The 101,776-nt window shown below is 60.7% G+C and carries 101 protein-coding genes (1 of these 101 only partly in view); 50 read left to right on the forward strand and 51 right to left on the reverse strand.

Translation table 11 applies throughout. The annotated features are described in order from the left end of the window. Positions 1-119 carry the 5' end (the start) of a hypothetical protein gene (locus ACZRMO_RS22565; protein ID WP_463888357.1) on the reverse strand. It extends 394 nt beyond the left edge of the window, so the window shows 119 of its 513 coding nt (coding positions 1-119); its start codon is at positions 117-119; its stop codon lies off the left edge, out of view. A gap of 483 nt (positions 120-602) precedes the next feature. Beyond that, positions 603-1,169: a hypothetical protein gene (locus ACZRMO_RS22570; protein ID WP_463888355.1), complete on the reverse strand. Its 567-nt coding sequence runs from the start codon at positions 1,167-1,169 to the stop codon at positions 603-605. Between the two features lie 208 nt (positions 1,170-1,377). Here ACZRMO_RS22570 and ACZRMO_RS22575 point away from each other — a divergent pair, with 208 nt between their 5' ends. The 5 genes from ACZRMO_RS22575 to ACZRMO_RS22595 all read left to right on the forward strand — a co-directional run bounded on the left by ACZRMO_RS22575 (position 1,378) and on the right by ACZRMO_RS22595 (position 6,726). Next, entirely contained in the window at positions 1,378-1,680 is a 303-nt protein-coding gene (locus ACZRMO_RS22575) for a helix-turn-helix domain-containing protein (RefSeq protein ID WP_463888352.1), read from the forward strand. Between the two features lie 318 nt (positions 1,681-1,998). Then, on the forward strand, positions 1,999-4,689 hold the full coding sequence (locus tag ACZRMO_RS22580; RefSeq protein ID WP_463888349.1) for an AAA family ATPase: 2,691 nt from the start codon (positions 1,999-2,001) through the stop codon (positions 4,687-4,689). A 208-nt stretch (positions 4,690-4,897) separates the two neighbouring features. After that, positions 4,898-5,800, forward strand: a complete 903-nt coding sequence (locus ACZRMO_RS22585) for a pentapeptide repeat-containing protein (protein ID WP_463888346.1) — start codon at positions 4,898-4,900, stop codon at positions 5,798-5,800. Between the two features lies 1 nt (position 5,801). Further along, positions 5,802-6,422, forward strand: a complete 621-nt coding sequence (locus ACZRMO_RS22590; protein ID WP_463888343.1) for a nucleotidyltransferase domain-containing protein — start codon at positions 5,802-5,804, stop codon at positions 6,420-6,422. After that, positions 6,415-6,726 carry a hypothetical protein gene (locus tag ACZRMO_RS22595; protein ID WP_463888341.1) on the forward strand — a complete coding sequence of 104 codons (312 nt, stop codon included), beginning with the start codon at positions 6,415-6,417 and terminating at the stop codon, positions 6,724-6,726. The genes ACZRMO_RS22590 and ACZRMO_RS22595 overlap by 8 nt, the downstream gene beginning before the upstream one ends. 85 nt (positions 6,727-6,811) lie before the next feature. Here ACZRMO_RS22595 and ACZRMO_RS22600 read toward each other — a convergent pair whose 3' ends face one another. Further along, entirely contained in the window at positions 6,812-7,657 is an 846-nt protein-coding gene (locus ACZRMO_RS22600; protein WP_463888338.1) for an FRG domain-containing protein, read from the reverse strand. A 390-nt stretch (positions 7,658-8,047) separates the two neighbouring features. Between ACZRMO_RS22600 and ACZRMO_RS22605 the strand changes: the two genes are divergently transcribed. Together ACZRMO_RS22605 and tam are read left to right on the forward strand one after the other, a co-directional pair. Next, on the forward strand, positions 8,048-9,619 hold the full coding sequence (locus ACZRMO_RS22605) for a hypothetical protein (RefSeq protein ID WP_463974235.1): 1,572 nt from the start codon (positions 8,048-8,050) through the stop codon (positions 9,617-9,619). Positions 9,620-9,677: 58 nt separating this feature from the next. Next, complete coding sequence (tam, locus tag ACZRMO_RS22610) at positions 9,678-10,439, forward strand: trans-aconitate 2-methyltransferase (RefSeq protein ID WP_463974236.1); 762 nt, start codon at positions 9,678-9,680, stop codon at positions 10,437-10,439. Between the two features lie 21 nt (positions 10,440-10,460). Here tam and ACZRMO_RS22615 read toward each other — a convergent pair whose 3' ends face one another. After that, positions 10,461-11,024 carry a cysteine hydrolase family protein gene (locus tag ACZRMO_RS22615; protein WP_463974237.1) on the reverse strand — a complete coding sequence of 188 codons (564 nt, stop codon included), beginning with the start codon at positions 11,022-11,024 and terminating at the stop codon, positions 10,461-10,463. A 96-nt stretch (positions 11,025-11,120) separates the two neighbouring features. Between ACZRMO_RS22615 and ACZRMO_RS22620 the strand changes: the two genes are divergently transcribed. Next, positions 11,121-12,080, forward strand: coding sequence for a GlxA family transcriptional regulator (locus ACZRMO_RS22620; RefSeq protein WP_463974238.1), 960 nt, complete (start codon positions 11,121-11,123; stop codon positions 12,078-12,080). Positions 12,081-12,193: 113 nt separating this feature from the next. Here the strand turns inward: ACZRMO_RS22620 and ACZRMO_RS22625 are convergent, their stop codons facing one another. The 3 genes from ACZRMO_RS22625 to ACZRMO_RS22635 are packed head-to-tail and all read right to left on the reverse strand — an operon-like array spanning position 12,194 to position 15,166. Then, the gene (locus ACZRMO_RS22625; RefSeq protein WP_463974239.1) at positions 12,194-13,141 is read right to left on the reverse strand and encodes a lysylphosphatidylglycerol synthase domain-containing protein; all 948 of its coding nucleotides are present in this window, start codon (positions 13,139-13,141) and stop codon (positions 12,194-12,196) included. Next, positions 13,131-14,390, reverse strand: coding sequence for a cardiolipin synthase ClsB (gene clsB, locus ACZRMO_RS22630; RefSeq protein WP_463974240.1), 1,260 nt, complete (start codon positions 14,388-14,390; stop codon positions 13,131-13,133). Before clsB ends, ACZRMO_RS22625 begins: the two co-directional genes overlap by 11 nt. Beyond that, a complete protein-coding gene (locus ACZRMO_RS22635; RefSeq protein ID WP_463974241.1) occupies positions 14,387-15,166 on the reverse strand; it encodes an endonuclease/exonuclease/phosphatase family protein in 780 nt (259 codons plus the stop codon). The genes clsB and ACZRMO_RS22635 overlap by 4 nt, the downstream gene beginning before the upstream one ends. 170 nt (positions 15,167-15,336) lie before the next feature. Between ACZRMO_RS22635 and ACZRMO_RS22640 the strand changes: the two genes are divergently transcribed. Both ACZRMO_RS22640 and ACZRMO_RS22645 read left to right on the forward strand, forming a co-directional pair. Beyond that, positions 15,337-17,415, forward strand: a complete 2,079-nt coding sequence (locus ACZRMO_RS22640; RefSeq protein ID WP_463974242.1) for a mechanosensitive ion channel family protein — start codon at positions 15,337-15,339, stop codon at positions 17,413-17,415. 87 nt (positions 17,416-17,502) lie between these two features. Next, on the forward strand, positions 17,503-18,387 hold the full coding sequence (locus tag ACZRMO_RS22645; protein WP_026136777.1) for a sugar nucleotide-binding protein: 885 nt from the start codon (positions 17,503-17,505) through the stop codon (positions 18,385-18,387). A 135-nt stretch (positions 18,388-18,522) separates the two neighbouring features. Here the strand turns inward: ACZRMO_RS22645 and ACZRMO_RS22650 are convergent, their stop codons facing one another. The 5 genes from ACZRMO_RS22650 to ACZRMO_RS22670 form a co-directional block, all read right to left on the reverse strand. After that, on the reverse strand, positions 18,523-19,221 hold the full coding sequence (locus ACZRMO_RS22650) for an OmpW/AlkL family protein (RefSeq protein ID WP_448186430.1): 699 nt from the start codon (positions 19,219-19,221) through the stop codon (positions 18,523-18,525). Positions 19,222-19,315: 94 nt separating this feature from the next. Next, entirely contained in the window at positions 19,316-19,837 is a 522-nt protein-coding gene (locus tag ACZRMO_RS22655; RefSeq protein ID WP_463974243.1) for a DUF3299 domain-containing protein, read from the reverse strand. An 11-nt stretch (positions 19,838-19,848) separates the two neighbouring features. Continuing rightward, complete coding sequence (locus tag ACZRMO_RS22660) at positions 19,849-21,114, reverse strand: ABC transporter permease (RefSeq protein ID WP_207045478.1); 1,266 nt, start codon at positions 21,112-21,114, stop codon at positions 19,849-19,851. A gap of 1 nt (position 21,115) precedes the next feature. Next, the gene (locus tag ACZRMO_RS22665; RefSeq protein ID WP_463974244.1) at positions 21,116-21,826 is read right to left on the reverse strand and encodes an ABC transporter ATP-binding protein; all 711 of its coding nucleotides are present in this window, start codon (positions 21,824-21,826) and stop codon (positions 21,116-21,118) included. 171 nt (positions 21,827-21,997) lie between these two features. Continuing rightward, positions 21,998-22,591 (reverse strand): DUF2796 domain-containing protein, encoded by a 594-nt coding sequence (locus ACZRMO_RS22670; RefSeq protein ID WP_463974245.1) that lies wholly within the window; start codon positions 22,589-22,591, stop codon positions 21,998-22,000. Positions 22,592-22,722: 131 nt separating this feature from the next. Here ACZRMO_RS22670 and ACZRMO_RS22675 point away from each other — a divergent pair, with 131 nt between their 5' ends. Then, the gene (locus ACZRMO_RS22675; protein ID WP_463974246.1) at positions 22,723-23,070 is read left to right on the forward strand and encodes a hypothetical protein; all 348 of its coding nucleotides are present in this window, start codon (positions 22,723-22,725) and stop codon (positions 23,068-23,070) included. Here ACZRMO_RS22675 and trxA read toward each other — a convergent pair. The 3 genes from trxA to ACZRMO_RS22690 form a co-directional block, all read right to left on the reverse strand. After that, positions 23,067-23,939, reverse strand: coding sequence for a thioredoxin (gene trxA, locus ACZRMO_RS22680; RefSeq protein WP_463974247.1), 873 nt, complete (start codon positions 23,937-23,939; stop codon positions 23,067-23,069). The two genes, ACZRMO_RS22675 and trxA, sit on opposite strands and share 4 nt — an antisense overlap. Before the next feature lie 169 nt (positions 23,940-24,108). Then, a complete protein-coding gene (locus ACZRMO_RS22685) occupies positions 24,109-24,765 on the reverse strand; it encodes a class I SAM-dependent methyltransferase (RefSeq protein WP_463974248.1) in 657 nt (218 codons plus the stop codon). Then, entirely contained in the window at positions 24,762-25,217 is a 456-nt protein-coding gene (locus ACZRMO_RS22690) for a YbaY family lipoprotein (RefSeq protein ID WP_124525096.1), read from the reverse strand. Before ACZRMO_RS22690 ends, ACZRMO_RS22685 begins: the two co-directional genes overlap by 4 nt. A 139-nt stretch (positions 25,218-25,356) precedes the next feature. Between ACZRMO_RS22690 and nrdR the strand changes: the two genes are divergently transcribed. The 11 genes from nrdR to ACZRMO_RS22745 all read left to right on the forward strand — a co-directional run bounded on the left by nrdR (position 25,357) and on the right by ACZRMO_RS22745 (position 33,538). Beyond that, on the forward strand, positions 25,357-25,821 hold the full coding sequence (gene nrdR, locus ACZRMO_RS22695; protein ID WP_017736640.1) for a transcriptional regulator NrdR: 465 nt from the start codon (positions 25,357-25,359) through the stop codon (positions 25,819-25,821). Then, positions 25,818-26,954: a bifunctional diaminohydroxyphosphoribosylaminopyrimidine deaminase/5-amino-6-(5-phosphoribosylamino)uracil reductase RibD gene (gene ribD, locus ACZRMO_RS22700; protein WP_463974249.1), complete on the forward strand. Its 1,137-nt coding sequence runs from the start codon at positions 25,818-25,820 to the stop codon at positions 26,952-26,954. The genes nrdR and ribD overlap by 4 nt, the downstream gene beginning before the upstream one ends. A gap of 45 nt (positions 26,955-26,999) precedes the next feature. Next, on the forward strand, positions 27,000-27,662 hold the full coding sequence (locus ACZRMO_RS22705; RefSeq protein ID WP_017736638.1) for a riboflavin synthase: 663 nt from the start codon (positions 27,000-27,002) through the stop codon (positions 27,660-27,662). A 15-nt stretch (positions 27,663-27,677) separates the two neighbouring features. Continuing rightward, a complete protein-coding gene (gene ribBA, locus ACZRMO_RS22710) occupies positions 27,678-28,769 on the forward strand; it encodes a bifunctional 3,4-dihydroxy-2-butanone-4-phosphate synthase/GTP cyclohydrolase II (RefSeq protein ID WP_463974250.1) in 1,092 nt (363 codons plus the stop codon). 88 nt (positions 28,770-28,857) lie between these two features. Then, positions 28,858-29,334 carry a 6,7-dimethyl-8-ribityllumazine synthase gene (gene ribH, locus ACZRMO_RS22715; RefSeq protein ID WP_003194576.1) on the forward strand — a complete coding sequence of 159 codons (477 nt, stop codon included), beginning with the start codon at positions 28,858-28,860 and terminating at the stop codon, positions 29,332-29,334. Continuing rightward, positions 29,331-29,831, forward strand: a complete 501-nt coding sequence (nusB, locus tag ACZRMO_RS22720) for a transcription antitermination factor NusB (protein ID WP_017736636.1) — start codon at positions 29,331-29,333, stop codon at positions 29,829-29,831. Before ribH ends, nusB begins: the two co-directional genes overlap by 4 nt. An 18-nt stretch (positions 29,832-29,849) precedes the next feature. Further along, the gene (gene thiL, locus ACZRMO_RS22725; protein ID WP_463974251.1) at positions 29,850-30,815 is read left to right on the forward strand and encodes a thiamine-phosphate kinase; all 966 of its coding nucleotides are present in this window, start codon (positions 29,850-29,852) and stop codon (positions 30,813-30,815) included. 55 nt (positions 30,816-30,870) lie between these two features. Continuing rightward, entirely contained in the window at positions 30,871-31,590 is a 720-nt protein-coding gene (locus ACZRMO_RS22730; RefSeq protein ID WP_463974252.1) for a substrate-binding periplasmic protein, read from the forward strand. 129 nt (positions 31,591-31,719) lie between these two features. Continuing rightward, positions 31,720-32,337 (forward strand): GTP cyclohydrolase II, encoded by a 618-nt coding sequence (gene ribA / locus ACZRMO_RS22735; protein ID WP_016978544.1) that lies wholly within the window; start codon positions 31,720-31,722, stop codon positions 32,335-32,337. Further along, positions 32,334-32,753, forward strand: a complete 420-nt coding sequence (locus tag ACZRMO_RS22740; protein ID WP_463974253.1) for an MFS transporter — start codon at positions 32,334-32,336, stop codon at positions 32,751-32,753. Before ribA ends, ACZRMO_RS22740 begins: the two co-directional genes overlap by 4 nt. Next, the gene (locus ACZRMO_RS22745) at positions 32,750-33,538 is read left to right on the forward strand and encodes a cobalamin-binding protein (RefSeq protein ID WP_463974254.1); all 789 of its coding nucleotides are present in this window, start codon (positions 32,750-32,752) and stop codon (positions 33,536-33,538) included. The genes ACZRMO_RS22740 and ACZRMO_RS22745 overlap by 4 nt, the downstream gene beginning before the upstream one ends. Before the next feature lie 100 nt (positions 33,539-33,638). Here ACZRMO_RS22745 and ACZRMO_RS22750 read toward each other — a convergent pair whose 3' ends face one another. The 5 genes from ACZRMO_RS22750 to ACZRMO_RS22770 all read right to left on the reverse strand — a co-directional run bounded on the left by ACZRMO_RS22750 (position 33,639) and on the right by ACZRMO_RS22770 (position 40,063). Continuing rightward, positions 33,639-35,528 carry a TonB-dependent receptor domain-containing protein gene (locus ACZRMO_RS22750; protein WP_463974255.1) on the reverse strand — a complete coding sequence of 630 codons (1,890 nt, stop codon included), beginning with the start codon at positions 35,526-35,528 and terminating at the stop codon, positions 33,639-33,641. Between the two features lie 158 nt (positions 35,529-35,686). Then, entirely contained in the window at positions 35,687-37,585 is a 1,899-nt protein-coding gene (dxs, locus tag ACZRMO_RS22755) for a 1-deoxy-D-xylulose-5-phosphate synthase (protein ID WP_463974256.1), read from the reverse strand. A gap of 111 nt (positions 37,586-37,696) precedes the next feature. Further along, a complete protein-coding gene (ispA, locus tag ACZRMO_RS22760; RefSeq protein WP_463974257.1) occupies positions 37,697-38,584 on the reverse strand; it encodes a (2E,6E)-farnesyl diphosphate synthase in 888 nt (295 codons plus the stop codon). Continuing rightward, on the reverse strand, positions 38,581-38,823 hold the full coding sequence (locus ACZRMO_RS22765; RefSeq protein ID WP_003176346.1) for an exodeoxyribonuclease VII small subunit: 243 nt from the start codon (positions 38,821-38,823) through the stop codon (positions 38,581-38,583). The genes ispA and ACZRMO_RS22765 overlap by 4 nt, the downstream gene beginning before the upstream one ends. A 100-nt stretch (positions 38,824-38,923) precedes the next feature. Further along, entirely contained in the window at positions 38,924-40,063 is a 1,140-nt protein-coding gene (locus ACZRMO_RS22770) for a Fic family protein (protein ID WP_463974258.1), read from the reverse strand. A 220-nt stretch (positions 40,064-40,283) separates the two neighbouring features. Here ACZRMO_RS22770 and ACZRMO_RS22775 point away from each other — a divergent pair, with 220 nt between their 5' ends. After that, positions 40,284-42,203, forward strand: a complete 1,920-nt coding sequence (locus tag ACZRMO_RS22775) for a hypothetical protein (protein WP_463974259.1) — start codon at positions 40,284-40,286, stop codon at positions 42,201-42,203. Here the strand turns inward: ACZRMO_RS22775 and ACZRMO_RS22780 are convergent. The 12 genes from ACZRMO_RS22780 to exaC all read right to left on the reverse strand — a co-directional run bounded on the left by ACZRMO_RS22780 (position 42,200) and on the right by exaC (position 53,801). Beyond that, entirely contained in the window at positions 42,200-42,598 is a 399-nt protein-coding gene (locus ACZRMO_RS22780) for a MerR family transcriptional regulator (RefSeq protein ID WP_463974260.1), read from the reverse strand. The genes ACZRMO_RS22775 and ACZRMO_RS22780 overlap by 4 nt on opposite strands. Next, positions 42,537-43,181: an NAD(P)H-dependent oxidoreductase gene (locus tag ACZRMO_RS22785; protein ID WP_463974261.1), complete on the reverse strand. Its 645-nt coding sequence runs from the start codon at positions 43,179-43,181 to the stop codon at positions 42,537-42,539. The genes ACZRMO_RS22780 and ACZRMO_RS22785 overlap by 62 nt, the downstream gene beginning before the upstream one ends. Before the next feature lie 142 nt (positions 43,182-43,323). Further along, positions 43,324-43,956, reverse strand: a complete 633-nt coding sequence (ycaC, locus tag ACZRMO_RS22790; protein WP_124525112.1) for an isochorismate family cysteine hydrolase YcaC — start codon at positions 43,954-43,956, stop codon at positions 43,324-43,326. A gap of 449 nt (positions 43,957-44,405) precedes the next feature. Then, positions 44,406-45,179, reverse strand: coding sequence for a LexA family transcriptional regulator (locus ACZRMO_RS22795; protein WP_463974262.1), 774 nt, complete (start codon positions 45,177-45,179; stop codon positions 44,406-44,408). 214 nt (positions 45,180-45,393) lie between these two features. Further along, entirely contained in the window at positions 45,394-45,921 is a 528-nt protein-coding gene (gene ppa, locus ACZRMO_RS22800; RefSeq protein ID WP_003176323.1) for an inorganic diphosphatase, read from the reverse strand. A gap of 109 nt (positions 45,922-46,030) precedes the next feature. Beyond that, the gene (locus ACZRMO_RS22805; RefSeq protein WP_463974263.1) at positions 46,031-46,846 is read right to left on the reverse strand and encodes a M90 family metallopeptidase; all 816 of its coding nucleotides are present in this window, start codon (positions 46,844-46,846) and stop codon (positions 46,031-46,033) included. 6 nt (positions 46,847-46,852) lie between these two features. Then, positions 46,853-47,509, reverse strand: a complete 657-nt coding sequence (locus ACZRMO_RS22810) for a DedA family protein (protein ID WP_122486079.1) — start codon at positions 47,507-47,509, stop codon at positions 46,853-46,855. Between the two features lie 302 nt (positions 47,510-47,811). After that, complete coding sequence (locus ACZRMO_RS22815; RefSeq protein WP_017735604.1) at positions 47,812-48,270, reverse strand: GNAT family N-acetyltransferase; 459 nt, start codon at positions 48,268-48,270, stop codon at positions 47,812-47,814. Between the two features lie 92 nt (positions 48,271-48,362). Further along, the gene (eutC, locus tag ACZRMO_RS22820; protein WP_017735605.1) at positions 48,363-49,196 is read right to left on the reverse strand and encodes an ethanolamine ammonia-lyase subunit EutC; all 834 of its coding nucleotides are present in this window, start codon (positions 49,194-49,196) and stop codon (positions 48,363-48,365) included. Then, positions 49,193-50,587, reverse strand: a complete 1,395-nt coding sequence (locus ACZRMO_RS22825; RefSeq protein ID WP_124525118.1) for an ethanolamine ammonia-lyase subunit EutB — start codon at positions 50,585-50,587, stop codon at positions 49,193-49,195. The genes eutC and ACZRMO_RS22825 overlap by 4 nt, the downstream gene beginning before the upstream one ends. A gap of 52 nt (positions 50,588-50,639) precedes the next feature. After that, positions 50,640-52,073 (reverse strand): ethanolamine permease, encoded by a 1,434-nt coding sequence (gene eat, locus ACZRMO_RS22830; RefSeq protein ID WP_017735607.1) that lies wholly within the window; start codon positions 52,071-52,073, stop codon positions 50,640-50,642. Positions 52,074-52,280: 207 nt separating this feature from the next. Continuing rightward, positions 52,281-53,801, reverse strand: coding sequence for an acetaldehyde dehydrogenase ExaC (gene exaC / locus ACZRMO_RS22835; protein ID WP_463974264.1), 1,521 nt, complete (start codon positions 53,799-53,801; stop codon positions 52,281-52,283). Between the two features lie 271 nt (positions 53,802-54,072). On the opposite strand from exaC, the gene ACZRMO_RS22840 reads away from it, so the two are divergent. The 5 genes from ACZRMO_RS22840 (at position 54,073) to ACZRMO_RS22860 (ending at position 59,550) form a co-directional block, all read left to right on the forward strand. Beyond that, positions 54,073-55,968: a sigma-54-dependent Fis family transcriptional regulator gene (locus ACZRMO_RS22840; protein ID WP_463974265.1), complete on the forward strand. Its 1,896-nt coding sequence runs from the start codon at positions 54,073-54,075 to the stop codon at positions 55,966-55,968. Positions 55,969-56,153: 185 nt separating this feature from the next. After that, the gene (locus tag ACZRMO_RS22845) at positions 56,154-57,194 is read left to right on the forward strand and encodes a hypothetical protein (protein WP_463974266.1); all 1,041 of its coding nucleotides are present in this window, start codon (positions 56,154-56,156) and stop codon (positions 57,192-57,194) included. Positions 57,195-57,297: 103 nt separating this feature from the next. After that, positions 57,298-58,647, forward strand: coding sequence for a UDP-N-acetylmuramate:L-alanyl-gamma-D-glutamyl-meso-diaminopimelate ligase (gene mpl / locus ACZRMO_RS22850; protein WP_463974267.1), 1,350 nt, complete (start codon positions 57,298-57,300; stop codon positions 58,645-58,647). Beyond that, a complete protein-coding gene (gene ubiX / locus ACZRMO_RS22855) occupies positions 58,644-59,273 on the forward strand; it encodes a flavin prenyltransferase UbiX (protein WP_017735613.1) in 630 nt (209 codons plus the stop codon). Before mpl ends, ubiX begins: the two co-directional genes overlap by 4 nt. Beyond that, the gene (locus ACZRMO_RS22860; protein WP_463974268.1) at positions 59,266-59,550 is read left to right on the forward strand and encodes a YceK/YidQ family lipoprotein; all 285 of its coding nucleotides are present in this window, start codon (positions 59,266-59,268) and stop codon (positions 59,548-59,550) included. The genes ubiX and ACZRMO_RS22860 overlap by 8 nt, the downstream gene beginning before the upstream one ends. Before the next feature lie 121 nt (positions 59,551-59,671). On the opposite strand, the gene ACZRMO_RS22865 is transcribed toward ACZRMO_RS22860, so the two are convergent. The 3 genes from ACZRMO_RS22865 to ACZRMO_RS22875 form a co-directional block, all read right to left on the reverse strand. Then, complete coding sequence (locus ACZRMO_RS22865; RefSeq protein WP_207043127.1) at positions 59,672-60,313, reverse strand: oxidoreductase; 642 nt, start codon at positions 60,311-60,313, stop codon at positions 59,672-59,674. A 29-nt stretch (positions 60,314-60,342) separates the two neighbouring features. Beyond that, positions 60,343-62,061, reverse strand: coding sequence for a C13 family peptidase (locus ACZRMO_RS22870; protein ID WP_463974269.1), 1,719 nt, complete (start codon positions 62,059-62,061; stop codon positions 60,343-60,345). 105 nt (positions 62,062-62,166) lie between these two features. After that, positions 62,167-62,622, reverse strand: coding sequence for a MaoC family dehydratase (locus ACZRMO_RS22875; protein ID WP_003194496.1), 456 nt, complete (start codon positions 62,620-62,622; stop codon positions 62,167-62,169). Positions 62,623-62,781: 159 nt separating this feature from the next. On the opposite strand from ACZRMO_RS22875, the gene ACZRMO_RS22880 reads away from it, so the two are divergent. From ACZRMO_RS22880 to ACZRMO_RS22895, 4 genes are all read left to right on the forward strand, one after another. Further along, positions 62,782-63,135 (forward strand): CidA/LrgA family protein, encoded by a 354-nt coding sequence (locus tag ACZRMO_RS22880; protein WP_463974270.1) that lies wholly within the window; start codon positions 62,782-62,784, stop codon positions 63,133-63,135. Next, entirely contained in the window at positions 63,132-63,848 is a 717-nt protein-coding gene (locus tag ACZRMO_RS22885; RefSeq protein ID WP_124526362.1) for an LrgB family protein, read from the forward strand. Before ACZRMO_RS22880 ends, ACZRMO_RS22885 begins: the two co-directional genes overlap by 4 nt. 21 nt (positions 63,849-63,869) lie before the next feature. Then, the gene (locus tag ACZRMO_RS22890; protein WP_207043137.1) at positions 63,870-64,460 is read left to right on the forward strand and encodes an LON peptidase substrate-binding domain-containing protein; all 591 of its coding nucleotides are present in this window, start codon (positions 63,870-63,872) and stop codon (positions 64,458-64,460) included. A gap of 100 nt (positions 64,461-64,560) precedes the next feature. After that, positions 64,561-64,776 carry a hypothetical protein gene (locus ACZRMO_RS22895; RefSeq protein ID WP_463974286.1) on the forward strand — a complete coding sequence of 72 codons (216 nt, stop codon included), beginning with the start codon at positions 64,561-64,563 and terminating at the stop codon, positions 64,774-64,776. Here ACZRMO_RS22895 and ACZRMO_RS22900 read toward each other — a convergent pair. Together ACZRMO_RS22900 and ACZRMO_RS22905 are read right to left on the reverse strand one after the other, a co-directional pair. Further along, positions 64,770-66,086, reverse strand: a complete 1,317-nt coding sequence (locus tag ACZRMO_RS22900; RefSeq protein ID WP_463974271.1) for a bifunctional DedA family/phosphatase PAP2 family protein — start codon at positions 66,084-66,086, stop codon at positions 64,770-64,772. The genes ACZRMO_RS22895 and ACZRMO_RS22900 overlap by 7 nt on opposite strands. 169 nt (positions 66,087-66,255) lie before the next feature. Further along, positions 66,256-66,939, reverse strand: coding sequence for a DNA-3-methyladenine glycosylase (locus ACZRMO_RS22905; RefSeq protein WP_463974272.1), 684 nt, complete (start codon positions 66,937-66,939; stop codon positions 66,256-66,258). 175 nt (positions 66,940-67,114) lie between these two features. On the opposite strand from ACZRMO_RS22905, the gene ACZRMO_RS22910 reads away from it, so the two are divergent. From ACZRMO_RS22910 to ACZRMO_RS22970, 13 genes are all read left to right on the forward strand, one after another. Further along, entirely contained in the window at positions 67,115-68,380 is a 1,266-nt protein-coding gene (locus ACZRMO_RS22910) for a glutamate-5-semialdehyde dehydrogenase (RefSeq protein WP_463974273.1), read from the forward strand. Next, positions 68,380-69,024, forward strand: a complete 645-nt coding sequence (gene nadD / locus ACZRMO_RS22915) for a nicotinate-nucleotide adenylyltransferase (protein WP_122427405.1) — start codon at positions 68,380-68,382, stop codon at positions 69,022-69,024. The genes ACZRMO_RS22910 and nadD overlap by 1 nt, the downstream gene beginning before the upstream one ends. A 69-nt stretch (positions 69,025-69,093) precedes the next feature. Further along, positions 69,094-69,588: a ribosome silencing factor gene (gene rsfS, locus ACZRMO_RS22920; RefSeq protein ID WP_003176298.1), complete on the forward strand. Its 495-nt coding sequence runs from the start codon at positions 69,094-69,096 to the stop codon at positions 69,586-69,588. 9 nt (positions 69,589-69,597) lie between these two features. Further along, entirely contained in the window at positions 69,598-70,065 is a 468-nt protein-coding gene (gene rlmH, locus ACZRMO_RS22925; protein ID WP_463974274.1) for a 23S rRNA (pseudouridine(1915)-N(3))-methyltransferase RlmH, read from the forward strand. A gap of 15 nt (positions 70,066-70,080) precedes the next feature. Then, the gene (gene mrdA / locus ACZRMO_RS22930) at positions 70,081-71,979 is read left to right on the forward strand and encodes a penicillin-binding protein 2 (protein ID WP_463974275.1); all 1,899 of its coding nucleotides are present in this window, start codon (positions 70,081-70,083) and stop codon (positions 71,977-71,979) included. A 31-nt stretch (positions 71,980-72,010) separates the two neighbouring features. Further along, entirely contained in the window at positions 72,011-73,114 is a 1,104-nt protein-coding gene (gene rodA, locus ACZRMO_RS22935) for a rod shape-determining protein RodA (protein ID WP_017735626.1), read from the forward strand. A 17-nt stretch (positions 73,115-73,131) separates the two neighbouring features. Then, entirely contained in the window at positions 73,132-74,142 is a 1,011-nt protein-coding gene (mltB, locus tag ACZRMO_RS22940) for a lytic murein transglycosylase B (RefSeq protein WP_124526356.1), read from the forward strand. Further along, positions 74,142-75,140, forward strand: a complete 999-nt coding sequence (locus ACZRMO_RS22945) for a septal ring lytic transglycosylase RlpA family protein (RefSeq protein WP_124526355.1) — start codon at positions 74,142-74,144, stop codon at positions 75,138-75,140. The genes mltB and ACZRMO_RS22945 overlap by 1 nt, the downstream gene beginning before the upstream one ends. Before the next feature lie 179 nt (positions 75,141-75,319). After that, entirely contained in the window at positions 75,320-76,477 is a 1,158-nt protein-coding gene (locus tag ACZRMO_RS22950; RefSeq protein ID WP_463974276.1) for a D-alanyl-D-alanine carboxypeptidase family protein, read from the forward strand. An 85-nt stretch (positions 76,478-76,562) separates the two neighbouring features. Beyond that, positions 76,563-76,838 carry a DUF493 domain-containing protein gene (locus ACZRMO_RS22955; RefSeq protein ID WP_124526353.1) on the forward strand — a complete coding sequence of 92 codons (276 nt, stop codon included), beginning with the start codon at positions 76,563-76,565 and terminating at the stop codon, positions 76,836-76,838. Next, entirely contained in the window at positions 76,838-77,485 is a 648-nt protein-coding gene (lipB, locus tag ACZRMO_RS22960) for a lipoyl(octanoyl) transferase LipB (RefSeq protein WP_017735631.1), read from the forward strand. The genes ACZRMO_RS22955 and lipB overlap by 1 nt, the downstream gene beginning before the upstream one ends. Before the next feature lie 26 nt (positions 77,486-77,511). Then, a complete protein-coding gene (gene lipA, locus ACZRMO_RS22965; RefSeq protein ID WP_017735632.1) occupies positions 77,512-78,513 on the forward strand; it encodes a lipoyl synthase in 1,002 nt (333 codons plus the stop codon). A 151-nt stretch (positions 78,514-78,664) separates the two neighbouring features. Next, positions 78,665-79,582 (forward strand): S66 peptidase family protein, encoded by a 918-nt coding sequence (locus ACZRMO_RS22970; RefSeq protein ID WP_463974277.1) that lies wholly within the window; start codon positions 78,665-78,667, stop codon positions 79,580-79,582. Positions 79,583-79,690: 108 nt separating this feature from the next. On the opposite strand, the gene ACZRMO_RS22975 is transcribed toward ACZRMO_RS22970, so the two are convergent. The 5 genes from ACZRMO_RS22975 to leuS form a co-directional block, all read right to left on the reverse strand. Beyond that, positions 79,691-81,016, reverse strand: a complete 1,326-nt coding sequence (locus ACZRMO_RS22975) for a lytic murein transglycosylase (RefSeq protein ID WP_463974278.1) — start codon at positions 81,014-81,016, stop codon at positions 79,691-79,693. Between the two features lie 61 nt (positions 81,017-81,077). Next, the gene (gene arfA / locus ACZRMO_RS22980; RefSeq protein WP_003176285.1) at positions 81,078-81,242 is read right to left on the reverse strand and encodes an alternative ribosome rescue factor ArfA; all 165 of its coding nucleotides are present in this window, start codon (positions 81,240-81,242) and stop codon (positions 81,078-81,080) included. A gap of 229 nt (positions 81,243-81,471) precedes the next feature. Continuing rightward, positions 81,472-82,509, reverse strand: a complete 1,038-nt coding sequence (gene holA, locus ACZRMO_RS22985) for a DNA polymerase III subunit delta (protein ID WP_192299028.1) — start codon at positions 82,507-82,509, stop codon at positions 81,472-81,474. A gap of 39 nt (positions 82,510-82,548) precedes the next feature. Next, complete coding sequence (locus tag ACZRMO_RS22990) at positions 82,549-83,154, reverse strand: LPS-assembly lipoprotein LptE (RefSeq protein ID WP_463974279.1); 606 nt, start codon at positions 83,152-83,154, stop codon at positions 82,549-82,551. An 89-nt stretch (positions 83,155-83,243) separates the two neighbouring features. Beyond that, positions 83,244-85,850, reverse strand: coding sequence for a leucine--tRNA ligase (gene leuS, locus ACZRMO_RS22995; protein WP_463974280.1), 2,607 nt, complete (start codon positions 85,848-85,850; stop codon positions 83,244-83,246). A gap of 262 nt (positions 85,851-86,112) precedes the next feature. Between leuS and ACZRMO_RS23000 the strand changes: the two genes are divergently transcribed. Both ACZRMO_RS23000 and ACZRMO_RS23005 read left to right on the forward strand, forming a co-directional pair. Further along, complete coding sequence (locus ACZRMO_RS23000; RefSeq protein WP_124526347.1) at positions 86,113-86,430, forward strand: hypothetical protein; 318 nt, start codon at positions 86,113-86,115, stop codon at positions 86,428-86,430. A gap of 97 nt (positions 86,431-86,527) precedes the next feature. Beyond that, positions 86,528-87,286, forward strand: coding sequence for a YdcF family protein (locus ACZRMO_RS23005; RefSeq protein WP_463974281.1), 759 nt, complete (start codon positions 86,528-86,530; stop codon positions 87,284-87,286). Positions 87,287-87,432: 146 nt separating this feature from the next. Here the strand turns inward: ACZRMO_RS23005 and lnt are convergent, their stop codons facing one another. The 5 genes from lnt to miaB all read right to left on the reverse strand — a co-directional run bounded on the left by lnt (position 87,433) and on the right by miaB (position 93,131). Beyond that, a complete protein-coding gene (gene lnt / locus ACZRMO_RS23010) occupies positions 87,433-88,956 on the reverse strand; it encodes an apolipoprotein N-acyltransferase (RefSeq protein ID WP_463974287.1) in 1,524 nt (507 codons plus the stop codon). A 273-nt stretch (positions 88,957-89,229) separates the two neighbouring features. Then, a complete protein-coding gene (locus tag ACZRMO_RS23015) occupies positions 89,230-90,069 on the reverse strand; it encodes an HlyC/CorC family transporter (protein ID WP_017735641.1) in 840 nt (279 codons plus the stop codon). Positions 90,070-90,109: 40 nt separating this feature from the next. Then, on the reverse strand, positions 90,110-90,568 hold the full coding sequence (gene ybeY, locus ACZRMO_RS23020) for an rRNA maturation RNase YbeY (RefSeq protein ID WP_017735642.1): 459 nt from the start codon (positions 90,566-90,568) through the stop codon (positions 90,110-90,112). Further along, complete coding sequence (locus tag ACZRMO_RS23025; protein ID WP_463974282.1) at positions 90,561-91,565, reverse strand: PhoH family protein; 1,005 nt, start codon at positions 91,563-91,565, stop codon at positions 90,561-90,563. The genes ybeY and ACZRMO_RS23025 overlap by 8 nt, the downstream gene beginning before the upstream one ends. Positions 91,566-91,802: 237 nt before the next feature. Continuing rightward, the gene (gene miaB, locus ACZRMO_RS23030) at positions 91,803-93,131 is read right to left on the reverse strand and encodes a tRNA (N6-isopentenyl adenosine(37)-C2)-methylthiotransferase MiaB (protein WP_124527846.1); all 1,329 of its coding nucleotides are present in this window, start codon (positions 93,129-93,131) and stop codon (positions 91,803-91,805) included. Positions 93,132-93,262: 131 nt separating this feature from the next. On the opposite strand from miaB, the gene ACZRMO_RS23035 reads away from it, so the two are divergent. Then, positions 93,263-93,589 (forward strand): DUF1820 family protein, encoded by a 327-nt coding sequence (locus ACZRMO_RS23035; RefSeq protein WP_017735645.1) that lies wholly within the window; start codon positions 93,263-93,265, stop codon positions 93,587-93,589. 145 nt (positions 93,590-93,734) lie between these two features. Here the strand turns inward: ACZRMO_RS23035 and ACZRMO_RS23040 are convergent, their stop codons facing one another. From ACZRMO_RS23040 to ACZRMO_RS23055, 4 genes are all read right to left on the reverse strand, one after another. Continuing rightward, positions 93,735-94,289 carry a tetratricopeptide repeat protein gene (locus ACZRMO_RS23040; RefSeq protein ID WP_101273142.1) on the reverse strand — a complete coding sequence of 185 codons (555 nt, stop codon included), beginning with the start codon at positions 94,287-94,289 and terminating at the stop codon, positions 93,735-93,737. Between the two features lie 225 nt (positions 94,290-94,514). Continuing rightward, on the reverse strand, positions 94,515-95,798 hold the full coding sequence (gene hemL / locus ACZRMO_RS23045) for a glutamate-1-semialdehyde 2,1-aminomutase (protein ID WP_016973898.1): 1,284 nt from the start codon (positions 95,796-95,798) through the stop codon (positions 94,515-94,517). Positions 95,799-95,815: 17 nt separating this feature from the next. Continuing rightward, positions 95,816-96,439, reverse strand: a complete 624-nt coding sequence (gene thiE, locus ACZRMO_RS23050) for a thiamine phosphate synthase (protein WP_207043178.1) — start codon at positions 96,437-96,439, stop codon at positions 95,816-95,818. An 18-nt stretch (positions 96,440-96,457) separates the two neighbouring features. Continuing rightward, positions 96,458-97,255 (reverse strand): hydroxymethylpyrimidine/phosphomethylpyrimidine kinase, encoded by a 798-nt coding sequence (locus tag ACZRMO_RS23055; protein ID WP_463974283.1) that lies wholly within the window; start codon positions 97,253-97,255, stop codon positions 96,458-96,460. 276 nt (positions 97,256-97,531) lie between these two features. Here ACZRMO_RS23055 and ACZRMO_RS23060 point away from each other — a divergent pair, with 276 nt between their 5' ends. Both ACZRMO_RS23060 and ACZRMO_RS23065 read left to right on the forward strand, forming a co-directional pair. After that, on the forward strand, positions 97,532-99,904 hold the full coding sequence (locus ACZRMO_RS23060) for a hybrid sensor histidine kinase/response regulator (protein WP_463974284.1): 2,373 nt from the start codon (positions 97,532-97,534) through the stop codon (positions 99,902-99,904). Between the two features lie 90 nt (positions 99,905-99,994). Continuing rightward, positions 99,995-101,647 carry an acyl-CoA dehydrogenase family protein gene (locus tag ACZRMO_RS23065; RefSeq protein ID WP_463974285.1) on the forward strand — a complete coding sequence of 551 codons (1,653 nt, stop codon included), beginning with the start codon at positions 99,995-99,997 and terminating at the stop codon, positions 101,645-101,647. Positions 101,648-101,776 lie beyond the last annotated feature (129 nt).

Raw genomic sequence — 101,776 nt, forward strand, 5'->3', positions numbered from 1 at the left:
TTGAGAATATACAGCGGCACTGCGTTCTGCTTGGAAAGCTTCTCGTCCTCTAGAAAGATTCTGACCAAAGAAATAACCTCTGGATGATTAGCCATTACGATGTTGATCTGCTTTTCCATGATTAACCCTTGTAAGACGAATGACAGCTTCTTAGTCAATCGATCAAGTCAGGAACGGGCGAAGAGGTGTGAGCATCGCACCGTACCCGCTGCCAGCCGTCTGTGTAGATTAATCGAGCGCTACACCCGCAAATTTCACAGACATTAGCGGAGTGCTGCGCTGCAAATCTGATCCATTCATGGGCGACCCGTGAGCGACCGGATACCAGGATTCGTAAAGTCCCTAATTTCTCCCTGGCGTCAGTGAGATACGTTGGTTGCTCAGCCTCATGGCGATTAGCTTCTGCTAAAAGTGAGCAGAGCGTTCTGATAATAGCCAGCCACCCTTCACCGCAGCGAAATTTTATTTGGCTAGAGTCGGTGCGCTGAAACGCCTCAGGATATAGTCGTTGAAGTTCTGAGCTGAAGGCAGCCTTCGTAGGCTCCGCTAAAGCACCCTCGGTGCTTGAGGTGCCTGAAGATGCGATAGTCGCGGGAGGTAGCTCACTTCTCATAATCTGTTGTTTTCACTCCGTTGCGCTTTAGCGTCTCCAAAGTATCCTGAGCATGGACACTCATCCGTCGTATGTAATCCAGATCCGGTTCTGGTCCACGAATAGCGCGTGTTGTGGGCTGAGGGAAATTTTCTTTCGGTACCGTTTTTGCTCTCTTCAAAAAAGCTCGTCCTAAACCAACATGGCTTGCGGCTGGTGAGGGCATATAAAAGCTTGGGATGCACGCAGCTACTGAATCAAGACGACTATGTGTCACATAGAAGTGGCTGAAATACGTCCAGCCCAAGGGGGTAAACGAAAGGATTCCGTAAGTACTTCCGCTTTCGGTGATGACCCACAGGCTCTCACCCCGCGTATGGATCTGGGCTATGGCTGAGGTTTCGATGCAATGGCCATCGGCAAATTTCCCCAATTCGTCCGCACCTGCGTGGCGCCAGACTTCACCGATTAATGATGACGAATGCTCGACATAAGCGTTTGTAACGTAGCCCGTGAATATCACCTCACTGGCATCACCTTTCAGTCTTAATATTGCCTCGTCGATTGAGTCGCTCATTCTTGTCATTCTCTTCGGTGAGGATTGCATAGGTGAATGCATGCGTCGAAGCGCTTCGGTATGTTGGCTCTGACCCTCGTGAGGCGCTTGTTTCCAGGTTTCTAACCTGAGATTGATAGTCTAGACATATCTTAACATCGCCTATCGTTGATTCCAAAAATACTTGATCCCTGCGTCAAATGCCAGCTTTAAAGCTAGGCAAAAATCCATGAATTTCAACGAGGCTATAGGCCTTGCTGTGCAGGCTTTACGTCGTCAAAAGGGGCTTACGCAGAAGGATTTTTTGGGGACTGTGTCTACCCAGTATCTGAGCGACCTGGAGTGCGGTAAACGAGCGCCATCGCTTACCGTTTTGGCCCGGATTTGTGAGCGACTTGAGGTGCACGAAGCTGTGCCAGTTATCTTGGCAAGGCATTTCATGCAGCCCGAAGATCCGTTGCCTCTAACGCTTCGAGACATTGAGCGGCAGCTTGGTGTAGCAGGATTCATCGACACATCTTTTCGTTTATAAAGCACCTAATGGTCGAAGTCGGTTGGCAGTAAGGACGGTATGCACGCTCTAAATGTAAAGAAGACATTCTCCTGCAAATACAGTCAGTTACCCGCCCAAATTCGCAGGCATCTTGAAGCTATTCGAGATTTTTCTTTGAATCGTAATTTCCCTGGGCCACTTCACGAGTGTTTTGTTACGAGTGGTTTGTCAATTATCGTGCTTAGCCTTGTTGGCCGAATTGGAGCAATAGCAATACCCGATCCTTTCTCATGAATGGCCACTTGCCATTCGCATCCTGGCAACCTCTAATTGGAGGCTCGTGCAAAGGAGAATGCTATGTCGTTGCTGGAGGAAATCATTACATGGGCTCAAGGGCTAAAGACGTGGCAGCAGGATGCGTTGCGTCGCATTTTTGCCCAGCCAGACCTATCTCAAGATGACATCGACGCTGTTTTGCAGTTGGTCCGTGACGAAGAAAGGCTTGGCCCGGCCTCACTGGGTGCAACGCTTTTTTCGCTAACAGACGTACCAGGAGCCGGTAGCGGTGCCACTGTGCGACTGGTTGGCGTATCTGGGTTAGATCAGGTCAATGGTTTCCCTTCGGGCCGCAGCCTGAATCTCGTTCCGGAAGGTATGACCGTATTATTCGGCAGCAACGGGGCAGGTAAGTCTGGTTATGCCCGCGTCTTCAAAAACGCATGCAAAGCTCGGCATCGTGTTGACGTATTGCCCAACGCCTTCAACACAGTAAGTTCGGGTCGGGCGCCATCTGGGGAGTTTTCTATTTTGGTGGATGGTGTTGCGGCCACGGCTCGATGGGTTCAGAGCGAACCAGCGCATCCACATCTGAGTTCGGTTTCGGTGTATGACGTCGCCTGTGCCTCCGACTACATTGATGCTGAAGGCATCCCGGCATTTCAACCATACGGGCTGACCCAGCTCACCCGTCTGGTGCTACTTCAGCGTGACTTGCAGGCTCGAATCGGAGGTGAGCGCAATGCTTTGGTGCTGAATGCCAAGCAGTTTGAATCTCTGAAAGGAAATACTGCGGTAGGTCGTTACATCAATACGCTCAGTGCTGATTCAAGTTATGAAGACCTAGCTCGCTTGGGAACGCTTAGCGAGGCTGAGCTTCAAAGGCTTCAATTTCTGAAGCAAAATTTATTGGAAACTGATTCCAGCCCCCAAATAGCAGCCTTTGAACGTTTAGCAACACGACTGGATCAGGCTCAAGCTCGGGTCGAGCAGGTCCAGCCTTGGGTTAGCGACCGAGCAGTTGGGCGGGTGAAGGAACTCATTGCTACCGAGAAAGCATCTCATATCGCGATGCAGTTAGCTCAAGCCCGCCTCCGTGGGCCCGTCACATCAGAAATCACCGATATTCCAACGTCTGATTCGTATTCTGCACCACTCCTACCAGGCACTGGAGATGTGCTTTGGCAGACGCTGTACCGCGCCGCCGAATCATTTTCTAAGCAGTCGGCATACCCTAGACTTCATTTTCCTCACTTGGAGCCGGGCTCCCAATGTGTGCTTTGTCAGCAGCCTTACTCGGAAGATGCAGTGGAGCGTATGCGCCGTTTCGCAGAATTCGTTTCAGATAGCGCAACTGCTGATGCGCAGACCGCTAACGATGCACGTCTAGCTGCGTTGCGGAAAGTGAACGCAGTGAATCTCACTATCATGGACGCGCCTACGCTATCGGAACTCGCAGAGCGGCTTCCGGATTTGCACAGTGCTCTTACTGCCGCAACTTCTGTCTGGAGCGTTAGGCACTCTTGGGTGAGCAAGGCGCTGCAAGACGGGGGGTTACCTACTGACGCTGAACCAGTCCCTCAAGAGATAAATCTGACTGCTGAGTTAGCACTCAAGGCGGCGTCGCTACGTGCGGATGCTGCAACTCTACGCGCGTCTGCTGACCCCGAAGTTCGTCTCGCTTTAACCAAAGAACTTGCAGAGTTAGAGTCTCGGCAGCGGCTGTCAGATCAATTCGCCACAGTGGAACGCTTTATTCAGGATAGCCAGACGAACGCCACCTTGAGTCGCTGCCACAGCGCTCTGAATCCAGCCACCGTATCTCGCAAGCTAACCCAACTGGCCGGTGCGCATGTAACCGAAGCCTTAGCAATGACAATGAATGCTGAACTGAAAGCGCTAGGGTACAAGCGCAGAGTGCAACCTGATCTGAGCGGGCGTACTGAGCTTGGCGTGACTAAAGTTACGCTGCGTCTAAAAGACATCACAACCAAAGCATCAAGGGTTCTATCCGAAGGGGAGCAGCGGGCGTTAGGTATGGCCATGTTCCTCGCTGAACTCGAATCCTTGCCCCATACATCCACCGTAATATTCGATGATCCATCGACCTCGCTGGACCACTCATATCGGCGCGCTATTGCGCGGCGGTTGGTTGTGCTTTCTGAAACTCGTCAGGTTCTAGTGTTCACACATGATGCTGTGTTCTTGACTGAGCTTGCTATGGCTCTCCAGCGCTCTGATCGCTCGGCAAGCTACAAGACCATTGGCTGGGACGAATCGCCAGGGCTGGTAAGCGAAGGCTTGACCTGGGCCGCAATGGATACCAAAGCTCGATTGACTGATCTACGAGACCGAACAACCGCTTTAAATGCCTTTGACGATAGCTACCCGAATGATGATCTCGAACGAGAAATTGCAGCGGGCTACTCAAGTCTTAGGGGCACCATCGAACGCGCAATTCGAGAGGTGTTCATGAACAATACGGTTCAACCTTTCAGCGATATTGTGAGCGTAGAGGCGTTCGGTGCAGTTATTGGGCACCCTTCGGTAGAATGGGAGCAATTATTGGACATCTACGGTAGGGCATGTGAGGCGACCGAAGCGCACGACACCCCTGGCGAACGCCAGTTGCCTCTCCCTACGCGGAAAGAACTGCTAAGTGATATCGCTTTGACATTGCAGCTGGTTGGAGAGGCGGGGAAAAGGCGATCCGCATATCAAAAGCTACGCGGAGAAAGGACGGATCAGCGTAAAAAGCTATTCGGAGCCTAGCACCCGCGATTTGAGGTGTTTGCGGGGGAGGGCGGGGTGTGGCCATTTAGCATTCATAGGTCACATTTAAGCCCAAGCGGACGGCCGGACGTCACCGTATACAATCTTGTCCATGAGAGCTGATATTTTGGAGTGATAGCACTTTGAGATGTCAAGGATATCGGTCAGAATGCTACGGGTACTGAATAAACAGGACAGAGTTAGCTAAATGAAGGACGAATCCCCCTCGCGAAATAGCCCAGATTCTGTTCTCGCGGGCGAGATAGATAACGTCGTGGAGACGAAACTCCGCAGCGCTCTGAAACCCGGAAATCGTCAGGTCGTAACCGACCTTTACGTTAGCGAAAAAATTGAGAATGAAAAAACGGAATACGCTTTCAAGGTTTATGTCCGATTGAATGGAAGAAAACAAACTATACGGAAAGTAAACTTTCAGCATAGTGTGTTTGATGCTTGCTATTTTAACAATTGCGTTTTCGATACCTGCGATTTTACAGGATGTAGATTTATCGCCTGTAATTTTCATCAGTCCTCATTTTCGGGTTGTGATTTCAAATACGCTATCTTCGAGCGTTGTCAGATTGACGATGATATTCTTGAACGTGAAGCTCCACGAGAAGAAAATCTTAAAATGCGCTTCGCACGGTCGTTGCGTATGAACTTTCAACAAATTGGTGACGCAAAGGCAGTAAATCGGGCAATTTCTCAAGAGTTAGAAGCTACATCGAGATACTTGAAAAAATCTTGGTCTTCAAAGGAAGACTATTATCAGCGAAAGTATTCCGGTTGGAAGCGTTTGCCCCAATTTTTTAAATGGCTTGAGTTTCGTGCTCTTGACGTGGTTTGGGGTAATGGTGAGAGTATATGGAAATTGCTCAGGGCTATTTTTGCGGTTCATGTGTTGATCGCTTTTAATGATACTTATCAGTACGGACATCCTTGGGATATAAGTTCCTATGTGTCAAGCTTATATACCTCACCGGCGGTATTTTTTGGGGTGCTAACACCCGTTCACTACCCACTTTGGTATTCTTCAGGGATTGTCGCAACTCGGTTGGTTGGGCTTGCATTCCTTACTGCAATTCTGGTTAAAAGATTCGGACGGCGCTAAGATGCATATTTACGCTTTTGGATCAATCTGTAGGGGGGAAATCGATCTAGGGTCTGATGTGGATCTCCTAGCCTGTGTAAGTGGGCCAGCTACTGAAATAGACCGGGAAAAGTACTCCGTCTACCAATATGCAAACCTCAAAAGTTTGTGGGAGAAAGGGAATCCTTTTGCTTGGCATCTTCATATCGAATCGAAGATGATATTTTCTCCTGACGGATCAGACTTCATCGCAAGCTTGGGTGAGCCTGAGCCCTACAGGTCTGTAGCTTTAGATCTCCAAAAATTTCAGCGCCTATTTGAAGATTCATATCAAGCTTTGAAGGTTTCGGAACGTAGTTGTGTTTTTCACCTGTCTTGTATATTTCTTGCGATAAGAAATTTTGCTACTTGCCACTCTCTTGCTATCGGGAAGCCAGTGTTCTCTAGGAGATCTCCTCTTCTCATTGATTGCGTGCTAGGCATCAATGCTACGGTATTTTCTACGCTCGTGCGCGCACGCATTTTATCGACGCGGGGCCTTGGGAGAGCGATATTAGGTGATGAGGCAGTTCGTGCAGTTGCTGAGCTGAAAGTGATTCCTGATTGGATGTGTGAAATATGGAGTCAGCATAGAAATGACTGAGTTCAATAATCGGATAGAGGCACAGCGAACTATTCTTTATGTGGTGAATAGTAAGTCATGGGTTGAACAGCTATTCGGTTTATCCGGCGGAGCGATTGATCGTTGGGTCAGAGCGAATGGCCTCTCTACGGATGAGCCCCTAGTTGTTGCGGTTTATGATGCTGCGAGCAAACTATTTTTCCTTGCCAATAAAAGCCAGGAGCAAGTTACAGAGGAATACAAGTTGCTCTCTCAGACAATTGAAGCGTTGATAAAAAAAATCTCCTCCCTTGTGGGGGGGGCGGTAGCAGATCGTCTTCATTAGAACCGAAAGCTGCTAGTTATCTTTGCTCAAGAGCCAGAGACTTGTCCTGCATCAGGGCGCTGGCGTTTTTTTTCGCAGATCTAGGCTATTGCTGCTTCGCGCTATGTAGCGATGTGTCATGGGTACGTATTTTTTCCCAATCTTTCATTTCTCTCGCCGCACCCTCGTAACCTGGAAATAAAGTCGACCCGCTTACTCCGAGGGATTTGCAAGCCGCTAGAAGCCTTGGCACCTCGCGAAATGGCAGAGTAATTTTTTGAAGGTGCAATCGACGTCCCAGTGCCCCCGTGAGGTCATCGATCATGTCCGATTCCCAGTCTCCGTCACCTATACCCGAAACCTCACGCACAGTGAACAGTCCAGCCTGAGCAGCCATGTTTGTACTGGTTCCCCCCGGCAACTCTACCAAGCTCAAATTTTGCCACTGATTGACCTCTTGAAGGTCGAGTTTCCAAACGGCGATGTGTTGCGGTTCATTTTGGCTGTGGATTGCTGATGAGGCTGCGAAATAACATGCTACAAACGACCTGTAGGACCAGTCGAGTAAACAAGTGGGGATGCCGTTATGTTGCGCAACCGCTAGGACCGTATGCAACTGCTTAGGTGGCCAGCGAGTGCCTCCTTGCACATGCTGTCGAAAGTCTTGTAGATAATGGCGAGCAATTATACCGTCACCCGGTACGGCCAATCCTGATGTATCACAACATCTCAGAAACTCCGCTATCACCGCCTGCTCGTGATCAATCTGCTCGGCTGGATCTTGCTTCGGTCGATTTCGATGTGCTGTTGGTAGCAAGGGAAAATCCGCATCTGGCTGACCTCTGTAGATAAAGCGGCGTTCTTGCCAACCTGGAGCCAGCGGGGATAGGGTCTCCAGGAAATGAGCAGCCCCTGTGCAGGCGTGGGTAGAGAATGATGGCTGTACCGGCATACCGTGCTCCTTAATAAGTCTTCCATGCTACGTTAACGGTTTACTGGCTGTTCAGATATGTGGGGGAACCGAAGGTGGGTGCTATGCTTTGTAAAGTATCGCCTAGTGAAACGCGCTTTTTCGGCAAAGATTTTACATTATTCTTTACGTATTACTTTTTGGTGCAGGTTTTCCGGAAGGATGTGGCCGTATTATATGAGTTCACTCACTCACTCGCCGAAATCACCCGACTTTGTGGTGGCTACAACCATTCTAAGACTGGCATCCCCAGCGTTTGTCGGTAGTAAATAAAGCCCTTGGAGCACTGGCTCCAAGGGCTTTATTTTTGCCTGGTAGATAACGACCCGCTCACGCCTGCAAGGGAAGACGAGATGAAACAGGAGTTAAATGGTGAGTATTGATACACAAGCATCGGATGCTCTATCCCAAGCGTTGAAAGAAAGTCGAGAGCAAACCCGTGATGCTGAAGTACGCATTGAGGAGGCCCTTGAGAGAGTCAGGTGTTTGGAGCAGATCCAGACTGCTCAGATGGCCACTCTCAAATACGAGTTGAGCAAAGAGATTCTTGAGCAGGCCAACGCGCCTATCACGCGTGCTACCCAGGCACTCACCTTTATTATCTCGGTCGTCGTGCTCGGCGGGTCTGTGTTGACCTACTTTGTCAGTAACAATTTGCAGACCACCTTTGAGTCCCATATGAAGCAACGTGTTGAGTCTTGGCTTTCATTGGAAAATGAATCGTCAATTGCCAGCAGGACATTGGACTCTTACCGCACTCGCGCACTGCTGGATTCCTACATGATCCAACTAGCGCGTCGAAAGGCACGTGGCGAGTCCATGGTGAATCTGGACTTCAAAAAAGGTGACGAAGACCGACTACTGTCGATAATTGAAGCCAAAGACTCACAAACCTCCGACTTCCTTGACGCACTCAAACTGCTTTCCGTCGCCCGCGGTGGTTGGGCATTTGGTGCTCGTAACGATACGGTCAGCCTTCGACTCAGAGCGTTGTTCCGCGATGGCGAGTTCGACATCAACCGCAAGCTCTATATCCTTGAAGTCATGGACCGTGACGAAGGGTTGAAACCTGTCGCGGCCGGTATTTTGGAAACGGCAGGCCAGCCACAGCCTTTCAGGTTTCAGGCGTTCAAAATGTTGCAGAGCGAGCGGCAGGACTCCAAAGAGGGAGCGCTGGCACACCGCTATGCGCTGGAGCAACTCAAAACGTCGCAGGAGCCCGATCGCACACAGGAAGCAGTCAAGTACCTGGCAAAGGTCGATCCCTTCAGCCCTGAATTGACGATTTTTCTCCAGCAACTCGAGACCCAGCCACGGGAGGCGCGCATTGTAATGCGTGCGACTGTAGCCGCTGGCTGGATAGATTTGTTGCCGCACCCGTCCTTTCAGTCGATGGCCGATCTGGATAAGAACAACCCTCCGGCAGATCGGGCGAGGTTGCGTCAGTTGGTCGCCGAGAACCTGTCACTTGCGATGCGGGACGGATTGGGTATTGGCGTGATCAATAAACTGTCAGGGAAACCAGGGCTTTCCATGCAGTTCACCCACACGTCCGGCACTGTCAATCACATCGATTTTCCCCTTGAGCGCCTATACAGTGACCCGCAGCTGTTGGGTGTCTTGTTTGAGCTTGAACAGCCGAAACACTTGGCGACATTCGCCCGTGTGTTCAATGCGGCCAATAAAGATGAAAGCGTGACCACCCTGCGCCTGACAGTACCCGCCGCGGCCTTCGATGCTGTGCAGCGGCAAGGCCTGGGTGAGCAAGTCGAGGTCCAACTGCGGCTCTCACCGGAAGGCGTCGTTCAATATCGGTGGACGGACAGCAACGGTGATATTCATCAGCAAGCTCAACTCGGCGCCTTTAAACCCACAAATATCAGGGTTATGTTTGATCGCGATTATCTGATCTACAAAGCGCTCGACGACTCCTGGATGTTTTAGTCGCGTGGGGTAGGGTCGAAGCTATTCACTACAACGATGTTTACATAGGAACTCCGCGATGACCTGGTCTGCCAAGCAATACACGATGTTCGAACAGCAGCGCACCCGTCCGGTCCGTGACCTGGTGGCGGCGATTCCGGATACCGAAGTGCGTACTGCGGTCGACCTCGGTTGCGGCCCCGGCAACTCCACCGAAGTACTGGCCGAGCGCTTCCCGCACGCCCACGTCACCGGCATGGACAGCTCCGACGACATGCTCGCCGACGCTCGCAAACGCCTGCCGTCACTGAAGTTCGAGCTGGCGGACATTGGTGACTGGAACCCTGGACAAGCCTTTGATGTGATCCTGGCCAACGCATCCCTGCAATGGCTACCGAATCACGCCACGCTGTACCCGCACCTGGTCAACCAACTGACACCCGGCGGCACGCTGGCGGTGCAAACCCCGGACAACCTCGACGAACCCGCCCACCGGCTAGCCCGTGAAGTCGCTGCCGAGGGCCCATGGGCCGCCAAGATCGGCGCGGTCAAACACAATGAGCGCCATGCCGCGAGCTACTACTACGAGCTGTTGAGCAACCATTGCAGCACCGTCGACGTGTGGCGTACCACTTACCTGCACCCGCTGGCAGACCACGCCGCGGTGGTGGAGTGGTTCAAGGCATCGGCCCTGAGACCGTTCCTCGCGCCGTTGACCGATAGCGAAAAGGCCGCCTTCCTACAGGAATACCAGGCGCGGATTACCCAGGCTTACCCAGCGCTGGCCGATGGCACCGTGTTGCTGCCATTCCCGCGCCTGTTCATCATCGCGACCCGCTAACGTCGTGTAGGCAAGTGGCGGTCAGGCCGCCGCCGCTTGCGCCTGCAAGTATTCATCCGCCGATACCACGCCCGCATAGCCAAATGCCAGTGAGGCCATATACGCCCCATGCACCTGCGCGGCCGGAATCACCTGGCCATTGAATTCCAGATCCCGGGTTGCGCAGGCGTCATGAATGACCGTGACCTTGTAGCCCAAATCCGCTGCCGCCCGCACCACGGCATCAATGCACATATGGCTCATGCTGCCGACCACCACCAGTTCGGTGATGCTGCGTTGCTCCAGCAGAGCACGCAGATTGGTTTCGCGAAACGCATTGACGAAATGCTTCAATACCACCGGCTCGTTGCCCTCGTTCAGCACCTTGGGATGCAAGTGCGCACCCTCGGAACCTGGCGTGAAGAACGGCGCGTCCTCGGCGGTGAACTCATGACGCACATGAATCACCGCATCACCGGCCTGGCGAAACGCTTGCAGCACCTGCGCAGCCTTGTCCGCCGCGGCGTCCACGCCGTCGAGTGGCCACTTGCCCTGAGGGAAGTAGTCGTTCTGGATATCGATTAGGATGAGTGCTTGCTTGGCCATGGGTATTGCCTCGTGATGGGTTGATGGGCCCAGTATCTTCGCTGGCGCCTGCACCTGGGATTGGCGGCACCGACAATAACAGGGGGAAAACTGACAATGGTCGTTGTTGAGTTGGGTGTGTTGATCTACCAGGGTGCGCAACTGGCCGCCGTGCATGGTTTGACCGACTTGTTCGGCGTGGCCAACCGGATCGCCGCGGAGCATCAATCTGCGCAATTGCCATTGCTGCGGGTCAGTCACTGGCAAGTAGACGCACAAGGCAACCCGATGCGCGTATTCGACAGCCACCCCGGCCCCGAACAGCCGATGATGGCTGTGCTGGTGCCGCCGTCCATCGGCGAGTTTACCGAAGAACAAACGCCGCCGGCGCTGTTGGCGTGGTTGCGCGAGCAACATGCGACGGGCACGGTGCTTGGCGGCGTGTGTATTGGCTCGATCATGCTGGCGCGCAGTGGCCTGTTGGATGGGCGCAGCGCCACCACCCACTGGTCCTCGGCCCAGTCCTTCGCGGCCCGCTATCCGGCGGTGCGCCTGGAGGCGGACAAACCCATCGTCGATGACGGCGACTTGATCACCACCGCCGGGCTGATGGCCTGGTCCGAACTGGGCCTGCGCCTGGTGGATCGGCTGATGGGCCCAAGCATCGCCGCCGACACCGCGCGTTTCCTGGTGATCGAGCACAGCGACAGCGCCAGCCAATGCGGCAGCAATTTCGCGCCGATCCTTGGGCATGGCGATGGCGCCATCCTCAAGGTTCAGCATTGGCTGCAAGCCAGCGGGGCGGTGGATGTGTCTGTTGCCGCCATGGCGCAAGAGGCGGGTCTGGAGGAGCGCACCTTCCTACGGCGTTTTCGCAGCGCCACCGGCTTGAAACCCACCGAATACTGCCAGCACCTGCGTGTGGGCAAGGCGCGGCAAATGCTCGAGTTCACCAACGGCACCATTGATCACATCGCCTGGACCGTGGGCTACCAGGACCCCAGCGCCTTCCGCGCCACCTTCAAGAAAATCACCGGGCTTGCACCCAGTGATTACCGCAGTCGATTTGGCGTCTAAGATCCTGGTGTTCTCTAAGCCGTCTTCGCGAGCAAGCCTGCTCCCACATTGGAATGCATTTCAACTGTGGGAGCGGGCTTGCTCGCGAAGACGGTAGACCGATCAACACAAGCTCAAGCCGGTGCCTTCTTCACCCGCAACGCCTTCGCCTTGGCCTCCACCCCGAGGTACATCACCAGCGCGATCAGCAGTGGCAAAATAAAGTAGATCGCCCGATAAGCAATCAACCCCGCCAGCAGGCTGCCCCGCGACGCCTCATGTTGCAGTAGCCCGATAAACACGGCCTCCAACACCCCAAGCCCCGCCGGGATATGGGTGATCACGCCGGCAATGGCGCTGATCAGCAACACCCCCAGTACCAACGGGTAGTCCAGCTTGGCCGGCAGCAGGGTAAAAATCACCGCCGCCATCAGCGACCAATTCAATGCGCCCAATGCCAACTGCAAGCACGCCATGCGCACCGACGGCAGGTTGATCTCCATGCCGCGAATAGACCACTCGCGCTTTTTCGAGAATTGGCAGGCGGCCAGGTAACCCAGGCTGAGCAGCACCAACACAACCCCAATGCCCTGCAACGCGCCGGTGCTGACTTTCCACCCGGGCGGCATCGTCACCAGGCCACTGCTGAAAATCACTCCGGCCAGCGCCATATAGCCGAACCAATTGGTCGCCAGGCTCAGCCCCAGGATCTTGGCGATATTGCCGGTGCTCACTCCCAGCCGGGAGTACAGGCGATAGCGCATGGCAATCCCCCCCACCCACGCGCTGAGGTTGAGGTTGAAGGCGTAGCTGATGATGCCCACCGGCAGGATCTGCTTCCAGCCCAAGTCTTGGCGGATATAGGTGCGGCCGATCAAATCAAAGCTGGCGTACACCAAAAAACTGCACAGCGTCACTGCGCCTGCGATCAGCAAGGTACGCAGCTTGAAGTCCCCCAGGGTCTGTAGCACTTCGCTCCAGTCGATGCGCCGGGCGAGCAGGGTGAACAACACGATCAGCGCCAGGAAAAACACCACGGTCAGCGGTTTCTTCCAACGTTTGAAGCGTGATTCAGTGGTCATGGGCCTGGCCCTCAAACGGCTTCAACCGCGGTTTATGGGCGGGCAGCCAACCGGTCATCGCGGGGAAGTGACGCATCACATGAAACACCAGGAAACCTACGGTCAATCGCCACAGCCACAAACGTGGCTTGCGGTTTTCCGGCATGGTCTGGCAGTGATCGCGGGCGAGTATTTCCAGGCGCTCGTAGAGCTGTTGGTTGAAGGCGCGATCGCGTATCAGCACGTTGGCTTCCAGGTTCAGCGCCAGGCTCAGCGGGTCCAGGTTACTCGAACCCACGGTGCTCCAGTCGTCATCCACCAGGGCAACTTTGCCGTGCAGCGGGCGCTGGCAATACTCGTGGATCACCACGCCATCCTTGAGCAGGTAGTCGTAGAGCATGCGCGCGGCCAGCTTGGCCAGAAGCACATCCGGTTGGCCCTGCATGATCAACTGCACCTGTACGCCCCGGCGCGCCGCATTGCGGATTTCCCGCAGCAGGCGGTAACCGGGGAAGAAGTAGGCGTTGGCGATCACCACACGTTTTTGTGCCTGGCCCAGGGCGTGGATATAGGCCTCTTCGATGTCATCGCGGTGTTGCACGTTGTCGCGATAAATCAAGCGCACCATGCCCTCGCCAGCGGTGGGCCCTGCGCAAGGCCGCTGCTGGCGCCGCCGCCAACCGCGCCGGGCGCGTAGCTGACGGCCGCTTTGTGCCAGGGCGAAATGATGCAGGTCGGCCACCGCCGGGCCCGTCACCTGCACCGCATAATCCTGCTTGGCCTCGGGGCCGAAATCACCCAGATGGTCGGCCGAAAAATTGATCCCGCCGATAAACGCCACGGCGGCATCCACCACGACGATCTTGCGATGCAGGCGGCGAAACCAGTTGGTGCGAAAACCCAGGGTTTTGGACGCCGGGTCGAACATCTGCACCGTCACCCCGGCGTCCGCCAGCTCACCGAGAAACGACGGGCTCAGCTCGCCGCAGCCAAAGCCGTCGAGGCTGACCACCACCTTCACGCCACGTTGCGCCGCGTCGATCAGGATGTGTTGCAGCTCATGCCCGACTTTGTCTTCGAACAGGATAAAGGTCTCCAGCAGAATTTCCCGCCGCGCCTCGCGCAGGGCCTCGAAGACCTTGGGGAAGTACGCCTCACCGTTTTCCAGCAACTGCACCTGGTTATCGCTGTGCCAGCCGTAGTCCGGGTCGCGGGCCTTGGTTGCGTCCGGCGGCTGGTCGGTGGCGATGTGTTCGATGGCGACGCTCATAGCTCGATCTCCACCGACAGCGGCACGTGGTCTGATAGATGGGACCAGGGGCGGGTGGTCAACACCCTCGGGTTATGCACCTTGACGTTACGCACGTAGATGCGGTCCAGCGGCAACAGCGGCAAGCGCGCCGGGAAGGTGCGTGCCGGTTTGCCGTGGGCCTGCATGAACACTTCGGTGAGGCCGCTTTGGCTCAAGTCGGCCTTCTGGCGCCAATCGTTGAAATCTCCGGCCACCACCAGCGGCGCGTCGGCCGGAATCTCACGGATACGTTGCTCCAGCAGGCGCAGTTGCTGCTGGCGATGCACCTCGCGCAGGCCCAGGTGGATGCAGATCGCATGCACTTCCTGCCCGGTGCCCGGCAGGCGCAGTACGCAATGCAGCAGGCCCCGGTTTTCATGGCCACTCTGGGAAATATCCAGGTTGTCGTAGCGCACGATCTGGAATTTCGACAGCAGCGCATTACCGTGGTCACCGTGGGGGTAGACCGCGTTGCGCCCGTAAGCGAACTGCGGCCAGATGCTGTCGGCGAGGAATTCGTACTGCGGCATGTTCGGCCAGTCGCTGTAGCGCTGCGGGTGGCGTTCGTGGGTGCCGTGGATTTCCTGCAGGAACACCATGTCCGCGCCCACACTGCGCACCGCTTCGCGCAGCTCGGGCAGGATGAAACGCCGGTTCAGGGCGGTAAAACCCTTATGGATATTGACCGTCAGCACCGTGAAGCGGGTGATGGCGACGCTGGGGGTGATGGGCACCCAGTCGGGAGTCGCAGCCATGGTTGCTCCTGAAGAAGAGTGGGGCCTTATCCCCCCGTTTAAGGCTGACTCCAAGGGGCGGCGGAAAGTTTCCAGCGTCCTACGGACGGCATAAACATGGCCGGACGGGGGAACGATCAAGGCTCAAACCCGTCAGTTCCTTACAGACCCTGCTGATGGAGCCCGGTGTTTTGCTGAACTCAAAGACTGCATTACTGCTCGGTGCGCTGCTGTTTTGCGGCAGCGGCGCACTGCAAGCCGCCGACCCGCAACCCGAAGCGCCGGCCAAGCCGGAACTGCTGGTGGAAGGCGGCCTGCTGGGGGCCATCAGTTCCAGCATTGACAACGTTCAGGACAAGCTCGACCTCAATCAGAGCCTGGTCGATGCCTGGCGCCTGCGGGCGGATCGGGCGGCAGACGAAGTAGGGCGGTTGGTGGACCAGACGTCAGAACGTTCGCCATGGAACGTCGCCGGGGACTTCCTGCTGTTATCCGGGGTGTGGATCGGCGCGTTTGCGTTGCTCACGCTGTTGGGCCGCTGGTTCGTGCTGCGCCTGAGCCGTCGTGGGTTTGTTGAACAGCGCGAGCGCCTGCAAGCCGTGCTCGGCTACGTGGTGCCCTACACGCTCCCTGCACTTGTTTGCCTGCCCTTGACGCTTTACGTCAGCCATTTTTTACCCACTTCAGTAGGGCGAGCGCTGGCGCTGTGTTTTGCCTACGCCACCAGCAGCGGGATCTTTTCCACGTCGATGCTGTTGTGTGTGATCGTCATGTTCAACCTCGGCCACAAGCGGCCAGCCGTGGCGATTATTCGCAGTTATTGCCCCAAGCCGCTGTTCCTGATCGGCTTTCTCGCCGCCCTCAGCGATGCCCTGACCAGCCCGCAAATCGCCCGCCAGCTCGGCGGCAATATCACCAGCAGTATCGCGGTGTTTACCGGCCTGTTTGCCGCGGTGATCTTCGGCGTGCTGGTGGTGCGCCTGCGCCGGCCAGTCGCCCACCTGATCCGCAACCGGCCGTTGGCCCAGCGCCTTAAACACCCGGCGTTGCAACAATCGCTGCGGGTGTTTTCCGGGTTGTGGTACTGGCCGATCCTATTGATGGTGCTGGTCTCGGCGATCAATTTGATTGGCGCCGGAGACGACAATCAAAAGGCCCTGCGCTGCGCGTTGTTCACGACGATCCTGCTGATCGGCACGGTGTTCCTCAGCACGGTGCTGCAACACCTGTTCAAGTCCCGCAGCCAGGTGGCGATCCAGCGCAGCAGTGCCTACAAGGAACGTTTCCTCAGCCTGTTGCACGCGATCCTGCGTATCGCCATGGCCATCGGGTTTATCGAGATCCTCGGGCGGATCTGGGGCGTGTCGTTGTTCGAGTTTGCCGAGCGCAATTCCATCGGCCGGGCGATCAGCGATTCCCTCAGCAGCATCGGCTTGATCCTGCTGATGACGTGGCTGTTCTGGGTGGTGCTTGATACGGCGATCCAGGAAGCCTTGAAGCCTCCCGTCAACAAACGCTCCAGCCGCCAGCCAAGCACGCGGGTGAAAACCATCCTGCCGCTGGTGCGCAACGCGGTGAAAATCATTCTGGTAGTGATCTGTGCGATCACCACCATGGCCAACCTGGGCATCAACGTCGCGCCGCTGCTGGCGGGCGCCGGGGTGGTGGGCCTGGCGATTGGTTTTGGCTCGCAGCAATTGGTGCAGGATGTGATCACCGGGCTGTTCATCATCATCGAAGACACCTTGTCCATCGGCGATTGGGTGGTGCTCGACTCCGGCCACGCCGGCACCGTCGAAGGCCTGACCATCCGCACTCTGCGCCTGCGCGACGGCAAGGGGTTTGTGCATTCGGTGCCGTTCGGGCAGATCAAGGCGGTCACCAACCAGTCGCGGCAATTTGCCTATGCGTTTTTCTCGGTGCAGTTCACCTACGACACCGATGTGGACAAGGCCGTGGAGTTGATCCGCGAGGCGGGCCAGTCGATCCGTGACGATGGGTTCCTCAAGTACAACCTGCAAGGGCCGCTGGAGGTGTTTGGCGTGGATAAGATGGACCTCAACGGCGTGGTGCTCACGGCGCAGTTCCGTACCGTGTCCGGTGGGCAATATGCGGTGAGTCGCGCGTTTAACCAGCGTTTGAAAAAGCTTGTGGATAACTGCGCCGAGGTGCAGTTCGCGCAGACTTATCCACAGCAGGTGATGGTGCCGGTGAAGGCGGCCCTTGAGCATGAGCCGCCAGAGGCCGGCGCGAAGACAGTTAATCCGTGACGGTTGCGCTACAAACCCGCAAAATGCAACGATTCTGACAAATACTTAATTAGCCATCGTTCCACACTGACCGGGCCTGCACACTCTATGCGAATGCGCCTTATGTTATTGGGCGGCGGGAATGCCCTCGGGCAGGCGCTGATTCGCCTCGGTGCAGAGGAAGACATCGGTTTCCTCGCCCCCAAACCGCCCCAAGACGGCTGGGATGCCGCGAGCCTTACCCAATTGCTCGACGACACCCGTCCCGATGCGTTGATCAACCTCGCCTACTACTTCGACTGGTTCCAGGCCGAAGCCGTCAGCGAAACCCGTTTGGCCGCCCAGGAGTTCGCCATCGAACGCCTGGCCGAACTGTGCCAGCACCACACCATTACCCTGCTGCAACCGTCCAGCTACCGCGTGTTCGATGGCTCTCGTGCCACTGCCTACAGCGAAAAGGACGAGCCGGTGCCCCTGGGCCTGCGCGGCCAGGCGTTGTGGCGCATCGAGCAGAGCGTGCGTGCGACATGCCCGCAACATGTGTTGCTACGGTTTGGCTGGCTGCTGGATGACAGCGTCGATGGCACCCTCGGGCGCTTCCTGGCCCGGGCCGAGAAGCCGGATGAATTGCTGATGGCGGACGACCGTCGCGGCAACCCGACGCCGGTGGATGATGCGGCGCGGGTGATCATCTCGGTGCTCAAGCAACTCGATTGTGCGGCGCCGTTGTGGGGTACCTATCACTACGCCGGCCAGGAGGCGACCACGCCGTTGGCGCTGGGCCAGGCGATCCTCACGGAAGCGCGTACTTTTCATCCGCTGGCGATTGAATCACCCACCGCCCAGGCCCACGCCGCGCGGCCGGATGCGAGTGATGAGCCACAACACGCGGTGCTGGCCTGCAAGAAGATCCTGCACACCTTTGGCATCAAGCCACGGGCGTGGCGGGCGGGGTTGCCGGCGTTGCTGGACCGGTTCTACCGGCATACCTGAAGAAGCAGAGATCCAAATGTGGGAGCGGGCTTGCTCGCGAAGACGGCGTGTCAGTCAACAGATGCGTGACTGATCCACCGCTTTCGCGAGCAAGCCCGCTCCCACATTGTTTATGCAGCGTTGCTTAAATCAGGGTCAGAACTTGTAACCGATACCCACCATGTAAACCATCGGGTCCACGTCCACATTGACCTTGGCGCGAGTGCCCGGTGCCACGGCGTTGTTTTCCACGGTAGCCTTGGTGCTGATATCGATGTAGCGCGCCTGGGCGTTGATCATCCACTTGTCGTTGATCATGTAGTCCGCACCGATCTGTGCGGCCCAGCCCCAGGAGTTTTCCGCCTTGAAGTTGCTGAAACCTGCACCTTGGGCGCGGCTGCCGACGTGTTCGTCGTAGATCCAGGTGTAGTTGATACCGGCGCCCACGTACGGTTGGAAGGCGGACTTGTTGTCCAGCGGGTAGTACACGACGCTCAAGGTTGGCGGCAGGTGTTTCAGGGTGCCGAGCTTACCGTTGGCGGCGCCCAGGGCAGTGCCCTTGATCTTCACGTCGTGTTCGAACGGCGTGGCAGCCAGCAGTTCGATACCGACGTGGTTGGTCAGCATGTAAGCGAAGTTGAGACCCAGTTGGGTGTCGCTGCTCATGGTCGCCTTGCCGCCCAGGTTGGTCCCGGCCAATGGGCCCTGGTCAACCTTGACGTGGCCGCTGTCGGCTTTCGGGTTCACGGTAATAGCACCGGCGCGAACCAGAATGTCGCCCGCTTCGTGAGCGTGGGCAACCGGGGCGACGAGGGCGAGCGCGAAGAGGGACGCGCCGAGCAGGGACTTGTTCATGGGAGCTCCAAAGGACGTTTAAAAGTTGTAGGTCCAATGGTAAAGATCGTTCCGTGCGGTCTTTTGATTCAGCTCAATGAAAGGGTGATCAGCGTTATTCCTGCAGTTCGTACATGTAAATCTTCTCGGCATCCATCTGGTAACCGGCATCGGCCAGCTCGCTGGTGGACGCTTTGACCTGCATCGCACCTTCGATCCAGTACGGCTGGTACAGCTCATCGAGCTTCACGCCGACTTCGCTTTTCACATGCACGATCTGGTTCGACGGCGGCGGCGGCACATGGATGCACGCGCCGAAATACGGCACCAGCAAGAACTCGGTGGTGCGACCTTCTTCGCTGACTTCCAGCGGCACGATATAACCCGGCAAGCGAATGTGCTGACCGTCGAGCGCCTGCACCACCGGCGCGTTGGGCAGGTCCTGCTTGGCTGCTGGCGCGGCTTCGGCCGACAAGGCATCGGCCATGTTCGACAGATCGTGCAGCGGTTTCATGTTCGGCACTTCCGGCGGCGCGTCAGGTGGGATCATCTCCTGCCATGACAAATCCTTGGGCTGGTCGCTGGCCCACACGGGCGCGCTCAGCAGCAACAACAGCGCAAACAGGGCACGACGCATCGAAGCCTTCCTCATAAACGTATGGACAGGCCATCGGCCAGGGATTGTCGATAGGCGCGCCACGCGGGCACGCTGCCCATCAACAGCGCGGCGGCCAGGATACCGGCGAGCAGCGTCCATTCATATTCGCTCGGCCACGCCATCGGCAAGTCCAGGCCGTAGTTGGCTTGCAAATAGCCGCGCGAGGCGGCGATGCACACATACAGCAAGCCAACCCCTGCGACCACGCCAGACAGCGCCAGGGCAAAGGCTTCGAAGATCAGCAACGTCGCGATATGCCACGGACGCGCGCCCACCGAACGCAGGATCGCCATTTCGCGGCGGCGCTCGTTGAGGCTGGTGAGGATCGCCGTGAGCATGCCGATCAAGCCGGTCAGCACCACGAACAGGGAAATCACGAACAGCGCTTTTTCGGCGGTGCCCATCATGCTCCACAACTCTTGCAGCGCTACGCCCGGCAAGATCGCCAGCATCGGCTCGCCACGGAACTCATTGATCTCCCGTTGCAGGGCGAAGGTGGAAATCTTGTTGTTCAGGCCCAGCATAAACGCGGTGATGGCCTGCGGGGTGAGGTCCATGTTGCGCGCCTGATCCGCGCTGATGCGGCCTTTGCCCTGGGCCGGTACGCCGTTGTGCCAGTCGATATGGATCGCTTCCATGCCGCCCAGGCTGATATGCAGCGTGCGGTCCACCGGCGTGCCGGTGCGCTTGAGAATGCCGACCACGGTGAAGGGTTTGTCATCGTGTTTGACCAGACTCACCACGGCTACGCCATGGGCCAGCACCAGCTTGTCGCCAAGCTTGTAGTGCAGCGCTTCGGCGACTTCGGCGCCGAGTACCACTTCAAACGGGTCGGTGGCGAAGGCACGGCCGCTGGCCAGTTCAAGGTTTTGCTTGCGCCCGTACTGGTAGTGCTCGAAGTAGGACTCGTTGGTGCCCATCACGCGGTAGCCGCGATGGGAGTCGCCGAGGGAAATCGGGATTGCCCACTTCACCTGGGGGTTGGCGGCGAAGTGCTCGTAGCTGTCCCAACGGATGTTGTTGGTGGCGTTGCCGATGCGGAACACCGAGTACAGCAACAGGTTTACCGAACCGGAACGGGCGCCGACGATCAGGTCGGTGCCGCTGATGGTGCTGGCAAAACTATTGCGCGCCTCGACGCGTACGCGTTCCACAGCCAGTAACAAACAGACCGAAAGCGCGATGGCGAACGCGGTGAGGATCGCGGTAAAGCGGCGGTTAGCCAGGCTGGCCATGGCTAGACGGAACAGATACATCTCAAACCTCTGCGGGCGTGGCGGCGCGATTGAGTTCGGCCAGCGACAGGTGGCGGTCGAACAGCGCAGCCAGGCTTTGGTCATGGCTCACAAACAGCAGGCTGGCGCCGGCGTCGCGGCATTCGGCGAACAACAACTGAAGGAAAGCTTCGCGGGCGTCGTAGTCCAGGGCCGAGGTGGGTTCGTCGGCGATCACCAGTTCCGGTTGGCCGATCAACGCCCGGGCAGCAGCGACCCGTTGTTGCTGGCCGATGGACAGTGAGTCGGCGCGGCGCTCCAGCAAATCCTTGTCCTTCAAGCCCAAGTGCGCGAGCAGGGTGGCAGCGGCTTGATCGACACTGCCGTGGCGTTGCTTGGCCCGTTGTGCGCGCAGCTTGGAGAAGTGGCACGGCAACTCGACGTTCTCGCGCACCGAGAGGAACGGCAGCAGGTTGAACTGCTGGAAGATATAGCCGGTGTGGTCCACGCGGAAACGGTCGCGGGCGCCGGCCGACAGCTCGGTGAGTTCCTGGCCGAGCAGGCGGATGCTGCCCTGGCTGGGCTTCTGCACGCCGCCAAGCAAACCCAGCAACGTGGTCTTGCCACTGCCGCTCGGGCCCTTGAGGAACAGGGTTTCACCCGCTTCCAGGCGGAACGCGGGGATGTCCAGCAACTGCGGGTGACCGGGCCAGTTGAAGCCCAGGCCGGACAGTTCGATTAATGCTTGGGTCATGTGGAATCAGTAATGTCTGCTGGCGAAGTTTCAAAGGTGACGCCGATCAAAGGTGGGAGCTGGCTTGCCTGCGATGGCATCACCTCGGTATGACTGAAACTCCGAGGTGTCTGCATCGCAGGCAAGCCAGCTCCCACACAAGCCAGCTCCCACATTGACCGTATATTCAAATCAGAATTTAACGGTGGCTGCCGACGCGGTTGCATCAACACCTTGCTGACCGCTCGGCCCGATCAGTTGTACCTGAATTTTCTGGGTGGCGGGGAAGGTCTTGAACACCTGGGTCAGGTCGAGGTTGCTCAGCGCGGTCGGCGTGGCGCAGGTGAATTGGTAGTGGGCGTGGATTTCGCTGTGGTCGTGATGATGCTCGCCACCTTTGGCGTCGTGATCGTGGTCATCATCATCGTCGTGATCGGCTTCGGGCTTGTCGCCGAACAGCGGGCTGTTGAGTTCCTGGCTGCTGACCACGCAACCGGCGCCTTTAGGCAGGTTGAACAAGGCCAGCGGGTTCTCCAGCTGTTCGCGCACGGCGGCGACCTTGGCTTTGTCGGCAGCGGTGGTGGCGACGTGTTCAAAACCCACCAGGTTCATCGCCGGGCTGTCCAGCTCAAGCTCCAGGGCCTGGGCGTCCAGCACCGCGTTGAGGCGACCCACACCATGTTCATGGGCGCCGAGGCTGCCGTGTTCGTGGTCGTGCTCTTCATGAGCATGGGCAACCGCCAGTGGCAGCAGGGCAAACGGCAAAGCAAGCAACAGACGGCGCATGGGGCGGCTCCAGGACATGAAAGTTTTGTTATGTGATCTTATAACAATAGTCGCGAGAGTTTGACCGCCTGCTTGGCGTTGCGCAAGCCGCATGGGAGCATGCCTGTCAGAAAAGTGCAGGAGTACGGACGATGTTGCGAATTCGAGGAACCGTCGGCGACCTGCCGGTGGATTTGACCCTGGAGCTGGACGACGGCGATTGGGCACGCCTGGGCGCGCAATTGCAGGCAGCCCCGGTGCCAAGCGCACCGGCAGCGGCGCCGGTCAAACAGGATGAGGATCAGTGGCAGAACGCCCAGGATCTATTGCGCAAAGCCGGGCAGCTCAACGGCCTGGAATTGCTCGATCAATTGGAAGGTTTGGCCGGCGATGCCTCGGCGGGCAAGCGCCTGCTGGTGCGCCTGCGCCATAGCGCCAAGGTCAAGGTCAAGGTCGCCAGCGGCGGGGATACGCCGCTGTACAGCTGGATCGGTGATTAGTACAGCGCAGCGAACAGCTTGCGGCGGTACACCGTGACCAGCGGGTGATCGTTGCCCAGCAGTTCGAACACCTGCAGCAAGGTCTTGTGCGGCAAGCCTTCGCTGTAGCTGCGGTTGCGGATAAACAACTTGAGCAAACCTTCCAGCGCCGCGTCGTACTGCTGGCGCGCCAGTTGCTGGATGCTCAATTGATAGGCCGCTTCGTCGTCCTGCGGGTTTTGCGCCAGGCGGCTTTTCAGGTCGGCGGCGTCCGGCAGGTCTGCGGCCTGGCGCAGGAAGGTGATTTGCGCCTTGGCGCCGGCGAGGGCGGCTTTGTGCTCGTCGCTTTTCACTGCGTCCAATACGGTTTGCGCTTCGCCCAGTTCGCCGCGCTCGGCCAGGCAGCGTGCATACAGGATCAGCGCGGCAGCGTTGGTGTTGTCCTCGCCCAGCATCGCTACCAGCACGGCCTCGGCATCGCTGATGCGGCCGTCGGCAAACAACGCCTGTGCCTGCTCCAACGGATCGGCGGCTGCCGGTGGTGGCATCTGCACATGGGGCTCCAGCATCGCCCGCACCGCCGACTCCGGTTGCGCCCCGGCAAACCCGTCCACCGGCTGGCCGTCCTTGAACAGCACCACCGTCGGTAGGCTGCGAATGCCAAAGCGCGCGACGATGTCCTGCTCCGCCTCGCAATCAACCTTGGCCAGCAGCAACTCACCCTGATAACTCTCGGCGATCTGCGCCAGCAGCGGCATCAACGCCTTGCATGGCGCGCACCACTCGGCCCAGAAATCCACCAGCACAGGCTTGTGGAACGAATTCTCGATGACGGCTTGGTCGAACGTGGCGGTGGTGGCATCGAAGATGTACGGCGTGGGCTCACTCATGGGGCGTCTCGAAGAAAGCGGGAATGGGGCAACTATAAGGGCTGGCGCTGGCGGCTGAAAGCGCGGCGGGTTCAAGATCGCTATCGCGGGCAAGCCCGCTCCCACAGGGGAATGCATTTCAACAGGACAATGCAGCCCGAATGTGGGAGCGGGCTTGCCCGCGATGGCCTCAAGAACGCCGCGAGTGGTACAGGCTCACCTTGCGAAACTCCCAAGGCTCGGCCAGGTCCGGCAGCGTCAGCGCATCGAGGATTTCCAGGCGCCGATAATCCGCATGCTGAAAGTCTCTTACCCGCGAATCCGCCACCAACGCTTCACGACCACGGGTGAGGAATTGATCCAGCAACGGCAGGTTGGCGCGGTCGTAGAGGACGTCGGCCACCAGGATCAGGTCGAAGCGGTCGGCTTCGGCGAAGAAGTCCGCCGAATAACCCAGCGTCACACCGTTGAGCTCGGCATTCGCCCGGCACGCCGCCAGCGCCAGTGGATCAAGATCGCAAGCCACCACTTCCAGCGCCCCGGCTTTGACGGCAGCGATCCCGGCCACGCCGGAGCCGGCGCCAAAATCCAGCACGCGCTTGCCGGCCACCCACTCGGGGTTCGCCGCCAGGTGCCGCGCCAGTGCCAGGCCGCTGGCCCAGCAGAAGCTCCAGTAGGGCGGTTCATGCAGGATGCGCCGGGTTTCTTCGGGGCTGAAGGCGCGGTCCATGTTGTCCGCATCCAGCAGCCACAACGACAACGCGGTGTCCGGCAGTGGGCAGGGCACCAGTTGCGCGTCGCCGATCAGCTCGCTCAGCGCCGCTTGCAGGGCCAGCGGTGGTGTCATGGTGCCTTGACGAGTTGCAGGGGGCCGGTGGTCTGGGTGATCGCCTGGGTGATACGCACGGCGGGCAGGTGCAGGATCAACTGGCCCGACTGGCTGGCGCGGCCGCGCACTTCAACGCGGGCACCGGCCGGAAAAGCCTCGGGGTTGAAGCGCAGGCGGAAGGCCAGGGGCTTGCCGTTGCCGGTCAGCACGCTGCTGGCGAGCAATTGTTGCGGGCGCGAGCGCTCGTCGATCACCAGCAGGGCCATCTCGACTTCAGCGCCGGCGGGCACGTTGGTCAGGCTGCCGTTGATTTCGCGCTGATAGGCCGGCAGTGGGCCGAGGTCTTCAATGCCTGGGACTTTTTTCTCTTGCGCAGGCACCGGCTGGGGCGTGGACGGTTTAGGGGCTTCGCTGCTGCAGGCGACCAGGAAACTGAACACGGTGAGCAAGACAAGTGGTCGTAACTGCATGTACGGCTCCAGAAAGGGCAAAATCCGTGGCTTTAAAATCAAGAAACATAATAGCCAGTCTATATACCGTAAAGGCTATGGCTTGTCTTGCCACGGGGATGCGCTACCATGGCCCTCCCTTTTTTTGTTGCCTGCCACCATGCACTGTCCCTTCTGCGGTGCCAACGACACCAAGGTCATTGACTCACGTCTGGTCGCCGAGGGCGATCAAGTGCGTCGCCGGCGCGAATGCCTGGCCTGCGGTGAGCGTTTCACCACCTTCGAAACTGCCGAACTGGTATTGCCGCGCCTGATCAAGTCCGACGGCAGCCGCCAGCCTTTCGACGAAGACAAACTGCGCGCCGGTATGCAGCGCGCCCTGGAAAAACGCCCGGTGAGTGTCGAGCGCCTGGAAGCCGCGCTGGTGCATATCAAGCACAAGTTGCGGGCGACCGGCGAGCGCGAGGTCAAGAGCCTGGTGGTTGGAGAGCTGGTGATGGGCGAGCTGCAAAAGCTCGACGAAGTCGCCTATATCCGTTTCGCCTCGGTGTATCGACGCTTCCAGGACCTCAACGAGTTCCGCGAAGAAATCGACCGCCTGGCCCGTGAGCCTGCCAAACAATGACCCCACCGTCTGCCGAACAAGCTGTCCTCGACGCCCATTACATGGCCCGCGCCCTCGAATTGGCGCGCAAGGGCCTGTACACCACCCATCCCAACCCACGGGTCGGCTGCGTGATCGTGCGCGATGGGCGGATCGTCGGCGAAGGTTGGCATGAGCGCACCGGCGAGCCCCACGCCGAGCCCAACGCCCTGCGCGCTGCCGGTGACAAGGCCCGTGGCGCCACGGTGTACGTGACCCTCGAACCGTGCAGCCACCACGGCCGCACGCCGCCCTGCGCCGATGCGCTGGTGAGTGCCGGCGTGGCGCGCGTGGTGGCTGGCATGCAGGACCCGAACCCGGAAGTGGCGGGGCGCGGCATGCAGCGTCTGGCCCAGGCCGGGATCGAAACCCGCAGCGGCGTTCTGGAAAGCGAAGCGCGCGCGTTGAACCCCGGTTTCCTTAAACGCATGGAACACGGCCTGCCGTTTGTGCGGGTCAAGCTGGCGATGAGCCTGGACGGGCGCACCGCGATGGCCAGCGGCGAGAGCCAATGGATCACCGGCCCCGCCGCCCGCGCCGCCGTGCAGCGCCTGCGTGCCGAGGCCAGCGTGGTGCTGACCGGCGCCGACACGGTGCTGGCCGATGGTGCGCGCCTGACCGTACGCGCCGCCGAGCTGGGTCTGGATGAGGAAACCACCGCCCTGGCCATGTCGCGCCCGCCGTTGCGCGTGCTCATCGACGGCCGCCTGCGCGTGCCGCTCAACGCGCCGTTCTTCAAGGCCGGCCCGGCATTGGTCATCACCTGTGTGACCGCGGAAAACCAGTTCCCCCGTGGCCCCGAGTGCCTGGTGGTGCCGGGCGTCGAGGGCCAGGTTGACCTGCGTTCGGCGCTGGTCGCCCTGGCGGCCCGTGGCGTCAACGACGTGTTGGTGGAAGCCGGGCCAAGCCTGGCGGGCGCCTTTGCCCAGCAAGGCCTGGTGGATGAATACGTGATTTTCATCGCCGGCAAGTTCCTCGGCTCCGCCGCGCGGCCTTTGCTGGACTGGCCGCTTGAGAAACTGGCAGACGCCCCCCAACTCAAGATCACTGAAATGCGCGCTGTAGGCGATGACTGGCGAGTCACTGCCATCCCTGTTCCAGCAGCGAGCGTATAATTTTCTGCCTGCGCCCAGCGCGGTAACGTTTTCCAGGAGAAGGCCATGTTCACCGGCATCATCGAATCCATCGGCAGCATCCGTGCAATGACCCCCAAGGGGGGCGACGTCCGCCTGTCGGTTGAAACCGGCAAGCTGGACCTCGGCGACGTCAAGCTGGGCGACAGCATCGCCATCAACGGCGTGTGCCTGACCGTCATCGAGTTGCCAGGCAACGGTTTTGCCGCCGATGTCAGCCGGGAAACCCTGGACTGCACCGCGATGAACGACCTCAAGGCCGGCAGCCCGGTGAACCTGGAAAAAGCCCTGACCCCGACCACCCGCCTGGGCGGCCACCTGGTCAGCGGCCATGTGGATGGCGTCGGCGAAGTGGTCGCGCGCAGCGAAAACGCGCGTGCCGTGGAATTCCGCATTCGCGCGCCCAAGGAGCTGGCCAAGTACATCGCCCACAAAGGCTCGATCACCGTCGATGGCACCAGCCTGACCGTGAACGCCGTGAACGGCGCCGAATTCGAACTGACCATCATTCCCCACACCCTCAGCGAAACCATCATGGCGTCTTACCAGCCTGGTCGCCGGGTGAACCTGGAAGTGGACTTGCTTGCCCGTTACCTGGAGCGCCTGCTGTTGGGCGATAAGGCCGCAGAGCCAACCGGAAGTAACATCACCGAAAGTTTTCTGGCCGCTAACGGCTACCTGAAATCCTGACCAAGGGGGTGCCACGTGGCGCTCAATAGCATCGAAGAACTGGTTGAAGACATCCGCCAAGGCAAGATGGTCATCCTGATGGATGACGAAGACCGCGAGAACGAAGGCGACATCATCATGGCCGCCGAGGCGTGCCAGGCTGAGCACATCAACTTCATGGCCAAGCACGCCCGCGGGCTGATCTGCATGCCCATGAGCCGCGAGCGCTGCGAACTGCTCAAGCTGCCGCTGATGGCGCCGCGTAACGGCTCCGGGTTTGGCACCAAGTTCACCGTGTCCATCGAAGCCACGACGGGTGTTACCACCGGTATCTCCGCCGCTGACCGCGCGCGCACCGTGCAAGCCGCTTCCGCGAAGGACGCCAAGGCTGAAGACATCGTCAGCCCCGGCCATATCTTCCCGCTGATGGCCCAACCCGGTGGCACCCTGGCCCGTGCCGGCCACACCGAAGCCGCCTGCGACCTGGCGCGCATGGCCGGTTTCGAGCCGAGCGGGGTGATCTGCGAAGTGATGAATGACGACGGCACCATGGCCCGTCGCGCCGAACTCGAGGCGTTTGCCGCCGAGCACAACATCAAGATCGGCACCATTGCCGACCTGATCCACTACCGGATGATCCACGAACGTACCGTTCAGCGGATTGCCGAGCAGCCACTGGACAGCGAACTGGGCCAATTCAATTTGGTGACCTACCGTGATTCAGTGGAAGGCGACGTGCATATGGCCCTGACCCTGGGCAACATTTGCGCCGAAGAGCCGACCCTGGTGCGTGTGCACAATATGGACCCGCTGCGCGACCTGCTGATGGTCAAGCAGCCGGGCCGCTGGAGCCTGCGCGCCGCCATGGCTGCGGTTTCCGAGGCAGGCAGTGGCGTGGTGCTGTTGCTCGGCCACCCGCTGGATGGCGATGTGCTGCTGGCGCATATCCGCGAAACCGCCGACCACGCGCCGGTGAAAAAACCGACCACCTACAGCATTGTCGGTGCCGGTTCGCAGATCCTGCGTGACCTCGGTGTGCGCAAAATGCGCCTGATGAGTGCACCGATGAAATTTAATGCCATATCCGGTTTCGACCTGGAAGTAGTAGAATACGTGCCCTCCGAATAAAGGCCGGCGATTCTTGCCCCTTGTTCGCGGTTAAATCATCACTAAGGGACGCCGTTTGCGCGTCCCGGCTCTTTAAGAGATTTGTCGAATGACCCTGAAGACCATCGAAGGTACCTTCATCGCCCCCAAAGGCCGCTACGCCCTGGTAGTTGGCCGCTTCAACAGCTTCGTGGTTGAAAGCCTGGTAAGCGGTGCCGTGGATGCCCTGGTTCGCCACGGTGTGAGCGAGAGCGATATCACCCTTATCCGTGCGCCTGGCGCCTTCGAAATCCCACTGGTTGCGCAAAAAGTTGCTCAGCAGGGTGAGTACGCGGCGATCATCGCCCTGGGCGCGGTCATTCGTGGCGGCACCCCGCACTTCGAATACGTGGCTGGCGAATGCACCAAGGGCCTGGCCCAGGTGTCCATGGAGTTCGGCGTGCCGGTTGCGTTCGGCGTACTGACCGTGGATTCCATCGAGCAAGCCATCGAGCGCTCCGGCACCAAGGCCGGCAACAAAGGCGCCGAAGCTGCCTTGTCCGCCCTGGAAATGGTCAGCCTGCTGTCGCAGTTGGAGGCCAAGTGATTTCCGACGAGAGCGACAACTTCAACCCGCGCGAGCCACGTCCAGCCGATGCCGGTAAGCCATCGAAGAACGAGAAGCGTCGCGCTGCTCGTCAGTTGGCGACCCAGGCGCTGTATCAGCGCCACCTGGCCGGTACTTCGCTGAACGAAATCGAAGCGCAGTTTCGCGTCGACAACGATTTTACCTTCGCCGACCTGCCGTACTTCCACGACATCCTGCACGGTGTGCATGCGCACCTGACCGAGATCGACACGGCCCTGGCACCTTGCCTGGACCTGACCATCGAAGAGCTGGACCCGGTTGAACTGTGCGTGATGCGCCTGTCTGCCTGGGAACTGCTGTACCGCGTCGACGTGCCGTACCGCGTAGTGATCAACGAAGGCATCGAGCTGGCGAAAGTCTACGGTTCGACCGACGGTCACAAGTTCGTCAACGGTGTGCTCGACAAGCTGGCCCCGCGCCTGCGTGAAGCCGAAGTGAAGGCGTACAAGCGCTAACCTGCGCTTGAGTTCGCAATGGGCGAGTTTGAGCTGATCCGCAAATACTTCGCCGCCGCGCCTTGTGCGCAGGGCGGCGAAGGTATTGCCCTGGGGATCGGCGACGACTGCGCCTTGCTGGCGCTCCCCGCCGGGGAGCAGTTGGCAATCTCCACCGATACCTTGGTGGCCGGGGTGCATTTTTCCGACCCCTGCGACCCGTTCCTGCTCGGCCAGCGCTCGTTGGCCGTGGCCGTGAGCGACCTGGCCGCCATGGGCGCCCATCCCCTCGCATTCACCCTTGCCCTCACCACCCCGACCGTCGATGCCGATTGGCTGCAACGCTATGCCCAGGGTTTGAACGTCATGGCGCAAAGCTGCGGCGTGCGCCTGGTCGGCGGTGACACCACGCGCGGCCCGCTGAGCCTGACCCTGACCGTGTTTGGCCGGGTGCCCGCCGGACAAGCGTTGACGCGCAGCGGGGCGCAGCCGGGCGACTTATTGTGTGTGGGCGGCGAGTTGGGCAATGCCGCTGGCGCTTTGCCTCTGGTGTTGGGCCAGCGCAGCGCCGAGACGGCGATTGCCGAGCCGTTGCTGGCGCACTATTGGTCGCCGCAACCGCAGTTGGCCTTGGGGCTGGCGTTGCGGGGCAAGGCGACCTCGGCGATGGATATCTCCGACGGGTTGCTGGCCGATTGCGGGCATATCGCCAAGGCGTCGGCTGTCAGCCTGTTGATCGAGCGCCAGCGGTTGCCGCTGTCCCCGGCGCTGCTGGCGTTTGTCGGTGACGACGACGCGCGCGTGGCGGCCTTGAGCGGGGGCGACGACTACGTGCTGGCGTTCACCCTGCCGCCTGCGGAACTGGCGCCGCTGTTGGCGACTGGTTGGCCGATCCACGTGATCGGCCGGGTCGAGGCGGGGCAGGGCGTGACGCTGCTGGACGCCAACGGCCAGGACATCACCCCGGCCGTGCGTGGCTATCAGCACTTTCGCGAAGCGCCGTAAGTCGGCGACCTGCGCTACCCTCTACACAGTCATTCCGGAGTAGGAGCTTGCCACCATGGATGTGCGCCGCTGGCTGTTGATCCTGCTGTGCGCCCTCACACCTCTGGTGCACGCCGATGAGGCGCCGGGCAAGGTCGTGCTGGCCAGTGAAGCCTGGGACGACTACACCAACGCCGATGGCCGCGGCCTGGCCTGGGACGTGTTGCGCCTAGTGTTCGAGCCGGCCGGGATCACGCTGCAAACCCGCACGGTGCCATATACCCGTTCTGTCGGCCTGGCCCAGCGCGGCGAGGTGGATGGCTGGGTCGGTTCCTACCGGGACGAAGCCACTGGCGTGCTCTACCCCCACTGGAATTTCGACTCCGATCACATCTACGCCCTCGGCCTGGCCGGCACGCCGGCGCCGACCGTGGCCACGCTGGGCAATTACCGCCTGGCCTGGGTGCGTGGCTACAAGTACGAGGAGTACTTGCCCAACGTGCGCCGCTTCAACCAGATCGAACGCCGCGATGGCATTCTGCAGATGCTGCAACACGGTCGGGCCGACTTCTATATCGATGCGTTGACCGAAGCGAAGTACGTCCTTAGCCAGTCCAGCGATCCCTCGAAGTTCCAGCTCACCCATATTGCCGAGCTGCCGCTGTATATCGGTTTTGCCGATACCGAACGAGGGCGAGCGTTGATGGCCGTGTACGACCAGCGCGTCGCAACCTTAGTGAAAAGCGGCGAACTGAAGGCGATCTTCGAGCGCTGGAACCAGCCGTATCCGTTCTGACCTGCATAGAACCAGGATGAAGGCCAATCGAACCTATTGATCTTTATCAGCGATAATTCAGCTTAAGCGTCTGTAGGAACGTGCTGTTACAATGGCCGCCTTTGTAAAAACTGAAATCAGGAGCACACGGTGCCCGTCGTTTTCGTCGCCGCTTCCAAGCTGCCTACCCCTTTTGCCACGTTCACCATGAACGGCTTTCTTGAAGAAGCCACCGGGCGCGAGCACGTCGTGCTCAGCCTCGGTGATATCGCTGACGGCGCTCCGGTGCTGGGCCGCGTGCACTCCGAGTGCCTGACCGGTGACGCACTGTTCAGCCAGCGTTGCGACTGCGGTTCGCAACTTGAAGCGGCGATGCGCGCCATCGCCCGTGAAGGCCGTGGTGTACTGCTGTACTTGCGTCAGGAAGGCCGTGGCATTGGCCTGATGAACAAGATCCGCGCCTACGAGCTGCAAGATGGCGGCGCCGATACCGTCGAAGCCAACGAGCGCCTGGGTTTTGCCGCCGACCAGCGCGACTACGCGATCTGCCTGCCGATGCTCGAACACCTGGGGGTCAAATCCCTGCGCCTGATGACCAACAACCCGCGCAAGGTCAAAGCCTTGACCGAGATGGGCATCACCGTCGCCGAGCGCGTGCCGCTGCACACCGGGCACAACCCGCACAACAAACTCTACCTGGCCACCAAGGCCAGCAAGCTCGACCACATGATGGGCAACGAGCATCAGGGCGAGGTTGACCGCGCGTGACCCGTGGCCAGGTGAAACGGCGACTGTCCTTCAACTGGTGGCAGTACCTGGCCCTGGCCCTGCTGCCCTTGTTTGTGATCAACCTGGTGTTCGGCCAAGCCGAATCCTTGCTGCCCGTGCTGGCCATGCCGTTCTTTATCGCCGGCGTGGCCTCGATGTTTCTCAGCCTGCGCTATTTCCATGGCTATAAACACGCGCTGATCGCCACCTCCAAAGCCCTCGATACTCCTGAAGAACCGGCCGCCTGGATCACCCTGGCGGCCCGTCGGCGTACCGCATTGTTGATTGCCGCCGCGCCTGCCTGGATCGGTGCGCTGGCGGTATTTGTCGGCCTGGAAGCGGTGCCGTTGTTTCTATTGGCGCTGTCGACCCTGGTGCTGTTCTACCTGTATCGCATCCCCCGTCAACTGGGATGAGGCGTCACTGGCTGGCGCTCCTGCTGCTGGCATGCAGCGCCCAGGCTCTGGCGGCCGAACGCGTGGTCAGCCTGGCGCCATCCCTGTCTGAAATCGTGGTTGAACTGGGCGCCGCCGACTTGCTGGTGGGCGTGCTCGATGGCGGCGAACGCCCCGCAGCCCTGGCGACGCTGCCGTCGGTCGGGCACTACGGTCAGTTGAATATCGAGCGCCTGCTCAGCCTCAAGCCCGACCTGATCCTGCTCTGGCCCGGCAGCGTCGGCCCGGCCCAGCGTGAGCAGTTGCAGCGCTTGAACATCCCGGTCTACGTCGCCGAACCTCACAGCCTTGAACAGCTCGCCAGCCAGGTCCAGGCCATCGCGGACCAGTTGGGCCGTGCGGATGCCGGTCGCCAGTTGGCCGCGCAATTGCGTCAGCGCTTGGCCGCGTTACGTCAGCGGTATCAGCGAGCCGAGCCATTGCGGGTGTTTTACCAGGTGTGGAACCAACCGCTGTACACCGTGGGTGGCGGGCAGATCATCAGCGATGCGCTAAGCGTTTGCGGCGCACGTAATGTGTTCGATGACCTCACATTGCCTGCGCCACAGGTGAGCATCGAGTCGGTGTTGCAGCGTGATCCCGAGGTGATTCTGGTGGGGGATCAGGCGCAGAAGGATGCCTGGCGTGTCTGGCCAAACATGGCTGTGCGAGTGCGGTTGGTGCCGGATAAAGGCCTGGAGCGGCCCAGTGGGCAGATGGTGGAGGCGGTGGCGCGGTTGTGTCAGGTGATATCGCCTGACCTGTGAGACCGCTTTCGCGAGCAAGCCCGCTCCCACACTTTGATTTGCGAATACTTTCAAAATGTGGGAGCGGGCTTGCTCGCGAAGAGGCCAGTACAGGCGCCGATCAAATCTCAGGTGTCCAGGTCACACCCATCATCCACACCCGGCCTTCTTCCCGATAAGCCTGATTGTTCTTGAAGTCCACATCGTCATAGCTATACATCGCCCGCGCAAACGGCTTGTCCAACAGGTTATCGACCTTCAGCGACAACGCCACTTCGCGATTCAACGCCCAACTGCTGCGCAACCCCAGCAGTGCATAGCCACCCAGGCGCTGTGTATTGTCCTGCGCGTCATAGCTGCTGCTGATTGCCTGCCAGCTGGCGCCCACGCCCAGCCGGTCGAACTGCCGGTCCAGGTCCAGGCTCAACGTACGACGTGCCCGACGGGCCAAGGTATGGCCGCTGTCGCGGTCACGCGGGTCGATAAGCGATAGCCCAAGGTTGCCTTGCCAGCCAAACAGCTCCTGCTTGAGCGCGGCTTCAAAGCCATTGATACGTGCCGCCGCGACGTTTTGCGGCTTGCTGGCGCTGTCGAGGATGATCGCATCGCGCAGGTCGGTGCGGTACAGCGAGGCTTCCAGGCGCGTGCTGTCGCTCAATTGGCTACGCCATTGCAGCTCGTAGCTCTTTGAGGTTTCGGGCCGCAGGTTGGGGTTGCTGTACTTCGTGTCGGGGTAATACAGGTCGTTGAAGGTTGGCGCGCGGAAGCCTTCGCTGTAGCTCAGCAGCAGGTCGTTATCGGGGTTGAGCGGCAAGGTGAAGCTGGCGCTCCAGCTGTTCTGCCCGCCGAACTGCTGGTTCTGGTCACGGCGCAGGCCCAACTCCGTCGAGAACCACGCGCCGTGGAAGCGATGCTGCACAAACGCGGCGCGATTCCAGCGGCTGTTTTCGGTAAAAGTGGTGGAGCCATGGAAACGGTCTTCGTACCAGTCTGCACCGAGTATCAGGCTGTTCTGCTCGTTCAGGGTCAGGTCGTTCTGCCAGTTGACCGAGTCGCGGTAGGTGTTGAACACGCTGAACTCATCGCTGAGGGTGTCGCGCTTGGTGTCGCGGTTCTCGCTGTGGCCCAGTTCCAGGCGCGATTGCCAGCGCTTACTGAGGCTCGCATCGATATAGCCGCTGGCGCTGCTCACGGTGTAGTCGGTGTAGGGTTTTTGCCCAACGCTTTGCCCGCTGGCGAAGTCATAGCGGCCGAAGCTGTTGTCGTATTCGGACTTGCCACGGCTATCCAGCAGGTTGAAGCCCACCGCCAACTCATCGCTGAAGGCGTGGCTGAGGTTCAAGCTGATGGACTGGTTGCGATAGGCATCATGGTCGCCATCGCTGGGGAATGACGTATGTGTCGAGTTGATGCCCGCCGTTTCATCCAGGCTCGCACCCAGGTTGAACCGCGTGCGTTCATCACCACCGGACAGCCCGAAGCTGCGCTCCCAGGTCTGGTTGCTGCCAAAGCCCAGCTTCAAGCGCGGCTGTAGACCTTGCTCGGCATTGCGCCGGGTGAAGACCTGGATCACCCCGCCAATTGCGTCGCTGCCGTAGATCACCGAGCGTGAGCCGCGCAAGACTTCCACCCGTTCGATCTGATCGACATTCAGGTATTGCAGGCCGCTGTCGCCGGAGGTGGTGTTGGCGATGCGCTGGCCGTCCACCAGCACCAGGCTCTGGGCGGATTTTGTGCCGCGAATATAAACCCCTGGCAAACTGCCACGCCCGCCGGTGGGGGCGATTTGCACGCCAGGCACACGGCTGAGCAGGTCCGTAAGGCTGGTGGGCTGTAGGCGGTCGATGTCGTCGCGGGTGAAAACCGTGTTGGCGGCGCTGCTGTCGTTGCGCGCCTGCACCTGTCGGTTGGCGCTGATGACCACGTCGGGGAGGTTCAGGGCTTGGTCGCGGGTGTCGGCGAGCAGTTCGGGGGCAGGTAGAAGCAGGAGGGCGAGGTGCAGGCGTTTCATGGTCTGTCCATAGAGTTTGAAGGCGGCACAAAACACATGTGGGAGCGGGCTTGCTCGCGAAGGCGGTGGGTCAGTCGACAACTCCAGTGACTGACACTCCGTCTTCGCGAGCAAGCCCGCTCCCACATTTTAGATCCGGTTTCTGCCGGGGGATTGGGTTACAGGCCCACCAGCGCCATGCGCTCGCGTACCGACGCTTCAATCCCTGCTTCATCCAACCCACACTCCGCCAACATCTGCGCCGGCTTGGCGTGTTCGACGTACACATCCGGCAAGCCCAGGTGCAGCACCGACTTGAGGATGTTCTCCCGCGCCAGGAACTCGCTGACTGCCGCGCCCGCACCGCCCATGATGGCGTTTTCTTCGACCGTCACAAGCAGCTCGTGGCTGGCGGCGATTTCGCGTACGAGGGCTTCATCCAGCGGTTTGACGAAGCGCATATCGACCACGGTGGCGTCGAGCTTCTCGGCGACTTTCAAGGCTTCGGCCAGTTGCACGCCAAACACCAGGAAGGCGGTCTTGCTGCCTTGGCGGCGGACGATGCCCTTGCCGATCTCGATAGGCTCCAGGTCCTTCTCGATCACCGCATTCGGACCGTTGCCGCGCGGGTAGCGCACGGCGGCGGGGCCGTTGTACAGGTGGCCGGTGCTGAGCATCTTGCGCAGTTCGTTTTCGTCGCTCGGCGTCATCACCAGCATGCCGGGGATGCAGCGCAGGTAGGACAAATCGAAGCTACCGGCATGGGTTGGGCCGTCTTCGCCCACCAGGCCTGCACGGTCGATGGCGAACAGTACGTCGAGGTTCTGTACCGCGACGTCATGCACCAACTGGTCGTAGCCGCGTTGCAGGAAGGTGGAGTAGATCGCCACTACCGGCTTGGCGCCTTCACAGGCCATGCCTGCCGCGAACGTGACGGCGTGCTGCTCGGCAATCGCCACGTCGAAGTAACGCAGCGGGAAACGCTCGCTGAACGCCACCAGGTCCGAGCCTTCCTTCATCGCCGGGGTAATCCCCACCAGGCGCGGGTCAGCTGCGGCCATGTCGCACAGCCATTCGCCGAACACGCCGGAATACTTCGGCCCGCTGGCCTTTTTCGGCGCGGCGGCGGGGGCGTCCACGGGTTCCAGCTTGGTGATGGCGTGGTAGCCGATCGGGTCGACTTCCGCCGGGGCGAAGCCTTTGCCCTTTTTGGTGACGATGTGCAGGAACTGCGGGCCCTTGAGGTCGCGCATGTTGCGCAGCGTGGCAATCAGGGTAGGCAGGTCGTGGCCGTCGATCGGGCCTATGTAGTTCCAGCCCAACTCTTCGAACAGGGTGCCGGGTACCAGCATGCCCTTGGCATATTCTTCGGTACGCCGGGCAATTTCCCACGCGCCGGGCAGACGCGAGAGCACCTTCTTGCTGCCTTCACGCATGCTGGCATAGGTGCGGCTGGAGAGGATCTTGGCCAGGTAATTGGACAGGCCACCGACGTTGCGCGAGATCGACATGTCGTTGTCGTTGAGGATCACCAACATGTTGGCGTCGACTTCCGGCGCGTGATTCAGCGCTTCGAAGGCCATGCCGGCGGTCAGCGCGCCGTCACCGATCACCGCAATCGCCTTGCGATCGCTGCCTTGCAGGCGGGCGGCAATGGCCATGCCCAGCGCGGCACTGATGGAGGTGCTGGAGTGGCCGACGCCAAAGGTGTCGTACTCGCTCTCGGAGCGACGCGGGAAGGCGGCAATCCCGTCCTTCTGGCGCAGGCTGCCCATTTGCTCGCGGCGGCCGGTGAGGATTTTATGCGGATACGCCTGATGGCCCACGTCCCACACCAGCCGGTCGTCCGGGGTGTCGAACACGTAATGCAGGGCGATAGTCAGCTCGATGACGCCCAGGCCGGCACCGAAATGCCCACCGGTCTGGCCGACCGTGTAGAGCAATTCCAGGCGCAACTCATCGGCCAGGGTTTCCAGCTCGGCTTCACCCAGACGACGCAGGCCGGCCGGCGTGGCAGCACGGTCGAGCAGGGGCGTGGACGGGCGCTTGCGGGGAATCTCTTGAAACGTCGTGGGCATCAGGCGAATCGTTATAGGTATAAGAAGAGGCGGCAGTTTACCTCAAGCATCGCAAACTGCCCACGCAGAGCGCCGAACTTGGCTGATATGCGGCTGCAATGGCCGCCCTGATCAGTGCCGGCGTTCGACGATATACCGCGCCAGGTCGCGCAGTGGCTCGGCCGCCGCGTCGAAAGGTCGCAGGGCGTCCAGGGCCAGGTCGCGCAGTTCCAGGGCATAGGCCTTGGCGGCTTCAAGCCCGAGCAGTGCCGGATAAGTCGGTTTGTCCCGTGCGATGTCGGCGCCCTGGCGTTTGCCCAGGGTGGCGGTGTCACTTTCGACATCGAGGATGTCGTCCTGCACCTGGAAGGCCAGGCCGATGGCGCGGGAATACGTTTTCAGCGCCGCCAGCTGTTCGGCTTCAGCGCGGCCACTGGCCAGGGCGCCGAGGTGCACGGCAGCTTCGATCAGTGCACCGGTCTTGTGGCGGTGCATGTATTCCAGGGCCTGCTGATCCAGCTTCTGGCCGACCGAACCTAAGTCGATGGCTTGACCGCCGACCATCCCGGCGGGGCCAGCGGCGACGGCCAGGGCGGTGACCATGCGCAAGCGGATCTCGGCGTTGACGCTGCTCAGCGCCGGGTCCAGCAATGCGCTGAACGCCAGGCTTTGCAGGCCGTCACCGGCGAGAATCGCACAGGCTTCGTCAAAGGCTTTGTGGGTGGTTGGCTGGCCGCGACGCAAATCGTCATCGTCCATGGCCGGCAAATCGTCGTGTACCAGGGAATAGGCGTGGATCAACTCCACCGCACAGGCGGCGCCATTGGCCTGCTCGGCGGGCGCGCCCAAGGCTTCGCACGCGGCATACGCCAGCAGCGGGCGCACACGCTTGCCGCCATTCATCACGCTGTAGCGCATGGCTTCATACAGACGCTTGAGTTCGGGGCTTGGCGCAACAAACAAGGGCTCCAGCGCCGCATTGACCCGGGCTTGGCTACTGGCCTGATACGCGTCGATCATTCCGGCTGTTCCGCATCGAAAGGTTCTTCGGCCAACTCCCCGTCACGCTCCAGCAGCACTTGGACCTTCTGCTCCGCTTGCGCCAAGGCGCTCTGGCAGTCGCGGGTCAGGCCGATGCCTTGCTCAAACGCTGTCAACGAGTCTTCCAGCGACAACTCGCCGTTCTCCAGACGCTCGACCAGGGTTTGCAGGTCGGCGAGGGATTGTTCGAAATCGAGTGCAACTTTTTTGCGGGCCATGGCGGCTATTCCGGTAGACGGTAAACCGGCGCGACACTAGCAGACATGGGGATTCTGGGCAAATGAGCGGGCAAATGAGCGGTCAAATGAACGGGGTGGCTCAATCGCCCAAGGCATTGATTTGATAGCGCGTACTACGGCCTCCGCCGGGCAATCGCACCAGGCAGTTTTTTTCCAGCAGATCAGCCAGGTGACGCGTGGCGGTAGCTTTCGACACCTTGGTCACGGCCTGATACTGCGCGGCGCTGATGCCATGTTCAAAGCCCTTCTCCCCACCGTCCAGCAAGCGGTTGAGTACCTTGATCTGTTCGGCAGACAGCGCGAGACCGTGGTGTTGCTGCCAGAACCGGCTCTTGTCCAGCACCCGGTCAATCTGCGCCATGGCTTGTTGCACACTGCGCAGCAAGGTCTTGAGGAACCATTCGAGCCAGTGGGTGATATCCAGCTTGGCCTTTTGGCTCGACTCCAGCGCCTGGTAATAACCCGCGCGGTCCTCAAGGATGCTGGCGGACATGGCATAAAAACGAATGGCCTGGTGTTCGCCCTGGGCCAACGCCAGGTCAGTGATAGCGCGGGTCAGGCGACCATTGCCGTCGTCGAACGGGTGCAGCGTGACAAACCAGAAGTGCGCGACGCCTGCGCGGACCAGAGGATCAAGCTCCGGTTGGCCACGGCTGGTTTCGAACCAATCGAGGAAATCATCCAGCGCTTGCTCCAGCCCTTCGCGCGGCGGCACCTCGAAATGCACCGTCTGTCGATCAAGCCACCCCGAAACCACCTGCATCGGCTCATCCCCGCGCAATGTCCCGACATTGAGCGCGCGCGCAGCCAAGCCGGCTTCGGGAGTCGGGAACAATAAATGATGCCAATTCAACAGGCGGGCAAGGGTAAAGGGTTGGGCGAATTGTTGCGTGGCATCCAGCATCAGCTCAGCCAGGCCTTCGCTGCGGCGGCTGACGCAGGCGTCCTTCAACGGCTCCAGACCCAAACGTCGCGCCAGGGAGGAGCGTACCGACCCCACATTCAACTGTTCCCCCTCGATTGCCGAAGAAGTCAGGATGTTTTGCAGCAACGTATCCAGCTCATTCTGCGCGTTGACCGCTTGGCTGACGGTGCCGAGCATGCCCAGCAGCTTGCCTTGGGCTTGTCCGCACTCGCGCAACAAGACCGCCAGGCGACCCGGTTGCCAGTGGAAGTGCGGCCAGTCGGCGTGTTGCCAGACCCAGAATGGGTGGTCCATGGAGGCGTACCTGAGTGGGTGAGCCGAATAAAAAGGCTATTCGGCTCATTTGGTGAGCCGATTGTGCAATTTATTCGGCTCATCGTCCACCGTCAGAAATCGTACTTGAACCCCTGCGCTGGTGGTTATCAGGGTAGTGGCCTAGTGCTATTCTGCGCCACGACCTGCAGCCACCCGTGGACAGTGCAGGCAAAAAAAGCGCGTTTGAGGAGATAGGGATATGTCGTTGTTGGCGTTCTTGCAGGCCAAAAAATACTCGAGCTCGGGACGTGTGTATGTCGCGCCGAATATTCCCAAGAAGCTGCTGAGCAATGCCCTGGCGGCTTACGATTTGACGCTGGACCCCAGCGATGTGGTGGTGTTGATCGACGACACCATGTTCGGCAGCGGCAAGGACGGTTGCCTGATCGGGCATGACTGCCTGGCGATTCGCGAAACCTTCAGCGACGCTGTCAGCTATTCCTACAGTGAAGTGCAATCCCTGGAGATTCAGGGCAGCAAACTCTTCCTCAACAAGCGTCAGGCGATTGCCTTCAACATGCCGGACAAGGCCGACCTCAACCAATGCTTCTCGTTGGTGCTGGAGTGGATGCGCAGCGAGTCTGCTGATCAGCCGCCGGCCTCGGTCAAACGCGCTGAAGCCAAGGCTGCCGGCAGCCAGGAATTGAGTGCCGCGCAAGTCGATACCGTGGTGCAAATGACGGTCAACCTGGCCGAGCGCCTGGGCCTGGAGCGCGTCTACGTGCGCCCGCATATCCCGCAGAAAAAACTGCACGCGGCGCTGGAGTCCTACGGCGCCAATATGCGTGAAGACGAAGTGCTGGTGCTGATCGACGACACCCTGTTCGGCGGCGCCAAGGAAGGCGTGCTGATGGGCGAGAGCAAGCTGGCGCTGAAAATGGTGTTTGAAGCGCCGCGCCTGTTTTTCTGGCGACACCTGGAAGGGCTGTCGGTGGAGAAGCGCGACCTTTACATCAATGCGCGCAAGGTCGGTTCCTTCACCCAGGTAGGCGAAAAGGAGTTGGGCGAGTTTTTCTCACTGATCAACCAAGCGTTGGCTGATGCGCGTCAGGCCTCGGCCGATGACATCCCGTTGCCCGTCAGTGCAGCGCCTGAGCCTGTGCAAGCCGAAGAAATCTTCGCCCTGGCGGTCATCGCAGATACCGACGTACAGAGCCCCGCCGAGCAACAGAAAAAAGCCGGTGCCAAGGACAAACTGCTGGGCTACGTCGCCGTGGCGATCGAGCAAAACAAGCCGAAGATCTTGCCGTTCCTCAAGGAAAAAACCGGCGAGGCGTCCCTCGCTGCTTTGCGTGATGACGCGAACGTCGAGAAGCTTGGCGGGTTCATTTATGCCTTCCTGCCGGGCGTGGTGCGCCTGGCGCTCAAGGAGGAAACCTTCGTGCGCTTCGTGCTGGAAAACCGCAACAAGCTCCTCGACAAGCTGTTGGTCGGCGAAGCTGAACGCGTCGCCGCGTTGCCCGACATTACGCCGGTGAACCGTGGCTATCACGCCGACCTCGACGACCTGCTGATGGACGACGAGCCCGAGGTGCGCCCGGGGCAAAAACCGATCGAGACCCTGCGCGCGATTTTGCAGGAGCTCCAGCAAGAGCTGCACGACGACCCGGAGGCCGAGTTCATCTGGCAGTTGCCTATCGGCTTCCTTGACGCGCTGCTGCCCAAAGCCGAAAAACTGATCGGCTTCCCCGACAAGAAAGTCGAGGATCAGGTCTTTTTTGTACTGGCCCTGATGTACGGCTTTTCCTTCCACAAAGTGCCCGAGGCCGTACGCAGCCAAGAGAAGATTCTGGAAAGCTTCCTCAACGGTTTCGGCGTCATTCTGAGTTGCTACGAAGAGCACAACCCCGCCAGCGCCTTCAACGTCGATGATGACGTGATGCCTATGTTGCTGATCATGACCAAAGTGGCGAGCAAGCAGCAGCTCAATGAACTGGTCAGGAAAATGCTCGACGAGCACACCCACACCACCGAACCGGGCGACTTCGAGATGGACGACATCATGTCGCTGCTGCGGGAAGCCAACAACGGCGCGGTGGCCTGGGTGGACGCGCTGACCCGTATCAGCGTCGACCGCGAACGTGAAGTGCAACGCAAATGGGGCGACGTGCTCAACTAAGACCGTGACGGGCGGCCAGTTTCAACCAGGCGTTCGAACTGGCACTGCCCTTGCGCACCGTCCAGGCTGGCCTCAAAGGCCAGCAAGCCGGCCAGTACCTTTTGCTGGGCTTCAATCTGCGTGACCAACTCGTGTTTTTTCTGCGCAATCGCCTGTGCTGCGCGTTGCTGTGCAAGCGTATTTCCTGGGTCGCCGTGGAGGATTTCCTGCAACTCCTTGAGCTTGAACCCCAGCTGTTGCGCGCACTTGATAAACATCAGCAGCTCGACACTCTGCTCGGAATAGACCCGGTACTGGCCCTCCCGTCGGGGCGCTGGCAACAGGCCAATCGCCTCATAGTGACGAATCGCCTTGATGGTCGTGCCTGACAGTTGCGCGGCTTTGCCGATGTACATGAAAACTCCCTTTTCCCACGAGTGCGCCGGCCTGTTGCAGCCATTTTTCCCGTTGCGTTGGTGTCGATCCCAATACCGGCCCGAACAGCAACGTCTGGGTCGGCTGGATGCCGCAGAACGCCAGGGTGGTCTTGCGCATCTGATGGATGCCCGGCATGCGGTAGAACCAGCGGTAATACCATGGCGGCGTGTCCAGGGCCACCAACAAATGTGCGGTTCGGCCTTGCAGGAGCTTGTCGGGGAATGCCTTGCCTGCACGGTATTTAAAGGCAAAGCCGGGTAGGAAAATACGGTCGATAAAGCCTTTCAACAACGCCGGGATGCCGCCCCACCAGATCGGGAACACGAAGGTCAGGTGAGTGGCCCAGAGGATGTCGGCCTGGGCGCTGAGCAGGTCGGGTTCCAGGGCTTGGATCTGGCTGTAGCCGTTGTGCAGGATCGGGTCGAAATCCAGCTCGCCCAGGCGTAAGACGCGCACCTCATGGCCGGCGCTTTTTGCACTGCGGGTGTAGGTATCGGCGAGGGCGGCGCAGAAGCTGGTGGTGGCGGGGTGGCCGAGGATGACCAGGATGCGGTGGGGCATGGTGGGGTGTCCTGAAAGGGGGGATTCAGGGTAGGGGGTGCTGCATAGGGGAGAGTCAAGGGCTGCATTTGTGCAGCAGCCTGCTGCACAAACAACAAAAGCCTGCTTTTTCAAGGCAGGCATTTTGTTTAACTCGCTGTGTTTAGTCCTTGCGCGCCGTCAGCGCCGAGTAACCATTCATCAAGTTGCGATAGTTCGGAATGCGCTGGGACAGCAGGTTGCCCAGGCCTTCGATATCGTTGCGCCAGTCGCGGTGCAGCTCACAGGCCACCGAGAACCAGTTCATCATCTGCGCGCCGGCCTGGGTCATGCGGCTCCATGCGGCCTGCTGCACGGTGGTGTTGAAGGTGCCCGACGCATCGGTAACCACGAACACATCAAAGCCTTCCGCCAGTGCCGACAGGGTCGGGAACGCGACGCACACATCGGTGACCACCCCGGCAATGATGATCTGCTTGCGGCCGGTGGCCTTGATCGCCTTGACGAAGTCTTCGTTGTCCCAGGCGTTGATCTGGCCAGGGCGGGCGATGTACGGCGCGTCCGGGAACATCTCTTTCAGCTCCGGCACCAGCGGGCCGTTGGGGCCTTGCTCGAAGCTGGTGGTGAGGATGGTCGGCAGGTCGAAGAACTTGGCCAGGTCCGCCAGGGCGAGCACGTTGTTCTTGAACTCGTTGGGCGAGAAGTCCTGCACCAGGGAAATCAGGCCGGTTTGGTGGTCGACCAGCAGTACGATGGCGTCGTCTTTGTTCAAGCGGTTGTAGGTTTGAGTGCTCATGGTTGAATCCTTTTTTGTTTAGGTTGGTTGGGCGTTGCGTTCAACATGGGCACAGATTAATGGGTTGGCTGCGGGTGATAAATCGGCTAGTGCGTGTCTTACCGTCAACTCAAAAGAGACAATGTTAGGCGGGAGATACCGTTGGTTCGCTCGGCGTTGCCGCGAAGGCTGCGTTAGGTGTTCTTTGAATGAGGGCGAGTTACCGATGATTGACGCTCAGGTCACTACGACTTTCTTACGGGCATTAAAAAGCCGGCTTGTGGCCGGCTTCTCGCTGACTGCTTCAGCTTGTTTTTGACAAACCTCAACAGCCTTCAAATCGCTCAGCCAACATTGCGTCTGGCTGAATAGTAGGGGCATCAGCGGGAACTCCTCCGCATCGCCGAGCAGGGTGCATAGCCTTAAGCCATCCCCTGCCAAATGTGCGGCGCATGATACCCACATTCACCTCAAATGCCCACCTCCGGTTCCGATTTAGAGCCTTCCCAGCCCAACAGGTGTTCATCCAGCGGCACGGGTGGGCGGCGGTTGTTGAGGGTGGACCACCAGAATACCCAGCCGACGATTTGCACGCTTTGTTCGAAGCGTTGCTCGTAGGTGAGGTATTCGTCGGGATGTTCGCTGGCGTTGTGGCTGCGCAGGCGCAGGCCACCGCCCGGGCGGTTATAGAGGTATTTGATGCGCAGCATGCCGTCGTGTTCGACGGCGTAGATTTCGCCGTCGACGATTTGCGTGCGGCCGCTGTCGATGGCGAGTGTGGCGCCTTGTTGGATGATGTCGATCATGCTGTTGTCGGCCATGTAGGCGCCGACTGCGCGGTCGGGGTTTACGCTGAGGGCTTCGAGGGTGTGCAGGGAGACGCGGATGCGCTCGGTGGAAGTGAACGTGGGGTGGAGGGGAATCTCCACGTCGATTTTTTCTGGGGCGCAGGCTGGGCCTGTGAGGTATTTGCCGCTGTCTTCGCGGGTGGGCAGTGCATTCCTTGCAGTGGGGCCGTCCAACAGAAAGTTGGCCGGTGGGTGTTTGGGGCCAAGGCCGGTGTTCAGCCATCGACTGGTGACGCAGAGCAGTTCTGCGATCTCGTTGAGTCGGCCCATGGGGACGCCGCGCTTGAACCAGTTGTTCACGTGTTGAGGCGTGACGCCACGGTTCTTGGCGAAGTCGGACGCGGAAAGATGAACTTCCCGTAACAGCGCTTTTAAACGATCACCTGATGTATTCATAAACGCAGAGTTTACTGGCGGGGGAAACTAATCAAATAAACCATGCGTTGATTTGCGCGTGTAGGTTTTTCCTTAGTTGTGGTTTTGTTTTTCAGAGTTATTGTATTGTTAAACGTTAGTTGCTCTGTGTTGAACCTGGTGTTTAATGCCGGGCACAAAAAAGCCCCGAATAATCGGGGCTTTCTTTTATTGCTGTCGCCATGAGGCGCGGTTATCAGCCTTTGTAGGCGGCAACCGACTTCATGATCTCGGCGCGGGCGGCGTCTGCGTTGCCCCAGCCGTCGATCTTCACCCATTTGCCTTTTTCGAGGTCTTTGTAGTTCTCGAAGAAGTGCTTGATCTGTTCCAGCAGCAATGGCGGCAGGTCGGTGTATTCCTTCACGTCCACGTACAGCTGGGACAGCTTGTCGTGTGGCACTGCGATGACTTTGGCATCGCCGCCGCCGTCGTCGGTCATGTTCAGGATGCCGACTGGACGCGCGCGGATAACCGAGCCTGGGGTCACCGGGTAAGGGGTTACGACCAGCACGTCGAGGGGGTCACCGTCGTCAGCCAGGGTGTTAGGGATGAAACCGTAGTTGGCCGGGTAGAACATCGGGGTGGCCATGAAACGGTCAACGAACAGGCAATCGCTGTCTTTGTCGATTTCGTATTTGATCGGCGCGTGGTTGGCCGGAATCTCGATGGCGACGTAGATGTCGTTCGGCAGGTCTTTGCCAGCCGGAATCTTGCTGTAGCTCATTGGGCGTTGCCCCCGTTAATTGGCCAAGAAACTTGGCCGGATTGGCCTAAAAGTGGCGGCGATTATAGGCACATTCTGGCGCCGATGCCATGCGCCAGACGTCGTACGGTCATTCGCCTTGCGGCTGATACCGCGGGTCGCTGGCTTGCAGTTGGTGCAGGCGGGCCTGGGGATCCTGGCGATAAAAGCGGCTGAGTTGGGTGTACACCTGTGGATAACTATTGACCAGTAAATCCGGGGCGCTGAAAAAGTATTCGCTGGTGACGGCAAAGAACTCGGCCGGGTTTTCGGCGGCGTAGGGGTCGATCTCGGTGTCGGCATCCGGGTTGGCGTCCAGTTGACGATTGAGGTCGTCGTAGGCGCCTTGCATCACGCTGGCCCACTCTTGCACGCGCATGTCGTGGTGCAGCGGCGGCAGGCCGTTGGCGTCGCCGTTGAGCATGTCGAGTTTGTGCGCCAGTTCGTGGATGACCAGGTTGTAGCCTTCCCAGTTGCCGCTGGCCAGCACGCCGGGCCAGGCGAGGATCACCGGGCCCTGTTGCCACGCTTCGCCGCTGTGTTCGCCGTCCCATTCGTGTTCGATGCCGCTGCTGTCGCGATGGCGCTGGGGGCTGAGGAAGTCGTCGGGGTACAGCACGATTTCGTGGAAGCCCTGGTACCAATCGAGGTCGCCCAGGTTCATCAACGGCAGTTGCGCCTGGGCGGCGAGCAGCAGGCGTTGTTCCTGGTGCAATTCGACGCCGGGGAGGGCGGTGAGGTGCTTTTCGGCGAGGAACACCACGCAGGCTTCGCGCAGCCATTGGTCCTGCTCGGCACTGATACCGTCGAGGAAGGTCAGGTGCTGGCGCACCCGTTGCCAGGTGTCCTCGGCAATCGGGTGCTTGGCCAGCAGGCGCCGGCGACGCCAGGCGCTGAGGGACCACATCGCCAGTTACTGCGGCTTGGCTTCGGAGGACGTGCGGCCAAAGCGGCTGCGGAACACGCCAATGATCATCGGCACCAGCGACAGCAGGATGATAAACACCACCAGCAGCGAGAGGTTTTTCTTGATAAATGGCACGTTGCCGAAGAAGTAGCCCAGGGTCACCAGGCCGCCGACCCAGAGGATGGTACCCAGTACGCTGAAACCGAAGAAACGCGGGTAAGGCATCCGGGCGATGCCGGCGACGAACGGCGCAAACGTGCGCAGGATCGGCAGGAAGCGCGCCAGGGTCACGGTTTTGCCGCCGTGCTTGTCGTAGAAATCGTGGGTTTTTTGCAGGTAGTCGCGGCGGAAGATTTTTGAATTCGGGTTATTGAACAATCGCTCGCCCACCGTTCGCCCGATCACATAGTTGGTGCTGTCGCCGAGGATCGCCGCCAGCATCAACAGGCCGCCGAGCAAGACCGGGTCCATGCCACCGCCGGCCGCAACGGCACCAGCAATAAACAGCAATGAATCACCCGGCAGGAAGGGCATGACCACCAGGCCGGTTTCGCAAAAGATGACAAGGAACAGAATGGCGTAGATCCACGGACCGTAATTGGTTACCAGCATGTCGAGGTAAACGTCGAGATGCAGGATAAGGTCGAGCGGGTTGAAATCCATGGATGGCACCTGTGTGAATGGCTCGGCTCAGCAGGCCAGTGCGGAAGCTAGGGTAAGTAAAAGGCTACAAGTGTATGTCGCGATTCTTACATCCTTGAAAGGATCGCATTATACGGATCGAGAGGTGAAAAGCCTGTTGGTTTTGTAGCGGGGGATGTCGCGATTTGTAAGGATATACACCGATCCAAAATGTGGGAGCGGGCTTGCTCGCGAAAGCGGTGTGTCAGTCAGCACATCTGGAACTGAACCACCGCATTCGCGAGCAAGCCCGCTCCCACAGGGGATTTGTGGTGTGGGGGGCTTCAGTCTTCGCTGATCGGCAGCACGTAGTTCTTGAACTCCGTGTCTTCACGAAACCCGATCGACTCATACGTCTTCTGCGCCACTTCATTGTCACTGCTGGTGGACACCCGCAGCCGCACGGCATGGGTTTCCTTGGCCATTTTCTTCGCCGTACGCATCAGATTATCCGCCACCAATTGCCGGCGAGCGTCTTCGGCCACATAGATGTCGTTGAGAATCCACACGCGCTTGAGCGACAACGACGAAAAGCTCGGATACAGCTGACAAAACCCCAGCAGCTTTTTGTCATCGTCATCGGCCAGGGCCAGGTAAATCACCGACTCCTTGCGCCGCAGGCGTTTTTCGAGGAAGGCCCGCGACGAGTCCGGGAAGGGCAACGCCCCGTAGAATTCGCGGTATTTGACGAATAACGGGGTCAACAGGTCCAGGTGTTCCAGGGTCGCTTGAGTAATCCGCATGCCAGGCCTCAACTTCCAAATGGGGTATGACCACACAAGCGGCCGTGACTCGATGCTGCCTAATGGCGTGAAAAAGCGCAATCGTGCAGCGATTAGTCATCCGGTGAACTGAGCAGGAAATTACCTTTCATCAGGTCTGGATCATCCGATTCGATGGTCTGAACTTGCGCCTCATCCTTGAGATTGACCCCCGACAGCTGCCGGCGACACGCCTCTCGCATCAAGTAAAGCAGGCGATGGGCGGCCATGCCGTAGCTCAGGCCTTCCAGGCGGACGTTGGAGATGCAATTGCGATACGCATCGGTGAGGCCAACCTTGGGGTTATAGGTGAAATACAGCCCCAGGCTGTCCGGTGAACTGAGCCCCGGCCGCTCGCCGATCAGGATCACCACCATCTTCGCGCCGAGCAGTTGGCCAATCTCATCGGCCACGGCCACGCGGCCTTGTTCGACCAGGATGACGGGCGACAACGACCAGCCTTCGGCGTGGGTCTGTTCTTCCATGCGTGTCAGAAACGGCAGTGTGTGTTTATGCACGGCCAGCGCGGACAGGCCATCGGCGACCACCACCGCCAGGTCCACACCGCCGGGATTGGCGGCTGCATGTTCGCGCAGCGCCTGCGCCGACTCATCGCTCAAGCGCCGCCCCAGGTCCGGGCGTTGCAGGTAGCTGTGCCGGTCCGTGGCGGCGCTGTGCAGCAGCAGGCTGTCACGGCCGCGCTCGGCCAACTGGCCGCTGAGGCCTGCATGGTCGAAGGGCAGGTGCACGGCATCGCGCGCCTGGGCGTGGGCGAACTGGAAGTCCAGTTGGGCATTCGTGGGAATGCTGGTGCCGGTACGGCCCAGGGCAATGCGCGCAGGGGTCAGGCGGCGCAGTTCCAGCCACGGGTTCTCTGGTAGGTCGAGTTGCACGGGCGGCTCCTTCATCCCAATTGCGCCAAGGCTTGGCGAAACGCCGGTGGCAGGCTGTTGCCGAAGCGCACCTTGCCGTCGGCTTGCGTGAAGATGCCCATTTTGGCCAGCCACTGTTCAAATTCCGGCGCCGGCTTCAAACCCAATGTTTGCCGGGCATACAAGGCGTCGTGGAACGAGGTGGTCTGGTAGTTGAGCATGATGTCGTCGGAGCCGGGGATGCCCATGATGAAGTTGATCCCGGCCACGCCGAGCAGGGTCAGCAGGGTGTCCATGTCGTCCTGGTCGGCTTCGGCGTGGTTGGTGTAGCAGATGTCGCAACCCATCGGCACGCCCAGCAACTTGCCGCAGAAGTGGTCTTCGAGGCCGGCGCGGATGATCTGTTTGCCGTTGTACAGGTACTCGGGGCCGATAAAACCGACCACGGTGTTGACCAGGAACGGCTTGAAGTGCCGCGCCACTGCATATGCGCGGGTTTCGCAGGTTTGCTGGTCGACGCCAAAGTGCGCATTGGCCGACAAGGCACTGCCTTGGCCGGTTTCGAAATACATCAGGTTCTGGCCCAGGGTGCCGCGGTTCAGGCTCAGGCCCGCGTCGTAACCTTCCTGCAGCACGTTCAGGTTGATGCCGAAACTGGCGTTGGCTGCTTCGGTGCCTGCAATCGACTGAAACACCAGGTCCAGCGGTACGCCACGGTTGATCGCTTCGATCGAGGTGGTCACGTGGGTCAGCACGCAGGCCTGGGTCGGGATCTCATAGCGCTGGATGATCGCGTCGAGCATCTCTAGCATCGCGCAGATCGAGGCGATGCTGTCGGTGGCCGGGTTGATGCCGATCATGGCGTCGCCGTTGCCATAAAGCAGGCCGTCGAGAATGCTCGCGGCGATGCCCGCCGGTTCGTCGGTCGGATGGTTGGGTTGCAGGCGTGTGGATAAACGCCCGCGCAGGCCCATGGTGCCGCGGAACTGGGTGACCACGCGGATCTTCTGCGCCACCAGCACCAGGTCCTGCACCCGCATGATCTTGGAGACGGCGGCGGCCATCTCCGGTGTCAGCCCTGGCGCCAGCGCGCGTAGGCTGTGTTCGTCGGCTGCGTCGCTGAGCAGCCAGTCGCGCAGGCCGCCGACGGTCAGGTGGCTGACCACTGCAAACGCTTGTTTATCGTGGGTGTCGATGATCAGCCGGGTGACTTCATCGCTTTCATAAGGAATCAGCGCTTCTTCGAGGAAGTGTTTCAGCGGGATATTGGCCAGCGCCATTTGCGCCGCCACCCGCTCGCCGTCGTTCTGCGCGGCCACGCCGGCGAGGAAATCCCCGGAACGTGCGGGGCTGGCCTTGGCCATTACGTCCTTGAGGCTGTCGAAGCGGTAGGTTTGTGTACCCACCGCGTGGGAAAAGCTTGCCATACAGTGTCTCCTTGACGACGCGGGCAGCCGCCCGCGTCGAGGTTTACGGCAGTTAGTGCAAGGCGGCTTCTGCGGCCTGGATCGCCGCGAATTCCTCTTCGGGCGTGCCTGCTACCAAGTGATGCCGGCTGTAGAAAGCAAAGTAAGCAATTAATACTCCATAGATGATCGCGGCGCCAATTACCACGCGCGGATCCACCAGGAAGCCCGCCACTACGGCCACGCAGGCCAGGACCAAGGCGACGCCGGAGGTGAAGATGCCACCGGGTGTGCGGTACGGACGGTCCATTTTGGGGCGACGGATGCGCAAGGTGATGTGCGCGGCCATCATCAGCACGTAGGAAATCGTTGCGCCAAACACCGCCACCAGGATCAACAAGTCGCCTTGGCCGGTCAGCGACAGGCCAAAACCGATGATGCCGGGGATCACCAGCGCCAGTACCGGGGCTTTGCTCTTGTTGGTCTGCGACAGTTTGCGAGGCAGGTAGCCGGCCCGGGACAGGGCAAAGATCTGCCGCGAATAGGCGTAGATAATCGAGAAAAAGCTGGCGATCAAGCCGGCCAGGCCGACCAGGTTGACGAAACTGCCCATCCACGTCGAACCGCCGTAGGACAGTGCCAGCGCTTCAACCAGCGGGTTGCCGGATTTGACCAGCGCGTAGGTGCCCGCGCCGCCCGGGGCAATCACCAGGATCAGCAGGGCGAAACTGGTCAGCACCACAATGGCGCCAATCAAGCCGCGCGGCAGGTCGCGTTTTGGGTTCTTGGTTTCTTCAGCCGCCAACGGCACGCCTTCAACGGCGAGGAAAAACCAGATCGCATAAGGAATCGCCGCCCACACACCCACGTAGCCAAAAGGCAGGAAGGTGCTGGCGCCCTTGGCTTCGGTGACAGGAATGTCCAACAGGTTGGCGACATTGAAGTGCGGCACCATCGCCACCAGGAACACGCCCAGGGCAATCGCGGCGACGGCGGTAATCACAAACATCAGCTTCAACGCTTCGCCGACGCCAAAGATGTGGATACCGATAAAGATGATGTAGAACGCCAGGTAAATCATCCAGCCTCCAATGCCGAACAGCGACTCACAATACGCGCCGATAAACACCGCAATGGCGGCGGGGGCGATGGCGTATTCGATCAGGATCGCGGTGCCGGTAAGGAACCCGCCCCAGGGGCCGAATGCGCTGCGGGCGAAGCCGTAGCCACCGCCGGCGGTTGGGATCATGGAAGACAGTTCGGCCAGGGAAAAGCACATGCACAGGTACATGGTGGCCATCAGCAATGTGGCGAGGAACATGCCGCCCCAGCCGCCTTGGGCCAGGCCGAAGTTCCAGCCGGCGTAGTCGCCGGAGATCACGTAGGCAACGCCGAGGCCCACTAATAGCACCCAGCCGGCGGCGCCTTTTTTCAGTTCGCGTTGTTGGAAGTATTGGGAATCGACTTTTTCGAAGTCGACGGAAGATCCAGTCGGTTCGCTAGGCATGGGGAAGTACCTTTCATTGTTATTGTTCTAATTCGGCATCTGTGTGCCGGATGAAGTTTGCAAGTACTTATGAAGATCCAATTGTGGGAGCGGGCTTGCTCGCGAAAGCGGTGTGTCAGTTAGTACATCTAATACTGATATACCGCTTTCGCGAGCAAGCCCGCTCCCACATTTTTAATTGCATTTCAAATGTGGGAGCGGGGGAAGTTAGAAGAACCCCAACGGATTAATGTCGTAACTCACCAGCAAGTTTTTGGTCTGCTGGTAATGATCCAACATCATCTTGTGCGTCTCACGGCCCACGCCGGACTTCTTGTAACCGCCAAACGCGGCATGTGCCGGGTACAGGTGGTAGCAGTTGGTCCAGACGCGGCCCGCCTTGATCGCGCGGCCCATGCGATAGGCACGGTTGATGTCGCGGGTCCACACGCCGGCGCCGAGGCCGAACTCGGTGTCGTTGGCAATCGCCAGGGCTTCGGCTTCGTCCTTGAAGGTGGTGATGCTGACCACCGGGCCGAAGATTTCTTCCTGGAACACGCGCATTTCGTTGGTGCCCTTGAGCAGGGTCGGCTGGATGTAATAGCCGCCGGCCATGTCGCCCGCGAGCTTTTCGACCTTGCCGCCGGTGAGCAGTTGCGCGCCTTCGCCCTTGGCGATTTCCAGGTAGGACAGGATCTTGTCGAACTGCTGCTCGGACGCCTGGGCGCCGACCATGGTGTCGGTGTCCAGCGGGTCGCCGCGCTTGATCTGTTCGATCTTCTTCATCACCACTTTCATGAAGTCGTCGTAGATCGACTCTTCCACCAGCGCCCGGGATGGGCAGGTGCACACCTCGCCCTGGTTGAAGAACGCCAGCACCAGGCCTTCCGCGGCTTTTTCGATGAAGGTCGGTTCGGCTTTCATGATGTCGGCGAAGAAGATGTTCGGCGACTTGCCGCCCAGCTCGACGGTGGACGGAATAATGTTCTCGGCCGCCGCATGCATGATGTGCGAACCCACCGGGGTGGAGCCGGTGAACGCGATCTTGGCGATACGCTTGCTAGTGGCCAGGGCCTCGCCGGCTTCTTTACCGAAACCGTGCACCACGTTCAGCACGCCCGGTGGCAGCAGGTCGCCGATCACTTCCAACAGCAGGCTGATGCCCAGCGGGGTTTGCTCGGCAGGCTTGAGCACCACGCAGTTACCGGCGGCCAGGGCCGGTGCGAGTTTCCACGCGGCCATCAGGATCGGGAAGTTCCACGGGATGATCTGGCCAACGACGCCCAGCGGCTCGTGAAAGTGATAGGACGCAGTATGTTCGTTGATCTCGGCGCTGGTGCCTTCCTGGGCGCGGATGCAGCCAGCGAAGTAGCGGAAGTGGTCAGCGGCGAGCGGGATGTCGGCGTTGAGGGTTTCACGCACGGCCTTGCCGTTGTCCCAGGTTTCGGTGATGGCCAGCAGTTCGAGGTTCTGTTCGATGCGGTCGGCGATTTTCAGCAGCGCCAGCGAGCGGTCCTGGGCCGAGGTCTTGCCCCAGGCGTCAGCGGCAGCGTGGGCGGCGTCGAGCGCCTTGTCGATGTCTTTGGCAGTGGAACGCGGGAATTCGGCGATAGGCTTGCCGTTGACCGGCGAGGTATTAGTGAAATAGTTGCCATCGACCGGCGCAACGAATTCGCCACCGATGTAGTTGCCGTACTTGGCCTTGAACGAAACGATCGCGCCTTCAGTACCGGGGTGTGCGTAACGCATGGTGGGTATCTCCTGGCTTTTATGTTTATTTGGAGTGCAGCGCTGCTGCGCTTGATAAGCGTAGAGCAAAGGTTGGGCCACTGCCGTCGGGGCCAGGTAAATCAAGGGCTTGGACTTTGTTGCAAGGCGCTACTGTGGCAGGACTGATACAGGCGAAGTGACAGTTTGTGTCATAAACGGTACAGCCTGTGACCGGCGGGTCGGCCCGGGATTGCATTGGTCGGAAGGCTGGGGGATGCTGGGCGTTCTCACGCAGGGAGAATAATAAGAAATGCACAACGATCATTTCAGTCGCCATGCCCAGCAAGTGTTAACGGTCACCCGTGGCCAAGAGCGTTCCCAAGGCCCCGCCAGCGACCCGTCCATCGCCCGCTCCTGGCTGCGTTGCCTGGAGGACTATCACCTCGACCCTGCGCAGACCCTCGCGCCCACCGTGCTTGAGCACGGTCGCCTGCTGGAAAGCCGTGAGCGCTTGCAACAAGTGCTGCACATCGCCGGCAGCGAGATGAACAGCCTGCACCAACAGCTCTCGGGCGCCGGCCATGCGGTGCTGCTCACGGATGCGCGCGGGGTGATCCTCAACTGTGTCACCGCGCCGTCCGAGCGCAAGATCTTCGAGCGCGCCGGGCTGTGGCTTGGCGCTGATTGGAGCGAAGCCTGCGAAGGCACCAATGGCATCGGCACCTGCCTGGTGGAGCGTCAATCCCTGACGATTCATCGCGATGAACACTTTCGTGGCCGGCATACCGGGCTGACGTGTTCGGCGAGCCCGGTATTCGACCCCCATGGCGACTTGCTCGCGGTGCTGGACGTGTCTTCCGCGCGCGAAGCGGTATCGCGCCAGAGCCAGTTCCACACCATGGCGCTGGTCAATCTGTCGGCGAAGATGATCGAGAGTTGCTACTTCCTGCGTCACTTTGAAAACCATTGGTTGCTGCGGTTTCATTTGCAGGCCGAGTCGGTCGGTTTATTCAGCGAGGGCCTGCTGGCGTTCGACGGCGACGGGCGGATTTGTGCGGTCAACCAGAGTGCGCTGAACTTGCTGGGACAGGTGCGCGCAGGTTTGCTGGGGCGCACGGTGGATGCGTTTTTTGACTGTTCCCTGGACCAACTGCTTGGCCGCGCCAGTGCCAATGCCACCGCCAGTTGGCCGCTGCGTACCCGTGATGGCCGGCACTTGTTTGCGGCGTTGCGCGGCCAATCGCGCAGCTCTGTGGCGCCTGTGGCCAAGCCCACACTTGCGCGTCTGCCGGGGATCTGCCTGGGCGATCCGGCCCTGCAAAACGATTTTCGCAAAGCGCTGCGGGTATTCGAGCGCGATGTACCCTTGCTGATCAATGGCGAAACCGGCTCCGGCAAGGAAGCCTTCGCCAAGGCTGTGCATCACGCCAGCCAGCGTGAGGGTAAAGCGTTTGTGGCGCTCAACTGTGCGGCTATCCCCGAAAGCCTGATCGAAAGCGAACTGTTCGGCTATCGCGGCGGCAGTTTCACCGGCGCGCTTAAAGATGGCATGCGCGGCAAGCTGCAACAGGCCGACGGCGGCACGCTGTTCCTCGACGAAATTGGCGACATGCCCCTGGCGTTGCAGACGCGTTTGTTGCGGGTGCTGGAGGACCGCCAGGTGGTGCCCATCGGCGGCGAACCTGAGGCAGTGAACGTCAGAATCATCAGTGCCACGCACCGTAATTTGCTGGCGCGCGTGCAGGACGGCAGCTTTCGCGAGGACTTGTATTACCGCCTCAATGGCCTGGAAGTGGCGCTGCCGGCGTTGCGCGAGCGCAGCGACAAAGCGCAGCTACTCGACTTCCTGCTGGCCGAGGAGGCGCGCGGCCAATCCATCAGCCTTGAGCCCGCAGCGCGACAAACGTTGTTGGCCTATGCCTGGCCAGGCAACGTGCGGCAGTTGCGCACGGTCTTGCGCACGCTGGTGGCACTGTGTGACGACGGGCGAATCGGGCAGGCTGACTTGCCCGCGTTGTTTCACCAGGCCCCGCTGAACAAGGTCAGCGAGTTGCCGCTCGACGATGCCGAGCGCCAGACCTTGCTCGCGGCGCTGGAACGCCAGCATTGGCGCATGACACAAACCGCAGAGCACCTCGGTGTCAGTCGCAATACGTTGTACCGTAAGTTGCGTAAACATGGGATCACCCGTTTTACGCCTACATAACTAAGGGTTGTAGGGGGATGTTCTTTTCAGCGCTCAGCCAAGTGGGTTTTTTATTGTTAAGTGGAAAGTTCCACGCGCATTGAGTTGGCATGTTCCGACAGGAACTGCTCAGCGTTAGTTGCTCACTCAATGAGGGCAACTGCTCAAGGTGTTTTCATTCAATAAAAATCACTCGGGTGAACACGATGATCATTACAACAGCAACAGTTCCATTTGTTTCCCTGCAACCAGCGGCTGTCGACAAACCTGTTGTGCCGACGGTTCCAAGCAGCAGCGATATCCATGAACAGCCTTTGGCCCGCAGTAAGCGAGGCATAAAGGACAGAGGCTTTTTTTCGTGGTTTGGCAGCAAGCCACCGGCGGTGCCTCCCGTCAAACCGCCTGTTGCCCTCAAGCCGGTTGTGCCGCCAACGCCCAAGCCGAGGACAACGGGCAAACCGTCTGGCGCTGGGCAACCGTCCCCAACCCACCGCTTTCAGAATCTGGGCGACGCGGTGATCCACGTCAACAACGTCAAAAAAAATGACGCGTTGCTGCTCGCCAATCTGGCCAAGCAATCGCCGAAGATCAGCATTGCCGAAGCGGCCAAGCGGCTTATCGACGCCGATAGCCTGGTCAAGGCTGGCGTTATCTCTACGGCCCCCAAAGCCAGCCAGGTTGCGCGGGACGCCTTTATCAGCGCCGGCATTACCGGCATGGTCAGCGCACCGATCAACGTGGGGGCCTATGCTGGTTCCGTGGCCACCGGGGAGGCGATCAAGGCGAATTACGCACCGGGCGTGTTGCCGCCACCGTTTTTGCCGAGCGCCACCAGCCAGCCCAAAGCCGTGACACCCGCGGTGCAATCCGAAACGCCCCTTGGCCCGCAACTGGATGATGCAGAGGCCCAGTTACTAGGGATGGCCTCTACGGTGATGTTTATTCTTGGCGATACCAAGAGTGTGTTCACCAAGAAGGAGAGTTGGCCGAAAGACGACGAGGGGCGTCTCAGCAACCTAGAGAAGTTGCTTGGTGTATCAGAGCAGCAGCTAAAAAAGGCCACTCGCCAGAACGAGATTGTTTTCAAACCCTATAAATCGGGAACCCCGTTGCCTGCCGATGCCAAGGCGCGCCTGGAACTGATTGAAAAACGATTCGAGCGGATGGCCGAGTCGTATGAGAAGTTGCGCGTCTTTGCGGCCGTCAAACAAAGTGAAAACGAAGCGCAGGCGCTTGCCACGGCTTGAAGTGTTCAGCGCAGGTTGGAGTGCAGGCTGCGCTCCAACCTGCATAAAGAGTGCGATTTCCCACTCCCTGCGCTAACCTGCCTCGATGTTTACGAGGTCGACTATGCACATTCATATTCTTGGTATTTGCGGCACTTTCATGGGTTCGATGGCGGTTCTGGCCAAAGAGCTGGGCCATCACGTTACTGGCTCCGATGCCAACGTCTACCCACCCATGAGCACGCAGCTGCAAGCTCAGGGTATTGAACTGACCCAAGGCTACGACCCGGCGCAATTCGACCCGGTCCCGGACCTGGTGGTGATCGGCAATGCCATGGTGCGCGGCAATCCAGCGGTCGAATACGTACTCAACAAAGGCTTGTCCTATGTCTCTGGCCCACAGTGGCTGGCGGACCATGTGCTGCAAGGCCGCTGGGTACTGGCTGTCGCCGGCACCCACGGCAAGACCACCACCAGCAGCATGCTCGCCTGGGTGCTGGAACATGCCGGCATGAGCCCGGGCTTCCTGATTGGCGGTGTGCCGCAGAACTTCTCGGTGTCGGCGCGCCTGGGCGATACGCCGTTCTTCGTGATTGAAGCCGATGAATACGACAGCGCTTTCTTCGACAAGCGCTCCAAGTTCGTTCACTACCGTCCACGCACGGCGATCCTGAATAACCTTGAGTTCGATCACGCGGACATCTTCCCGGATCTGCCGGCGATCGAGCGCCAGTTTCACCATCTGGTGCGCACCATTCCGAGCGAAGGCCTGGTGATTCACCCAACCACCGAGCCGGCCTTGCAGCGTGTGATCGACATGGGCTGCTGGACCCCGGTGCAAACCACCGGTGCGGGCGGGCAGTGGCAGGTCAAGTTGCTCAGTGAAGACGGTTCGCGGTTTGAAGTGTTGTTTGAAGGCGAGGCCCAAGGCATCGTCGACTGGGATATGACCGGCCAACACAACGTGGCCAATGCACTGGTGACCCTGGCTGCCGCACGCCATGTGGGCGTGGTGCCCTCCATGGGTATCGCGGCATTGAGCGCGTTCAAGAGCGTGAAGCGGCGTATGGAGAAAGTCGCCGATGTGAATGGGATTACCATCTACGACGACTTTGCCCACCACCCGACGGCGATTGCCACCACGTTGGATGGCCTGCGCAAGCGCGTAGGCGATGCGCCGATCATTGCGATTGTCGAGCCGCGTTCCAACTCCATGAAGCTCGGCGCGCACCGCGATGGCCTGCCGGAAAGCGTCAACGACGCCGATCAAGTGGTCTGGTACGCGCCGGCCAACCTGGGCTGGGATTTGCCGGCGATTGCCGCGTTGTGCACCGTGCCCTCAACGGTCTGCGATTCCATCGAAGGCATCATCGAGCACGTCAAGCAGCTCGCCAAGCCCGGCACCCATGTGGTGGTGATGAGCAACGGCGGATTCGGCGGCCTGCACGGTAAATTGGCCGAGGCGCTGAAATGAGCGGCCCGGAACGCGTGACCCTGGCGATGACCGGCGCGTCCGGCGCGCCCTATGGCCTGCGCCTGCTGGATTGCCTGGTGCGCGAAGACCGTGAAGTGCACTTCCTGATCTCCAAGGCCGCGCAGTTGGTGATGGCCACCGAGACCGACGTCGCGCTGCCGCCCAAGGTGCAGATGATGCAGGCGTTCCTCACCGAATACACCGGTGCGGCGGCGGGGCAGATCAAGGTGTACGGCAAAGAAGATTGGATGTCGCCGGTGGCTTCCGGCTCCGGCGCGCCGGCAGCGATGGTGGTGGTGCCGTGTTCCACTGGCACCTTGTCGGCGATTGCCACGGGGGCGTGCAACAACCTGATCGAGCGCGCGGCGGACGTGACCTTGAAGGAGCGCCGCCAACTGATCCTGGTGCCGCGAGAAGCACCGTATTCGAGCATTCACCTGGAGCACATGCTCAAGTTGTCGAACATGGGCGTGACCATCTTGCCGGCGTCCCCCGGTTTTTATCACCAGCCGCAGACCATCGATGACCTGGTGGACTTTGTGGTGGCGCGCATCCTCAACCTGCTGAATATTCCCCAGGACATGCTGCCGCGTTGGGGTGAGCACCATTTGAGCAGCGATGAATAAGGCGCTGTTGCTGATACTCGTGCTGCAGCTGACGGGGTGTGCAACCGCACGCACGCTGGATGCGGCGCAACCCGGCGCGCCGGTGGTGTATGCCGGCACTCGGTTGGATTTGTATGCAATGAATGGCGGTTGCTGCGCCAAGGATCGGTTTGGGGCTGAGGCGCCGAGTTATCCGGGGGTGGACCTGCCGGCGAGTGCGTTGCTCGATACCTTGTTGTTGCCGTTGTCGGTGTTGACAGTGCTTGGGGTTGGCTTCAACGCTACGGGCGGCCTGTAGAGGTGTATTGCCTGGGCTGGCCTCATCGCAGGCAAGCCAGCTCCCACATTTGACGGCGTTCACAAATCAAAATGTGGGAGCCGGGCTTGCCCGCGATGGGGCCCATACAGCCACCGCAAAATCACTTGCCGAGCTTGCGCAACTCATCCGACTCCACCACCCGCACCCCATCCTGCTCCTCCAGCGCCAGGCGCCACATGGCCCGGGCCAGTTCGCAGACCTCAATGCCACGGTATTTTCCAGGAATCAGCTTCGACAGTGGGCCGGCCAGTTGTTCGGCCAGGCGCGGTTCCAAGCGCTCGCCCAGCAACAGTGACGGCCGCACGATGGTCAGTTGTGGCCAGTCCTGGGCTTTCAGCGCCTGTTCCATTTCGCCTTTGACGCGGTTGTAGAAAATCGACGATTTCGGGTCGGCGCCAATCGCGCTGATCACGATCAGGTGCCGTGCGCCCATCTCCCGCGCACGTTTGGCGAAGGCCACCACCATGTCCAGGTCAACCGCGCGGAACGCCGCTTCGGAACCGGCCTGCTTGATAGTGGTGCCCAGGCAGCAGAAGGCGATATCCACCCGCCCACTCAGTTGCGGCAAGAACACCGCCGGGTCACCCACCGGGTTTTCCAGGTGCGGATGTTCGGCCAGTGGCTTGCGGCTGGGTGCCAGGACGCGGGTCACGGTGGGTTCGTTGAGCAGGCGATCCAGCAGGTGCTCGCCGGTCAGGCCGGTGGCTCCGGCCAGCAGGATATGTTGAGGTGTCAGGTACATGGTGTTTCCCCCCTGTTACACGTTACAGCTTAGTTGCCTTTGGCTTCCTTGCTATTCATTGAGACGCTTTCGAGCGCCTTTCGTGCCTGCTGTTTGCGTAATAATTGCCAGTGGGCGATCACCCCTTTAGGCGCCCAGATCTGCGGTTCAGAGGCTTCGAAGCTGTCCGCCTGTTCGCGTTCGGCCACATGCAGTTGTGCCAGTTTGAAGGCTTGCTGCAGGTCGTCGGTCTGGTTGAAGGCTTGGGCGAAGAGGGCGTCGCCGAAGTAGGTGAAGTCGGCCTCTTCAGAGCAGCCGAAGGACACGCGGTCTGCGCGCGAGGCGGTCATGATCAGGGTGCGCTCGTCTTTCAGCGCCGGGATAAAACCACCGGAGTAGCAGGCGGAAATCACGATGATCTTGTCGCGGTCTTTCAGCGGTGTGAGCACAGCGGCCAGTTCGTCGGCCGGCAGGTCGGCCAGCTCCATGCGCGGTTGGTCCAGCACCAGTTCGTGTTCGTGGGTGCCGTGGCTGGTCATATAGATGAATACCAGATCTTCCGGGCCCGTGCGCTCGGCCAGGGTTTGCACGGCGCGACGCAGGCTTTCGCGGGTGGCCAGGGGACGGTCGGCGATGTGGTCGCGGTGGTTGACCAGGCGAATCTGCCCGCGCGCGCCGAAACGGGTGGCGAGCATGTTGCTGACGTAGTCGGCTTCGCGCAGGAATACGCTTTGTTTGCCATCACCGGCCAGCACCAGGCTGTACAGCTCAATGGCGGGGGTCGAGGCGGGCACGGCCGCGAGGGCGGCATCGAGCAAGTGGCCTTGGGCCAATACGCCGGTTTCCAGAGGGTCGGGCAACAGCTTGCCGTCGGCGTCACGTACCCGCATGCCATTGACCCAGGTGCCGGCCTGCACGGTGCCATCGGTGAGGACTAGGGTGCCACGGCCCTGATAGCTGTCGCTGTCGAAACCGCCAATATAGAAGCTGCCATCGGTGAGGTTCAGGCGACCTTCACCGGTGAAGCGCCAATCGCTGAACTGGCCGACATAGTGGCTGCCGTCCACACCGATCAACTCGCCTTTGCCGCTCAGCGCGCCTTCCTTGAACTGGCCGATCCACACGTCGCCGTCGGCGTTTTCATAGCGGCCCTTGCCGTTGAGCTGGTTCTGCTTGAATTGGCCGACATAGATGTCGCCATCGGCGCTGTTGAAGGTGCCGTTGCCTTCGAGCTGACCATCGACGAAGTGGCCGCTGAACTGGTTGCCACTGTCGTCGTTGCGCTGGCCTTCGCCATTCGGTTTGCCGTGGGCGAACTGGCCCTGGTATTGGCTGCCGTCCGCCAGCTCCAGGCGGCCGAGGCCGGAATACTGGTCGGCATTGAATTCACCGCGATAGGTCATCTGCCCTTCTTTGAGGGTGCCTTCGCCGTTGCGCCGGCCGCGCTTGAAGCCGCCGACGTAGCTGCTGCCCGGTGTGGTCAGGCTGCCTTGGCCATCGAACAGGCCTTGCTGGAACTCGCCTTTATAGACCTCGCCGTTACTGCCATGCCATTCGCCCTGGCCGTGCCACTGGCCCTTGTCGAACTGCCCGGCGTACCAGCTGCCGTTGGGGTAGTCCACACGGCCCTGGCCTTGCAGCAAGCCGTTGACCACATCACCCCGGTAGCGGCCGCCATCGGGCAGGCGCGCATCGGGCGGCAACAGCGATTCGCCGTCTCCGCAAGCGGTGAGCAACAGGGCAAGGGCAAGGGGAGCGAGTGGGCGCATAGCGGGATCCGGATAATTGAGCGCCGAGTATGCCGCAGCCGCGAGGTTCATACATAAATTTACATACCCTGTGGTGAGTTTCAGTGCCTCACCACAGGGCCGGGCTTACACGAAGCAGAGTGACAGCGACTCGGCAATGTAAGCAGGTTTTTCCTGGCCTTCGATTTCCAGGGTGGCGGTGGCCTTGAACAGCCATTGCCCGGGTTTTTTCTCGGTGACGTCGGTCAGTGTCACGTTCAGGCGCACCTTGGAGTTGACCTTGACCGGCTGGATAAACCGCACGCTGTCCAGGCCGTAGTTGACCGCCATCTTCAGGCCCTCAGGCATGATCAGGATGTCTTCCATCAACTTGGGCATCAGCGACAACGACAGAAAACCGTGGGCAATCGTGCTGCCAAACGGGGTTTGCGCGGCCTTGACCGGATCGACGTGGATGAACTGATGATCGCCTGTGGCCTCGGCGAACAGGTTGATCCGCGCCTGGTCGATGGTGAGCCATTCGGAACGTCCCAGTTCCTTGCCGACATAATCTTTGAGCTGCGCTACAGGTACATAGGGCATTGCGTCTCTCCTTGGTTCATCGGTTTTTATAGGTGTGCGAAATCCATCTTAGATCATCATGGGCAACAGGCCCGGTCAACCCACCATGCTTTTGGCGAATGCCGAAGCATAGGGCTGGCATGCTTATAATGCGGGCGAGTTTTGACGGGGGGAGAACGGATGCTGTTACGCGGACTGACATGGCTGGTGCTGTTCCAATTGATCGGCACGGCGCTCAACCATTTGCTGCTGCCGGTATTGCCGGGGCCGATTATCGGCTTGCTGCTGATGCTCGGCTTTCTGATCTGGAATGGCGAGGTCGGCGAGCCCCTGAGCCTGGCGGCCAGCAGCCTGTTGCGTTACTTGCCGTTGCTGCTGGTGCCGCCAGCGGTGGGGGTGATGGTGTACGCCAAGGACATCCTGGCAGACTTCTGGGCCATCGTCGGTGCGCTGGTGCTGTCGCTGGTGCTCGCCATGGGGTTTGTCGGTGTGTTGATGCAACGGATGGTCAAGCGCAAGGAGAAGGACCAATGATCTTCGACTGGCACGGCGCGTGGACCGCCGTGATTCATCATCCGTTGTTCGGCATCGGCATCACCCTGGGTGCGTATCAGTTGGTGCTGGCCGGTTTCGAGAAAACCCGCTGGATCTTCCTGCAGCCGGTGCTGGTTTCCATGCTGCTGGTGATTGGCATCTTGCTCACCTGTGGCCTGAGCTACGCCGAGTACCGCAAGAGCACGGAGATCATGGGCATCCTCCTCGGCCCCGCGACCGTTGCATTGGCGGTGCCGCTTTATCTGAACCTGCGGCGCATTCGTCAATTGTTCTGGCCGATTTTTACTACGCTGGTGATAGGTGGGGTGTTGGCCACCGGCCTGTGTGTGCTGCTGGGGTGGTGGTTTGGCGCCGAACACATGATGCTGATGACCATGGCGCCGAAGTCGGTGACGTCGCCGATCGCCATGCTGGTGGCCGAGCAGATCGGCGGCGTGGCAGCGTTGGCGGCCGTGTTTGTGCTGATCACCGGGGTGATCGGCGCGATGATCGGCCCGGCGTACCTGTCGCGCCTCGGCGTGCACAGCCCCGAGGCGCGCGGCATGGCGTTGGGCATGACGGCCCACGCCGTCGGCACTTCGGTGGCGTTGCAGGAAAGCGAAGAGTGCGGCGCCTTTGCGGCGCTGGCCATGAGTCTGATGGGCGTGGCCACGGCTGTGTTTCTGCCGCTGGCTGTGTCGGTGATCGTTTAAACCGGGTTTAAGGAAACCTTTATGAGTCTGGCGCTGTTTCCGCTCAATACCGTGCTGTTCCCTGGCTGCACCCTCGACCTGCAACTGTTCGAGGCGCGCTACCTGGACATGATCAGCCGTTGCATGAAAAAGGGCGAAAGCTTCGGCGTGGTGTGCATCCTCGACGGCAGCGAGGTAGGCATGGCCCCGGATGGCTACGCACTGATCGGTTGTGAGGCGCTGATTCGCGACTTCAAGCAACAGGACAATGGCCTCTTGGGCATTCGCGTCGAAGGCGGGCGCCGTTTCCGTGTGCGTGACGCGGGCGTGCAGAAAGATCATTTGCTGGTGGCCGACGTGCAATGGCTGGAAGAACTGCCGGACCAGGCGCTGGAAGAAGAGGACGCCGACCTGCTGGCGTTGCTCCAGGCCCTGGCCGAGCACCCGATGGTGGCCTCGCTGGACATGGGCACCGAGGCCGACGGCCAGCAAGCCTTGGGCAACCAGTTGGCCTACTTGTTGCCCTTTACCGAGGCCGACAAGATCGACCTGCTGCAACTCGACGATCCGCAGCAGCGGCTGGATGCAATCCAGATGTTGCTCGACGAGTTGCAGGGAGAGTTGTTCAACTGAGGTTCGGATTTGTCTGGCGCGGTTTTCAGATATTCTTTCGTTGTTCTGCGCGCGGCGCCTGAAATAGTTTCCGATCACACAACGATGATCGGGGATGAACATGATTCGACCAACGCAATCGGAGCAAGCGATCTGGGATAGCTTTTTTGTCAGCATCGCCACACAACTGCTTCAGCAGGATGCCAAGCGGGGCCCGGAATACATCGCCGAGCGCGCCGCAGACATCGCCGACGAGATGCTTCTTGAGCGACGCGAACGTTGCGTTGAGCGTCGAACGGCGCCCGTCGACTGGGTCGGGCCCGCCAAGGGTCAGTAAGCGTACCTGAGCAACGCATGGGACGTACCGGTCAAGGCAATGAAACCCAGTACTGCTACCACTGCCGGTAACAACAGCCACCAGGTTTTTGCCGGCATGGGCGGCAGTGGGCTGCGGTATTGGCTGAGCGTCAGGCTGAACGCGCAAACCGCCATTGCCAGCAGGGTGCCCGCCAGGATGTCGGTCGGCCAGTGCGCCCCCAGATAGACCCGCGACAAGGCAATGAACGCCGCTGGAATGCAGCCCAATAGCAGCCAGGTCATGCGCAGTCGTGTCGGCTGCCCCAGGCCGGCCAGCACGGCTAGCGCCAGGAAAAACGCGAAAGAGCCGGATGCATGCCCGCTGGGCATGCTGAAACTGGTCAGCGGGTCTGTAAGGATTTCCGGGCGGCCACGGGCGAAAAACAGCTTGGTACCGGTGTTGATCACGGCGGCGCCGGCCAGCGTCGCGCCGACAAACACAGCCTGGCGCCATTGCCGCGCAAGTAACAGCAGGCCAGTGAACACGGCGCTGGCGACGAACATCTTCTTGAATTCGCCCAATTGGGTGATGCGCACCATCACTTCATCCAGCCACGGGCTGCGATGTTCTTGCACCAGGGCGATCAGGCCATGGTCGAAGTTATCCAGATGGTGAAAGCCGATAAACAGTGCGATCAACAATGTCAGGCTGGCGCAACCTATCCACAGGGTGGCGCGGCGATGGCCGCGCAGGCTGCTGTTCAAACTCAAGCCCAGCAACACGGCGATGGCGGCGGTGACAACCCCCGCCTCCGGCCAGAAACCCTCCGGCAACGGCAGGCGGAACGCAGCGCCGGTCGCCCAGCCGGGCAGCAGATAGGCCACCGACCAGCCCGCGCCTGCCAGAAGGCTCACGGCGACGAAGCGTGGGAGCGGCATGTCGCACATGCCGGCGACCATCGGCAGCATGGGGCGCAAGGGGCCGATGAAACGTCCGACCAGCAGGCTGGCAATGCCGTACTTGTGGAAGTAGGTCTCGGCGCCGTTCATCCATTCTGGATGATGACGCAGGCCGGGCAGGCGGCGGATGTTCTGGTGGAAGTGTCGGCCGAGGAAGTAGGAAATGCCATCGCCGAGCAAACCGCCGAGAAAACCCAGCAACAGGGTTTCGCTCAACGACAGCGCGCCGCTGCCCGCCAGTGCGGCGATCGCAAACAGCAACACCGTGCCAGGCACGATCAGCCCGGCGATGGCCAGGCATTCCACGCACGCGACGATAAACACCGCCACCGCGAGCCATTCGGGGTTGAGGGTCAGCCAGCCGGTAATGCTATCGAGCCATTGGCCCATACAAATCCACTCCATCTATGCAATACAGAACCTGAAACAGTGAGATCAATTGTGGGAGCTGGCTTGCCTGCGATGGCGGCCTATCAGTCAACCTCTCATTGGCTGAACCACCGCTATCGCAGGCAAGCCAGCTCCCACAGGGAATCTGCCGTGTTGCAGGTCTCAATGTTCAAATCAAAAAATAGTCGCGGCCTTCGACCTGGCCCCGGCGCAGCGGGTTCCGTGTGCAATAAGGCGCGTAGCCAGCATCGACGAAGCGATACATCAAGTGTTCATCCCGACCGCTGGGAATGCCCAGGCGAGTGGTCTGGATGATGGGTGTTGGCACCTGGCCTACGTCTTCAACAAAGAACCGCTGAGGGTCAAAGCGCTTGGCATCCCACATCGGCACCTTCAACCCCAGGGCCTTGCACAGCAGGGTCTGGCCAGCGCAGAGCTTTTGCGAAGGGCGAGGGTGGCCGTTGGCATCCGGGTTGTTCAGCAGCATCTGCGCCAGGCTGGCCGGGCCGGACAGTTCATCGACCCACGGGTAGGCCGATTTGATCAGTACGGCATTGCCCGGCCCCTGGGCGCTGAAGTTCAGCGAGTCACCGCCTCGGGCGTAGTACATGTAGATGTGCCCACCGTCCAGAAACAAAGCCTTACGCTTTTCTGTGTAGCCGAGTGAAGCGTGGCTGCCTTTTTCCGCCACGTAATAGGCTTCGGTTTCGATAATTCGCGCCGAAAGCCAGATCTCCCCGACGCGATGGCGTATGACTTTTCCGAGCAATTCTCGCGCAAGAATCTGTGCGTCGCGGTCGAAGAAGCCGTCGGGCAGGGCGCTGGCGGGGTGTTGGGGCGAAACGCTGGGCATGGTGGCCTGGGGTTAATACGGCTAAATGTGACCGAATAATAACAACTCCCACCTTAATTACTGCTGAACCCCAGGTTTTTACAGTTCATTTCGACCATCCGCCCCTCACCGCTGTCAGTCGAGCGGCGTCACAGCTATAATCTGCCGCTTTCCTCCCTGCCAAGACTCCCTGACCATGACTGAGTCCGTTCTTGACTACATGACCCGCCTGGGTCGCGCTGCCCGTCAGGCCTCGCGGTTGATCGCCCGTGCGAGCACTGCGCAGAAGAATCGCGCCCTGCTGGCGGCCGCCGACGCTCTGGATGCCTCGCGCTCCGAGCTCACCGCCGCCAACGAACTGGACCTGGCCAACGGCCGCGCCAATGGCCTGGAGCCTGCGCTGCTGGACCGCCTGGCGCTGACCCCGGCACGTATCGACGACATGATCGAAGGCCTGCGTCAGGTGGCCAAGCTGCCTGACCCCATCGGTGAAATTCGCGATATGCGCTACCTGCCGTCCGGCATCCAGGTCGGCAAGATGCGCGTGCCCCTGGGCGTGATCGGCATCATCTATGAGTCGCGTCCGAACGTGACCATCGACGCTGCGAGCCTGTGCCTCAAGTCGGGTAACGCCACGATCCTGCGTGGCGGCTCTGAAGCCATTAACTCCAATCGCGCCATTGCGGCCTGCATTCAGCAAGGCCTGGCCGTGGCCGAGTTGCCTGCCGAAGTGGTGCAAGTGGTGGAAACCACCGACCGCGCTGCCGTTGGCGCGCTGATCACCATGCCGGAATTCGTCGACGTGATCGTGCCGCGCGGCGGCAAGAGCCTGATCGAGCGCGTCAGCCGCGATGCCAAGGTGCCGGTGATCAAGCACCTGGACGGCGTGTGCCACGTGTACATCGACATCGCTGCCGACATCGACAAGGCGATCCGCATCGCCGACAACGCCAAGACCCACCGTTACGCGCCGTGCAACACCATGGAAACCCTGCTGGTGCACGTCGGCATTGCCGATCGCGTGCTGCCGCCGCTGGCTGCCATCTACCGTGACAAGGGCGTGGAGCTGCGCGGTTGTGAGCGTACCCGTGCGCTGCTGGGTGCGGACGTGATCGAAGCCACCGAGTTGGACTGGTACACCGAATACACCGCGCCGATCCTGTCGATCAAGCTCGTCGATGACCTGGACGAGGCCATCGAGCACATCAATACCTACGGCTCCAAGCACACCGACGCCATTGTCTCCGAGCATTTCAGCGATGCGCGGCGTTTCCTCAACGAAGTGGACTCCGCTTCGGTGATGATCAACGCCTCGACGCGGTTTGCCGACGGCTTCGAGTACGGCCTGGGGGCGGAGATCGGTATTTCCACCGACAAGCTGCACGCCCGCGGCCCGGTTGGCCTGGAAGGCCTGACCAGCGAGAAGTACGTGGTGTTCGGCGACGGTCATGTGCGCACTTGATGGGTAAACGCATCGGGCTGCTCGGCGGTACCTTCGACCCCGTGCACATCGGCCATTTGCGCAGTGCCCTGGAAGTCGCGGATGCCCTCGCGCTGGATGAACTGCGCGTGATGCCCAACGCCCGGCCGCCCCATCGCGATACGCCGCAAGTGTCGCCACAGCAGCGCCTGGAAATGGTGCGCCTGGCGGTGGAAGGCATCGCACCCCTGGTGGTGGACGACCGCGAACTCAAGCGCGATAAACCGTCCTACACTGTTGACACCCTGGAGCTGATGCGCGCCGAGTTGGCCGCGGATGACCAGTTGTTTCTGCTTTTGGGCTGGGACGCTTTTTGCGGCCTGCCCTCTTGGCATCGCTGGGAGGAACTCCTCCAGCATTGCCACATCCTGGTTTTGCAACGCCCGGATGCCGACAGCGAACCGCCGGATGCCTTGCGCAACCTGCTGGCCGCGCGGTCGGTAAGTGACCCCTTGGCCCTGACCGGGCCGAACGGGAATATTGCATTCGTCTGGCAGACCCCGCTTGCGGTGTCCGCCACCCAGATCCGTCAACTGCTGGCCAGCGGTAAGTCGGTACGTTTCCTGGTGCCTGACGCGGTCCTGGCCTACATCGATGCGCACGGGCTTTACCGTGCGTCGAACTGAAAAGGCGCGCTTGAACGTACGAACATTCGTACAGCGAGCGCCCGAACATACGAGCAAAACGAGTTTTATATGACGAACAAAGACGTAAGCAAAGTTAAGCGCAAAGGCACCTTCAAAAGCGCGCCGCTGCCAGTTGAAGCCCACGTTGGCCCAGAACTGGCTGGCGAAGAGCTGGTAAAAGTCGCCGTGGCGGCCCTGGAAGACGTCAAGGCCCAGGACATCCAGGTGCTGGACGTGCGTGACAAGCAAAGCATCACCGACTTCATGATCATCGCTACCGGTACCTCGAACCGTCAGATCGGCGCGATGCTGGATAAAGTCCGCGAAGCCGTCAAAGCCCAAGGCGTGAAGCCGCTGGGTGAAGAAGGCAAGGGCGACAGCGACTGGGTGCTGCTGGACATGGACGACGTGATCGTTCACATGATGACCTCCAACGCCCGTCAGTTCTACGACCTGGAGCGTCTGTGGAAAGGCGCCGAGCAGAGCCGTGCCGCCGATGGCAAGCACCACAGCCCGGAAGTGGGCCACGCGCACTTCGACAAGCTCAACAAAGACCAGGAATAAGGAACGGCTGTGCGCCTGCGTCTGATTGCTGTCGGTTCACGCATGCCCAAGTGGGTGGAAGAAGGCTGGCACGAGTATGCCAAGCGTCTGCCCGCTGAGCTGTCGCTGGAACTGGTAGAGATACCGCTCAACACCCGGGGCAAGAATGCCGACGTGGCACGCTTTATCCGTCAGGAAGGCGAAGCCATGTTGGCCAAGGTCGGCCCCAACGAGCGCATCGTCACCCTGGAAGTGCACGGCAAACCCTGGAGCACCGAGCAGTTGGCGGTGGAACTGGATCGCTGGCGCCTGGATTCGCGCACGGTCAACTTCATGGTCGGCGGCCCCGAAGGGCTGGCGCAGGAAGTCTGTGCGCGGGCGGACCAGCGCTGGTCGCTGTCGGCGCTCACGTTGCCGCACCCGTTGGTAAGGATTCTGATCGGTGAACAGCTGTATCGCGCCTGGACAGTTCTGTCCGGGCACCCTTACCACAAATAGTCTGCGCCCCTCCCGATGACCCAGCCGATCCGCATCAAGGACCACGAGAAAGACGCACGTCTGGTACGCGCGCGGGTCGTGTTCGGCGCTTTTCTGGTGGTGGGGCTGATTGGGGTGTTGATCGCCCGTCTGTATTTCCTGCAGGTGATCCAGTACGACTATCACTCCACATTGTCGGAAAACAACCGGGTGCATGTGCAGCCGATTCCGCCGACCCGTGGCCTGATTTTCGACCGCAATGGCGTGGTGGTTGCGGACAACCGGCCCAGCTTCAGCCTGAGCATGACCCGTGAACGCTCCGGCGACTGGCAGCAGGTCCTCGATGTGATCGTCGAGGTGTTGCAGCTGACCCCGGAAGATCGGGTGATCTTCGAAAAGCGCATGAAGCAGGGGCGCCGGCCATTCGAGCCGGTGCCGATTCTGTTTGAGCTGACGGAAGAGCAGATCGCGCGGATCGCGGTGAACCAGTTCCGTTTGCCGGGTGTGGAAGTGGTGGCGCAGTTGGTGCGGCATTACCCGCAAGGGCCGCACTTTGCTCACTCTGTAGGCTATATGGGGCGGATCAACGAGAAAGAGCTGAAGACCCTTGATCCGGTGAACTACAGCGGCACCCACCATATTGGCAAGACCGGTGTAGAGCGTTTCTACGAGCCCGAGTTGCACGGCCAGGTGGGTTACGAAGAAGTCGAGACCAACGCCCGTGGCCGTGTGCTGCGGGTGCTCAAGCGCACCGACCCGGTGCCGGGCAAGGACATCGTGCTGAGCCTGGACATCAAGCTGCAGGAAGCTGCCGAGATGGCCTTGGGCGGGCGGCGTGGCGCCGTCGTGGCACTGGACCCGAGCACGGGCGAAGTGCTGGCGATGGTCAGCCAGCCGAGTTTCGACCCTAACCTGTTCGTCACCGGCATCAGCTTCAAGGCCTACGCCGAGTTGCGCGATTCCATCGACCGGCCGCTGTTCAACCGCGTGCTGCGCGGCTTGTATCCGCCGGGTTCGACGATCAAGCCAGCGGTGGCGATTGCCGGCCTGGACGCAGGCGTCGTCACGGCCTCCAGCCGGGTGTATGACCCGGGCTACTACATGCTGCCCAACTACGATCACAAATACCGTAACTGGAACCGCTCCGGTGACGGTTATGTCGATTTGGACACCGCGATCATGCGCTCCAACGACACCTATTTTTACGACCTGGCCCACAAGCTGGGGATCGACCGCTTGTCTGCCTACATGGGCAAGTTCGGCCTCGGTCAGAAAGTCTCCCTCGACATGTTCGAAGAATCCCCAGGCCTGATGCCGTCGCGGGAATGGAAGCGCGCGACCCGTCGCCAGGCGTGGTTCCCGGGTGAAACCCTGATCCTCGGGATCGGCCAGGGCTACATGCAGGCCACGCCGCTGCAACTGGCCCAGGCCACGGCGCTGGTGGCGAACAAGGGCATCTGGAACCGTCCGCACCTGGCCAAGACCATCGAAGGCGAGAAGCCGGTGGACGACAACCCGATACCCGACATTGTGCTGCGCGACCCGTCGGACTGGACCAAGGTCAATCACGGCATGCAGCAAGTGATGCACGGCGCCCGTGGCACCGCGCGCAAGGCGGCGATTGGCGCGCAGTACCGCATTGCCGGCAAGAGCGGTACCGCCCAGGTGGTGGCGATCAAGCAGGGCGAGAAGTACGACCGCACCAAGGTTCAGGAACGCCACCGTGACCACGCCTTGTTTGTCGGCTTTGCGCCGGCCGACGACCCGAAAATCGTGGTGGCGGTGATGGTCGAGAACGGCGAGTCCGGCTCCGGCGTCGCGGCCCCGGTGGTGCGCCAGATCATGGACGCCTGGCTGTTGGCCGACGACGGCAGGCTCAAGCCCGAATATGGCGGCCCCCCTTCAAGCACCGAGGTTACGGCCAGTGAAGAGTAATTTTGACCGCATCCTCTCCAGCGAGGATGTGATGCGTCGCCGTGCGACGTTGCTGCAACGCATGCACATCGACGGTCCGTTGCTGATCCTGCTGCTGACCCTGGCGGCCGGCAGCCTGTTCGTCCTCTATTCGGCCAGCGGCAAGAACTGGGACCTGCTGATCAAGCAGGCCTCGTCGTTTGGCCTGGGCCTGTTGTCGATGGTGGTGATCGCCCAGTTGGAGCCGCGTTTCATGGCGCGCTGGGTGCCCCTCGGTTACGTCGCCGGCGTGTTGTTGCTGGTGGTGGTGGACGTGATGGGTCACAACGCCATGGGCGCGACCCGCTGGATCAACATTCCGGGGGTGATCCGCTTCCAGCCGTCGGAATTCATGAAGATCCTGATGCCGGCGACCATCGCCTGGTACCTGTCCAAGCGCACCTTGCCGCCACAGCTCAAGCATGTGGGCGTGAGCCTGATCCTGATCGGCATACCGTTCATCCTGATCGTGCGCCAGCCGGACCTTGGCACCTCGTTGCTGATCCTCGCGGGCGGCGCGTTCGTGCTGTTCATGGGCGGCTTGCGCTGGCGCTGGATCCTCAGCGTGCTCGCCGCCGCCGTGCCGGTGGCCGTGGCCATGTGGTTCTTCTTTATGCACGACTACCAGAAGCAGCGGATCCTCACGTTCCTCGACCCGGAAAGCGACCCGCTGGGCACCGGCTGGAACATCATCCAGTCGAAAGCCGCCATCGGTTCCGGCGGCGTATTTGGCAAGGGCTGGCTGCTGGGCACCCAGTCGCACCTGGACTTCCTGCCGGAGAGCCACACCGACTTCATTATTGCGGTGATGGGCGAAGAGTTCGGCCTGGTGGGCATTTGCGCGCTGTTGCTGATCTATCTGTTGTTGATTGGTCGCGGGCTGGTGATCACCGCCCAGGCGCAGACGCTGTTCGGCAAATTGCTCGCCGGCGCCCTGACCATGACTTTTTTTGTTTACGTTTTCGTCAACATCGGTATGGTCAGTGGCCTGCTGCCGGTGGTTGGGGTGCCGTTGCCATTCATTAGCTACGGCGGAACTTCGCTGGTGACATTGCTGTCAGCGTTTGGGGTTTTGATGTCGATTCATACGCATCGCAAATGGATCGCACAGGTTTGAATAAGGTGAAGATGTCAATGCAAGTAATGCGCGGCTGGGCGACTCGGCACGCGTCCTGGATGGGCCTGATTGGCCTGCTGGGCGCAACGCAAGAGGCGCAGGCCGGTGACTACGATGGTTCACCCCAGGTCGCCGAATTTGTCGGTGAAATGACCCGCGACTACGGTTTCGCCGGTGAACAGCTGATGGGCGTGTTTCGCGAGGCGCAGAAAAAGCAGGCGATCCTCGACGCCATCTCCCGCCCGGCTGAACGGGTGAAGCAATGGAAGGAATATCGCCCGATGTTCCTCACCGACGCCCGCGTAGCGCGGGGTGTGGATTTCTGGCGCCAGCACGAGGCGGTACTGGCCCGCGCCGAGCAGGAATACGGGGTGCCGGCCCAGGTGATCGTCGCCATCATTGGCATTGAAACCTTTTACGGGCGCAACACCGGCAGTTACCGGGTGATCGACGCCTTGTCGACCCTGGGTTTCGATTACCCGCCGCGCGCCGAGTTCTTCCGCAAGGAGCTGCGCGAATTCCTCTTGCTCGCCCGCGAAGAGCAGGTCGATCCCTTGACCCTCAAGGGCTCCTACGCAGGTGCGATGGGCTTGCCGCAGTTCATGCCAAGCAGCTTCCGCGCCTATGCGGTGGACTTTGACGGCGACGGCCATATCAATATCTGGAGCAATCCCGACGACGCTATCGGCAGTGTCGCCAGCTACTTCAAGCGCCACGGCTGGGTTGCGGGCGAACCGGTGGTGATCCGCGCCGATGTGGCCGGGGATCGCGCCGATGAAGGCCTCACCCAGGGCATCGAACCGGTCAAGACGGTCGGGGAGTTGCGGGCGTTGGGGTGGTCGAGTCAGAATGCGCCACGCGATGACATGCCGGTGACGGCGTTCCGTCTCGAAGGCGAAAACGGCCCTGAATACTGGATGGGCCTGAAGAATTTCTACGCAATCACGCGTTATAACCGCAGTGTGATGTACGCCATGGCCGTACATCAGCTGTCAGACATGCTGGTCCAAGCACGGGGCAACAAGTAATGCGGGTATCGCCGATCAAAAAACCGCTCAAGCTGGTGGCGTTTGCCGCGTTGTCCTTGTTGGTAGTCAGTTGCTCCACCAGCCGTGGTCCGGCGCAGAAGTCCGGGGGGGCGGTAGTCCGTTCCCAGCCGGGCCTGGACATCAACCGCGCGCACAAAGATGGCGCGCCGTGGTGGGATGTCGATGTGTCGAAGATCCCGGATGCCACGCCAACCCTGCACACCGGGCCGTACAAGGCCAACCCGTACACCGTGCTGGGCAAGAGCTACTTCCCGCTGCAAGAGTCCAAGACCTACGTGCAATCGGGCACGGCGTCCTGGTACGGCACCAAGTTCCACGGCCAGAACACCGCCAACGGCGAAGTGTATGACCTGTACGGCATGAGCGCGGCGCACAAGACGCTGCCGCTGCCCAGCTACGTACGGGTGACCAACCTGGACAACAACCGCACGGTGATCCTGCGGGTCAATGACCGTGGGCCGTTCTATTCCGATCGCATCATCGACTTGTCCTACGCCGCGGCGAAGAAACTCGGCTATGCCGAAACCGGCACGGCGCGGGTCAAGGTCGAAGGTATCGACCCGGCGCAATACTGGGCCCAGCGCGGCAAGCCGGCACCGTTGATGCTCAACGAGCCGACCAGCCAGCAGCCGCAGGTGAACGCGTCGGCCGGCAAGATCGAACAGTGGACGCCGCCACCGCAACAGCACGCACCGGATACCGTGGTGGTGCCGCGTGCCGCGCCGGGGGCTTCGATGGCGGGCGGGCAATACCTGCAGGTCGGCGCTTTCGCCAACCCGGACGCGGCAGAGCTGTTAAGGTCGAAACTCAGCGGCATGGTCAGCGCGCCAGTCTTTATCAGTTCCATCGTGCGTAACCAGCAGACCCTGCACCGTGTACGCATGGGGCCGATCGGCACGCCGGGTGAAGTCGCACAAGTGCAGAACAGCGTGCGCATGGCCAACCTGGGGCAACCCAGCGTGGTCACCGCTGAATAACAAAAGATTTAAGGTTCCGGCACGAATGTGGGCTTGAACCCTGGTTGTTGGCTCGTTGAACAATAAAACCCAGGGGCAAGGGGTGAGCGGGCAACCGAACACGCGACAGTCTGGCAACGGCCTGTCTGAATAAGTTTTGCCCGCGAGGGCAAGTTTCCATAAGCAATTTCGAGAGACGGATGAACATCACCTCCTTAGCCAAACGCACGTGCCTGCTCCTTTCGCTGATCATCACCCCGGCCGCCTGGGCGGTTGAAATGGTGCCGGCTTCCCCGCAACTGGCCGCCAAGGCCTGGGTCCTCATGGATGCCGCCAGCGGCAACGTGCTGGTCGAGAGCAATGGTGACCAGCGTCTGCCTCCAGCCAGCCTGACCAAGCTGATGACCGCCTACATCGCGACCCTGGAAATCCGTCGCGGCCAGATCGGCGAAAACGACCCGGTGACCGTCAGCGAAAACGCCTGGCGCACCGGCGGTTCGCGGATGTTCATCAAGGTCGGTTCGCAAGTGACCGTGAGCGACCTGCTGCACGGCATCATCATCCAGTCCGGCAACGACGCCAGCGTGGCCCTGGCCGAGCACATCGCCGGCAGCGAAGACGCCTTCGCCGACATGATGAACAAAACCGTGGCTGACCTGGGCATGACCAACAGCCACTTCATGAACCCGACCGGCCTGCCAAACCCTGAGCACTATTCGTCGGCTCACGACATGGCGATCCTGGCGCGCGCGATCATCCGTGTCGACCCGGTGCACTACGCGATCTACTCCCAGAAAGAATTCTTCTGGAACAACATCAAGCAGCCTAACCGCAACCTGCTGCTGTGGCGTGACAAGACCGTCGATGGCCTGAAAACCGGCCACACCGACGAAGCTGGCTACTGCATGGTGTCGTCCGCCGTACGTGACGGCCAACGCCTGATCGCCGTGGTCTTCGGCACCAACAGCGAGCAGGCCCGTGCGGCCGAGACGCAAAAACTGCTGACCTACGGTTTCCGCTTCTTCGAAACCCAGACCTTCTACCAGAAGGGTGCTGAGCTGGCGACCGCGCCGGTGTGGAAAGGCGCGACTTCCCAAGTCAAGGCCGGCCTGGCTGAAGACCTGACCCTGACCATGCCTAAAGGCCAGCTGAAAAAGCTCGCTGCCAGCATGACCATGAACCCGCAACTGATTGCGCCAATCGCCAAGGGTGACGTGATCGGCAAGGTCGAAGTGAAGCTGGACGACAAGGTGGTGCACAGCGCCGACCTGATCGCGCTGGACGCCGTCGACGAAGGTGGTATCTTCCGCCGCGTGTGGGATAGCATCCGTCTATTCTTCTACAGCTTGTTCAACTGATAAGTGTGCACCTGCAAAGCCCCGCGTTGATCCGACGCGGGGCTTTGCCCGTCGCCACGGCTTACGCTTACGAGGCCGTTACGCCATGACCGATACCGAAGTAAAGGCGCCAAAGATCGAATTCCCAGTGACGGATTATCCCGTCAAAGTGATCAGCGATACCGGCGTGGGCAACAAAGACACCATCATCGCAATCGTGCGCAAACACGCGACGATCAACGACAACCGAGTGGACGAGCGTTCGAGCACCAACGGTAAATACACTACGATCCAGTTGCACATCGTTGCGACCGGTCAAGACCAGCTCTACGACATCAACAGCGAACTGCGGGCCACCGGCTTCGTGCACATGGTGCTGTGATGTCAGGCGTCCTGGGCTTTCGCGAGCTCGGCCAGATGGCCTACGAGCCGGTCTGGCATGCCATGCAGCGGTTCACCAACGAGCGCGGTACCTCGGCCCCGGACGAGATCTGGCTGGTGGAGCACCCGCCGGTGTTCACCCAGGGCCAGGCCGGCAAGGCTGAGCATCTGCTGTTGCCGGGGGATATTCCGGTGGTGCAGGTCGACCGAGGTGGCCAAGTGACTTACCATGGCCCAGGACAACTTGTCGCATACCTATTGTTGGATGTGCGCAAGCTGGGTTTTGGCGTACGCGACCTGGTCAGCCGCATGGAGACATGCCTGATCGAGCTGCTGGCCAGCTACGGCGTGACCGCCGCGGCCAAGCCCGATGCACCTGGCGTGTACGTGGATGGCGCGAAAATCGCCTCCCTGGGGCTGCGCATTCGCCACGGTTGTTCCTTTCACGGCCTGGCCCTGAACGTAGACATGGACCTGGCGCCGTTTCGTCGGATCAACCCGTGCGGCTATGCCGGGCTGGCGATGACCCAACTGAGCGACCACGCCACACCGATTAAATTTGCCGAGGTTAGTGCCCGGCTGCGTGCGCAGCTCGTCAAACACCTCGACTATGCTGAGCAGACGACCCTTACGGGCGGAATCGACTGATTATGACTACTGATGCAGTGCAAACCATGATCCCGACGGTGGACGTTACCGATCGTCCGGCCCCGGCCCCGCGTGCCAAGGTGGAAGCCGGCGTCAAGCTGCGCGGCGCCGAGAAGGTTGCACGCATCCCGGTGAAGATCATTCCGACCACCGAACTGCCGAAGAAACCCGACTGGATCCGCGTGCGTATCCCGGTTTCGCCGGAAGTCGACCGTATCAAGGCCCTGCTGCGCAAGCACAAGCTGCACAGCGTGTGCGAAGAAGCCTCCTGCCCGAACCTGGGCGAGTGCTTCTCCGGCGGCACCGCCACCTTCATGATCATGGGTGACATCTGCACCCGTCGTTGCCCGTTCTGCGACGTGGGCCACGGCCGGCCGAAGCCACTGGACGTCAACGAGCCGGAAAGCCTGGCCATCGCCATCGCCGACCTGCGCCTCAAGTACGTGGTGATCACCTCGGTAGACCGCGACGACCTGCGTGACGGCGGTGCCCAGCACTTTGCCGACTGCATCCGCGAGATCCGCAAGCTGTCGCCGAACGTGATGCTCGAAACCCTGGTGCCGGACTACCGTGGCCGCATGGACGTCGCCCTGGAAATCACCGCCGCCGAGCCGCCGGATGTGTTCAACCACAACCTGGAAACCGTTCCGCGCCTGTACAAGGCCGCGCGTCCGGGTTCGGACTACCAGTGGTCGCTGACCCTGCTGCAGAAATTCAAGCAGATGATGCCGCACATCCCGACCAAATCCGGCCTGATGCTGGGCCTGGGCGAGACCGACGAAGAAGTCATCGAAGTCATGAAGCGCATGCGCGAACACGACATCGACATGCTGACCCTGGGCCAGTACCTGCAACCGTCCCGCAGCCACTTGCCGGTGCAGCGTTTTGTGCACCCGGACACCTTCGCCTGGTTCGCCGAGGAAGGTTACAAGATGGGCTTCAAGAACGTCGCGTCGGGCCCATTGGTACGTTCGTCGTACCACGCTGACGAACAGGCCAAGCTGGTCAAGGCGAGCCTGGTTTCCTGATATAGATTTACGCAACGCCGCAAATCCAATGTGGGAGCGGGCTTGCTCGCGAAAGCGGTGGTTCAGTCACCTGATTTATTGACTGACACTGCGCTTTCGCGAGCAAGCCCGCTCCCACATTTCGTTATGCATTAGTCAGGGAGAATTGTGGATGAGCATTGCCGTACCTGCCTTGCGATCAGAAGGCACCATCGCCCTGATCGCCCCTGCCGGCCCGGCCACTCTGGACGTCGAAAAAGCCGGCCAGTGGATGCGTTCCCGTGGCTATGAGCTGCGCATCTTCCCCGGTGTTTACGAGCGCGACGGCTATCTCGCCGGCAGCGATAAAACCCGCCTCGACGACCTCCACGCCGCCTTCGCCAACCCTGATATCGACGCCATCTTCTGCCTGCGCGGCGGCTACGGCACGCCACGCCTGCTCGATCGCCTGGATTTCGACCTGCTACGGCACAACCCCAAGCCGTTCGTCGGCTATAGCGACATCACCGCTCTGCATCTTGCGATTAGCCGCTACGCCGGTTTTGTGACCTTCCACGGGCCGATGCTCAACGCCGACCTGTTGGGCGACAAGCAACCACCGACCGAGTCTTCCCTGCTCAGCATGCTGCGCGGCGATCTCGGCGCCGGCAGCGTGCTGGCGCACCCGGTGGCCTACCCGTTGACCACAATTGCGCCAGGCATCGCCTGTGGGCGCTTGCTGGGGGGCAACCTGTCGATGATTGCGGCAGTGATGGGCACGCCCTTTGAAATCGACGCCGAAGGCATCATCCTGTTGATCGAAGACGTCAACGAGCCGATCTACCGCATCGACCGCTTGCTCACGCATCTGCGCCTGGCGGGCAAGCTGGCCCAGGTTGCCGGCGTTTTGGTGGGGGATGTTGCAGGGGTGGACCCGGCGGCGTTGGAGCGTTTGCTCAAGCAGACCTTCGAGCCGTTGTGCATTCCGGTGCTGGCTGGGTGGCGCAGTGGGCATTGCGACCCGAACCTGACACTGCCGATGGGCGCGTTGGTGCGGTTGGATGCGGGGGAGCAGCGGTTGGTGTTGGAGCAGGATGTGGTCTTTAAATAATTGTTGCTGGTGATGGCGTCATCGCAGGCAAGCCAGCTCCCACATTTGGAATGCATTCCCCTGTGGGAGCTGGCTTGCCTGCGATAGCGGTAGTGGCCATAAGCAGATCTAGCGGTTTTGCAACGACTCCAGCAACTTCACCGTCGGATACCCATCCGCCGGCCAACCCAACGACTGCTGCGCCGCCCGAATCGCCTTGCGCGTATTGGCGCCGATAATCCCGTCCGGGTTGCCGGCCTCATAGCCCTTGGCGTTCAGCACGGTCTGCAAGTCGATGCGCTGGGAACGACTCAGCGGCAGTTCATCCTTCGGCCAATCGCCACGAATCACACCACCGCCGCCAAATCGCTCCGATAGCAGGCCGACCGCCAGCGCGTAGGACGACGAGTTGTTGTACTTGAGGATCGCGCGGAAGTTATCCAGCACCAGGAATGCCGGCCCACGATAACCCGCAGGTAGCAGCAGGGCAGCGGATAGCTGGTCTACGTTCGGCGGCATGCTCGCGCCGGGTGGCAGTTGGATGCCCAGTTTCAGCCAGTCGGCGACGGTCTTGCGGACACCGCCGTCGGCCAAGGCGTAATCGAAGCCTGCCGGCAGTCGATCGACCTCAAACCCCCACGGTTGGCCTTTCTGCCAGCCGGAGCTTTGCAGGTAGTGCGCGGTGGAGGCGAGGGCGTCGGCCGGGCTGTTCCAGATATCGCGGCGACCGTCGCCATCGAAGTCCACGGCGTGGGTGTTGTAGGTGGTCGGGATGAACTGGGTCTGGCCCATGGCGCCGGCCCAGGAGCCTTTCATCTGGTCGGCCTGGATATCGCCATGCTGGATGATTTGCAGCGCCGCCAGCAATTGCGCCTGGGCAAACGCCGGGCGACGGCCTTCGTAGGCCAGGGTCGCCAGGGAGCGGATCACCGAGTTGTTGCCCTGGAACTGGCCGAAGTTGCTTTCCATGCCCCACACCGAGACCAAGGCCTGGCGATCCACGCCATAACGTTCCTCGATGCGTTGCAGGATGTCGGCGTACTTGATCAGCAGCGCCTGGCCATTGCGCACACGCAGCGGCGACAGGGCGCCGTTGAGGTATTCCCACACCGGCCGGGAAAATTCCGGCTGGCTGCGGTCGGCGCGGATAACGGCCATGTCTGGCGTGACGTTGGCAAAGGCATTGTCAAAAACGGCGGGGGTGATCCCGGCTTTCATGGCTTGTTCGCGAAACCCGGCCTGCCATTCGGCGAAGGTCTGGGTCGGCTGGATATCCAGGTTGTCCACGGCCAGGGGCGCCACGACAGCGGGGGCCACGACTGGAGCGGTCTGGAGTTTGGGCAGGGGTTGAGCGTCGGCGGCGGTAGGTTTCTCCGCACAGGCGACGAGCAGAATGAGGCTGGAGGCAGCGATCAATTGGCGAAGGTGCCAACGACGGGAGAGACAAGAGGGCATGCACAGGTCCAGGGATTACAAATCAGGTGCAGACCTTATCATGCCAAAGGGGCGCTTGCCTTCAGGCAGCCAGAAAGTAAGAAGCCTCCCAGCTATTAGACTGGAAGGCTTCGCGGCGGTAGCTGCCTTTGCCCTTGCCGGCGCGTTCTTGACGGCTGCGGAACAGTGGCTGGGCGATGATGGATTTGGCCTTGTTGGGGCCATGCTTGGATGGCTTTTTGCTCATGGTGTGTACTCTCGTTGGGTGGTTGAAACGGTGCAAATCATCTGCCGAAGTTGTGCGCATGTAAAGCCCTGCGATATGTAGGCGTTTTCACACTATAAAGTGGGCACGGTTAATAATGTGGGAGCTGGCTTGCCTGCGATAGCGGTGGACCAGCTTGCATCTCCGGCACTGATACTCCGCTATCGCAGGCAAGCCAGCTCCCACAGGGGAATGCGGTGACTGGGAGGGATTATTCGGCGGGAAGCGTCAGGCGCTGGCCGGCCATCAACAGCGACAAGCGGCTCAAACTCATCCACGGCGAACCCGCCGCCTGGCCCTTGATCTGTGCATCGATGCGCTGGGCTTCCAGCAACAGTTGCGCCCAGCGTTGCGCCGAGTGCCGTTGCAGGGCTTTGCTCATCAGGGGTTTGCGCTTGTCCCACACCGGTGGCCGGGCCTGGCTGAAGCACTTGTCCAGCGGCGTGCCCTGGCTGTATTGCAGAGCAATATTGGCCAGCACCCGCAGCTCACGGGCCAGGGCCCAGAGAATCACCGGTGGCTCCACGCCTTCGCCGCGCAGGCCTTCGAGCATGCGCAAGGCGTGGGCAGGTTCGCCGTTGAGGATCGCATCCACCAACCCGAAGACGTCAAACCGTGCGCTGTCAGCCACCGCGCCTTGCACGGTTTCGACGGTGATCTGCCCGTCTTCGGCCATCAGCTTGAGCTTCTCGATCTCTTGGGCGGCCGCCAGCAAGTTGCCTTCTACCCGCGCGGCAATCAGCTCCACAGCGTCTTGCGTCGCCGACAGCCCCGACTGGGACAGGCGCTGACGAATCCATTGCGGCAACTGATTGCTGTCCACCGGCCAGATCTGGATGAACTGGGTCTGCGGACCCTCCACCAACGCCTTGCCCCACTTGGTTTTCTGCGCACTGCCGTCGAGCTTGGGCAGGCTGATCAACAGCACCGTGTCTTCGGCCGGGCGTGAGCAGTATTCCATCAAGGCGGCCGCGCCTTTGTCGCCGGGCTTGCCCGAAGGCAAGCGCAGTTCCAACAGGCGTTTCTCGGCGAACAGCGACATGCTCGCCCCAGCTTGCAGCAACGTGCCCCAGTCGAAACTGGCGTCGGCGGCAAACACCTGGCGTTCATCGAAGCCTTGCTGGCGCGCGGCAGTGCGGATGGCGTCGGCAGCTTCCTGGCATAGCAGCGGGTCATCACCGCTGACGATATAGACAGGCGCAAGGCCACCTTGCAGGTGTTTGGCGAGTTGGGCGGGGGCGAGTTTCATAGGCGGGGCGAACGGGGCGCTTGGGGCGCCCCGTCTGGCTTACTCGACTGGGACTTCAACAGGCGATTGTTTCGGCGTGTTGTCTTCGTACTCTTGCGCGGCTTTCAGGGCGTCGGCGTCAGCCTTGGCTTTGTTGTCGGCGGCTTGCTGCAAGGTGTCGAGTTTTTCCGGTGTCAGCATTTGCAGACGCAGCATCACGCGCTGTACCAGTTCGCGACGGATTTCCTTGCGCACCTGAATGGTCTCGGAGTCCGAACCGACCAGGTTGTTGCCGTCGTGGCTGACGATCTTCTGGACGACGATCTTGTCACCCATCAGCGGCAAGCTATCACGGCCACGGACTTCGAAGGTCAGCTCGGTGGCCAGTTCGATGTCGGACGCGCGGCCGGCGCTGGCGTAGCTCAGGTTACGCTGGGTTTCTTTCTCGCTGGCCAGGAACAGCTTGTAGGTCGCGCCGGTATAAACCTTGACGCCGCTGTTTTCCAGAACCTGGCGCAGCTGGGTCACGGTGTCGCCGTAGGCGTCGCGTGCGCTGAGGTCCAGTTCCTTGATCGTCAGGTCATTGGTGCCGGTGCCGCGCAGCTGGAAGCCGCAAGCGCTCAGCAGTACGGCCAGGCCCATCACCAGCAGATTGCGTTTGATCATTGTGTTGCTCCCCTTGAAACCAGGTGGGCCTTATCGAGGCCCTGAAGGTTTTGTTCGGCGCGGGGTTCGAACCCCGTGCCCGATCCGATTTAGCTGGCGACGATATTGACCAGTTTGCCAGGCACGACGATCACTTTGCGGATCGTCAGGCCTTCGGTGAAGCGCAGCACGTTCTCGTTGACGCGTGCTGCGGCTTCGACGTCTTCACGGCTGGCGCTGGCCGGCATGTCGATCTGGCCACGCAGCTTGCCGTTGACCTGGATCACCAGTTGCAGTGTGTCCTGGACCAGGGCGTTGTCATCCTGCTTTGGCCAGGCTGCATCAATGACGGCGCCGTCGTGGCCCAGTCGGTTCCACAGGTCGTGGCTGATGTGCGGTGTGATCGGCGCCAGCAGCAGGGTGACCGTTTCCAGGCCTTCCTGAATCAGTGCGCGGTCCTGTTCGGTCGCTTGCGGGGCTTTTTCCAGCACGTTCATCAGCGTCATCACCTGGGCGATGGCGGTGTTGAACTTGTGGTTCTGGCCCACGTCCTGGCTCGCTTGGCGGATCGCCAGGTGCGTGCTGCGACGAATGACTTTCTGCTCGTCGCTCAGGCCGGCCACGTCCAGTTTGCCCGGCAAGCCCTGGCTGATATGGGCGTGCGCCAGGCGCCAGACGCGCTTGAGGAAGCGGTGCGAGCCTTCGACACCGGAGTCGGACCATTCGGCGCTCATGTCCGGCGGCGAGGCAAACATCATGAACAGGCGGCAGGTGTCGGCGCCGAACTGGTCGATCATCGACTGTGGGTCAACGCCGTTGTTCTTCGACTTGGCCATCTTCTCGGTGCCACCGATTTCCACCGGCAGGCCGTCCGAGATCAGCTTGGCGCTGATGACCTTGGCTTTGCTGTCACGCACCAGTTCGACGTCCGCCGGGTTGAACCAGGTGTAGGCACCGTTGGCTTCACGACGGTAGTAGGTCTCGGCGATCACCATGCCTTGGGTCAGCAGGTTCTTGAACGGCTCATCGGAGCTCACCAGGCCTTCGTCACGCATCAGCTTGTGGAAGAAGCGCGCGTACAGCAGGTGAAGAATGGCGTGTTCGATACCACCGATGTACTGGTCCACCGGCAACCAATGGTCGGCTGCGGATTTCTCTACCAGGCCACCCTCGTAGTGCGGCGAGGCGTAGCGGGCGTAGTACCACGAGGACTCGACGAAGGTGTCCATGGTGTCGGTTTCACGCTTGGCAGGCTGGCCGCATTTAGGGCAGCTGCATTCGTAGAACTCAGGCATGCGCGCCAACGGCGAACCGGCGCCGTCCGGCACCACATCTTCCGGCAGCACGACTGGCAGTTGGTCTTCCGGTACTGGCACGTCACCGCAGGTTTCGCAGTGGATGATCGGGATCGGGCAGCCCCAGTAGCGCTGGCGGCTGATGCCCCAGTCGCGCAGGCGGAACTGGGTGCGCGAGGCGCCCAGGTTCTTCTTGATCAGGGCGACTTCCATGGCGTCGAACGCGCCCTGGAAGTCCAGGCCGTCGAACTCGCCGGAATTGATCAGGGTGCCGTGCTCGCCGTAGGCGTCTTGCCATGGGGCCGGGTTGGTGTCGCCGGAGCTGGTGCGCACCACCGACTTGATCGGCAAGGCGTACTTGGTGGCGAACTCGAAATCACGCTCGTCGTGGGCCGGCACAGCCATTACTGCGCCATCGCCGTAGTGCATCAGCACGTAGTTGGCGACCCACACCGGCAGTTTTTCGCCAGTCAGTGGGTGCTCGACGAACAGCCCGGTCGGCAGGCCTTTTTTCTCTTGGGTAGCGACGTCGGCTTCGGCCACGCTGCCGCCTTTGCATTCGGCGATGAACGCCTGCAGCTCAGGGTTGTTCTGTGCCGCCTGGGTGGCCAGCGGGTGTTCGGCGGCCACGGCGACGTAGGTCGCGCCCATCAACGTGTCTGGACGGGTGGTGAAGACTTTCAGTGCGCCAGCAACGCCGATCGAGTCGACGTTGTACGGGAATTGCACTTCCATGCCCTTGGACTTGCCGATCCAGTTGCGCTGCATGGTCTTGACCTGTTCAGGCCAGCCCGGCAGATCGTCGAGGCTCGACAGCAGTTCATCCGCGTAGGCGGTGATCTTGAAGTAGTACATCGGGATTTCGCGCTTTTCGATCAGCGCGCCGGAACGCCAGCCACGACCGTCGATCACCTGTTCGTTGGCGAGTACGGTCTGGTCGATCGGGTCCCAGTTAACGGTGCCGCTCTTTTTGTAGATCACACCTTTTTCGAACAGGCGAGTGAACAGCCATTGTTCCCAGCGGTAGTAATCCGGCTTGCAGGTGGTCACTTCGCGGGACCAATCCACCGCCAGGCCCAGGCTGCGCAGCTGGGTCTTCATGTAGGCGATGTTTTCGTAGGTCCACTTGGCGGGGGCCACGTTGTTTTTCATCGCGGCGTTTTCCGCCGGCATGCCGAAGGCGTCCCAACCCATGGGTTGCAGGACGTTCTTGCCGAGCATGCGCTGGTAGCGCGAGATTACGTCGCCGATGGTGTAGTTGCGCACGTGCCCCATGTGTAGCTTGCCGCTGGGGTAAGGGAACATCGATAGGCAGTAGTAAGTCTCCTTGCCTGGCTGTTCACTGACTTCAAAGGACTTTTGCTCGTCCCAGAAGGTTTGGGCGGCATTTTCGATTTCACGGGGCTGATATTGTTCGTGCATGGCTACTTTTGAACTGAATAGGGGTGGCCTAATCCTCTTCGGTGCAACGTTCAGGATGATCGACACCAAAAAGCGGCGCGTCCGTGCCCAAACCCTGCGGGAAGTGGAGTTACAGGAAGCGCCGTAGCATACATGACCCCACTCTATCGAGGGAAACCCTGATTGCGCAGCCAGGGCCGTCTGTCGCGGCACCAGGCAGGTGCAGCCACGGGGGCTACGCTGTTTATTGGGGAGCAAGACTTTTCTTCAATGAGGTGAGGGGATGGCTGAATCGCAGCGAACTTTAACGAAACCGCAGTTGTACGAGGGACTGATCGACCGTTTGGGTCGTGCATTGGATGCAGCAAAAACAGCAGGCCGCTTGTGTGATGAGTTGCCTGAGGAGCTGGAGTTGCGTGGCTTGAGCCAGGCAGAGCTTGAACTGATCAAGGTTTTCCTGGAGTCCAATCACCACCGCGCATCGTATGAACAGGCCTCCCCGCCTGCTCAGGATTCCTTGCGCTCGGCCAAGGTGGTTTGGCTGAAAGACTTGCCTGCCGCTCGCGGCCCGGAAAAGCTACGGGTCGTACGGTGCAAGTGATGCACAGCGTTATCTGTAAACCTTCTCAAATTGTGCTGGTAAAGATTGTCGCTAAATCCCGTTGCATCTAGGCTTCGGGCATCTTTGGAGATGCCCGATGCCTTTTCGTTATTTCATCAAACAATTGTTGTTGCCGCCCGGTATTTTCTTGCTGCTGTTGGCGCTTGCCTGGTGGTTTCGTCGTAGCCGTCCGCGGCTGGCGGGATGTTGTTTTGCGCTGGGGCTGGGCGGAATGTGGCTGATCAGCCTGCCGGTGATGGTGGAGTGGGGCGCTCACGCTCTGGAGACAGAGCCGCCGTTGGCGCGGGAAGAGTGGACGACCCTGGCGCAACGCGCCGACGCCATTGTGGTGCTGGGTTCGGGGCGCGAGCGCGGCGATCCGGCGTGGGGCACCGACCAACCCACCGGCGTCGGGCTTGAGCGCGAGCGTTATGCGGCGCGTCTGGCCAAGGCGTCGGGGTTGCCGGTGTTGACCAGCGGAGGGTTGCACTACGGCACGCCGCCCAGCGAGGCCGAGTTGATGGCCGTGTCGATGAGGGATGACTTCGGTGTCACGGTGCGCTGGAAGGAAGAACGCAGCCGTACTACTTGGGAAAACGCCCAGATGAGTGCCGAAATTCTGCTGCCCGAAGGCATCAAGCGCGTGGTGGTGGTTACCCAGGCCTGGCACATGCCGCGTTCGGTGTGGAGCTTTGAGCAGGCCGGCTTCACCGTGGTGCCAGGGCCGGTCGGTTTCCTCGGCGTGGACAACGCCCGGCCGTTGGGCGGCTGGATGCCGGAGTTCAAGTCGATCTGGCAGAGCGGGCAGTTGATCAATGAGGCGGTGGGGCAGGTGGGTTACCGGCTTTTTTACTGATAACCCGCAACACAGTGGATCAACTGTGGGAGCTGGCTTGCCTGCGATGCAGGCACCTCGGTGTATCAGTTGTACTGAGGTGATGCCATCGCAGGCAAGCCAGCTCCCACATAAGCCAGTTCACACATGGGTTCTGTGTTCGGCGGTCAGACGGTTTTTGCCATTCGCCCGGCCAACAGCGCCCAGCCAAACAGCAGCACACACACAATAATCAACGGCCACGACCGCCATTGCAGGTACGGCGTAAGGTTGTGCATCGGCACCACTTCACCATAAAGAATCCCGCGCTCAAACTGCGGGATCTGCGCCGTGATCTGCCCGTACGGGTTGATCAGGCCGGTCACGCCGTTGTTGGTGGCGCGGATCATCCAGCGGCCGGCCTCCAGTGCACGCATCTGCGCCATTTGCAGGTGCTGCAAGGGGCCGATGGAGGTGCCGAACCAGGTGTCGTTGCTGATGGTCAGCAACAAGTCGCTGCGGGCGGAAAGGCCGGCGGCGAACTCCGGGTACACCACTTCGTAGCAAATGAACGGTGCAATCTGATAGCCCTTGGCCTGCAACATCGGCTGGTCTGCCGGGCCGCGGGCGAAGTCCGACATCGGCAGGTCGAAGAAGGCAATCAGCCCGCGCAGCATGTCCTGCAGTGGCACGTACTCGCCAAACGGCACCAGTTTCTGCTTGAGGTAAGTACCTTCGCCTTCGCCGACCACGGTGATGCCGTTGAAGTAACGCTTCTGGTGATGCACTTCCTGGCGGATCGGTACGCCGGTGATCAGCGCGCTGTGCCGGTCGGCGGCGAACTTGCCCATCATCCCCAGGTAGCCTTCAACCGACTCCTTGAGTACCGGCACGGCGGTTTCCGGCCAGATCAGCAGGTCCACCGGCTTGGAGGCGAAGCTCATGTCGCGGTACAGGGCGAGCTGCGCATTGAGCTGCTCGGGGTCCCACTTCATGCTTTGTGCGACGTTGCCCTGGATCGCGGCGACCGTCAGCGGTGCGCCGGACGGCGTGGTCCAGGCGTGATGCTTGAGTGCCAGGCCGATAGCCCAAGGCGCCACCAGCAACACCAGGCCCGCGCCGATAAAGGCGTTGCGCTTGCTCGCCAACAGGCGCGGCAGGTTGCACAGCAGCGCGGCGGTCAGCGCCAGGGCGAAAGAAATCAGCCACATCCCACCCAATGGCGCGAGGCCCGTCAGCGGGCCGTCGAGTTGGCTGTAACCGGAGTAAAGCCATGGGAAACCGGTGAGGAACCAGCCGCGAAACGCTTCCTGGCCGACCCACAAGGCCGCAAAAGTCAGCGCATCGGCCAGCGGCGCTTCATTGCGGCGCAGCCAGCGTGCCCACAGCCAGGCAGGCAGGGCGAAGAACAGGGCGATGGCAGCGGTAAACGCCAGCATCAGCAAGCCCGCCAGCAGCACCGAAGCGCCGCCGAAGTGGTGGATGCTGTAGTAGATCCAGCTGGTGCCAGCGCCAAACAGGCCGAAACCGAAGCACCAGCCACGGCCCAGGGCCTGGCGTGGGCTCAGTTCCCGCAGGCCGATATAGAACAATCCGACGGCGATCAGCGCAAACGGCCACAGATCGAACGGCGCCAGCGCCAGGGTGGTGATGGCGCCGGCCACCACGGCCAGCAAATTACCGGGCCAGCCGGGTGCGATCAGACGGCGCATGTAGGGGTGGGTCATCAGCTATTTCCTGTGTCGCGCCGGGCCTGCTGCGGCACAGGGCAAGGCGCGAGGAGTGTGGTTTGGTTTTTCCAAATGAACGACGAGTAACGCAGCCCTGTGCCGCAGCAGGCCCGGCCCTTCGGGTTGCCCCTGAGAGCGGGCCATGCTGCGTTGCAGGCCTTGAAAAGGGAATGCCATTCCCTGCGGCCTGCGCCTTGCCTGGCCCGCTCTCAGGGGCAACGCGACACAGGAAATAGCTGATGACCCACCCCTTCCTTAACGGGCAATGGGGGTCAAGCGGATCAAGTGGATACGACGGCTGTCCGCGTTGAGGATGCGGAAGCGGTACGCGCCGATCTCGGTGGTTTCGTTACGTTTTGGCAGGTGGCCAAACGCATTCATCACCAGGCCGCCCACGGTGTCGAATTCATCGTCGGAGAATTCGCTGTCGAAGAACTCGTTGAAGTTCTCGATCGGCGTCAGCGCCTTGATCAGGAAGTCACCGCTGGGCAGCGGCTTGATGTAGCTGTCTTCTTCGACGTCGTGCTCGTCTTCGATGTCGCCGACGATCTGTTCCAGCACGTCTTCAATCGTGACCAAGCCAGCAACACCGCCGTATTCGTCGATCACAATGGCCATGTGATTGTGGTTGGCGCGGAACTCACGCAGCAGCACATTCAGGCGCTTGGATTCGGGCACGAAGGTGGCCGGGCGCAGCAGGTCCTTGATGTTGAAGTTGTCGCCGTTCTCCTTGAGGATCAGCGGCAGCAGGTCCTTGGCCAGCAGGACGCCCATGACGTCGTCGTGGCTTTCACCGATCACCGGGTAGCGCGAGTGCGCCGAGTCGATCACGGCCGGGAGGAATTCCCGTGGGGTCTGGGTGGCCTTGATGCTGATCATCTGCGAGCGCGGGACCATGATGTCGCGTACTTGCAGGTCAGCGACCTGGATGGCGCCCTCGACGATGGCCAGCGCTTCGCTGTCCAGCAATTTGTTCTGGTGGGCCTCGCGCAGCAGCTCCAGCAGCTCCTGGCGGTTTTTCGGCTCGTGGGCAAAAGCCTGGGTCAGTTTACCCAGCCATGACTTCTGCCCGTTGCTCGATCGGTCTTCGCTCATAGCGATTACTCTAAATCCTTTGTTGTTTCAGTTGAGTGTCTTAGTTTTCGTCATCTGCGTACGGGTCTGGATGACCCAATTCAGCAAGCAACGTTTGTTCCAGTGTTTCCATTTCCTCGGCTTCGTCATCGTCTATATGGTCGTAACCCAAGAGATGCAAGCAGCCGTGGATGACCAGATGTGCCCAATGGGCTTCCAGTGCCTTGCCTTGTTCCTTGGCCTCGCGCTCGACGACCTCGACGCAGATCACCAGGTCACCCAGCAGTGGGATATCCAGTAACTCATCGGGCACGTCGGCGGGGAAGGACAGCACGTTGGTCGCGTAATCCTTCTGGCGCCAGGTGTGGTTCAGTTCGCGGCCTTCGGGCTCGTCCACCAGGCGGATGGTCAGCTCCGAGTCGGCGGTGCGCTGGCGCAGGGCCAGGGCGCACCATTGGCGGAACTGCTCTTCACTGGGGGCGGGCGCTTCGGTGGCCAGTTGCAGGTCTAGCTCAAGCATCGCGGCGAGCGTCCTTGGACAAACCATCGTCACGGTGTTCGAAGCGCTCGTAGGCCTCGACGATGCGCTGCACCAGCGGGTGGCGCACCACGTCCTTGGGCGAGAAGTGCGTGAAACTGATGCCCGGCACGTCCTTGAGCACTTCAATCACATGGCTCAAGCCCGACTTGGTGCCCTTGGGCAGGTCAACCTGGGTAATGTCGCCGGTGATAATCGCTGTGGAGCCAAACCCGATGCGGGTCAGGAACATCTTCATCTGCTCGACCGTGGTGTTCTGGCTTTCGTCGAGGATGATGAAACTGTTGCTCAAGGTGCGGCCGCGCATGTAGGCCAGCGGGGCGATCTCGATGACTTGGCGTTCGATCAGCTTGGCCACGTATTCAAAGCCAAGCATCTCGTAAAGCGCGTCGTAGAGCGGGCGCAGGTACGGGTCGATTTTCTGTGCGAGGTCGCCGGGCAGGAAACCGAGCTTTTCGCCCGCTTCGACCGCCGGGCGCACCAGCAGGATGCGGCGCACTTGCTCGCGCTCAAGGGCATCCACGGCGCAGGCCACGGCCAGGTAGGTCTTGCCGGTACCGGCGGGGCCGATGCCGAAATTGATGTCGTTACCGAGGATTGCCTTGACGTACTTCTGCTGATTCAGGCCTTTTGGGCGAATCATGCCTTTCTTGGTCCGCAGGGCCACGCTGGCTTCGGCTACTGGGTTGTTGGCCAAGTCTTCCACAGCCGATTCCTGCAAATACAGGTGCACGGTTTCTGGCGACAGCTCGCTACCCTTGGTTTCGCGGTAGAGGCGGCGCAGCAGGTTTTCTGCGGATTTAGTGGACTGGGTTTCACCCACGAGCTCGAACTGATTGCCGCGATTGCGGATCTCGATGCCCAGGCGCTGTTCGATCAGGCGCAGGTGCTCGTCGAACTGTCCGCACAGGTTGGCGAAACGGCGAGCCTCAAACGGCTCGAGGAGAAAACGATGGGGTTCTACGATGGGTGCGTTCAAGGTCGCTTTTAGCCGCCCTTTGGCTGTTGAGGTGAAATAGAGAATAACGCCAGTGGCCGGTGTGCGAAAGCACTTAAATGGGCTGGCTTCACTCTCCAGACCAATGAAGAACCCCTGTGGGAGCTGGCTTGCCTGCGATAGGGCCGGCACATCCAAAATAGATGCTGCCTGTTGAACCGCTATCGCAGGCAAGCCAGCTCCCACATTTGGTCTTCATTTGTCTTCAGGTTTTTGCGATCAGTTGATCAACGAGCCCCGCAACGAGTGCGGTTGCGCCGCGTCGATGTGCACGTCGGCAAATTGGCCGATCAGGGTCGGATTATCGCAACGGAAGTTGACGATTCGGTTGTTCTCGGTGCGCCCTTGCAGCTCGCCCGGATCCTTCTTCGAATAGTCGGTGACCAGGATGCGCTGGATCGAGCCAACCATTTGTCGGCTGATCTCGAACCCTTGCTGATTCAAGCGGTGTTGCAGTGCGTTCAAGCGCTCTTTTTTCAGTTCTTCCGGGGTCTCGTCCACTAGGTCGGCGGCCGGTGTGCCGGGGCGCTGGCTGTAGACGAACGAGTAGGAAAAGTCGAAGCCGACGTCTTCGATCAGCTTCATGGTCTGCTGGAAGTCTTTCTCGGTTTCGCCCGGGAAACCGACGATAAAGTCCGAACTGATGCAGATACCCGGCACCGCCGCGCGCAATTTGCGCAGTTTGGATTTGTACTCCAGGGCGGTGTGGTTGCGCTTCATCGCCGACAGGATGCGGTCCGAGCCCGATTGCACCGGCAAGTGCAGGTGTTTGACCAGTTCCGGCACGTCGGCGTGGGCCTGGATCAGGCTGTCGGAGAATTCCAGTGGGTGCGAGGTGGTGTAGCGGATGCGCTCGATGCCTTCGACGGCGGCGACCACGCGGATCAGCTCTGCCAGGTCGGCCAGGCGGCCGTCATGGGTCAGGCCGCGATAGCCGTTGACGTTCTGGCCCAGCAGGGTCACTTCACGCACGCCGTTTTCGGCGAGGTGGATGATTTCCGACAGCACATCATCAAACGGCCGGCTGACTTCTTCGCCGCGGGTGTAGGGCACCACGCAGAAGGTGCAGTACTTGCTGCAACCTTCCATCACCGACACGTAGGCGCTCGGCCCGTCGATGCGTGGTTCGGGCAAATGGTCGAACTTTTCTATTTCAGGAAATGACACATCAACCTGCGGCAGCTTGGTGATGCGCGCAGCGTCGATCATTTCCGGCAGGCGGTGCAGGGTCTGCGGGCCGAAGACCACGTCGACATAGGGTGCGCGGTCGCGAATCGCGGCGCCTTCCTGGCTGGCCACGCAACCGCCGACGGCGATCACCATCTCCGGGTTGGCCAGTTTCAATTCACGCCAGCGGCCCAGCTGCGAATACACACGGTCCTGGGCCCGCTCGCGGATCGAGCAGGTATTGAGCAGGATCACGTCGGCATCTTCGGCGCGGGCGGTGACTTCCAGGGCCTGATGTTCGCCCAGCAGATCGACCATGCGCGAGCTGTCGTACTCGTTCATCTGGCAACCGTGGGTTTCGATGTAAAGCTTCTTGGCCATGGGGATCGTCAACTGGTGGTAAAGAACCGCGCATTATAGGGGGCATGCCCATTGGTTCCTAGCGTTGTGCATCGGGTGCCATGCTATAGTTCGCGCCCTCTTTTATATCCCCGATGTGTTGCTCGCCCACCATGACCAAACGTGAAGCTCCAATCTATAAGGTGATTTTCCTCAACCAGGGCCAGGTGTTCGAAATGTACGCCAAGCAGATCTATCAGAGCGATCTGTGGGGTTTCCTGGAGGTGGAGGAGTTCGTCTTTGGCGAGCGCACCCAGTTGGTCGTCGATCCGGGCGAAGAGAAGCTCAAGGCTCAGTTCGAGGGCGTGGTACGCAGTTTTGTGCCGATGCATTCGATTGTGCGCATCGATGAAGTCGAGCGCCTGGGCACGCCGAAGATCAGCGAGGCGCGGGGGATGGGCAATGTGATGCCGTTTCCGATGCCGATGCCTGAGAAGTAGGGCGTTTGTGGCGAGGGAGCTTGCTCCCGCTGGGGCGCGAAGCGGCCCCAATGCCATTTAGCGGCATGTCAGATAACTATCAGTGAATGGTTTTGGGGCCGCTTCGCAGCCCAGCGGGAGCAAGCTCCCTCGCCACAGGGGTTGGTCAGGGCAAGGGTGAAAACGGCGAACGCCCATCCGCACTCTGCAATTCCTGCAGATAATTGCGAAAGATCTGCCCCAGCACCTGAGTCGCCACTTCCAACTCATCACGCTGCATGTGTTCGGCCACTTCGTCGGCCGTATCCAGCGCATCCTCGGCACCGTTGACCGCCGCCATTTTCAACACGATATACGCTTGGACGTTGTTGGCCGGCACGCCTTCGCCCTTGAAGAACATGGTGCCCAGTTCGAATTGCGCCTGAGCATGGCCCTGCAACGAGGCTTTCTCGAAGTAGCTCAAGGCTTTGTTGAGGTCGCGGGCGGGGTTCTTGCTGTCGTGGAAGTACTCACCCAACTCGTATTGCGCCTGCGCATCCCCGCCGTCGGCCTGTTTCTGGCACGCGCTCAAGGCTTCGGCCTGGCTGTCTGGCTGGGTATTGAGGGTGCAACGACCCATCGCTGGGATTAACAACGAGTTGCCGCCTGCTTGTGCATGTGCCAGCAGCGGCTGAAGGAGCAACAGGCAGCCCAGAACCAGGGTGCGGCCGGTGCGTTTCATGGGAATCGACTTACCTCTGACGGGGCACGCGGACCCTCGCGGGATCCAATAAGCGCGCATTATGAAATAAGCAGGCCTCTGCTTACAAAGTCTTTACTCGTTTTTCTGCTGGTTGGGCAAGTTATCTGCCGGATTGCAGGTGATTTCTCGAAAAAACCAGGAAATGTCTGTAAGCAAAGTAGCAAATCTGACGCCGCCGCGGGCAGCGTCAGAATGTGCATGGGCTTATTTCAAGGCAGCGAACGCGCGCTCGGCGGCATCCAGGGTCAATTTCAGCTCGGCTTCGCCATGGGCGATCGAAGTGAAGCCCGCTTCAAAGGCGCTCGGCGCCAGGTACACGCCGCCTTCCAGCATCAGATGGAAGAAGCGTTTGAACAGGTCGGCATCGCTGCCCATCACGTCATCAAAGGTGACGATATCGTCGGCACCGCTGAAGTACAGGCCGAACATGCCGCCCGCTTGCGTGGTGACAAACGGGATACCGGCGGCGTCGGCGCGCTGTTGCAGGCCGTCGAGCAGGCGCGTGGTGTAGTCGGTCAGTTCGGCATGGAAACCCGGGCGGCTGATCAGGCGCAGGGTGGTCAGGCCAGCGGCCATGGCCAGTGGGTTACCGGACAAGGTGCCTGCCTGGTACACCGGACCCAGCGGCGCGATGTGCTGCATGATTTCGCGTTTGCCGCCAAAGCAGCCGACGGGCATGCCGCCACCGATGATCTTGCCGAAGGTGCTCAGGTCCGGCGTCACGCCGTAGTGCGCCTGCGCGCCGCCGAGGGCCACACGGAAACCGGTCATTACTTCGTCGAAGATCAGCACCACGCCGTGCTTGTCGCACTGCTCGCGCAGGCCTTCGAGGAAACCCGGCGCCGGCGGTACGCAGTTCATGTTGCCGGCCACTGGCTCGACGATGATGCAGGCCACGTCCTGGCCCACTTCATTGAGCATCTGCTCGACGGCGGCGATGTCGTTGAACGGCAGGGTCAGGGTGTGTTTAGCGAATGCAGCCGGTACACCGGCCGAGCTCGGCACGCCTTGGGTCAGCAGGCCGGAACCGGCTTTCACCAACAGGCTGTCGGAGTGGCCGTGGTAGCAGCCTTCGAACTTGATGATGCTGTCGCGGCCGGTGAAACCACGGGCCAGGCGGATCGCGCTCATGGTGGCTTCGGTGCCGGAGCTGACCATGCGCACCATTTCCATCGACGGCACGATCGAGCAGACCAGGTCGGCCATCTCGGTTTCCATGGCCGTCGGTGCGCCATAGGACAAGCCGTGTTCCAGCTGCTTGCGTACTGCGTCCAGCACGTCCGGGTGGCTGTGGCCGAGGATCATCGGGCCCCACGAGCCAACGTAATCCACATAACGCTTGTCATCTTCGTCAGTGACGTAGGCGCCTTCGGCATGCTTGAAGAACAACGGCGTACCGCCCACGCTCTTGAACGCACGCACGGGGGAGTTCACACCGCCGGGGATGTGTTTCTGGGCATTGGCAAACAGCGTTTCGGAACGGGACATGATGGGGCTCTCTGAAATCAAATCTTAAGAAGGGCGTTGAAGGCGCGGGCGCGGCGCGTGACTTCCTGGGTGCTGTCGGCACCGAACAGACCGTGGACCACCGCCAGCAAATCGGCCCCGTGGGCCACCAGCGGCGCGGCGTTTTCCAGGGTGATGCCGCCGATCACGCAGATCGGCACCTGCAGGCGCGCGCGGGCCTGGGCCAGCATCTCGACGGTGGCCGCCGGGGCGCCGGGTTTGGTGCTGGAATTGAAGAAGCGACCGAAGGCGACGTAACTGGCGCCCTCGTTCGCAGCCTGTTCGGCCAGTTCAATCTGGCTGTGGCAGGTGCTGCCGATGATCGCCTTGGGGCCAAGCAACGCACGGGCGGGCGTCAGCGGGCCGTCGGTCTGGCCCAGGTGCACGCCGACGCCGAGGCGCGCGGCCAGTTCGGCATCGTCGTTGATAATCAGCTGGGTCTTGTAGCGTGAGCACAGCTCCCGCAGCTTTTCCGCTTCGCGCAGGCGCCGGGCTTCGTCGCTGCTTTTGTCGCGGTACTGCAACAGGGTCACCCCACCGTCCAACGCCGCTTCGACGTAGGCGAGGAATTTGCCGGCCAACAGTTGGCTGTCGGTAATGGCGTAAAGGCCACGTAGTTTCATCGGGCAAGCCCCTTGGTCTTACGAGCAGAAATCCAGCGGCAACCGGCGCGGTACAAACTGGCCCTGGCCGAGTTGTTCGGCGTCACGCAGGGTGCGCCAAGTGTAGTTGAGGGCCGATTGCACGGCGCTGACCAGGCCTTCGCCCTGGGCGATTCGCCCCGCCAGTGCACTGGCCAGCGTGCAGCCCGAACCGTGATAACTGCCCGGCAGGCGCTGGCAGGTGAAGGTCTGCTGCGTGCCGTCGCGGCTATATAGGCGGTTGTGCACTTCATGCTCGTCGCCATGCCCGCCGGTAATCAGCAGGTGCCTGATATACGGCAGCAGCTTCGCGGCGCATTCGTCTGCGGTGCCGTCAGGCAGCTCGGCGAGGATGCGCGCTTCGGGCAGGTTTGGCGTGGCAATCAGCGACAGTGGGAACAAACGTTCACGCATGGCAAAGCCGACTTCATCCTTGCCCAGGCTGCCACCGCCACCGGCGCGCAGCACCGGGTCGCACACCACCGGCAGGTGCGGGTGCGCCTGCAGCAGTTCGACCACGGTCTCGACCATGGCGGTGGAACCGAGCATGCCCAGCTTGACCGCCGCGACTTCGGAGTCGCCCAGTACGGCATTGGCCTGAGCCAGCACCCACTCGCGGTCGAGCACGCGGAAATCGCTGACATTGACGGTGTTCTGCACGGTCAGGGCGGTGACGGCCGGAGCCGCATGGCAACCCTGGGCGAGCAGGGCTTCGATATCTGCCTGCAGGCCGGCGCCACCACTGGGGTCATGGCCGGAGAGACAGAGGACAACGGGGCGAGAGCTGTAGATATTCATGGTGCGCGAGCTTACCACCAAACGCTTTTTGCGTGGCTGTCTGACGATGGTTGAATTTTGCCCCGCGTGTGGCACTTTTTTGGCGCTCGCCATACACGGAAAAACGCTCTGAAAGTACTGTCCTAGAGCCTTCGTAAAATTTATTTACATGGCCTCTAGTGGCCTTTAGCAGCTATGCTAGAGTGGATCCAAATTACTAACAGTATCGCCGGTATACGTCTTCTCAAAAGGAATGGGGGCTTTTTGACATAACCGGACAGGCCACGCTGGGGCTCTATGCGCTATTTTTTGATCTTACTGTTGTGCGGGTTGCCGCTGCTCGCCAACGCCATCGGGTTTAACCAGGACACGCGAAGCCTGCCCCTGGGCCGAGTGATGCAAGTGCTCGAAGACCCCACCGACGCCCTCACCATCGCCGAAGTCAGCTCCCCCGCTTACGCCGCCCAGTTCAAGACCCACGACAAAGCCACCCTCAATGCCGGTTATTCGCGTTCGGTGTTCTGGCTCAAGATCGACCTGCATTACCAGGCCAAGGATCCCCGCGCGCCACGCACCTGGTTCCTGGAGTTGGCCTACCCGCCGCTCAATCACCTGGACCTGTACCAGAGCGACAGCACCGGCGCTTACCGCCTGAGCACCCGTACCGGCAGTGCGCTGCCGTTTTCCAGCCGGGAAGTGCGCCAGAGCAACTACCTGTTCAAGCTCAATTTCGTGCCCGACCAGCAGGAAACCATCTACCTGCGCCTGCAAAGCCAAGGTTCGATCCAGGCACCGCTGACCCTCTGGGCCGGCACCGCCTACCTGGAAGAACAGCCGCTGCGCCTCTACGTGTTGGGCGCGATCTACGGCGTCTTGCTGGGCATGTTGATCTACAACCTGTTCATCTACCTGAGCGTGCGCGACACCAGTTACCTCTATTACATCCTCTATATTGCCTCGTTCGGTTTGTACCAACTGTCGGTCAACGGCGTGGCCGTGGAGTATTTCTGGCCGAACAGTCCGAGGTGGACGAATGCCGCGGTGCCGTTCCTGATCGGCTCGGCGGCGCTGTTCGGCAGCCTGTTCGCGCGCAGCTTCCTGCATACCGCGCAGCACAGCCGTTGGATCGACCGCATCTTGCTGGCGCTGGCCGCCTGCGGTGCGTTGGTGATGGCGCTGGCGCTGCTGACCAGCTACGCCATGGCCCTGCGCCTGGCGACCGGCCTGGCGCTGGTGTTCACCGTGACCATCTTTATTGCCGCGATCAAAGCCTGGCTGTGCGGCCAGCGCATGGCGCGGTATTTCATCATTGCCTGGTCGGCCTTCCTGCTCGGTGGGGTGGTCAATACCATGATGGTATTGGGCTACCTGCCCAACGTCTTCCTCACCATGTACGCCAGCCAGATCGGCTCGGCCATCGAGGTGGCACTGCTGTCCCTGGCCCTGGCGGATCGCATCAACGGTATGCGTGAGCAGCAGGCGCAAATCCTGTTCGACGCCAGCCAGAAACTCGAAGTGCTCAACCAGCAGCTGGCTCGCAGCAACCGGCTCAAGGACGAATTTCTCGCCACCTTGACCCACGAGCTGCGCACGCCGATGAACGGCGTGATCGGCTCCCTTGAACTGATGCAAACCGTCCCCCTGGACGCTGACCTCGCGCAGTACCAGCAGACCGCCGCCGGCTCGGCACGGGACATGATGCGCATGGTCAATGGCATCCTCACCCTCACCGAGCTGCAAGCCGGCCGGCTCACCGCCCAACCGCAGGTGTTCAGCCTGCGTGGCGTGCTCGATACCTTGCGCCAGCAATTCAGCGCCAGCGCGCAAAGCAAGGGCCTGGCGTTTTCCATCGATGTGGCGGATGAACTACCGGACCGGGTGACCGGCGATGCAGACAAGCTGACCCAGTGCCTGGATTGCCTGCTGGATAACGCCTTCAAGTTCACCCACCAAGGCGCAGTGCGCGTGCGCGTGGTCGGTGTGCCCGATGGCGCGGGGGCGTTGCGCTTGAGTTTTATCGTCACCGACAGTGGCATCGGCTTTGCCTTTCTTGACGAGGCCACGCTGTACCAGCGCTTCTTCCAGCTCGACGGTTCGACCACCCGTGAATACGGCGGCCTGGGCATTGGCCTGGCGATCTGCCGGCAACTGATCGAGTTGTTGGGTGGGCGCCTGACCCATCATTCCGAACCGCGCAAGGGCAGTCGCTTCCAGTTGGAAGTCGAGGTTAAGCCACTGCCGTCCGCGCCGAACGCCGCCGGGCCTGGCCCGCAGCGCGCGCCGCAGGACTGCGCGGTGCTGTTGGTGGATGACAACAGCGTCGGGCAGTTGGCGGTGCGCGGCATGCTGCTCAAGCTCGGTTACCGGGTCAAAACCGTGGACAGCGGCCCTGCGGCGCTGGCGGCCTTGCAGGGGGAGACTTTCGAGGCGGTATTGCTGGACGTGCCGGAAGGCGGCTTTTCGTTGTGTTGTCAGATCCGTGCCTTGCCCGGCTGCGGTGAGCTGCCGGTCATCGCCCTGAGTTCATCGCTGAACACATCAGACCGTGAGCGCTGCCATGGCATCGGGATCACCGAACGGCTGGCCAAACCCGTGCGTTTCGAGGCGTTGCAAGCGGTGCTGGAGCGCTGTGTGTTGTGCCAGGTCGAGGGCGAAAGCGCCGGACATTAGGCGCCTATGCCACTTTTTTAAGCGCAGTGCCGGTGCTTAACTGAAATTCAGGCCACCAATGACCGTGGCCTTTTTTCCAGGAGGCCCGTCATGAACCTGCATCAGTTCGCCGAAACCCACGACGTCACCAACCAGCCGCCGTCCCTGGACGGCACCAACCTGTACCGCATCGACGCGCCCTTGCAAGAGTGGTCGCGACGCTTTGGCGCCGGCTGGGCCGAGGCACGCCTGGATGCCTACGGAGCGCTGGCCGGTGGCCCGCTGATGGCGGCCGGGTTCCTGGCGAATCAGAACAAACCGCAGTTCAGCAGCCATGACCGTTATGGCCATCGCATCGACCTGGTGGAGTTCCACCCGGCCTACCACGAGCTGATGCGCACGGCCGTCGAGCACGGCCTGCCATCGCTGCCATGGGCGCATCCGCAGGCGGGCGCCCACGTGGCCCGCGCCGGCTTGACCTACCTGCACAGCCAGGCCGAAGCCGGCACCGGTTGCCCGTTGACCATGACCTTCGCCTGTGTGCCGGCCCTGCGGCTGCAACCCGACTTGGCGGACATCTGGCTGCCGAAAATCCTCAACACCGAATACGACCCACGCAACGTCGGCATCGCCCATAAAGCCGGGGCCACCATCGGCATGGCCATGACCGAGAAGCAGGGCGGCACCGACGTGCGCGCCAACACCACCCGTGCCTATCCGGTGGGTGCCGGCGGCCCCGGGCAGGCGTATGAGCTGGTAGGGCACAAATGGTTCTGCTCGGCACCGATGTGCGATGCCTTCCTGACCCTGGCCCAGACCGACAAGGGCCTCACCTGTTTTCTGCTGCCCCGGCACCGCCCGGATGACACGCGTAACGAGTTCTATATCCAGCGCCTGAAAAACAAACTCGGCAACTGCTCCAATGCCTCCAGCGAAGTGGAGTTCCGTGGCGCCCTGGCGTGGATGATCGGCGAAGAAGGCCGGGGCGTACCGACCATCATCGAAATGGTCGCCATGACCCGCTTCGATTGCATGGTCGGCTCCAGCGCCCTGATGCGCCAGGCACTCACCCAGGCCAGCCATCATTGCGCCCATCGGACGGTGGGCGGTCGTGTACTCAGCGAGCAACCGTTGATGCAAAACGTCCTCGCCGACCTGGCGCTGGAAAGCGAAGCGGCGCTGGCGCTGAGCATGCGCATGGGCCGTGCGCTGGATCACCTTGGGGATGAACAGGAAGCCAAGTTCGCCCGGCTGGTGACGGCGGTGGGCAAGTACTGGATCTGCAAGCGCGCGCCGGCAATGATCAACGAAGCCGCCGAGTGCATGGGCGGTGCGGGGTATGTCGAAGACAGCATCCTGCCGCGCTTGTACCGTGAGGCACCGGTGAATTCGACGTGGGAAGGTTCCGGCAATGTGCAGTGCCTGGATGTGCTGCGCGCGCTGTCGAAAGAGCCGGGGGTGTTGGAGGCGTTGTTTGTCGAGCTGGGGGATGGGCACGGTGACAAGCAGTTGGCGCGGCATATCGAACAGTTGAAGTCGGCGTTTATGGACACTCAGGACATCCAGTATCGCGCGCGGCAACTCACCGAGGATATCGCCGTGGCGTTGCAGGCCAAGCTGTTGCTGGAGGCGGGCAATGGGGCGGTCAGTGATGGGTTTATCGCCAGCCGCCTCGGCGAATCGTCCGGCCGGGTGTACGGCACGTTGCCGCGTGGGGTGGATGTGGAAACCATCGTCACGAGGTCCACCCCCCAACCTCTCTGAATAAACACGATCAAAATGTGGGAGCGGGCTTGAACTGGTCAAGTAATCTTGGACACCGATTAAGGTTCATGCCGCCAACCTTTCCTTCGCGACCGGCGACCGGTAGTCGTTGTAGCTGTGAGGCCTGCT

Source organism: Pseudomonas sp. B611, assembly GCF_055407965.1.

Bases quoted from the DNA above. Each gene is read 5' to 3' on its own strand.
- ACZRMO_RS22675 (WP_463974246.1), top strand. From the start codon at position 22,723: ATGTTGCGAATTCGAGGAACCGTCGGCGACCTGCCGGTGGATTTGACC.
- miaB (WP_124527846.1), bottom strand. From the start codon at position 93,131: ATGGCCAAGAAGCTTTACATCGAAACCCACGGTTGCCAGATGAACGAG.
- trxA (WP_463974247.1), bottom strand. From the start codon at position 23,939: ATGAGTGAGCCCACGCCGTACATCTTCGATGCCACCACCGCCACGTTC.
- ACZRMO_RS22860 (WP_463974268.1), top strand. From the start codon at position 59,266: ATGAATAAGGCGCTGTTGCTGATACTCGTGCTGCAGCTGACGGGGTGT.
- ACZRMO_RS22845 (WP_463974266.1), top strand. From the start codon at position 56,154: ATGATCATTACAACAGCAACAGTTCCATTTGTTTCCCTGCAACCAGCG.
- nrdR (WP_017736640.1), top strand. From the start codon at position 25,357: ATGCACTGTCCCTTCTGCGGTGCCAACGACACCAAGGTCATTGACTCA.
- ACZRMO_RS22840 (WP_463974265.1), top strand. From the start codon at position 54,073: ATGCACAACGATCATTTCAGTCGCCATGCCCAGCAAGTGTTAACGGTC.
- ACZRMO_RS22570 (WP_463888355.1), bottom strand. From the start codon at position 1,169: ATGAGCGACTCAATCGACGAGGCAATATTAAGACTGAAAGGTGATGCC.
- mltB (WP_124526356.1), top strand. From the start codon at position 73,132: ATGCAAGTAATGCGCGGCTGGGCGACTCGGCACGCGTCCTGGATGGGC.
- ACZRMO_RS22750 (WP_463974255.1), bottom strand. From the start codon at position 35,528: ATGAAACGCCTGCACCTCGCCCTCCTGCTTCTACCTGCCCCCGAACTG.
- ACZRMO_RS22670 (WP_463974245.1), bottom strand. From the start codon at position 22,591: ATGCGCCGTCTGTTGCTTGCTTTGCCGTTTGCCCTGCTGCCACTGGCG.
- ACZRMO_RS22870 (WP_463974269.1), bottom strand. From the start codon at position 62,061: ATGCGCCCACTCGCTCCCCTTGCCCTTGCCCTGTTGCTCACCGCTTGC.
- ACZRMO_RS22745 (WP_463974254.1), top strand. From the start codon at position 32,750: ATGAGGCGTCACTGGCTGGCGCTCCTGCTGCTGGCATGCAGCGCCCAG.
- ACZRMO_RS22625 (WP_463974239.1), bottom strand. From the start codon at position 13,141: ATGACCACTGAATCACGCTTCAAACGTTGGAAGAAACCGCTGACCGTG.
- mpl (WP_463974267.1), top strand. From the start codon at position 57,298: ATGCACATTCATATTCTTGGTATTTGCGGCACTTTCATGGGTTCGATG.
- dxs (WP_463974256.1), bottom strand. From the start codon at position 37,585: ATGCCCACGACGTTTCAAGAGATTCCCCGCAAGCGCCCGTCCACGCCC.
- thiE (WP_207043178.1), bottom strand. From the start codon at position 96,439: ATGAAACTACGTGGCCTTTACGCCATTACCGACAGCCAACTGTTGGCC.
- ACZRMO_RS22730 (WP_463974252.1), top strand. From the start codon at position 30,871: ATGGATGTGCGCCGCTGGCTGTTGATCCTGCTGTGCGCCCTCACACCT.
- ACZRMO_RS22805 (WP_463974263.1), bottom strand. From the start codon at position 46,846: ATGTGGTCCCTCAGCGCCTGGCGTCGCCGGCGCCTGCTGGCCAAGCAC.
- ubiX (WP_017735613.1), top strand. From the start codon at position 58,644: ATGAGCGGCCCGGAACGCGTGACCCTGGCGATGACCGGCGCGTCCGGC.
- eat (WP_017735607.1), bottom strand. From the start codon at position 52,073: ATGCCTAGCGAACCGACTGGATCTTCCGTCGACTTCGAAAAAGTCGAT.
- ACZRMO_RS22665 (WP_463974244.1), bottom strand. From the start codon at position 21,826: ATGACCCAAGCATTAATCGAACTGTCCGGCCTGGGCTTCAACTGGCCC.
- ACZRMO_RS23035 (WP_017735645.1), top strand. From the start codon at position 93,263: ATGACCAAACGTGAAGCTCCAATCTATAAGGTGATTTTCCTCAACCAG.
- ACZRMO_RS22655 (WP_463974243.1), bottom strand. From the start codon at position 19,837: ATGCGTCGTGCCCTGTTTGCGCTGTTGTTGCTGCTGAGCGCGCCCGTG.
- ACZRMO_RS23015 (WP_017735641.1), bottom strand. From the start codon at position 90,069: ATGAGCGAAGACCGATCGAGCAACGGGCAGAAGTCATGGCTGGGTAAA.
- ACZRMO_RS22905 (WP_463974272.1), bottom strand. From the start codon at position 66,939: ATGCCCAGCGTTTCGCCCCAACACCCCGCCAGCGCCCTGCCCGACGGC.
- ribD (WP_463974249.1), top strand. From the start codon at position 25,818: ATGACCCCACCGTCTGCCGAACAAGCTGTCCTCGACGCCCATTACATG.
- thiL (WP_463974251.1), top strand. From the start codon at position 29,850: ATGGGCGAGTTTGAGCTGATCCGCAAATACTTCGCCGCCGCGCCTTGT.
- ACZRMO_RS22955 (WP_124526353.1), top strand. From the start codon at position 76,563: ATGACCGATACCGAAGTAAAGGCGCCAAAGATCGAATTCCCAGTGACG.
- ACZRMO_RS22690 (WP_124525096.1), bottom strand. From the start codon at position 25,217: ATGCAGTTACGACCACTTGTCTTGCTCACCGTGTTCAGTTTCCTGGTC.
- ACZRMO_RS22815 (WP_017735604.1), bottom strand. From the start codon at position 48,270: ATGCGGATTACTCAAGCGACCCTGGAACACCTGGACCTGTTGACCCCG.
- ACZRMO_RS22770 (WP_463974258.1), bottom strand. From the start codon at position 40,063: ATGGACCACCCATTCTGGGTCTGGCAACACGCCGACTGGCCGCACTTC.
- lipB (WP_017735631.1), top strand. From the start codon at position 76,838: ATGTCAGGCGTCCTGGGCTTTCGCGAGCTCGGCCAGATGGCCTACGAG.
- ACZRMO_RS22705 (WP_017736638.1), top strand. From the start codon at position 27,000: ATGTTCACCGGCATCATCGAATCCATCGGCAGCATCCGTGCAATGACC.
- ACZRMO_RS22660 (WP_207045478.1), bottom strand. From the start codon at position 21,114: ATGTATCTGTTCCGTCTAGCCATGGCCAGCCTGGCTAACCGCCGCTTT.
- ACZRMO_RS22865 (WP_207043127.1), bottom strand. From the start codon at position 60,313: ATGTACCTGACACCTCAACATATCCTGCTGGCCGGAGCCACCGGCCTG.
- ACZRMO_RS22975 (WP_463974278.1), bottom strand. From the start codon at position 81,016: ATGCCCTCTTGTCTCTCCCGTCGTTGGCACCTTCGCCAATTGATCGCT.
- ACZRMO_RS22765 (WP_003176346.1), bottom strand. From the start codon at position 38,823: ATGGCCCGCAAAAAAGTTGCACTCGATTTCGAACAATCCCTCGCCGAC.
- ACZRMO_RS22795 (WP_463974262.1), bottom strand. From the start codon at position 45,179: ATGAATACATCAGGTGATCGTTTAAAAGCGCTGTTACGGGAAGTTCAT.
- ycaC (WP_124525112.1), bottom strand. From the start codon at position 43,956: ATGAGCACTCAAACCTACAACCGCTTGAACAAAGACGACGCCATCGTA.
- ACZRMO_RS22885 (WP_124526362.1), top strand. From the start codon at position 63,132: ATGATCTTCGACTGGCACGGCGCGTGGACCGCCGTGATTCATCATCCG.
- ACZRMO_RS23065 (WP_463974285.1), top strand. From the start codon at position 99,995: ATGAACCTGCATCAGTTCGCCGAAACCCACGACGTCACCAACCAGCCG.
- rodA (WP_017735626.1), top strand. From the start codon at position 72,011: ATGCGTCGCCGTGCGACGTTGCTGCAACGCATGCACATCGACGGTCCG.
- ACZRMO_RS22825 (WP_124525118.1), bottom strand. From the start codon at position 50,587: ATGGCAAGCTTTTCCCACGCGGTGGGTACACAAACCTACCGCTTCGAC.
- ACZRMO_RS22575 (WP_463888352.1), top strand. From the start codon at position 1,378: ATGAATTTCAACGAGGCTATAGGCCTTGCTGTGCAGGCTTTACGTCGT.
- ybeY (WP_017735642.1), bottom strand. From the start codon at position 90,568: ATGCTTGAGCTAGACCTGCAACTGGCCACCGAAGCGCCCGCCCCCAGT.
- ACZRMO_RS22590 (WP_463888343.1), top strand. From the start codon at position 5,802: ATGCATATTTACGCTTTTGGATCAATCTGTAGGGGGGAAATCGATCTA.
- ACZRMO_RS23040 (WP_101273142.1), bottom strand. From the start codon at position 94,289: ATGAAACGCACCGGCCGCACCCTGGTTCTGGGCTGCCTGTTGCTCCTT.
- ACZRMO_RS22900 (WP_463974271.1), bottom strand. From the start codon at position 66,086: ATGGGCCAATGGCTCGATAGCATTACCGGCTGGCTGACCCTCAACCCC.
- ACZRMO_RS22580 (WP_463888349.1), top strand. From the start codon at position 1,999: ATGTCGTTGCTGGAGGAAATCATTACATGGGCTCAAGGGCTAAAGACG.
- ACZRMO_RS22970 (WP_463974277.1), top strand. From the start codon at position 78,665: ATGAGCATTGCCGTACCTGCCTTGCGATCAGAAGGCACCATCGCCCTG.
- ACZRMO_RS22780 (WP_463974260.1), bottom strand. From the start codon at position 42,598: ATGTACATCGGCAAAGCCGCGCAACTGTCAGGCACGACCATCAAGGCG.
- rsfS (WP_003176298.1), top strand. From the start codon at position 69,094: ATGACGAACAAAGACGTAAGCAAAGTTAAGCGCAAAGGCACCTTCAAA.
- ACZRMO_RS22910 (WP_463974273.1), top strand. From the start codon at position 67,115: ATGACTGAGTCCGTTCTTGACTACATGACCCGCCTGGGTCGCGCTGCC.
- lipA (WP_017735632.1), top strand. From the start codon at position 77,512: ATGATCCCGACGGTGGACGTTACCGATCGTCCGGCCCCGGCCCCGCGT.
- clsB (WP_463974240.1), bottom strand. From the start codon at position 14,390: ATGAGCGTCGCCATCGAACACATCGCCACCGACCAGCCGCCGGACGCA.
- ACZRMO_RS23055 (WP_463974283.1), bottom strand. From the start codon at position 97,255: ATGAATATCTACAGCTCTCGCCCCGTTGTCCTCTGTCTCTCCGGCCAT.
- ACZRMO_RS22880 (WP_463974270.1), top strand. From the start codon at position 62,782: ATGCTGTTACGCGGACTGACATGGCTGGTGCTGTTCCAATTGATCGGC.
- tam (WP_463974236.1), top strand. From the start codon at position 9,678: ATGACCTGGTCTGCCAAGCAATACACGATGTTCGAACAGCAGCGCACC.
- ACZRMO_RS22990 (WP_463974279.1), bottom strand. From the start codon at position 83,154: ATGATCAAACGCAATCTGCTGGTGATGGGCCTGGCCGTACTGCTGAGC.
- ppa (WP_003176323.1), bottom strand. From the start codon at position 45,921: ATGAGCTACAGCAAGATTCCGGCTGGCAAAGACCTGCCGAACGACATC.
- ACZRMO_RS22775 (WP_463974259.1), top strand. From the start codon at position 40,284: ATGTCGTTGTTGGCGTTCTTGCAGGCCAAAAAATACTCGAGCTCGGGA.
- ACZRMO_RS22635 (WP_463974241.1), bottom strand. From the start codon at position 15,166: ATGGCTGCGACTCCCGACTGGGTGCCCATCACCCCCAGCGTCGCCATC.
- ACZRMO_RS22945 (WP_124526355.1), top strand. From the start codon at position 74,142: ATGCGGGTATCGCCGATCAAAAAACCGCTCAAGCTGGTGGCGTTTGCC.
- eutC (WP_017735605.1), bottom strand. From the start codon at position 49,196: ATGAAGGAGCCGCCCGTGCAACTCGACCTACCAGAGAACCCGTGGCTG.
- nadD (WP_122427405.1), top strand. From the start codon at position 68,380: ATGGGTAAACGCATCGGGCTGCTCGGCGGTACCTTCGACCCCGTGCAC.
- ACZRMO_RS22600 (WP_463888338.1), bottom strand. From the start codon at position 7,657: ATGCCGGTACAGCCATCATTCTCTACCCACGCCTGCACAGGGGCTGCT.
- ACZRMO_RS22895 (WP_463974286.1), top strand. From the start codon at position 64,561: ATGATTCGACCAACGCAATCGGAGCAAGCGATCTGGGATAGCTTTTTT.
- ACZRMO_RS22650 (WP_448186430.1), bottom strand. From the start codon at position 19,221: ATGAACAAGTCCCTGCTCGGCGCGTCCCTCTTCGCGCTCGCCCTCGTC.
- ispA (WP_463974257.1), bottom strand. From the start codon at position 38,584: ATGATCGACGCGTATCAGGCCAGTAGCCAAGCCCGGGTCAATGCGGCG.
- hemL (WP_016973898.1), bottom strand. From the start codon at position 95,798: ATGTCCCGTTCCGAAACGCTGTTTGCCAATGCCCAGAAACACATCCCC.
- ACZRMO_RS22615 (WP_463974237.1), bottom strand. From the start codon at position 11,024: ATGGCCAAGCAAGCACTCATCCTAATCGATATCCAGAACGACTACTTC.
- arfA (WP_003176285.1), bottom strand. From the start codon at position 81,242: ATGAGCAAAAAGCCATCCAAGCATGGCCCCAACAAGGCCAAATCCATC.
- ACZRMO_RS22890 (WP_207043137.1), top strand. From the start codon at position 63,870: ATGAGTCTGGCGCTGTTTCCGCTCAATACCGTGCTGTTCCCTGGCTGC.
- exaC (WP_463974264.1), bottom strand. From the start codon at position 53,801: ATGCGTTACGCACACCCCGGTACTGAAGGCGCGATCGTTTCGTTCAAG.
- ACZRMO_RS22595 (WP_463888341.1), top strand. From the start codon at position 6,415: ATGACTGAGTTCAATAATCGGATAGAGGCACAGCGAACTATTCTTTAT.
- ACZRMO_RS22620 (WP_463974238.1), top strand. From the start codon at position 11,121: ATGGTCGTTGTTGAGTTGGGTGTGTTGATCTACCAGGGTGCGCAACTG.
- ACZRMO_RS22685 (WP_463974248.1), bottom strand. From the start codon at position 24,765: ATGACACCACCGCTGGCCCTGCAAGCGGCGCTGAGCGAGCTGATCGGC.
- mrdA (WP_463974275.1), top strand. From the start codon at position 70,081: ATGACCCAGCCGATCCGCATCAAGGACCACGAGAAAGACGCACGTCTG.
- ribH (WP_003194576.1), top strand. From the start codon at position 28,858: ATGACCCTGAAGACCATCGAAGGTACCTTCATCGCCCCCAAAGGCCGC.
- ACZRMO_RS23000 (WP_124526347.1), top strand. From the start codon at position 86,113: ATGGCTGAATCGCAGCGAACTTTAACGAAACCGCAGTTGTACGAGGGA.
- ACZRMO_RS22785 (WP_463974261.1), bottom strand. From the start codon at position 43,181: ATGCCCCACCGCATCCTGGTCATCCTCGGCCACCCCGCCACCACCAGC.
- ACZRMO_RS22585 (WP_463888346.1), top strand. From the start codon at position 4,898: ATGAAGGACGAATCCCCCTCGCGAAATAGCCCAGATTCTGTTCTCGCG.
- lnt (WP_463974287.1), bottom strand. From the start codon at position 88,956: ATGCGCCGTCTGATCGCACCCGGCTGGCCCGGTAATTTGCTGGCCGTG.
- ACZRMO_RS22810 (WP_122486079.1), bottom strand. From the start codon at position 47,509: ATGGATTTCAACCCGCTCGACCTTATCCTGCATCTCGACGTTTACCTC.
- ACZRMO_RS22645 (WP_026136777.1), top strand. From the start codon at position 17,503: ATGCGAATGCGCCTTATGTTATTGGGCGGCGGGAATGCCCTCGGGCAG.
- ACZRMO_RS23005 (WP_463974281.1), top strand. From the start codon at position 86,528: ATGCCTTTTCGTTATTTCATCAAACAATTGTTGTTGCCGCCCGGTATT.
- ACZRMO_RS23060 (WP_463974284.1), top strand. From the start codon at position 97,532: ATGCGCTATTTTTTGATCTTACTGTTGTGCGGGTTGCCGCTGCTCGCC.
- leuS (WP_463974280.1), bottom strand. From the start codon at position 85,850: ATGCACGAACAATATCAGCCCCGTGAAATCGAAAATGCCGCCCAAACC.
- holA (WP_192299028.1), bottom strand. From the start codon at position 82,509: ATGAAACTCGCCCCCGCCCAACTCGCCAAACACCTGCAAGGTGGCCTT.
- ACZRMO_RS22875 (WP_003194496.1), bottom strand. From the start codon at position 62,622: ATGCCCTATGTACCTGTAGCGCAGCTCAAAGATTATGTCGGCAAGGAA.
- ACZRMO_RS22950 (WP_463974276.1), top strand. From the start codon at position 75,320: ATGAACATCACCTCCTTAGCCAAACGCACGTGCCTGCTCCTTTCGCTG.